The sequence below is a fragment of the Geodermatophilus sp. SYSU D00742 genome (assembly GCF_054049935.1).
This window is the reverse complement of the sequence record NZ_JBJGYJ010000018.1, coordinates 1-94,366: the sequence shown is the minus strand read 5'-3', so window position 1 is coordinate 94,366 and position 94,366 is coordinate 1. Positions and strand designations below refer to the sequence as shown.

The 94,366-nt window shown below is 75.5% G+C and carries 87 protein-coding genes; 28 read left to right on the top strand and 59 right to left on the bottom strand.

Features of this window, described 5'->3' with window-relative positions; all coding sequences use genetic code 11:
* Positions 1-225: 225 nt before the first annotated feature.
* On the top strand, positions 226-1,548 hold the full coding sequence (locus ACI78V_RS14115) for an ABC1 kinase family protein (protein ID WP_456851739.1): 1,323 nt from the start codon (positions 226-228) through the stop codon (positions 1,546-1,548).
* A gap of 27 nt (positions 1,549-1,575) precedes the next feature.
* Here ACI78V_RS14115 and ACI78V_RS14110 read toward each other — a convergent pair whose 3' ends face one another.
* The 5 genes from ACI78V_RS14110 to ACI78V_RS14090 all read right to left on the bottom strand — a co-directional run bounded on the left by ACI78V_RS14110 (position 1,576) and on the right by ACI78V_RS14090 (position 5,162).
* Positions 1,576-1,773, bottom strand: a complete 198-nt coding sequence (locus ACI78V_RS14110; RefSeq protein WP_456851737.1) for a hypothetical protein — start codon at positions 1,771-1,773, stop codon at positions 1,576-1,578.
* A 118-nt stretch (positions 1,774-1,891) separates the two neighbouring features.
* A complete protein-coding gene (locus ACI78V_RS14105; protein ID WP_456851736.1) occupies positions 1,892-2,056 on the bottom strand; it encodes a hypothetical protein in 165 nt (54 codons plus the stop codon).
* 75 nt (positions 2,057-2,131) lie between these two features.
* Complete coding sequence (locus ACI78V_RS14100) at positions 2,132-2,368, bottom strand: WhiB family transcriptional regulator (RefSeq protein WP_456851734.1); 237 nt, start codon at positions 2,366-2,368, stop codon at positions 2,132-2,134.
* 243 nt (positions 2,369-2,611) lie between these two features.
* Positions 2,612-2,959, bottom strand: a complete 348-nt coding sequence (locus ACI78V_RS14095; RefSeq protein WP_456851732.1) for a hypothetical protein — start codon at positions 2,957-2,959, stop codon at positions 2,612-2,614.
* Positions 2,960-3,143: 184 nt separating this feature from the next.
* Positions 3,144-5,162, bottom strand: coding sequence for an ATP-dependent helicase (locus ACI78V_RS14090; protein WP_456851730.1), 2,019 nt, complete (start codon positions 5,160-5,162; stop codon positions 3,144-3,146).
* Positions 5,163-5,318: 156 nt separating this feature from the next.
* On the opposite strand from ACI78V_RS14090, the gene ACI78V_RS14085 reads away from it, so the two are divergent.
* The 3 genes from ACI78V_RS14085 to ACI78V_RS14075 all read left to right on the top strand — a co-directional run bounded on the left by ACI78V_RS14085 (position 5,319) and on the right by ACI78V_RS14075 (position 6,918).
* On the top strand, positions 5,319-5,582 hold the full coding sequence (locus ACI78V_RS14085; RefSeq protein ID WP_456851729.1) for a mycoredoxin: 264 nt from the start codon (positions 5,319-5,321) through the stop codon (positions 5,580-5,582).
* A 122-nt stretch (positions 5,583-5,704) separates the two neighbouring features.
* Positions 5,705-6,271, top strand: a complete 567-nt coding sequence (locus tag ACI78V_RS14080) for an ANTAR domain-containing protein (protein WP_456851727.1) — start codon at positions 5,705-5,707, stop codon at positions 6,269-6,271.
* A 101-nt stretch (positions 6,272-6,372) separates the two neighbouring features.
* Positions 6,373-6,918, top strand: coding sequence for a uridine kinase (locus tag ACI78V_RS14075; RefSeq protein WP_456851725.1), 546 nt, complete (start codon positions 6,373-6,375; stop codon positions 6,916-6,918).
* A 62-nt stretch (positions 6,919-6,980) separates the two neighbouring features.
* Here the strand turns inward: ACI78V_RS14075 and nudC are convergent, their stop codons facing one another.
* The 5 genes from nudC to ACI78V_RS14050 form a co-directional block, all read right to left on the bottom strand.
* Positions 6,981-7,979, bottom strand: a complete 999-nt coding sequence (gene nudC / locus ACI78V_RS14070; protein ID WP_456851723.1) for an NAD(+) diphosphatase — start codon at positions 7,977-7,979, stop codon at positions 6,981-6,983.
* Positions 7,976-9,355 carry a M16 family metallopeptidase gene (locus tag ACI78V_RS14065; protein ID WP_456851721.1) on the bottom strand — a complete coding sequence of 460 codons (1,380 nt, stop codon included), beginning with the start codon at positions 9,353-9,355 and terminating at the stop codon, positions 7,976-7,978. The genes nudC and ACI78V_RS14065 overlap by 4 nt, the downstream gene beginning before the upstream one ends.
* A complete protein-coding gene (locus ACI78V_RS14060; protein WP_456851719.1) occupies positions 9,352-10,662 on the bottom strand; it encodes a M16 family metallopeptidase in 1,311 nt (436 codons plus the stop codon). The genes ACI78V_RS14065 and ACI78V_RS14060 overlap by 4 nt, the downstream gene beginning before the upstream one ends.
* 466 nt (positions 10,663-11,128) lie before the next feature.
* Positions 11,129-12,004: a DUF2510 domain-containing protein gene (locus ACI78V_RS14055; RefSeq protein ID WP_456851717.1), complete on the bottom strand. Its 876-nt coding sequence runs from the start codon at positions 12,002-12,004 to the stop codon at positions 11,129-11,131.
* A gap of 98 nt (positions 12,005-12,102) precedes the next feature.
* Complete coding sequence (locus ACI78V_RS14050; protein WP_456851715.1) at positions 12,103-13,521, bottom strand: M20/M25/M40 family metallo-hydrolase; 1,419 nt, start codon at positions 13,519-13,521, stop codon at positions 12,103-12,105.
* 58 nt (positions 13,522-13,579) lie between these two features.
* On the opposite strand from ACI78V_RS14050, the gene ACI78V_RS14045 reads away from it, so the two are divergent.
* Positions 13,580-14,416 (top strand): alpha/beta fold hydrolase, encoded by an 837-nt coding sequence (locus ACI78V_RS14045; RefSeq protein WP_456851713.1) that lies wholly within the window; start codon positions 13,580-13,582, stop codon positions 14,414-14,416.
* A 102-nt stretch (positions 14,417-14,518) separates the two neighbouring features.
* On the opposite strand, the gene ACI78V_RS14040 is transcribed toward ACI78V_RS14045, so the two are convergent.
* The 8 genes from ACI78V_RS14040 to ACI78V_RS14005 form a co-directional block, all read right to left on the bottom strand.
* A complete protein-coding gene (locus ACI78V_RS14040) occupies positions 14,519-17,833 on the bottom strand; it encodes an ATP-dependent helicase (protein WP_456851711.1) in 3,315 nt (1,104 codons plus the stop codon).
* Complete coding sequence (locus ACI78V_RS14035) at positions 17,830-21,012, bottom strand: ATP-dependent helicase (RefSeq protein WP_456851709.1); 3,183 nt, start codon at positions 21,010-21,012, stop codon at positions 17,830-17,832. Before ACI78V_RS14035 ends, ACI78V_RS14040 begins: the two co-directional genes overlap by 4 nt.
* A 57-nt stretch (positions 21,013-21,069) precedes the next feature.
* Positions 21,070-21,354, bottom strand: a complete 285-nt coding sequence (locus ACI78V_RS14030) for an MGMT family protein (protein WP_456851707.1) — start codon at positions 21,352-21,354, stop codon at positions 21,070-21,072.
* 41 nt (positions 21,355-21,395) lie between these two features.
* The gene (locus tag ACI78V_RS14025; RefSeq protein WP_456851705.1) at positions 21,396-21,992 is read right to left on the bottom strand and encodes a hypothetical protein; all 597 of its coding nucleotides are present in this window, start codon (positions 21,990-21,992) and stop codon (positions 21,396-21,398) included.
* Between the two features lie 547 nt (positions 21,993-22,539).
* A complete protein-coding gene (locus ACI78V_RS14020; RefSeq protein ID WP_456851703.1) occupies positions 22,540-23,124 on the bottom strand; it encodes a TIGR03086 family metal-binding protein in 585 nt (194 codons plus the stop codon).
* Positions 23,125-23,297: 173 nt separating this feature from the next.
* Positions 23,298-24,458 carry an adenylyltransferase/sulfurtransferase MoeZ gene (gene moeZ, locus ACI78V_RS14015; protein WP_456851700.1) on the bottom strand — a complete coding sequence of 387 codons (1,161 nt, stop codon included), beginning with the start codon at positions 24,456-24,458 and terminating at the stop codon, positions 23,298-23,300.
* A 218-nt stretch (positions 24,459-24,676) separates the two neighbouring features.
* A complete protein-coding gene (locus ACI78V_RS14010) occupies positions 24,677-25,567 on the bottom strand; it encodes a DUF3152 domain-containing protein (RefSeq protein WP_456851698.1) in 891 nt (296 codons plus the stop codon).
* A gap of 244 nt (positions 25,568-25,811) precedes the next feature.
* Positions 25,812-26,903, bottom strand: coding sequence for an alpha/beta fold hydrolase (locus ACI78V_RS14005; RefSeq protein ID WP_456851696.1), 1,092 nt, complete (start codon positions 26,901-26,903; stop codon positions 25,812-25,814).
* Positions 26,904-26,971: 68 nt separating this feature from the next.
* Here ACI78V_RS14005 and ACI78V_RS14000 point away from each other — a divergent pair, with 68 nt between their 5' ends.
* Together ACI78V_RS14000 and ACI78V_RS13995 are read left to right on the top strand one after the other, a co-directional pair.
* Positions 26,972-27,622 (top strand): TetR/AcrR family transcriptional regulator, encoded by a 651-nt coding sequence (locus tag ACI78V_RS14000; protein ID WP_456851694.1) that lies wholly within the window; start codon positions 26,972-26,974, stop codon positions 27,620-27,622.
* A gap of 102 nt (positions 27,623-27,724) precedes the next feature.
* Positions 27,725-27,961, top strand: a complete 237-nt coding sequence (locus tag ACI78V_RS13995; protein ID WP_456851692.1) for a DUF3107 domain-containing protein — start codon at positions 27,725-27,727, stop codon at positions 27,959-27,961.
* A 54-nt stretch (positions 27,962-28,015) separates the two neighbouring features.
* Here ACI78V_RS13995 and ACI78V_RS13990 read toward each other — a convergent pair whose 3' ends face one another.
* Positions 28,016-28,681 carry an SDR family NAD(P)-dependent oxidoreductase gene (locus ACI78V_RS13990; protein ID WP_456851690.1) on the bottom strand — a complete coding sequence of 222 codons (666 nt, stop codon included), beginning with the start codon at positions 28,679-28,681 and terminating at the stop codon, positions 28,016-28,018.
* A 10-nt stretch (positions 28,682-28,691) separates the two neighbouring features.
* A complete protein-coding gene (locus ACI78V_RS13985) occupies positions 28,692-29,342 on the bottom strand; it encodes a ferritin-like fold-containing protein (RefSeq protein WP_456851688.1) in 651 nt (216 codons plus the stop codon).
* A gap of 485 nt (positions 29,343-29,827) precedes the next feature.
* Here ACI78V_RS13985 and ACI78V_RS13980 point away from each other — a divergent pair, with 485 nt between their 5' ends.
* The 4 genes from ACI78V_RS13980 to ACI78V_RS13965 are packed head-to-tail and all read left to right on the top strand — an operon-like array spanning position 29,828 to position 34,322.
* Entirely contained in the window at positions 29,828-31,294 is a 1,467-nt protein-coding gene (locus tag ACI78V_RS13980) for a DEAD/DEAH box helicase (protein ID WP_456851686.1), read from the top strand.
* A 10-nt stretch (positions 31,295-31,304) separates the two neighbouring features.
* Entirely contained in the window at positions 31,305-32,447 is a 1,143-nt protein-coding gene (locus tag ACI78V_RS13975) for an outer membrane protein assembly factor BamB family protein (RefSeq protein ID WP_456851684.1), read from the top strand.
* A 44-nt stretch (positions 32,448-32,491) separates the two neighbouring features.
* Positions 32,492-33,439 (top strand): alpha/beta fold hydrolase, encoded by a 948-nt coding sequence (locus ACI78V_RS13970; RefSeq protein WP_456851683.1) that lies wholly within the window; start codon positions 32,492-32,494, stop codon positions 33,437-33,439.
* A 16-nt stretch (positions 33,440-33,455) separates the two neighbouring features.
* Complete coding sequence (locus ACI78V_RS13965) at positions 33,456-34,322, top strand: oxygenase MpaB family protein (RefSeq protein WP_456851681.1); 867 nt, start codon at positions 33,456-33,458, stop codon at positions 34,320-34,322.
* On the opposite strand, the gene ACI78V_RS13960 is transcribed toward ACI78V_RS13965, so the two are convergent.
* From ACI78V_RS13960 to ACI78V_RS13940, 5 genes are all read right to left on the bottom strand, one after another.
* The gene (locus ACI78V_RS13960; RefSeq protein WP_456851679.1) at positions 34,312-35,166 is read right to left on the bottom strand and encodes a RecB family exonuclease; all 855 of its coding nucleotides are present in this window, start codon (positions 35,164-35,166) and stop codon (positions 34,312-34,314) included. The two genes, ACI78V_RS13965 and ACI78V_RS13960, sit on opposite strands and share 11 nt — an antisense overlap.
* 40 nt (positions 35,167-35,206) lie before the next feature.
* A complete protein-coding gene (locus ACI78V_RS13955) occupies positions 35,207-36,064 on the bottom strand; it encodes a PHP domain-containing protein (protein WP_456851677.1) in 858 nt (285 codons plus the stop codon).
* A 49-nt stretch (positions 36,065-36,113) separates the two neighbouring features.
* Complete coding sequence (locus ACI78V_RS13950; RefSeq protein ID WP_456851675.1) at positions 36,114-36,794, bottom strand: PH domain-containing protein; 681 nt, start codon at positions 36,792-36,794, stop codon at positions 36,114-36,116.
* A gap of 9 nt (positions 36,795-36,803) precedes the next feature.
* Positions 36,804-36,962, bottom strand: coding sequence for a hypothetical protein (locus ACI78V_RS13945; RefSeq protein ID WP_456851673.1), 159 nt, complete (start codon positions 36,960-36,962; stop codon positions 36,804-36,806).
* 133 nt (positions 36,963-37,095) lie between these two features.
* Entirely contained in the window at positions 37,096-37,719 is a 624-nt protein-coding gene (locus ACI78V_RS13940; protein ID WP_456851671.1) for a DUF6758 family protein, read from the bottom strand.
* A 74-nt stretch (positions 37,720-37,793) separates the two neighbouring features.
* Between ACI78V_RS13940 and ACI78V_RS13935 the strand changes: the two genes are divergently transcribed.
* On the top strand, positions 37,794-38,219 hold the full coding sequence (locus ACI78V_RS13935; RefSeq protein ID WP_456851669.1) for an NUDIX hydrolase: 426 nt from the start codon (positions 37,794-37,796) through the stop codon (positions 38,217-38,219).
* A gap of 16 nt (positions 38,220-38,235) precedes the next feature.
* Here the strand turns inward: ACI78V_RS13935 and ACI78V_RS13930 are convergent, their stop codons facing one another.
* Complete coding sequence (locus ACI78V_RS13930; protein WP_456851667.1) at positions 38,236-38,742, bottom strand: MaoC family dehydratase; 507 nt, start codon at positions 38,740-38,742, stop codon at positions 38,236-38,238.
* Between the two features lie 181 nt (positions 38,743-38,923).
* Between ACI78V_RS13930 and ACI78V_RS13925 the strand changes: the two genes are divergently transcribed.
* Positions 38,924-39,367, top strand: coding sequence for a hypothetical protein (locus ACI78V_RS13925; RefSeq protein ID WP_456851665.1), 444 nt, complete (start codon positions 38,924-38,926; stop codon positions 39,365-39,367).
* On the top strand, positions 39,364-40,311 hold the full coding sequence (locus ACI78V_RS13920) for an HTTM domain-containing protein (protein ID WP_456851663.1): 948 nt from the start codon (positions 39,364-39,366) through the stop codon (positions 40,309-40,311). Before ACI78V_RS13925 ends, ACI78V_RS13920 begins: the two co-directional genes overlap by 4 nt.
* Positions 40,312-40,329: 18 nt before the next feature.
* Here ACI78V_RS13920 and ACI78V_RS13915 read toward each other — a convergent pair whose 3' ends face one another.
* The gene (locus ACI78V_RS13915; RefSeq protein WP_456851662.1) at positions 40,330-40,623 is read right to left on the bottom strand and encodes a WXG100 family type VII secretion target; all 294 of its coding nucleotides are present in this window, start codon (positions 40,621-40,623) and stop codon (positions 40,330-40,332) included.
* A gap of 150 nt (positions 40,624-40,773) precedes the next feature.
* On the opposite strand from ACI78V_RS13915, the gene ACI78V_RS13910 reads away from it, so the two are divergent.
* Positions 40,774-45,039: an FtsK/SpoIIIE domain-containing protein gene (locus tag ACI78V_RS13910; protein WP_456851660.1), complete on the top strand. Its 4,266-nt coding sequence runs from the start codon at positions 40,774-40,776 to the stop codon at positions 45,037-45,039.
* A gap of 20 nt (positions 45,040-45,059) precedes the next feature.
* Here ACI78V_RS13910 and ACI78V_RS13905 read toward each other — a convergent pair whose 3' ends face one another.
* From ACI78V_RS13905 to ACI78V_RS13890, 4 genes are all read right to left on the bottom strand, one after another.
* Positions 45,060-45,572, bottom strand: coding sequence for a DUF6912 family protein (locus ACI78V_RS13905; RefSeq protein WP_456851658.1), 513 nt, complete (start codon positions 45,570-45,572; stop codon positions 45,060-45,062).
* A 72-nt stretch (positions 45,573-45,644) separates the two neighbouring features.
* Positions 45,645-47,027, bottom strand: a complete 1,383-nt coding sequence (locus ACI78V_RS13900) for a WS/DGAT/MGAT family O-acyltransferase (protein WP_456851657.1) — start codon at positions 47,025-47,027, stop codon at positions 45,645-45,647.
* Positions 47,028-47,218: 191 nt separating this feature from the next.
* Entirely contained in the window at positions 47,219-48,514 is a 1,296-nt protein-coding gene (locus ACI78V_RS13895) for an AAA family ATPase (RefSeq protein ID WP_456851655.1), read from the bottom strand.
* Positions 48,514-49,356: an SAF domain-containing protein gene (locus tag ACI78V_RS13890; protein ID WP_456851653.1), complete on the bottom strand. Its 843-nt coding sequence runs from the start codon at positions 49,354-49,356 to the stop codon at positions 48,514-48,516. Before ACI78V_RS13890 ends, ACI78V_RS13895 begins: the two co-directional genes overlap by 1 nt.
* Before the next feature lie 181 nt (positions 49,357-49,537).
* Between ACI78V_RS13890 and ACI78V_RS13885 the strand changes: the two genes are divergently transcribed.
* The gene (locus ACI78V_RS13885) at positions 49,538-49,828 is read left to right on the top strand and encodes a helix-turn-helix domain-containing protein (protein ID WP_456851651.1); all 291 of its coding nucleotides are present in this window, start codon (positions 49,538-49,540) and stop codon (positions 49,826-49,828) included.
* A gap of 6 nt (positions 49,829-49,834) precedes the next feature.
* Here the strand turns inward: ACI78V_RS13885 and ACI78V_RS13880 are convergent, their stop codons facing one another.
* Positions 49,835-50,404, bottom strand: coding sequence for a hypothetical protein (locus ACI78V_RS13880; RefSeq protein WP_456851649.1), 570 nt, complete (start codon positions 50,402-50,404; stop codon positions 49,835-49,837).
* Positions 50,405-50,505: 101 nt separating this feature from the next.
* Here ACI78V_RS13880 and ACI78V_RS13875 point away from each other — a divergent pair, with 101 nt between their 5' ends.
* Positions 50,506-51,393, top strand: a complete 888-nt coding sequence (locus ACI78V_RS13875; RefSeq protein WP_456851648.1) for a LysM peptidoglycan-binding domain-containing protein — start codon at positions 50,506-50,508, stop codon at positions 51,391-51,393.
* 38 nt (positions 51,394-51,431) lie between these two features.
* On the top strand, positions 51,432-51,998 hold the full coding sequence (locus ACI78V_RS13870) for an Rv3235 family protein (RefSeq protein ID WP_456851646.1): 567 nt from the start codon (positions 51,432-51,434) through the stop codon (positions 51,996-51,998).
* 194 nt (positions 51,999-52,192) lie between these two features.
* Here the strand turns inward: ACI78V_RS13870 and secA are convergent, their stop codons facing one another.
* A complete protein-coding gene (gene secA, locus ACI78V_RS13865; RefSeq protein ID WP_456851644.1) occupies positions 52,193-55,291 on the bottom strand; it encodes a preprotein translocase subunit SecA in 3,099 nt (1,032 codons plus the stop codon).
* Between the two features lie 58 nt (positions 55,292-55,349).
* On the opposite strand from secA, the gene ACI78V_RS13860 reads away from it, so the two are divergent.
* Positions 55,350-55,742, top strand: a complete 393-nt coding sequence (locus ACI78V_RS13860; protein ID WP_456851641.1) for a pyridoxamine 5'-phosphate oxidase family protein — start codon at positions 55,350-55,352, stop codon at positions 55,740-55,742.
* Positions 55,743-55,879: 137 nt separating this feature from the next.
* Positions 55,880-56,440 (top strand): GNAT family N-acetyltransferase, encoded by a 561-nt coding sequence (locus ACI78V_RS13855; RefSeq protein ID WP_456851640.1) that lies wholly within the window; start codon positions 55,880-55,882, stop codon positions 56,438-56,440.
* 71 nt (positions 56,441-56,511) lie between these two features.
* Here the strand turns inward: ACI78V_RS13855 and hpf are convergent, their stop codons facing one another.
* The 19 genes from hpf to ACI78V_RS13760 all read right to left on the bottom strand — a co-directional run bounded on the left by hpf (position 56,512) and on the right by ACI78V_RS13760 (position 79,438).
* Complete coding sequence (gene hpf, locus ACI78V_RS13850; protein ID WP_456851638.1) at positions 56,512-57,186, bottom strand: ribosome hibernation-promoting factor, HPF/YfiA family; 675 nt, start codon at positions 57,184-57,186, stop codon at positions 56,512-56,514.
* Positions 57,187-57,224: 38 nt separating this feature from the next.
* A complete protein-coding gene (locus tag ACI78V_RS13845; protein WP_456851636.1) occupies positions 57,225-58,004 on the bottom strand; it encodes a ComF family protein in 780 nt (259 codons plus the stop codon).
* A 64-nt stretch (positions 58,005-58,068) separates the two neighbouring features.
* Positions 58,069-59,769, bottom strand: coding sequence for an LpqB family beta-propeller domain-containing protein (locus ACI78V_RS13840; RefSeq protein ID WP_456851634.1), 1,701 nt, complete (start codon positions 59,767-59,769; stop codon positions 58,069-58,071).
* A 47-nt stretch (positions 59,770-59,816) separates the two neighbouring features.
* Entirely contained in the window at positions 59,817-61,568 is a 1,752-nt protein-coding gene (mtrB, locus tag ACI78V_RS13835) for an MtrAB system histidine kinase MtrB (protein ID WP_456851632.1), read from the bottom strand.
* A gap of 55 nt (positions 61,569-61,623) precedes the next feature.
* A complete protein-coding gene (mtrA, locus tag ACI78V_RS13830; RefSeq protein WP_456851630.1) occupies positions 61,624-62,340 on the bottom strand; it encodes an MtrAB system response regulator MtrA in 717 nt (238 codons plus the stop codon).
* A gap of 193 nt (positions 62,341-62,533) precedes the next feature.
* The gene (ahcY, locus tag ACI78V_RS13825; protein ID WP_456851628.1) at positions 62,534-64,018 is read right to left on the bottom strand and encodes an adenosylhomocysteinase; all 1,485 of its coding nucleotides are present in this window, start codon (positions 64,016-64,018) and stop codon (positions 62,534-62,536) included.
* 140 nt (positions 64,019-64,158) lie between these two features.
* The gene (locus tag ACI78V_RS13820) at positions 64,159-65,064 is read right to left on the bottom strand and encodes a GmrSD restriction endonuclease domain-containing protein (RefSeq protein WP_456851626.1); all 906 of its coding nucleotides are present in this window, start codon (positions 65,062-65,064) and stop codon (positions 64,159-64,161) included.
* 76 nt (positions 65,065-65,140) lie between these two features.
* Positions 65,141-65,950, bottom strand: a complete 810-nt coding sequence (locus tag ACI78V_RS13815) for a class I SAM-dependent methyltransferase (RefSeq protein WP_456851624.1) — start codon at positions 65,948-65,950, stop codon at positions 65,141-65,143.
* A 100-nt stretch (positions 65,951-66,050) separates the two neighbouring features.
* Complete coding sequence (locus tag ACI78V_RS13810) at positions 66,051-67,847, bottom strand: glycosyltransferase (protein ID WP_456851622.1); 1,797 nt, start codon at positions 67,845-67,847, stop codon at positions 66,051-66,053.
* A 227-nt stretch (positions 67,848-68,074) separates the two neighbouring features.
* Entirely contained in the window at positions 68,075-70,327 is a 2,253-nt protein-coding gene (locus tag ACI78V_RS13805) for a hypothetical protein (RefSeq protein ID WP_456851620.1), read from the bottom strand.
* On the bottom strand, positions 70,324-70,746 hold the full coding sequence (locus tag ACI78V_RS13800) for a GtrA family protein (RefSeq protein ID WP_456851618.1): 423 nt from the start codon (positions 70,744-70,746) through the stop codon (positions 70,324-70,326). The genes ACI78V_RS13805 and ACI78V_RS13800 overlap by 4 nt, the downstream gene beginning before the upstream one ends.
* On the bottom strand, positions 70,737-71,921 hold the full coding sequence (locus ACI78V_RS13795; protein WP_456851616.1) for a glycosyltransferase family 2 protein: 1,185 nt from the start codon (positions 71,919-71,921) through the stop codon (positions 70,737-70,739). The genes ACI78V_RS13800 and ACI78V_RS13795 overlap by 10 nt, the downstream gene beginning before the upstream one ends.
* A gap of 68 nt (positions 71,922-71,989) precedes the next feature.
* Complete coding sequence (manA, locus tag ACI78V_RS13790; protein ID WP_456851612.1) at positions 71,990-73,165, bottom strand: mannose-6-phosphate isomerase, class I; 1,176 nt, start codon at positions 73,163-73,165, stop codon at positions 71,990-71,992.
* 141 nt (positions 73,166-73,306) lie between these two features.
* Positions 73,307-75,049: a glycerol-3-phosphate dehydrogenase/oxidase gene (locus ACI78V_RS13785; protein WP_456851611.1), complete on the bottom strand. Its 1,743-nt coding sequence runs from the start codon at positions 75,047-75,049 to the stop codon at positions 73,307-73,309.
* 22 nt (positions 75,050-75,071) lie between these two features.
* Positions 75,072-76,025: a DUF808 domain-containing protein gene (locus tag ACI78V_RS13780; protein ID WP_456851609.1), complete on the bottom strand. Its 954-nt coding sequence runs from the start codon at positions 76,023-76,025 to the stop codon at positions 75,072-75,074.
* A gap of 99 nt (positions 76,026-76,124) precedes the next feature.
* The gene (locus tag ACI78V_RS13775; RefSeq protein WP_456851607.1) at positions 76,125-77,270 is read right to left on the bottom strand and encodes an SIS domain-containing protein; all 1,146 of its coding nucleotides are present in this window, start codon (positions 77,268-77,270) and stop codon (positions 76,125-76,127) included.
* A 73-nt stretch (positions 77,271-77,343) separates the two neighbouring features.
* Positions 77,344-77,550 carry a Trm112 family protein gene (locus tag ACI78V_RS13770; protein ID WP_456851605.1) on the bottom strand — a complete coding sequence of 69 codons (207 nt, stop codon included), beginning with the start codon at positions 77,548-77,550 and terminating at the stop codon, positions 77,344-77,346.
* Positions 77,551-77,605: 55 nt separating this feature from the next.
* On the bottom strand, positions 77,606-78,970 hold the full coding sequence (locus ACI78V_RS13765) for a phosphomannomutase/phosphoglucomutase (RefSeq protein ID WP_456851603.1): 1,365 nt from the start codon (positions 78,968-78,970) through the stop codon (positions 77,606-77,608).
* A gap of 117 nt (positions 78,971-79,087) precedes the next feature.
* Positions 79,088-79,438 carry a DUF3499 domain-containing protein gene (locus ACI78V_RS13760; RefSeq protein WP_072917856.1) on the bottom strand — a complete coding sequence of 117 codons (351 nt, stop codon included), beginning with the start codon at positions 79,436-79,438 and terminating at the stop codon, positions 79,088-79,090.
* Positions 79,439-79,634: 196 nt separating this feature from the next.
* Here ACI78V_RS13760 and ACI78V_RS13755 point away from each other — a divergent pair, with 196 nt between their 5' ends.
* Positions 79,635-80,090 carry a metallopeptidase family protein gene (locus ACI78V_RS13755; RefSeq protein ID WP_456851601.1) on the top strand — a complete coding sequence of 152 codons (456 nt, stop codon included), beginning with the start codon at positions 79,635-79,637 and terminating at the stop codon, positions 80,088-80,090.
* Positions 80,091-80,125: 35 nt separating this feature from the next.
* Here ACI78V_RS13755 and ACI78V_RS13750 read toward each other — a convergent pair whose 3' ends face one another.
* The gene (locus ACI78V_RS13750) at positions 80,126-81,013 is read right to left on the bottom strand and encodes a phosphotransferase (protein ID WP_456851600.1); all 888 of its coding nucleotides are present in this window, start codon (positions 81,011-81,013) and stop codon (positions 80,126-80,128) included.
* Between the two features lie 81 nt (positions 81,014-81,094).
* Here ACI78V_RS13750 and ACI78V_RS13745 point away from each other — a divergent pair, with 81 nt between their 5' ends.
* Positions 81,095-82,120: a hypothetical protein gene (locus tag ACI78V_RS13745; protein WP_456851598.1), complete on the top strand. Its 1,026-nt coding sequence runs from the start codon at positions 81,095-81,097 to the stop codon at positions 82,118-82,120.
* Here ACI78V_RS13745 and ACI78V_RS13740 read toward each other — a convergent pair.
* Together ACI78V_RS13740 and ACI78V_RS13735 are read right to left on the bottom strand one after the other, a co-directional pair.
* Positions 82,095-82,943: a hypothetical protein gene (locus tag ACI78V_RS13740; protein WP_456851596.1), complete on the bottom strand. Its 849-nt coding sequence runs from the start codon at positions 82,941-82,943 to the stop codon at positions 82,095-82,097. The genes ACI78V_RS13745 and ACI78V_RS13740 overlap by 26 nt on opposite strands.
* Positions 82,944-83,032: 89 nt before the next feature.
* Positions 83,033-83,371, bottom strand: a complete 339-nt coding sequence (locus tag ACI78V_RS13735; RefSeq protein ID WP_456851594.1) for a WhiB family transcriptional regulator — start codon at positions 83,369-83,371, stop codon at positions 83,033-83,035.
* A gap of 238 nt (positions 83,372-83,609) precedes the next feature.
* Between ACI78V_RS13735 and cofD the strand changes: the two genes are divergently transcribed.
* From cofD to rfbA, 3 genes are read left to right on the top strand one after another with little or no spacing between them, the layout of a single operon-like run.
* Positions 83,610-84,560 carry a 2-phospho-L-lactate transferase gene (gene cofD / locus ACI78V_RS13730; protein ID WP_456851592.1) on the top strand — a complete coding sequence of 317 codons (951 nt, stop codon included), beginning with the start codon at positions 83,610-83,612 and terminating at the stop codon, positions 84,558-84,560.
* A complete protein-coding gene (locus ACI78V_RS13725; RefSeq protein ID WP_456851590.1) occupies positions 84,553-85,674 on the top strand; it encodes a coenzyme F420-0:L-glutamate ligase in 1,122 nt (373 codons plus the stop codon). The genes cofD and ACI78V_RS13725 overlap by 8 nt, the downstream gene beginning before the upstream one ends.
* 28 nt (positions 85,675-85,702) lie before the next feature.
* Entirely contained in the window at positions 85,703-86,575 is an 873-nt protein-coding gene (rfbA, locus tag ACI78V_RS13720) for a glucose-1-phosphate thymidylyltransferase RfbA (protein ID WP_456851588.1), read from the top strand.
* A gap of 9 nt (positions 86,576-86,584) precedes the next feature.
* Here rfbA and ACI78V_RS13715 read toward each other — a convergent pair whose 3' ends face one another.
* From ACI78V_RS13715 to ACI78V_RS13700, 4 genes are read right to left on the bottom strand one after another with little or no spacing between them, the layout of a single operon-like run.
* A complete protein-coding gene (locus ACI78V_RS13715; RefSeq protein WP_456851586.1) occupies positions 86,585-87,547 on the bottom strand; it encodes a DNA-3-methyladenine glycosylase family protein in 963 nt (320 codons plus the stop codon).
* Positions 87,548-87,566: 19 nt separating this feature from the next.
* On the bottom strand, positions 87,567-88,337 hold the full coding sequence (locus tag ACI78V_RS13710) for an SDR family NAD(P)-dependent oxidoreductase (RefSeq protein ID WP_456851584.1): 771 nt from the start codon (positions 88,335-88,337) through the stop codon (positions 87,567-87,569).
* A gap of 23 nt (positions 88,338-88,360) precedes the next feature.
* Positions 88,361-89,458 carry a mannose-1-phosphate guanylyltransferase gene (locus tag ACI78V_RS13705; RefSeq protein ID WP_456851582.1) on the bottom strand — a complete coding sequence of 366 codons (1,098 nt, stop codon included), beginning with the start codon at positions 89,456-89,458 and terminating at the stop codon, positions 88,361-88,363.
* Positions 89,459-89,460: 2 nt separating this feature from the next.
* Positions 89,461-90,414 (bottom strand): glycosyltransferase family 2 protein, encoded by a 954-nt coding sequence (locus ACI78V_RS13700; protein WP_456851580.1) that lies wholly within the window; start codon positions 90,412-90,414, stop codon positions 89,461-89,463.
* 134 nt (positions 90,415-90,548) lie between these two features.
* Here ACI78V_RS13700 and glf point away from each other — a divergent pair, with 134 nt between their 5' ends.
* The 3 genes from glf to ACI78V_RS13685 are packed head-to-tail and all read left to right on the top strand — an operon-like array spanning position 90,549 to position 94,318.
* Positions 90,549-91,736: a UDP-galactopyranose mutase gene (glf, locus tag ACI78V_RS13695; RefSeq protein ID WP_456851578.1), complete on the top strand. Its 1,188-nt coding sequence runs from the start codon at positions 90,549-90,551 to the stop codon at positions 91,734-91,736.
* Positions 91,737-91,793: 57 nt separating this feature from the next.
* Entirely contained in the window at positions 91,794-93,416 is a 1,623-nt protein-coding gene (locus ACI78V_RS13690; protein WP_456851576.1) for a glycosyltransferase, read from the top strand.
* A complete protein-coding gene (locus ACI78V_RS13685; protein ID WP_456851574.1) occupies positions 93,413-94,318 on the top strand; it encodes a glycosyltransferase family 2 protein in 906 nt (301 codons plus the stop codon). Before ACI78V_RS13690 ends, ACI78V_RS13685 begins: the two co-directional genes overlap by 4 nt.
* Positions 94,319-94,366: the final 48 nt, after the last annotated feature.

Genomic DNA, 94,366 nt, shown 5'->3' with positions numbered 1-94,366 from the left:
TGCGAGGTCACGCGGGCGCACGGCACCGCCGGTTCCGCGACCGACGAGCGCCAGCGAGGAGCGCGGCGGAACCGAGCGTGCGAGGTCACGCGGGCGCACGGCACCGCCGGTTCCGCGACCGACGAGCGCCAGCGAGGAGCGCGGCGGAACCGAGCGTGCGAGGTCACGCGGGCGCACGGCACCGCCGGTTCCGCGACCGACGAGCCCCAGCGGGGAGGCGGCCGCGTGAGCGAGACCGGGGGCAGCATCCCGAGGGGCTCGGTGGCGCGGACGGCACGGTTGGCCTCGTTGCCGCTGGGCGCCGCGGGTCGTGCCACCCTCGGCATCGGCAAGCGGCTCTCCGGCCGGCCCGCCGACGCCGTGAGCGCCGAGCTCCAGCAGCGCACCGCCGAGCAGCTGTTCGCCGTCCTGGGGCAGCTGAAGGGCGGTGCGATGAAGCTCGGGCAGACCCTCTCGGTCTTCGAGGCCGCCGTTCCGGAGGAGGTGGCCGCGCCGTACCGCGAGGCGCTGGTGAAGCTGCAGGAGGAGGCGCCCCCGATGGCGGCGCGCACCGTCCACGCCGTCCTGGCGCAGCAGCTCGGCGGCAAGTGGCGCGAGCGCTTCCGCCACTTCGACGACGCCCCCGCGGCCGCGGCCAGCATCGGGCAGGTGCACCGGGCGACCTGGCGGGACGGTCGTGACGTCGCGGTCAAGATCCAGTACCCCGGGGCGGCGACCGCCCTGATGGCCGACCTCAACCAGCTGGCCCGCTTCGCCCGGCTGTTCGCCGCCCTGTTCCCGGGCATGGACGTCAAGCCGCTCATCGCCGAGCTCAAGGCCCGGGTCGTCGAGGAGCTCGACTACGGGCTGGAGGCCGACGCGCAGCGGGCCTTCGCCGCCGCCTACGTCGACGACCCGCAGGTCGTCGTCCCCCGGGTGGTGGCCAGCGCGCCGAAGGTGATCGTGTCGGAGTGGCTCGAGGGGACGCCGCTGTCGAAGGTCATCGCCTCCGGTACCCGGGAGCAGCGGGACCGCGCGGGCCACCTGATGGCGGTGCTGCACTTCTCCGGGCCTCAGCGGGCCGGGCTCCTCCACGCCGACCCGCACCCCGGCAACTTCCGGCTGCTCGCCGACGGACGGCTCGGCGTCATCGACTTCGGCGCGACCGCCCGGTTGCCCGACGGGCACCCCGAGCCGATCGGCCGGCTCGTGCGCTGGGCCCTGGAGGGCCGGGCGGACGACGTCCTGGCCGACCTGCGGACGGAGGGCTTCATCCGACCCGGTGTCGAGGTCGACGCCCAGGGCGTCCTGGACTACCTCCGCCCGCTCCTCGCACCGATCGAGGGCCCGTACTTCCACTTCACCCGCGCCTGGATGCAGGAGCAGGCCGCCCGCATCGCCGATCCGCGCAGCGAGGCCAGCCGGCTGGGCCGCATGCTGAACCTCCCGCCGGCGTACCTGCTCATCCACCGGGTGACGATCGGCTCGATCGGGGTGCTCTGCCAGCTGGACTCCGCGGGCAACTACCGCGGAGTGGTCGAGGAGTGGCTGCCCGGCTTCACCGCGTGAGCGCGGAACCGTCCGGGCCCCGTCGCGCTAGGGGTCGAGCCGCGCCTCGACGTCCCTGACCGATCGGCGCAGGCACTCCGGACACAGGGCGCTCAGCGGCCCGGGTGGCCGCGCCTCGCGTGCCCCGGTCGGACGGGGCGGGGTGCTCATCGACCAGCCGGTCGCGACGTCGGCCGGGGTGCCGGTCCGGCCGCAGGCGGCGCAGACCAGGAGCTCGTGATCCACCCCGCCAGCGTGCCCGCGGACGGGCGGGCTGCACAGGGCGGCCGGGCCGGACGCACCGGGGGCGTCCGGACCCGGCCGCGGTCGGGCGGAGGGGGTCGGCCTCCGCGGGGTGCCGCCGTCAGCGGACGGCGGCGCTGGCCCGCGCGGCGCGCCGCGTCGCGTACTCGGCGCGACGGGCCCAGCGGCGGGCGGCGCGCAACCGGCGGGCGCGCGCGGCGGTGTCGGCCTCGGCGCGCAGTTCGCGCAGCCGGTCGACGGCCAGGTCGTACTGGTAGCTGTGCACGGCAGGTCCTCGGATCTCTCGCTGGAGCCCGCGTTCAGCGGGCCGATGGGTTCTCGTCGTCGTCGCGCCGGCCGCTCATGCGACGGCCACCTTGCGCGGACGTCCGCGCGGGCGCTTGCGTGGGATGACCACGCCCCGCTCGAAGATCTCGCCTCCCCAGACACCCCACGGCTCGCCGCGGTCCAGCGCGCCGGCGAGGCACGCGTCGCGGACCGGGCAGGCCGCGCACAGCGTCTTGGCCTGCTCCAGCTGGGCCGGGCTCTCGGCGAACCACAGGTCCGGGTCGTCCCGGCACGGCAGCGGGAGCCGCACCGGAGCCGGAGCGACGGGCGCCGCCGGCCGTCGGGGAAGGGAACCGCCGGTCCGGGGGAGCCCGGTTCGGCGGTGGGACGTCAGGCGGTCGATCGTCTGCTGCACTGCCGCTCCTCCTCGTACTCGTCGTCTGCAGCCGGCGGGGGCCCGCCGACCGGAGTCGGGGCCGGGTGCCGCGGAGAAAGACGGAGGCCGCGGATCCCGGGTTCGGGTTCCGCGGCCTCGAGGAGGACCGGTCGAGCGCTAGCTCAGCGGTCTCCCCGGGGAGTGGATCCCGAGGGGGGTGGTGCCGTTGTGCGTGGTGTTCTGCTGGCGGGCACCGGTGGTGCCGAAGGCGCCGGCCACCCGGGTGGCACCGGTCGCACGGGTGGCGTCGAAGCCACCGGTGGTGGGCGCGATACCGAACGCGGGGACGCCGACCGGGGCGCCGGGCACCACGGTCTGCGAGACGCGGGTGGCGACGGCGGCGGTCAGGGGCAGGGCGCGCAGGCGCAGGGCGACGGGCCGGCCGCCGCAGGCGGCCGGACGCGCGACGAGGCGGCCCGGGCCGGAGATCCTGGCGGGGGCGCTGGACCGCATGGTGCTGATCATCGTGTCCCCTCCTCCCGGGGTCGCAACCCGGCCTGCCGGCCGGCCTGTGGCTTGGTGCGGCTCGGGGCGGTACCCCGAGCGCGAGATGGACAGTAGGGGCCCGCCGCGGAGACGGTCAACGCAATTAATCCCCCGAGCTCACGGTGACCGGGGGCACCCGTCGGCCGCTGCGTCGAGTGAGGGTTCACGAGCTGACGGTCGCCAGCACGTCCTCGCCGTAGAGCTCGAGCTTGCGGGCGCCGATGCCGGGCAGGGCGCCCAGCTCGCGCAGCGTGCTGGGCCGGCTCTCCGCGATGGCCTGCAGGGTCGCGTCGGTGAACACGACGTAGGCCGGGACCGATGCGGACGCCGCGGCCTCGCTGCGCCAGGCCCGCAACCGCTCGAACAGCTCGCCCGCCTCGCCCTTGAGCACCACCTTCGCGCGCTTCTGCTTGCGCGGTGCCGGCGCGGCCGTCGGCGCCGACTCGGGCACCAGCCCGGTGAGGAAGCGGCTGCGCGGCCGCGAGCGGCGTCCGCCGGGGTTGCGCGCCAGCGACCACGACAGGGTCAGCTGCTCCCGGGCGCGGGTGACGGCGACGTAGAGCAGCCGCCGCTCCTCCTCCACCGCCTCCGGTCGGGACAGCGACTGCGCGATGGGCAGGACGCCGTCGACCAGGCCGACGACGAAGACGACGTCCCACTCCAGGCCCTTGGCCGCGTGCATCGACGCCAGCGTGACGCCCTGCACCGTCGGTGCGTGCTGGGCGTCGGCCCGGGCGGCCAGGTGCGCGACGAAGCCGGCGAGGTCCAGCGTGGGGGTCTCGGCCACCAGGTCGACGGCGAGGTCGACCAGCGCGGCGAGGGACTGCCACCGGTCGCGCGCAGCGCCACCGGGCGGGGGACGGTGCTCGGCCCACCCGGTGGAGGCCAGCACGTCGCGCACCGTCGGGACGAGCGCACCGGGCTCCGAACCGCCGGCGGCGGCACCGCGCAGCAGCAGGACCGCCTCACGCACCTCGGGGCGCTCGAAGAAGCGCTCCCCGCCCTTGAGCACGTACGGGACGCCGGCGTCGGTCAACGCGTTCTCGTAGACCTCCGACTGCGCGTTGATGCGGAACAGCACGGCGATCTCCGCGGCCGGCGTGCCCGCCTCGATGAACGCCCGGCAGGCCTGGGCGACGGCCGCGGCCTCGGTGGGCTCGTCGGGGTGCTCGAAGAACCGCGGGGCCGGACCCTCGGCGCGCTGACCGAGCAGTCGCAGGCCGGGCAGTCCCTTGCGTCGCGGCGCCTGCCCGATCAGCTTGTTGGCCAGCGCGACGACCTGGGGCGTCGACCGGTAGTCGCGCTCGAGCTTGACCACCTCGGCGTCGGGATAGCGGTCGGCGAAGCCCAGCAGGTAGTCGGGGTCGGCCCCGGTGAAGGAGTAGATCGTCTGGTTGGGGTCGCCCACGACACAGACGCTGGCCCGCCCGCCGAGCCAGGCGTCGAGCAGCCGCTGCTGCAGCGGGTTGACGTCCTGGTACTCGTCGACGACGAAGTGCCGGTACTGCGCCCGCACCTCGCGGGCGACCTGGGGGTGCTCCTCCAGCGCGTAGGCGGTGACCAGCAGGAGGTCCTCGAAGTCCAGGACGCCGTCGCGTTGCTTGGCCGACTCGTAGCCGGCGTACACCTGCGCGACGGCGGCCGGCTCGAACGGCGGCTCCCGCCCGGCGGCCTGCGCGCGCGCCGGGTAGTCGTCGGGCGTGGCCAGCGTGGTCTTGGCCCACTCGATCTCACTCGCGAGGTCCCGCAGGCTGGTGCGGTCGGTGGACAGCCGGGAGCGGGAAGCGGCGGAGGCGACCAGCCGCAGCTTGTTCTCCACCAGCCCCGGCATCGGCCCGCCGAGCACGCGGGGCGCGAAGTAGCGCAGCTGCCGCATCGCCGCAGCGTGGAAGGTGCGCGCCTGCACGCCACCCACCCCGAGCCCGGCCAGCCGGCCGCGCAGTTCCCCCGCCGCCCGTGCGGTGAAGGTCACCGCCAGGACCTGCTCCGGCACGAACGCCCCCGTGTGGACGCCGAAGGCGATGCGGTGGGTGATGGTGCGCGTCTTGCCGGTACCGGCCCCGGCGAGGATGCAGACCGGCCCGGTCACCGCCTGCGCGGCCGCCCGCTGCTCGTCGTCCAGCTGCGCGAGCACGGCCTCGGCACCCTGGACGACGTCGGGCGCCCCGGCGAGCTGCGACATCCGGACTCCTCCCCTGGCCGCCCGTCCCGGCGGCCGGCCCCATCCTCCCAGCCGGCGCCGACCGCCCGGGGAAGCATCCCCAGGGGCGGGGTGTTGGGCCCTCTGGTGGCGCGGACACCCCGCGCCATGGACCCGATCGACCAGGAGGACCCCTCGATGAGCGCAGCCACCGCCGCCGTCACCATGTACACCACCCCGTGGTGCGGCTACTGCGTGCGGCTGAAGAAGCTGATGCAGCTCGAGGGCATCGAGTACGCCGAGGTCGACATCGAGCGCGACGCGGCCGCCGCGGACATCGTCATGCAGGCCAACGGTGGCAACCGCACCGTGCCGACGCTCGTCTTCGCCGACGGCACCGCTCTGACCAACCCCAGCATCGCCCAGGTCAAGTCGCAGCTGGCGGAGGTCGCCGGCGCCTGACGGCGAGTGATCCCCCCGCGCCGGTGCGCCAGCGGGCATGATCGTCAGCCTGAGGGTCTCAGACTGACCCATGGAGACCCCGGCCGGCCGGCCGGGTCCACGCCCCGCGGGAGGACGCCGTCGTGAGTTCGAGCGTCGAGCACGCTGCCGCTGCGGCCGCCTGCCCGGACGACGCGCTCCCGGTGGAGGAGCCGGCGGTCATGGTCATGCGCACCGGTCGGGGCTGGTCGGTGCTGTCCCCCGGCCGCGCCGAGGACGTCGCCGACCTCGTCGAGGGCATGTCGCTGGCCGACCTGGTGGCGGAGGAGCTGGGGGCCCTCGTGGAGCCCGACCGCACCGCCCGGCGGGCCGCCCGCGGCGCCACCACGGACGTCGACGCCCACACCGACCCCCGCGACGCCCGCCTCGCCGCGCTCGAACGCACCGTGACGCAGTTGGAGCACGCTCTGGCGGCGCGGGTGTCGACCGAGCGGGCGATCGGTGTCCTGGCCGAACGGAACGGCACCACCCCGCGGCTGGCCTTCGAGCTGCTGCGCGGCGAGGCCCGCGCCCAGGGCCGGCCGGTCGCGGAGCTCGCCCGCCGCGTCCTCGACGCGCTCGAGGCGGGCGTCGGGGTCGGCGACGGGGAACCGCCTGCGCCCGGCACCGCCGCGCAGCACGGCCGGCCGCCCGCGGAGGGCCGGCCCTGACCCGTCCGCAACCGCTGACCCCCGCGGCGCTGGCTGACCGGCTGGCTGCGCTGCTCGCCGACCTCGCCCCCGAGCCGGGCGCCGCGGCGGTGCGGGTGGCCGTGGACGGGCCCGACGTCGCGGCACCCGGAGAACTCGCGAGGGCGGTGGCCGAGCGCCTGCCGCCCCTGGGACGTCCCGCCGTCGTCGTCCCCGCAGGGGGATTCCTGCGCCCGGCATCGCTGCGGCTGGAGCGCGGCCGCACCGACCCCGACGCGCGGTACACCGACTGGCTCGACGCGGGCGCCCTGGCCCGGGAGGTGCTCGGACCCGTCGGCCCCGGGGGCTCCGGCTCGTACCTGCCCGTGCTGTGGGACGTCGAACGCGACCGCGCCGCCCGCGCCCGCCCCCAGCCGATGCCCCGCGGTGGCGTCCTGCTCGTCCCCGGGCCGCTGCTGCAGGGGCTCGGGCTCGCCTTCGACGTCGCCGTCCACCTGCGGGTCGCCCCGGCCGCACGGCGACGGCGCACCTCTCCCGAGCGGGCCTGGGAACTGCCCGCCTTCGACCGCTACGACGCCGAGGTGGACCCGGTCGCGCTGGCCGATGCCGTGGTGCTCGCCGACTCCCCCGACCACCCGGCCCTGGTGCTCCAGGGCCGCTTCGCCTGATCGGCCCCCTGCCGGGGGTCCGCTGGCGAGCTCGCGAGCGGTGTGGGGCAGGGGTCGGGCGCTCAGCCGAGCTCGCCGTCGACCCACCGGTCGATGATGTGCCGGGCGATGGAGACCGCCGGCGGCAGCGCCTGGGGACCGTCGCCCGAGCGCAGCTCGTCCCGCGTGAACCAGCGGGCCTCCTCGATCTCGGTGGGGTCCAGCCGCAGCGTGGGGTCCCCCTCGACGCGGGCGGTGAAGCCGAGCATCAGCGACTGCGGGAACGGCCAGGGCTGGCTGCCCACGTAGCGGATGTCGGTGACCGCGACGCCCACCTCCTCGGCCACCTCGCGGGCCACCGCCCCCTCGGCGGACTCCCCGGGCTCGACGAACCCGGCGAGGATCGAGAACCGGCCGGGCGGCCACACCGCCTGCCGACCGAGGACGCACCGGTCCCCGCCGTCGTGGACCAGCATGATCACGGCGGGATCGGTACGCGGGAACAGCTCGGCGCCGGTCTCGGGGTCGCGCTGGACCCAGCCGGCCCGCTCGATCGTCGTGGGGGCGCCCGACAGGGGGCTGAACCGGTTCCGCTCGTGCCACTCGAGGATGCCGATGGCCTCGGCGAGCAGGCCGGCGTCGAGGTCCCCGAGGTCGGCGCCGAGCTCGCGCAGGCCGGCCCAGGTGTCGACGGCGCGGTCGCCGACGGTCAGCCGCCGCTCCCCCCGCACCGCGGCATAGGGCACCCCGTCGGCCTCGCCGAGGTAGACCGCCCCGGCAGGGAGCTCGGGGTGCTCGTCCCAGAGCAGTCGCGGGCCGCCCTCGGCCTCCTGCACGGGGACCGTCCGCCTCTCGTCGACCACCAGCAGCCGCACCGGACGCCCGCCGGTGGGGTCGGGCAGCGACCGCGCCAGGTGGCTGCGGTCGTGCGCCGACCGGGACAGCACCGGCAGCGGACCGGCCGGGGACGGCGTGCTCTCCGGCCACGCGACGGCGGCCCGGTCGGCGGGCGGCTCGCCCGCGGGCCGCTCGTCGGGGGCCGGGTTGTCGGCCGGGGTGCTGCCGCCGGCGGCGACGCTCACGCGCCCGGCCCCGGGGTCGTTGCGGCGCCCGCGGTGACGTCGACCGGGCCGAGAGCCCGCAGCGGGGCGGCCACCCGCTCCGCGTCGCCGACCACGACCGCGGTCAGGGCGGCCGGCTGCATGTACCGGTGGGCAGCGGCCTGCACCTCCTCGACGGTGACCTCGGCGAGGGCGCGCTGGTGCCCGGCGAGCCAGTTCGGCGGCAGGTCGGCGCCGACCAGCGCCGAGAGGGTGCTCGCCAGACCGGAGTGGGTCGCCGTGGACAGCGCCATGCTGCCCAGTACGTAGCGCCGGGCGCTGTCGAGCTCGTCGGCACCGACCGCGGTCAGCGCCATCCGGCCGAGCTCGTACCAGATCTCCAGCAGGGCCGCGCCGGTCACCTCGGTCGCGACGTCGGCCTCCACCAGGAACGAGGAGGCGGCGGCCAGGTGGTCGACGGTGCTGCGAGGACTGTAGGTGTAGCCGCGCCGCTCGCGGATGTTCTCGACCAGCCGGGAGGAGAAGTAGCCGCCGTAGACCATGTTGGCCAGCCGGATGGCGGCCAGGTCCGGGTCGGTGCGGCTGGGAGCCGGGCCACCCAGGCGGATGTTGGACTGCACGGCGCGCGGCCGGTCGACGACCTCGAGGTGGCCGGGAACCAGCTGCGGCGCGGGCGGGGCGGCGACCGCCGTCCCCTCCCCTGTCCAGCCGGCCAGCGCCGTCCCCGCGGCGTCGACGGCCGCGGCGGGGTCCAGGTCGCCGACCAGGACCAGCGTGCTGCCGGCGGGCAGCACGCGCTCGCGGTGCAGCTTGCGCAGCACGGGGCCGCGGACGGCGGAGACCAGCTCGGGGGCCGGCAGCTGCTGGGCGTACGGATGGGCGCCGAAGCGGCGGGCGGCCAGCGCGGTGCGGGCGACGACCCCCGGCTGCGAGCGGGCGATGGCGATCCGCTCGGCGACGCGGGCCCGCTCGGCCTCCACGAGGCCGGCGGGGTAGGTGGCGCTGGTCAGCACCTCGGCCAGCACGCCCAGGATCGGGGCCAGGCCCTCGGCGAGCAGGGTGGTCGAGAACAGCAGCCGGTCGGGGTCGGTGGAGACCACCAGCTCACCGCCGTGCGCCTGCATCAGCTGGGCGATGCCGGTCGCGTCGTGCCGCTCGGTGCCGAGCAGGACGGCGCCGGACAGGACCGACGTCCGGGCGCTGTGGGTCGCCGCCGTCCGCGCCGTCGCTGCGGCGAACGGGATCCGCAGCCGCAGCTCGACCAGCGGGACCCCGGGGCGTGGGACGACGACCAGCCGCAGCCCGTTGGGCAGAGTCGTCTCGGTGACGTCCAGCTCCGGCTGGGGGCGGGGCTCACCCAGCGGCGGGACGAGGCCGAGGTCGGGGGCGCTGCTCACCGTCGTCCTCCCGTCGCGCGCAGCTCGAGGACCGCGGCGGTGCCGGGGTCCAGCCCGGCGGCGGCGGTCTGCACCTGCTCGGGTGTGACTGCCGACAGCCGGGCGGCGAGCTCACCGGCCAGCTCGGCGCGGCCGTGGATGATCTCGGCGGAGGCGAAGGCCAGCGTGCGGCCCAGCACCGAGTCGGCCTGGCGCAGCAGCTGGGCCTCCGCCCGCGCCTGGACCCGGGCCAGCTCGTCGGCTCCGACGCCGTCGTCGGCGATCCGCCCGATCTCCTCGTGCACCGCCGCGAGCACCTTCTCCACGGTGACCGACGCCGGGTGGTGCACCTGCGTGGTGAGCAGGGTGGCGTCGCGGACGTCGAACGGGTCGCCGAACAGGCCCACGTAGCTGCTCTGCGCGATGGCCAGCTGGTCGTCGTGCACCAGCCGGCGCTCGAGGCGCGAGGCGTCGCTCTCGCTGAGCAGCTCGGCCAGCAGGACGGTGCCGAGGTAGGTGTCGAGGTCTCCGACCGGGTCGGGGACCCGCCAGCCGATCGCCACCGCCGGTGCGGGGGCCAGGCGGTCCTCGACGACGCCGGAGCGGACGGTCGTGGGCGACGGCTCCCCGGTGTACGGCGTCGGCGGCACCTCGCGCGCCTCGATCGGCCCGAACCACCGGCGGACCAGCCGCTCGGTCTCCTCGACGTCCAGATCACCGCCCAGGCACAGGACGGCGTTGCCCGGCGCGTAGTAGCGGTGGAAGAAGTCCGTCGCGTCCTCGACGGTGGAGGACTCGAGGTCGACGAAGGAGCCGTAGCCGTCGTGGGTGTTGGCGAAGCTCTCGAACGCGACCGGCGGGAGCTGCAGCCAGGGGAAGGCGCCGTAGGGCCGGTTGAGCACGTTGACCCGGATCTCCTCCTTCACCACGTCGATCTGGTTGCGGAGGTTCTCCTCGGTGATGGCCGGCGCCGCCATGCGGTCGGCCTCGAGGAACAGCGCGCGTTCCAGCGCCTCGGCGGGCAGCGCCTCGTAGTAGTTGGTGAAGTCCTGGTGGGTGGACCCGTTGAAGGTGCCCCCGGCGGCCTGGACCAGGCGGGCGTGTTCCATCTTCGGCACGTTGGCCGAACCCTGGAACATCAGGTGCTCGAAGAGGTGGGCGAATCCGGTGCGGCCCTGGGGCTCGTTGCGCATCCCGACGTCGTAGAACACGGCCACGGCGACCACCGGCACGCTGCGGTCGGGTGCGAGCACGACCCGCAGCCCGTTCTCGAGTCGGAAACGCTCCACCGGGTGCCGGAGGGTGAGGTCGGCCCCAGCTGCTGTCACGACCCGACACTAGCCGGGCCCGGCGACCCGTCGCCGTGCGGTGGACCGCCCTCTCTTGGTTTCCGCGGGAACCGACATGCCCGGGGGCGGGCCGGGGAGCGGGGCCGCAGGCCCCCCGAGCAGGGACGGGAGTCCGGGGCTCGGCTCGGGGCGGGGACGGCACGTGGCCGCGGTGCGGTCCCGGGGAGCGGGGGCCGCAGGCCCCCCGAGCAGGGACGGGAGTCCGGGGCTCGGCTCGGGGCGGGGACGGCACGTGGCCGCGGTGCGGTCCCGGGGAGCGGGGGCCGCAGGCCCCCCGGAGCAGGGACGGGAGTCCGGGGCTCGGCTCGGGGCGGGGACGGCACGTGGCCGCGGTGCGGTCCGGGGAGCGGGGGCCGCAGGCCCCCCGAGCAGGGACGGGAGTCCGGGGCTCGGCTCGGGGCGGGGACGGGCACGTGGCCGCGGTGCGGTCCGGAGGACCGCCGTGTCACAGCACCTCGACGGCGTCGACGAGCTGGTCGATGACGCCGTACAGCTCGGCGTGGGTGTTGGGGATGGAGACGTACAGCAGCGCCGGCGCGGGACGGCCGACGTCGACGAGCAGCAGCGCGGCCCGCTCCCCGGTCGCGTCGTAGCCCTCGACGTCCCAGGAGAGGTCGAACTCGATGAGGTGAGCCGCCGCGCCGTCGACGGTGCGGGCCTCGTCGCGGAGGATGCGCCGCTCGTTGGGCGCCGGGTAGTAGTTGCCCCGGACGCTGTCGGCGACCCGGGTGACGGTGCCGTGGAGGCTGTCGGGCCCGGTGTACCCGAACTCCGGGCTGAGCGGCCCGGAGGTGCACTGGGCGATGAACGTGCCGCCGTCCGGGGTGACGTCCTGCGTGGTGAAGAACTGCCCGGCGACCGACGTGGTCTCGACGACGATCCCGAGGTCGTACTCGTACCAGCCGTTGCCGAGGTACGGGTAGGCGATGCCGGCGGCCTCGTCGACGATCCGGACGGTGCCGGGCGGGAAGGTGGGGCCGGCCGCGACCGGCGGGCCGGAGGTGGCTTCCCCGTCGGCGTCGAGGGTGTCCGAGGGGCGGCCCACCAGGAACCCGATCAGCACGACGAGCACCACGCCGAGCACCGACAGTCCGACGGTCCAGGCCGCCCTCCCGCGGGTGCGGCCCGGCGGCGGGGTGGGAGGTGGCACGACGGACGGCGCCGGGGCCTGCGCCGGCGGCGCCTGCACCTGCACACCCGGGCCGGCGGGGGTGGTCACGTCCGACCACGTCGCCCCGTTCCACCACCGCACCATCCCGGGGGTGCCCTCGGGGTCGGGGTACCAGCCCGGGGGCGCGCTCCCCTGCCCTGCTCCGATCACGCCTGCACCCTAGGACCGCCGGCTGGGAACGCCGGTGACCCGCGCGGGTCGGCCGGCGAGCGCCCGGTGGCCGGGGCGCTCGCCGTCCGGCCGGGGGGTCACCGGGCGGGGAAGGGCACGGCTGCCAGTTCTCGCCACAGGTGGGCGGCGGCCTCGGCCCCGCGGTACAGCATCGGCAGCAGCACCCGCTCGTTCGGCGAGTGGATCCGGTCGGTGGGCAGGCCGGCGCCGAGGAACAGCAGCGGCGCCCCGAGGACGTCGACCAGGTCCGCCTCCGGCCCGCTGCCGCCCTCGCGGGTGAACAGCACGTCGGCGGGGTCGCGGTCGAAGGCCTGCCCGATGGCGGCCAGCAGCGCGGCCATCGCCGGTGAGTCCAGGTCGCTGGCGCACGGGGAGACGCCGCCGGGCGGGGTGTGGACCTCAGCCACGATGCCCTCGGGGAGGCGCTCCTCGACCCAGGCGCGCAGCAGCGGGCCGACGTCCTCGGGGCGCTGGTCGGCGACCAGCCGGAAGGTCAGCTTGGCGTGCGCCTCGGCCGGGATGATCGTCTTGTGGCCGGGACCGGTGTAGCCGCCCCACATGCCGTTGACCTCGGCGGTCGGCCGGGCGCCGATCCGCTCGAGCGTGCTGAAGCCGGCCTCGCCGGTCGCCGCCCGGGACGCCGCCGGCCCGGCCAGCCAGGCGGCCTCGTCGAACGGCACGCGGGCCATGAGCTCGCGCTCGCGGTCGGTGAGCGGGCGCACCTCGTCGTAGAAGCCGGGCAGGGTGACCCGGCCCTGCTCGTCGTGCAGGGCGGCCAGCAGGCCGGCCAGGGCGTGGAGCGGGTTGGGGACGCCGCCGCCGAAGGACCCGGAGTGCAGGTCGACGGCCGGCCCGCGCAGGGTGATCTCGGCGTCGGCCAGTCCGCGCATCGCCACCACGGCGCTGGGGACGTCGGGCGCGGCCATCCCCGTGTCGCTGACCACGACGACGTCGCAGCGCAGCCGGTCGGCGCGCTCGCGGAGCAGGTCGGCGAAGTGCGGCGACCCGGACTCCTCCTCGCCCTCGACGAGCAGCTTGACGGTGACCGCGGGGGTGTCGCGGCCGGTCGCGGCCAGGTGGGCGCGCATGCCGAGCAGGTGGAAGGCGACGTTGCCCTTGTCGTCGATGGCGCCGCGGGCGTGCAGCTCCGGGCCGTCGGGGCCCTCGACGCGGGTCGGCTCGAACGGCGAGTGCTCCCACAGCTCGACGGGGTCGACCGGCTGGACGTCGTGGTGGCCGTAGACCAGCGCCACGGGGGCGTCCGGATCGGCAGAGGGCCACTCGGCGTAGACGGCGGGCGCACCGGGCGTCGGCCAGATCTCCACGGTCGGGAAGCCGGTGCGCCGCAGCGCCCCCGCCAGCCACTCGGCGCTCGCGGCGATGTCGGCGGCGTGCACGGGGTCCGCGGAGATCGAGGGGATGCGCAGCCAGGCGTCGAGGTCGGCGTGCAGGTCGTCGAGGTGCGCGGTGACGAAGTCGCGTTCGGGGCTGCTCACGGTGCCGAACGCTAGCGCCGGGCGCGCGGGCGCCCGTCCCCGGCTAGCGTCGGTGGACATGCCGGGACAGCTGCTGCGGGTGGACGTCGGCGACCTCACCTTCGACGTCCGGGCCGACGGTCCGGACGACGGGCGGCCGGTGCTGTTGCTGCACGGCTTCCCGGAGACGTCGGCGTCGTGGGCGGCGGTCACCCCGCGTCTCGCGGAGGCGGGGCTGCGCACCTACGCCGTCGACCAGCTGGGGTACTCCCCCGGCGCGCGCCCGGCCGAGGTGGGCGCCTACGCGCTGCCCAACCTCGCGCAGGTGACCGCGGACCTGATGACGGCGATGGACGTGCCGCGCGCCGACGTCGTGGGCCACGACTGGGGCGCGAACGTGGCGTGGGCGCTGGCCGCGTGGCACCCGGACCGGGTCCGGTCGCTGACGGCCGTGTCGGTGCCGCACCCGTCGGCGTTCACCGCGGCCTGGCGCTCGGACCCGGAGCAGCAGGAGCGCTCGGCCTACATCCGGCTGTTCTGGCAGGAGGGCAGGGCCGAGGAGGTGCTGCTCGCCGAGGGCGCCCGGCGGCTGCGGCGGATGTTCGGGGACGCCGTCCCGGCCGAGGCGGTCGACGAGTACGTGGCCGTCCTCTCGGCGCCGGGCGCGCTGACCGCGGCGCTCAACTGGTACCGGGCGATGAGCTCCAGCACCCCGGTGGACCGGGTCGAGGTGCCGACGACCTTCGTGTGGAGCGACGGCGACGTGGCCATCGGGCGGAGCGCCGCCGGCGGCTGCGCCGACTGCGTGGTCGGCGACTACCGGTTCGTGGAGCTGACCGGGGTCAGCCACTGGATACCCGAGCAGGCACCGGAGGCGCTGGCCGGCGCGGTGCTGGACCGCGTCGCGTCGAGCTGAGCGTCCCACCCCGCGTCGGTCACGGGGTGGTTGCCGGTGGACGTGCCGGACGCGGCGTGCCCGGCGACCACGAGCCCATGGTCAGCGGCGGTCGGCCGGCGGTCAGCGGGCGGTGCCGGTGACGAGGGCGAGCAGGCCGGCCTCGTCGAGCAGGTCGACCGGGCGCACGGTCAGCCCGGCGGCGACGTGGTGGAACCCCGCGCTCACCCGCTCCACCGGGACGCCGGTCAGCCGGGACCAGCCCAGCCGGTAGGCCGCCAGCTGCACCCCGGCCGCGGCCAGCTCCCCGCCGGAGGGCGGCGGACCGGTCTTCCAGTCGATGACCTCGAACCCGCCCGCGCCGTCGGCGAAGACCGCGTCGATCCGCCCGCGCAGGGTCAGCGGCCCCAGCGGCGTCTCGAACGGCACCTCGACCTCGACCGGCTGGCGGTCTGCCCACTCGCCGGCGAGGAAGGCCTCCTGCAGCTCGGCCAGGGTGTCGTCGGGCACCGCGAACTCGTCGCCGGAGCCGGGCAGCTCGTCGAGGTCGAGCAGCCGGGCGGCGCCGAAGCGCTCCTCGAGCCAGGTGTGGAAGGCGGTACCCCGGCGGGCCTGCGGCGCGGGGGCGGCCGGCATCGGCCGGCGCAGCCGGCGGGCCAGCTCGGCCGGGTCCCGGCGCAGAGTGACCAGGGCCGAGACCGACAGGTGGGACGGCAGCGGGACGTCGACCGTGGGCCGCGCGGCCACCGCCCGCTCGCGCAGCAGCAGGTCGGCGTCGCGCACCCACTGGTCGACCACCGGGTCCGGCTCCCCCAGCCGCTCCAGGCCGGGGTCGAGCGGGTGTGCCGCCGACCCGGTGACCAGCTCCGCGGCCGCGGTCAGCGCGCGCCGCCGTCCCGGCGAGAGCGGGTCGGCCGGCCACACGCCCACCGGCCACTCCGCGAGCGCCGGGTTCTCCGCGCCGTCGTCGGGGGCCGGCGCCCAGGAGACGACGGTCCCGGCGCCGGCCTCGCAGGCCTCGCGCACCGCGTGCAGCAGGGACGACGGCCCGCAGGGGTTCACCCCGTCGCGCCACCAGCTGCCCGAACACAGCAGCAGGTGGCGGGCGCGGGTGACCGCGACGTAGCCGAGCCGGATCTCCTCCCCGGTGCCGAAGGCCTTCCAGTCCTCGACGTACTGCTCGAGCGCCTGCTTGACGACCGCCTGGTCACCGGAGCCCGGGACGGGCAGCCGCAGCCGGGGCAGCTCCTCGCGGTCGACGGTGCGCAGGTCGACCGGGACCGCGCCCGGGTCCTTGATCCAGGAGTCGCTGGCCCCGGGCTTGGCGGGGAACTGGTCGACGGTCATGCCCGGCACGGCGACGACGTCCCACTCCAGGCCCTTGGCCGAGTGACCGGTGAGCAGCTGCACCGCCTCCGGGTTGACGGCCACCTCCCCCGGCTCCAGGCCACGCTCGCGCTCCTCGGCGTCGCGCAGGTACCCGAGGAAGGCCGGCAGCGACGGCAACTCCGCGAGCTCGGTGAACTCGGCGGCCACGCCGTGCAGCGCGTCCAGGTGCGCGCGGGCCCCGGCCGGGCTGACCTCGGGGGCGCTGGCCAGCTCCGTCTCCAGGCCCAGTGTGCGGGCCACCTCGTCGACGAGGTCGGGCAGCGACTCCCCCAGCCGGCCGCGCAGCGCGGAGAGCTCGGCACCGAAGCGCCGCAACCGGCGGTAGCCCTCGGCGGAGTACGCGTCGGCGTCGCCGAGGTCGTCGAGGGCCTCGACGATGCTGGCGCGTTCCGGCGGCGCCTCGGCGGCGCCCTCCTCGCCCTCACGCGACGGGCGGCGGGAGTGCACGAGCGTGCGGGCGCGGGCCTCGAGGGCGGCGAGGTCGCGCGGGCCGATCCGCCACCGGGCGCCGGCCAGCAGCCGACCGAGGGCGTCCCCGGCCGTCGGGTCGACCATGACGGTGAGGGTGGCGACGACGTCGGTGACCTCGGGCACCTCCAGCAGACCGCCGAGCCCCACGACCTCCACCGGCAGGCCCCGTTCGCGCAGTGCGGCGGCGATGCCGGGCAACTGCTTGCGGGTGCGGGCCAGGACGGCGACGGTCGGCGGCCGGCCGTCGGGGCGACGCGGGACGACCGGGTCGGTGCCGTGCCAGCAGGCGGCCAGCCGGTCGGCCAGCGCGGCGGTCTCGTCGGCCACGGTCTCGTACAGGCCGACGGTCACCGCGCCGCGGCCGGCCGTGGGCGCGGGCGCCAGGTCGGGCAGGGGGACGTCGGGCGGGGGCAGCAGGCCTGCGACGGCGTTGGCGACGGAGAGCACCGCCTCGTCGTTGCGCCAGCTCGTGGCGAGGGTGAGCCGCTCGGCCGGGCGGCCGGGGACGCCGGGGAAGGTGCGGGCGAACCGCTCGATGGTGCCGGCCGACGCGCCGCGCCAGCCGTAGATGGACTGGCGGGGGTCACCGACGGCCAGCACGGGGTGCCCCGTCTCCCGGCCGAAGAGCGCCTCCAGCATCCGCAGCTGGCCGACGCTGGTGTCCTGGTACTCGTCGAGCAGCACGACCCGCCAGCGGGCGCGCTCGCGGCGGCCGACCTCGGCGGAGGAGACCGCGATCCGCGCGGCGTGGGCGACCTGGTCGGCGTAGTCGATCGAGCCCATGGCCCGCTTGCGCGCCTCGAACGCCTCCACCAGCGGCAGCAGCGCCACCCGCGCCCGCTGGCGGGCCAGCAGCTCCAGGACCGGGGCGTACGGCCCCTTCTTGCGGGGCGCGTCCGCGTAGCCGGCGATCTGCGCCTCCAGCCGGGCGGTCCAGGCGCGCAGCGCGGCCGGCGTCACGTCGTGCTCGCCCATCTCCGCGGCGAGGGCGAGGACGTCCTCGACGGTGGTGAGCAGCGACAGGGGGACGTCGTCCATGTCGCCGGTGTAGGCCGCCACGACCTGGGCGGCCTGCCCCCAGCACATGGCGGGGCCGAGCACGCCGGCGCCGGGCTCCACACCGATCCGCAGGCCGTGCTCGGCGACCAGCGCGGCGGCGTACCCGTGGTACGTCGAGACCGTCGGCAGGGCCATCTCGAGCCTGTCGCGCAGCTCCGGCTCGGTCTCCGGGTGCCGGGCCAGTGCTCCCAGCCGCAGCCGGATCCGCTCGTTGAGCTCGCTGGCCGCCTTGCGCGTGAAGGTCAGGCCGAGCACCGCCTCGGGCTCGACGACACGGTTGGCGACCAGCCAGGACACGCGCGCGGCCATCGTCTCGGTCTTGCCCGAGCCGGCGCCGGCGACGACGACGAGCGGCCGGTCGGCCGGAGCGGCGACCACCCGGGCCTGCTCCTCGGAGGGCGCGTAGGACAGGCCGCACCGGGCCGCGACCTCGGCCGGGCTGAGCTCCCGCCGGGGGGCGGCCGCCGCGGCGGGCTCCTCACCGAACAGGTCGTCGAGGGTGAGCTGTGCGTCGCTCACGCGGTCACCTGACGGCCGCGCTCGTGCAGCGGGCAGCTGCGGCGGGCCGGGCAGCGCTGGCAGTGGCTACCGGTGCGCACCTCGAAGGCGCCCGCGCCCATGCCCTCCCCCACCGCCGCGATCAACTCGCCGGCCGGGGTCTGCGGCAGCGGGACGTCGGCGGGCAGCGGCTCCTGGTGCTGTTCCTTGGCCTTGGCGCCCGTGCCGACCTGCAGCAGCGCCGCCCCGCCGGGAACGGTGCCGTGGGCCGCGAAGGCACCGGCGGCGACGGCGACCTGGTAGGCGGCGAGCTGACCGTGCTCCTCGACGTTCCTCGCCGCCGTCCGCCCGGTCTTGAGGTCGACGACGACGAGCCTGCCCTCGGTATCGCGCTCGAGCCGGTCGACCTGCCCGCGCAGGCGCGCGCGCCCGACGACGACGTCGAAGTCCTCCTCGGCGGCGACGAGCTCCCGGCGGTTGCCCGCGTGCCAGCGCAGGAACCGCTCCAGCATCTGCTGGGCGGTGGCGCGCTGCCGCTGGTCGGACCAGCCGGGCCCGAGGTCCAGCCGGTCGAGCTCCACGGCGAGGGCGTCCGGCGCCTCGGCGGGGGGCATCCCCTCGGCGACGCGCTGCGCGACGGCGTGCACGGCGGAGCCGACGGTGCGGGTGGCGTCGGGCGAGGCCTCCGCGCCGACCGCGCCCAGCACCCAGCGCAGCGGGCAGCGCTGGAAGGTCTCGATCGCCGAGGGGCGCACCCGGACGGGCTCCTCCGGCGGCACCAGCGGCGCGTCGTCGGACAGCGGCGCCAGGCCCCACCAGTGCGCCGGGGCGGCGCCCGGCACCCCCTCCTCGGCCAGCCGGCGCAGGACCGCCGCGGCGGCCGACCGGCGGCCGGGCGGGGTGTGCGGGTCGGCGACCGCGCGGCGCAGGTCGGCGACGAGGGCGGGCAGGGTCAGCGAGCGCGGCAGCTCGGTCAGCGGCCGCCCGTCCTCCGGCGGGGGCGCGACCAGGTCGAGGAACCGGGAGGCGGTCGCGCCGGCGTCGGCGCCGTCGAGGGCGCCCTGCACCGCGGTGACCACCAGCCGGCGGCGGGCGCGGGTGCAGGCGACGTAGAACAGCCGCCGCTCCTCGGCGAGGGTGAGGGAGCGGCGGTCGACAGCGGCCGCGTCGATGCCGGCCGCGCGTTCGACGAGGACCTCCGTGCCGAGGAGCGAGCCGCGCTCGCGCAGGTCCGGCCACACGCCCTCCTGCACCCCGGCCACGCAGACGACGTCCCACTCCAGGCCCTTGGAGGCGTGTGCGGTGAGCAGCCGGACGGTGTCGTCGGTGGCCGCGCGGGCCGCGCCGGTGTCGCCGGCGAGCTCCTGGGCCGCGAGGTGGTCGACGAAGGCCCGCACGTCGGCCGACGGCAGTCGGTCGACGAAGCCCGCAGCGGCGTCGAACAGGGCGACGACGGCGTCGAGGTCCCGGTCGGCCACGGCTCCGGCCGCACCGCCCGCGGCACTGGCCCGCGCCCACCGCCCGGCCAGGCCGCTGCGCTGCCACATCGCCCAGAGCACGTCCTCGGCCGTGCCGTCGGCCGCGAGCGCCACCCGGCCCGCGGCGAGGACGCCGGCGACGCGGTGGGCCGGCCGGGCGATGTGCTCGGGCAGCGTGGCCAGCAGCAGCTCGTCGAGCAGGGCGGTCGCGAGGGGGGCGCCCCGCTCGGCGGCGTCGATGCCCTGCTGGGCGAGGGCGATGCGGACGGCCCGTCGCAGCCGGCGCAGGTCGAGCACGGTGGCGCCGCCCAGCGGGGAGGACAGCAGCGCCTCGGCGGCCGGCTCGTCGAGGCCGGCGGGGGCTCCGTCGTCCCCCGGGAGCAGGGCGTCGAGGGCGGACAGGAACGGGGCGACCGCCGGCTGGGCGGCCAGGGGGAGCTCGTCGGCGGAGATGGCCGTCGGGACCCCCGCGGAGGTCAGCGCCCGGCGCAGCGGGCCGAGTGCGGTCGCCGTCCGGACGACGACGGCCATCTGCGACCAGGGCACCCCGTCGAGCAGGCGCGCGCGGCGCAGCACGTCGGCGAGGTAGGCGGCCTCCAGGGCGGCCGACCCGAAGACGTGCACCTCGGCGGTGCCGTCGTCGGTGCCCTCGACCGGCGCCAGTCGGCGGTGCTCCCAGGGGCCGGGCAGGCCCTCGGCGACCCGGCGGCTGATCCGCAGCAGCTCGGCACCCGACCGGCGGCACACGCCGAGGGAGAGCCGGTCGGCACGGCGGCCGTCGGCGTGCCGGAAGCGCTCGGGGAACTCGACGATGCCGCGCGGCTCGGCGCCGCGGAAGGCGTAGATCGCCTGGTCGGGGTCACCGACGGCCACGAGGTCGCCGCCGCCACCTGCGAGCAGCTCCAGCAGCTCCACCTGGGCGGGGTCGGTGTCCTGGTACTCGTCGACGAACAGCCAGCGGGCCCGTTCCCGTTCCTGACGCAGCAGCTCCGGGTCGGCGGCGAGCTCGGCGATCGCCTCGCGGACCAGCTCGGCCGGGTCGTAGCCGGAGGCGTCCCCGCGGCCGGCGGTGGCGAAGGCGGTGACGGCCTCGTACTGGGCCTGGAACGCGGCGGCGTGCACCCACGCCTCGTGGCCGAGCTCGCGCCCCCAGGCGGCCAGCCGGTCGGGACCGATCCCGCGCTCGGTGGCGCGCAGCAGCAGCTCGCGCAGCTCGGTCCGGAAGCCGGCCGTCGACAGCGCGGGCCCCAGCACCTCGGGCCAGCGGACCGCACCCTCCTCCTCGATGTCGCCGCGCAGCAGCTGGGCCACGACGGCGTCCTGCTCGGCGGCGGTGAGCAGCCGGGGCGGCGCCTCGCCGCGCAGCAGCGCGGCACGGCGCAGGACGCCGTAGGCGTAGGAGTGGAAGGTCCGCGCCAGCGGCTCGCGGATCGTGCGCGCCACCCGCGTGGTGATGCGGGTGCGCAGCTCGGCGGCGGCCTTGCGGCTGAAGGTCAGGACGAGGATCTGCTCGGGGTCGATGCCCCGGTCGATCCGGGCCGCGACGGCCTCCACGATCGTCGTGGTCTTTCCGGTGCCGGGCCCGGCGAGCACCAGCAGGGGCCCGCCTGGGTGGTCGACCACCGCCTGTTGCGTCGGGTCCAACCGGGGCCGCGCCACCGGGGCCGGGTCACTCTGCACGAGCCGGTAGACCGGCGCACCCTCCAGCCCCCGCTGTGCCACCCCCCGATGACACCACGTCGCTACGACACCACCGCGACGGGCGGGGCGGCTGGGGCGTCAGGGCCAGCCGACGGCGGCGAGGTCCACCCGGCCGTTGCGCACCGGGACGCCCTCGGCGGCCAGCAACTCCAGCTGCCGCACGCGCACGGGCTCGGCGACGGTGCCGTCGGCGCGGACCACCCGGTACCAGGGGACGGCGCCCCCGCCCTGGGACAGCGCGCGCGCCACCCGCCGCGGCCCGACGCCGACCATCCGCCCGATCGCGCCGTAGGTGCTGACCCGGCCGGGCGGGATCTCCTCGACGGCGTCGAACACCTCCTCGTCGACGTCCTCCCGCGACACGGAGGCGCCCGGGGACGGCTGTCCTCCGGGCGCCTCCGACATCACAGCCGGTAGCTGCTGTTGGCCACCCACCACCGGTAGAGGGCGGCGAGGTCCTCCTGCGTGGTGCCCGGAGCCGCGACGACGCCCTCGACGAGTGCGGCGTCATCGGTCCAGACGATGCCCACCCGGCCGTTCTCGGCGTCGATCGCGCAGGCGTAGGACCCGCTGCTGCTGGCCGACGTCCACACGCTCGTGCCCGTGCCGGTCGTGCAGTCCTGGCCCTGGGGCAGCTGCGGCGCACCGGCGGTGTCGGTGGCGAAGACGTCGTCCATCGTCACCTGGTCCGGGTACAGGAAGAACTCCCCCGCCTGCGGGACCGGCTGCGAGACGCTCCCGGTGCAGGCCACGTGCGCGATGTCGCCGTCACCGGCCAGCGGGGCCTCCGCACAGCCGGTGAGGTCCGGCGGGAGGATCGCGAGCAGGTCCCGGCCACCACCGGGCTGTGGCGGGCTCGGCGGGGGGCTGCTGGTCGACCGGGAGGGCGAGCTCGAGGAGCTGCTGGAGGGGGCAGTCGTGCTGTCGGCCGCCGGCGTGGGGTCGTCGTCTCCACCGAGGGTGAGGAACAGGATGGCGGCGAGACCGACGACCACGACCACCGCGGCGACGATGCCGACGACCAGGCCGCGCCTGCCCCTGCCGGGCGCCGGCCGGCCCGGCTGCCCGTAGGGGTCCGGCTGCCCGTAGGGGCCCGGCTGCGCGAACTGGCCGGGGGGCCCGTAGGGGCCCGGCTGGCCGTACGGACCCGGCTGCCCGTAGGGGCCGGGCTGGCCCGGCTGACCGTACGGACCCGGCTGACCGTACGGGCCGGGCGGGCCCGACTGCGCGGACTGACCCGGTTGGCCGTGCGGCGGCGGGCCCGGTTGGCCGTACGGCGGCTGGCCGTACTGACCGGGCTGGCCGTGCTGACCGGGCTGCCCCGGCTGCGGACCCTGAGGGGCACCGCCCGGCCCTCCCTGCGGCGGCCCCCAGCCACCCTGGCCCTGCGGCTGACCCCACCCACCCTGATCGGGAGGCTCGGAGCCGGGCGGGCCGTAGGGACCCTGGCCCGGGGGCGGCTGACTCATCGGCGGTACCTCCAGGTGGTCGTTGCCGCCCGCAGCCTAGGGGCGCTGCCGCCCGGTGGACCCCCGCGACGCTCTCCCCTCAGCCGCGCCGGCCGTACCGCGCCAGCAGCCGGCTCTGCGGATCGGCGGTGGCCGGCACGTCCAGCGGTGGGTCGATCAACCCCGGGATGCCGTCCTCCGGCAGCCGGTCGGCGACCACCAGACCGGCGGTGACCAGCACCGGGTCCAGCTCGGTGTCCCCGCCGGTGGCCCGGGCGAGGTCCCAGGAGTGCACCGTCAGGTCGGCGGTCATCTCCTCGATGTAGTGCGCCGCGAGCAGCGGTCCCCGGGCCAGGTGCACGGTGCGCAGCAGCGCGTGGTCCTCGGCGAACGCGGCGAGGGCGGCGTCGGCGGCACTCTCCCAACCGGTGAGGGGGTCGTCGCCGAGCAGGTCCGGCGTCGCGTCGGGGAACCGCCCGTCGATCAGGTCGAACGGCTCGCCGGCGAGCAGCGGCGGCGCCCACAGCGCCTCGTCGACCAGGTGGGCCACCAGGTCGGCGACGGTCCACCCCGGCAGGGCCGGGTCCTCCCACTGCCCCGGCTCCACCGCGTCGACCCGGTCGGTGAAGGAGGCCTGCGCCCGCTGGAAGAGCTCGATCAGTTCCGCGGGTGAGAATTCGGACACGCCGTCAGTAGACGCCACGAGGGCCCGGACCGCCCCTGCGGGGGCGGTCCGGGCCCTGGTGTCGTACCGCCACGGCCACCCTCCGGCGCCGGTCCCTGCAGGCCCTCCGCGAGCGTGCGGGCCGCGGGTGCAGGGGGTCTCCCACGAGGAGTGGGAGGGAGGGTGGTCCTGTCTCAGTAGGTGGGCAGCGCCTTGTCGATGCGCGTGGCCCACGCCGTCACGCCACCCTGGACGTGGACGGCGTCGGAGAACCCGGCGTTCTTGATCGCGGCGAGCACCTCGGCCGAGCGGACGCCGGTCTTGCAGTGCAGCACGATCGGCTTGTCCTGCGGCAGCTGGGACAGGGCCCGGCCGGAGAGGATCTCGTCCTTGGGGATGAGCTTCGCGCCCGGGATCGACACGATCTCGTACTCGTTGGGCTCACGGACGTCGATCAGCTCGAAGTCCTTGCCGGCGTCCATCATGTCCTTGAGCTCGTCGACGGTGATCGTCGAGCCCGCGGCGGCCTCCTGGGCCTCGACCGACACGACACCGCAGAAGGTCTCGTAGTCGATGAGCCCGGTGATCGGCTCGGCCTCCGGGTCCTTGCGCACCTTGATCGTGCGGAAGGTCATCTCCAGGGCGTCGTAGACCATGAGCCGGCCGAGCAGCGTCTCGCCGATGCCGGTGATGAGCTTGACCGCCTCGGTGGCCTGGATGGCCCCGATGGTCGCGCACAGGACGCCGAGCACGCCGCCCTCGGCGCAGCTGGGCACCATGCCGGGCGGCGGCGGCACCGGGTACAGGTCGCGGTAGTTCGGGCCGTGCTCGTCCCAGAAGACCGAGACCTGACCGTCGAAGCGGTAGATCGAGCCCCACACGTAGGGCTTGCCCAGCAGCACGCAGGCGTCGTTGACCAGGTAGCGCGTGGCGAAGTTGTCGGTGCCGTCGACGATCAGGTCGTACTGGCTGAAGATCTCCATCACGTTGTCGCTGTCCAGCCGCGTCTCGTGCAGGCGGACGTCGACCAGCGGGTTGATCTCCTTGATCGAGTCCCGCGCGCTCTCGGCCTTGGACCGGCCCACGTCGGACTGGCCGTGGATGATCTGCCGCTGCAGGTTGGACTCGTCGACCACGTCGAACTCGACGATGCCCAGCGTGCCGACGCCGGCCGCGGCCAGGTACATCAGCACGGGCGAGCCGAGGCCACCGGCGCCGACCGCCAGCACCTTGGCGTTCTTCAGCCGCTTCTGCCCGTCCATCCCGACGTCCGGGATGATCAGGTGCCGGCTGTACCGCCGGACCTCGTCGATCGACAGGTCGGCGGCAGGCTCCACCAGGGGTGGCAGGGACACGGGCTTGCTCCTCAGTCACTCGACAGCGACCCGCACGGGGCCGACGTTCGTCGGGACAACAGCCTGACACGCCCCCCTGATTCCCAGAGGGGGCGGTCGACGAGCGGGGGCCGGAGTCCCCCCGACGAGCGCGGGGACACGCTCGGCGGAGCGGGGGGAACGGCACCTGACCGCGGTGCGGTCCGGAGGACCGCGGTGTCAGGGCGCCGGAGGCGCGACTAGGGGTGCGGCCAGGCGTTCTTGGTGCAGCCGTCCAGACCGAGGGTCTGCTGCTGCATCACCGGCGCCGGCCGGCCCGGGCCCGGGCACTGCTGGTGCCCGTTGCCCAACGCGTGGCCGACCTCGTGGTTGACCACGTACTGCCGGTAGGTCGGCACGTCGCCCTGGTAGTCGGGGACGGCGGTCTCCCAGCGGGCGAGGTTGATGACCGCACGGTCGCCGTACCGGCAGGAGGTGTACCCGCCGGTGCCGACCCCCGGGCAGTACCGCTCCATGTTGCCGGGGCTGATGAGGGTCACCTTGAAGTCGTACGCGCCTGCGGCGGCCTCGGCCGGCCCGACCCGCTGGAAGGACATCAGCCCGTTGTTGCCCCACGACCGGGGGTCGCCGAGCGTGCTCTCGACGGCGGCGGCGAAGGCGGCGCCGTCCACGCCGATGCCGTCCTCGACCTCGACGACGAACCGCTGCAGCGGCCCGGTGCCGTACACCGGGGAGGACCCGTCGACGACGGTCACCGTGCCCGCGCCCTGCTGGACGAAGCCGGTCTGCCCCGGGGGTGCGGGGGCGGTCTCGGTGGGCCCGGCGTCTCCCTGCGCGGTCGCCGTCGGCTCGACGGGCGCGGGTGCGGTGGTGGGTAGCGGCGCGGACGTGGCAGGGGTGTCCGCGGCCGCGGTCCCGGCGTCGGGGCGTGCCGTCGTCGTCCCGCCGCCGACCACCAGGTCGACGAGGGTGAGCACGGTGGCGACGGTGAGGATCGGGACCGCGTACGCCCGCCAGCCCCAGCGGCTCACGAAGCGGCGCAGGCGCCCGGCCGCACGGTGCGCCGGCGACCGGTCCCACGGGTGGCGGCCGGCCGCCGTCGGGGGGGCCGCCGGGGCGTCCCGGGGCACCCGGACCTCTCCGGTGCGCGGGCGCGGGCGGGGGGCCGGGCGCGCGGCGACCGGTTCGGACCGGCGGGTGCTGGGCGGCACACGGGGCAGCCCGCGCTGCGCGGCGTCGCCGTCCGGGAGCCGCCGCCGGGGGCCGGTGGCCGGCGGGTGCGGCCTCGGGTGTCCGCTCGCCCCACGGCCGGGAGGTGCGTCCGCGGAGCTCACCCGGCCAGGTTCTCACGGCCGGTCGGCGTGGCGGCAGACCTCACCGGCGACGGCGTGTGCCGGTCCGACCCGTCGCGGTGACGCCGGCCCGGCGCCCCGCGGCGGGGGCGCCCGCGACGTCCTCGGCCAGGGCGAGGACCGCCCGGGCCGTCGGCTCCGGCGCCTCCATCATCGCCACGTGCCCGACCCCCTCCAGGACGAGCAACCGGCCGTCGGGGACGGCGGCGGCCAGCCGTGGTCCGAGCGCCGGGTCGACGAGCCGGTCGCGGTCCCCCCAGACGACGAGCGTCGGCAGGCGCAGGGAGCGGGCGGCGCGCCAGGCGTTGGCCGCCCCCACCCGCAGGTAGGAGGTGATCAGCCCGCGCATGCTGCGGGTCAGCGCGCGCACCGCCCACGGCTGTCCCGCGCGCTCGCGCATCTCCTCGAGCGCCTGTTCCAGCCGCGCCCGGGGGATCCGGCGGGGGTCGCCGAAGCACATCTGCACCATGCCGCGGACCTGCTGCTCCGGGGGGACGCCGGACATCCGGCGCTCGGCGATCGTCGGGACGCCGGGCAGCAGGAGCAACAGGAGGGCCCGGCTGAACGCCGGCGGCACCCGGTAGACCGGCATGGCCGGGGAGACCAGCGTCAGGGAGGCCACCAGGTCGGGCCGGCGGGCGGCCACCAGGAGCGCCGCCAGGCCCCCGAGGGAGTTGCCGACGAGGTGCACCGGCCGGCCCGCCGCCTCACCCGGCTCGGCGACGATCCGCTCGAGGAGGTCGATGACGGCCAGCACGTGGCCGCGCATGGAGTACGAGGAGCGGGCCGGGGGGTGCGACCGGCCGAAGCCCGGCAGGTCGATGGCCCACCCGTCGAAGCGGACGGCGAGCAGTGCGGCGAGGTCGGTCCAGTTGGTCGACGCGCCGCCGAGGCCGTGCACGTAGAGGGCGCGCTCCCGCGGCGCGCCGTCCGGGGCGGCGTCGGCCGGGCCGCTCCACGGCGTGCGCCGCACGAAGACCTCCCCGCCGCGCACCGCCACCGGCTCCCCGGGCCAGGGCGGGGGCACGTCGGCCACCGAGGGCAGCGCCGCACCCGACAGCCGGGCGGTGCGGACGGCGGCCGGTGCGGGGCCGGTGCCGGGCGCCTGGGTCACCCGCCGAAGGTAGGTCAGGCTGGTCCACGGCGCGCGAGACGGTGACCCGCCGGTAACATCCGGGCGTCATGTCGCTGCCCCGGTCCACCGCCTCGACCGCCCGCCGCTCGTCGCGTCTCCCGCGTGGAGCGCGACGTCTGCAGCTGCTGGCGGCCGCGCAGGAGGTGTTCGTCGCCCAGGGGTTCCACGCCGCGGCGATGGACGACATCGCCGACCGGGCCGGAGTCAGCAAGCCGGTGCTCTACCAGCACTTCCCCGGCAAGCGGGAGCTGTACCTGGCCCTGCTCGAGCAGCAGGTCACCGCCCTCACCGACCACGTGCGCGAGGCGATGGAGGGCACCGACGACAACCGCACCCGGGTGAACGGGGCGGTCGGCGCCTACTTCGACTTCATCAACGCCGAGGGTGCCGCCTTCCGGCTGGTGTTCGAGTCCGACCTGCGCAACGACGACGACGTGCGCGAGCTGGCCGACCGCGGCCACCACGCCTGCGTCGAGGCGATCGCGGAGGTCATCGAGGCCGACACCGGGCTGGACCGGGAGCGCTCGCTGCTGCTGGCCTCGGGGATGACCGGGCTGGCCGAGACCAGCGCCCGGTGGTGGCTGCCGCGCAAGGGCACGGTCTCCCGCGACGAGGCGGTGGCCCTGATGACGGCGCTGTCGTGGCGCGGCATCTCCGGGTTCCCCCGGGTCGAGGGCGGGGAGACACCGGCCCCCTGAGGGCCGGCCCGGTTCGCTGAGGGCGCAGCCTCGCCGCAGGTCCGTGCCGCACCGCTGCACTAGCGTGGGTCGCAGCCGCGCAACTCGAGGAGGCATCCCCCCGTGGAAGTCAAGATCGGTGTCCAACACTCCCCCCGGGAGCTGGTCATCGACAGCCCCCAGACCCCTGACGAGATCGCTGCCGAGGTGGCCAAGGCCATGTCCGGCGCCACGAAGGACGGCCTGCTGACGCTGGTCGACGACCGGGGCCGGCGGGTGCTGGTGCCCGTCGACCGCATCGCCTACGTGGAGATCGCCCAGGCCGACCAGCGCCGGGTGGGCTTCATCGCCGGCGGCTGACCGCCGGTCCTCCCCGGGGCGTCTCCGCACTGCGGAGGCGCCCCGTCGGCGTTCTCAGGGGGTCAGGTCCACGACCGTGCGCCAGGCCTCCGGTGGTCCCGCGGTCTCGGCCACCAGCTCCTCGTAGAGCGTGGCCACGCGGTCGGGGTGGATCTGCCGGTCCTCGCCCACCAGCCCCCGGATGGTGACCGTCGCGACGTGGATGCCCTCGGGCGCCAGTGCGCGCGCCTGCACCTCCGCCAGCGCCCGGAGCGCCGCCTTCTGGACACCCAGGGTGGCCATCGAGGTGAGGGGCCGGTCCGCCGAGCCCCCGCCGGTGACCAGGACGGTGCCCGAGCCGCGCTCCCGCATCCCCGGCAGCACCGCCCGGACGGCGGTCTGGAGCGCGACCGCACCGGCGGCCAGGTCGGCCAGCAGGTCCTCGGGAGCCAGCTCCGGCACGGTCACGTGCCGGCCGACCGAGACGTTGAAGAGCAGCACATCGGCGGGGCCGAAGGTCTCCACCAGCAGCTCGACGGACGCCGCCAGCGATGCGGGGTCGGCCGCCTCCGCGGGGGCCCGCCCAGCGAGGACGCCGGAACGGGCCAGGTCGGACTGGAGCTGCGCCAGCGCCTGCTCCCGTCGCCCGACCAGGCCGACGGCGTACCCCTGGGCGCCGAACCGTCGGGCAGTGGCGGCGGAGATGCCGGGGCCGGCCCCCACCACGAGCAGATGCCGCACGAGACTCCCGTCAGGGGTTGAGGCCGAGGGTCTTCATCCGCTCGGTGTGGGCCGCGGTGATCCGGTCGATGAGCCGGCCCAGGCCGGCGAGGTCCCCGGTCCCCTCCATGATCAGGCGCGCGAGGTCGTCGCGCTCGGCGATGACCGCCTGCGACTGGGTGATGGCCTCGCCCACGAGGCGCCGTCCCCACAGCGCGAGCCGGCCGGCGACGGTGCGGTGCGCGGCGATCGCGGCCCGGACCTCGCGGACGGCGAAGTCGGCGTGCCCGGTGTCGGCGAGGACGTCGAGGATGAGCCCCCGGTCCGGCTCCGGCAGGAAGGTCGCGATCTCCCGGTAGAAATCGGCGGCCAGGCCGTCCCCGACGTAGGCCTTGACCAGCCCCTCCAGCCAGGTGCGGGGCCGGGTGCTCTCGTGGAAGGCGTCCAGCGCGGCGACGAACGGCGTCATGGCGGCGACCGGGTCGGCCCCCAGCTCGGTGAGGCGGGCGGTCAGCCGGGTGTGGTGCCCGATCTCCGCGGCGGCCATCTGCGCCAGCGCCGCGCGCCCGGTGAGGGTGGGCGCCAGCCGCGCGTCCTCGGCCAGACGGTCGAAGGCAGTCAGCTCCGCGTAGGCGAGCACTCCCAACAGGTCGACGACGGCGCGACGGTCGACCGACGTCACGGGCAGCTCCAGGGCTCGGCGGCACGGTGCGCGCCTGACCCGGAGGGGTGGGCCGGGGGCTCCGGGCAGCGCGGCGCGGAGAGGCTAACCGGTGCGCGCGCTACGATGGGAATCGGCGAGCCGCTCGGTTCGCTTGTGTATCTGTGCGCTGACGACCGCTGGACGACGCCCTCAGGGCCGTCTCCCGGGCCGACACCCACCGTGAGGCCCGGTTTCCGCTGGCCGCGTCGGCGCTGGAACTGATCCCGCGACAACCGACCGGGACAGGTGCGGCGCGGCAGACGCCCCGGACCTGCTCCCCCAGCAGACCAGAGGCGAGAGCACTGACCTCCATCGACGACACCACCCCCGGCCCCGACCTCGAGCACGCCGAGACCGGCGCCCCCGATCCCGAGCAGCTCGAGCAGGCGGCCGAGGAGCTCGGCGGCGCGCCCGTCGCCGAGGACGCCCCGCTGTTCAGCGACTTCGACGTCCACCCCGACGTGGTGGCGGCGCTGGCCGAGGCGGGCATCACCCGCACCTTCGCCATCCAGGAGCTCACCCTCCCGCTGGCGCTGGCGGGCAACGACCTGATCGGCCAGGCCCGCACCGGCACCGGCAAGACCCTCGGTTTCGGCGTCCCCCTGCTGCAGCGCGTCGTCCCGGCGGCCGAGGGCGGCGACGGGGTCCCGCAGGCGCTGGTCGTCGTCCCCACCCGTGAGCTGTGCGTCCAGGTCGCCCGCGACCTCGGCACCGCCGGTGCCAGGCGCGGCATCCGCGTGCAGGCCATCTACGGCGGGCGCGCCTACGAGCCGCAGGTCCAGGCGCTGCAGGGCGGCGTCGAGGTCGTCGTCGGCACGCCCGGCCGGCTGCTGGACCTCGCCGAGCAGGGCCACCTGGTCCTGGGCAAGGTCCGCGTGCTGGTGCTCGACGAGGCCGACGAGATGCTCGACCTGGGCTTCCTGCCCGACATCGAGCGGATCCTCGGCATGGTCCCGGACCAGCGGCAGACGATGCTGTTCTCCGCGACGATGCCCGGCCCCATCGTGAACCTGGCGCGGGCGTTCATGACCCAGCCGACGCACATCCGCGCCCACGGCAACGACGAGGGCTCGACCGTCCCGCAGACGACGCAGTTCGTCTACCGCGCGCACAACCTCGACAAGCCGGAGCTGCTCGCCCGCGTGCTGCAGGCCCGCGGCCGCGGCCTGGTCATGGTGTTCTGCCGGACCAAGCGGACCGCGCAGAAGGTCGCCGACGAGCTGGTCGAGCGCGGCTTCGCGGCCGCCGCCGTGCACGGTGACCTCGGCCAGGGCGCCCGCGAGCAGGCGCTGCGCGCCTTCCGCAGCGGCAAGGTCGACGTCCTGGTCGCCACCGACGTCGCCGCCCGCGGCATCGACGTCACCGGCGTCAGCCACGTCGTGAACTACCAGTGCCCCGAGGACGAGAAGACCTACGTGCACCGGATCGGCCGCACCGGCCGCGCCGGGCAGACCGGCGTCGCCGTCACCCTCGTCGACTGGGACGACATCCCGCGCTGGCAGCTGATCAACAAGGCGCTGGACCTGGACTTCACCGACCCCCCGGAGACGTACTCCACCTCGCCGTGGGTCTACACCGACCTCGACGTGCCGGAGGGCGCGACCGGGCGCCTGCCGCGGGCGCAGCGGACCCGCGAGGGCCTGGGTGCCGAGACCCTCGAGGACCTCGGCGAGACGGGCAAGCGCACCCGCTCCGGCGGTCGCGGTCCCGCCCGCGAGGACGAGGAGAAGCCGGCGGCCGCCCGCTCGAACCGTCCGCGTCGTCGCACCCGTGGCGGCGGTGCGGCCGGTGCCGCTGCCTCGACCGGGGCCGCCGCGACCGCGGAGGCCCCGGCGGGCGAGGCCCCGGCGTCCGGTGAGGCGGGCCGGCCCCGCCGTCGCCGCCGTCGCCGGGGTGGCGCCGACCGCGGCTCGGCCGAGCCCGCCGCCTGATCCGCCGCGCGTGGCTCTCCTGCGCCGCCCGCCCCTGAGGGTGTGGGTCTGGACGGCGGCCACGCTGGCGCTGGTCGTCGTCGCCGCCCTGCTGTGGCGGGGCTCCGACGCGGCCGCCACCGAGAGCACGACCGCCGATCCGGCCGGCGTCCCCGCGGGGACGCCGGCCGGTGCCGTCTCCGCGGCCTGGACCTCCGGGACGACGAGCGCGGACGGCGCCGCCCGCGCAGCGGTGCACGGAGGCCGCGTGCTGGTCGGCGAGGAGCACGGGGTCCGGGCGCTCGACGTGGCGACCGGTGAGGAGGCCTGGCGCTACACCCGGGCCAACGCCGTCCTGTGCGACTGGACGCTGGTCGGCGGGCGGGTGGTCGCCGTCTTCCGCACCGAGGACCGCTGCGACGAGGCCGTGGCCCTGTTCGCCGACACCGGGGTGCGGGCGTGGACGCGCAACACCGACCTGCGCGCGGACATGACGCTGCACAGCACCGACGGGATCGTCCTGGCCGCGAGCCCCACCGGCGTGGTGACCCTCGACCCGGTCGGGGACAACATCCGCTGGCGCCAGGCCGCGACGGCCGGCTGCCGGCTGCTCGACGCCGACGTCGGGGAAGCCGGGGTCGTCGTCGTGCAGCGGTGCGCGGAGGCGCTGCAGCTGCGCCTGTTCGACGGCTACGACGGCAGCCCGCGGTGGACCCGCGACCTGGCCGGTGCGACGGCGACGCTGGCCGGGGTGGACCGGACCGTGGTCCTCGCCGGGGACGACGGGGTGCACCTGCACGCCGGCGCCGACGGCACCCCCCTGGGCGGCGCCCTGCGCGGCGCGGTCGAGGGGACCGTGACCGCCCGGGGCATCGGGGACGCCCTGGTCGTGCTGGCCGACGGCACGCTGACCGCCCTGGACCAGGCCACCGGCGAACCGCTCTGGGCCACCCCGGCCACGGGGCTGCCGACGGGGCCGGCCGTCCCGGAGTCGCCGACCGGGGGGATCCCGGTCCCGGTTCCGCAGGACGGCGCCGTCGTCGTCCGCGACCTCCCCACCGGGGCGGAGCTGGGTCGCTCGGACGTCGCGGGGCTGCGGCCGGGCGGGCTGACGACGCTCGCCGGACCGGTGGTCGTCCTGCAGCTGCCCGACCGGGTGATCGCCTTCCGCTGATCCCGGGGCGGCACCCGGCCCGGTGCCGGGGTTGACTGGGGGTCATGGTGATGCCCGGCGGCCCCGACCCCAGCGATCCCCTCTCCATCGCCCCGGGCGACCTGCGGCAGCTGGCCGAGCACGACGCGCGACACCGCACCTTCTCCGGCGGGGCAGGGCCCCTGACCGCCCTGGACACCGGTGGGGACGGCGCGCACGGCACCGTCCTCATGGTCGCCGGCTACACGGGCAGCAAGGAGGACTTCGCGCCGCTGCTGCGCCCGCTGTGTGCCGCCGGGCTGCGGGTCGTCGCGCTCGACCAGCGAGGTCAGTTCGAGTCGCCCGGACCGGACGACCCCTCCCGCTACACCGTCGCCGAGCTGGCGGCCGACCTGGTCGCCGTGGCCCGGCAGCTGCGCGCCGAGGCCGTCGGCACGCTGCACCTGGTCGGCCACAGCTTCGGCGGGCTGGTCTGCCGCGCCGCCGTCCTCGCCGACCCGGCGGCGTTCGACTCGCTGACGCTGCTCGGCTCCGGGCCCTCGCGGCTGGTCGGCCCGCGGGCCGCCCTGCTCGACCACCTCTCCCCGCTGCTGGAGGCCGGAGGGGTGCCCCTGGTGCAGGAGGCCCTCGACCAGCTGGCCATGACCGACCCGAGGGCGCAGGAGGTGCCCGCCCCCACCCGCGAGTTCCTCGACCGCCGGTTCCTGGCCAACACCGCCGCCGGCCTGCGCGGCATGGCCGACGCGATGACCACCGAGCCCGACCGGGTCGCCGAACTCGCCGCGACCGGCGTCCCGGTCCTGGTCGCGCACGGGGTCGCCGACGACGCGTGGACGCCGGCCGCCCAGGCGGACATGGCCCGACGGCTGGGTGCCCGGTACGAGGTCATCCCGGGGTCCGTCCACTCCCCCGCCATCGAGAACCCGCCGCGGACGCTGGAGGTCCTGCGGGAGTTCTGGGCGTCCGTCACGGCCCGCGCCGGCGACGGCCGGGACGCCCCGGTGTCGTCGTGACCCCCGCGGAGCGGTCGTGAACCCCTCCGCGCGGGACTGGACGCCCGAGGAGGACCTGCTCGGGTTCTTCGGCCCCGACAGCGTCACCTGGCGGGTGCACGCCGACCCCGTCTTCTCCGTCGGTGGCCTGCGGGCCCTGCTGCTGCAGGCGCTGCACCCCGTCGCGATGAACGGTGTCGCCACCTTCTCGGAGGGCTTCCGCACCGGCCCGTGGCCGCGGTTGGTGCGCACCGCCGCCTACGTCGACACCCTGACCTTCGGCACCCGGCGCGAGGCGGTGCGCGCCGTGCGCCGCGTGCAGGGCATCCACCGGCGACTGGCCGGCGTGGAGCCGACCAGCGGGCGCGCCTACCGCGTCGACGACCCGGACCTGCTGTTGTGGGTGCACTGCTGCGAGGTGGACTCCCTGCTGGACGCCGCCCGCCGGACCGGGGTGGTCCGCAGCGGCGCCGAGGCCGACCGCTACGTCGCCGAGCAGGTGACCGCCGCCGTCCTGGTCGGGTGCACCGAGGCCGACGTGCCGCGCAGCGTCGCCGAACTGGCCGGCTACTTCGCCGCCGTGCGCCCGTCGCTGGCGCTGACGCCGGCGGCTCGGGACGCGATGCGGCTGGTGGTGGCGCCGCCCATGCCGGCGTGGGTGCGGTGGCTCACCCCGGCCCGCCCGGCATGGGGCACCCTGGCGTCGCTGGCGGTCGCCACGCTGCCCCGATGGGCCCGGCGGATGTACTCGCTGCCCGGGCTCGGCGTGACCGACGCGGCGGCGACGGCGGCCCTGCGGGCGTTCCGCCAAACTGTGCTGAGGCTGCCGCAGCGGGCCCGGCGCTCCCCGATCGTCTGGGCCGGCATCGACCGGGTCGCGCAGGCGGCGCCGGTCAGCGCGTGAGCTCGTCGTCCTCGGGCAGGAAGCTCCACGTCTCCCTCGGCGGGGTGGCCGCCCGACCGACCGGGCAGCTGGGCCGGAAGTCGCACCAGCTGCACTGCCGGCCGGGGACCGCGGGGAACGCGACGTCCCGGTCCTCCCCCGCATCGACCGCGGCGGTGGCCCGGGCGATGTCCTCGGCGATGTCCTCCGCCCGCCGGACGTGGTTGGCCAGCGACCGGTCGGTGTGCTCGAAGGAGGCCACCGTGCCGCTGGGCAGGTGGTGCAGCTCCACCCGGCTGCAGGGTCGGCGCAGGGTGCGGCGCACCCCCAGCACGTAGGCGGCCAGGGCGGGTGAGCCGCGGGCCTCGTCGTCGGTGGAGACCGCCCGGCCGGTCTTGTAGTCCACGACCACCAACTCGTCGCCGCGCTGGTCGATGCGGTCGACCCGGCCCGACAGGGCCAACCGCTCGGTGGTGGCGGCCACGTGCCGCTCAGTGCCGACCGGCTCGTCGGTCGGGTCGAGCCCGGTCACGTAGTCGGTCAGCCAGCCGGCTGCCCGAGCCCGCCACCGGTCGGCCTGCTCGGCGTCGCGGAAGCCCGCCGTCGACCAGACCGAGTAGAGCAGCTGCCGGGCCGCCGCCGGCATCCGCTTCGGCACCGGGAGCTCCCACCAGGAGCGCAGCGCGGCGTGCACCGCCGATCCGACGCTGTTGTGCGCCCACGCCGGCCCCTTGGGCGGGGCGGGCCGGTCGAGGTAGGCGTGCCGGTACCGGCGCGGGCAGTCGGCGAAGGCGGCGAGCTTGCTCGGCGTGGCCGGGAACAGCCGCCGGGGCATGCCCGGCATCTCCAGCTGCGCGCCTCCCATACCCGCCACGCTAACCGCGGAGACCGACGGTCGGTGCGTGTCAGTCCCGGTACGGCGCGGCGCCGGTGCCGGCGGCCAGCAGCGCCTCCAGCTGGTCGGGTGCGGTGGTGCAGGCGGCGATCGGTGTCGTCTTGTTGGTGCCGTGGTAGTCGCTGGAGCCGGTCACCAGCAGCTCGAGGTCGGCGGCCAGTCCGCGCAGGTGCGCCCGTTCCTCCACGTCGTGGTCGGGGTGGTCGACCTCCAGGCCCAGCAGCCCGGCCGCGACCATCACCGCGATGGCCTCGTCGCCCACCACCCGGCCCCGCTTGGTGGCCAGGCCGTGCGCGAAGACCGGCACGCCCCCGGCGGCGCGGACCATCGCGATCCCGTGGAGCACGTCGGTGTCGGCCTTGGCCACGTAGTAGGGGCTGCGGTGGTGCAGCAGCGTGGCGAAGGCGTGGTCCACCGACTCGACGACCCCCGCCTCGACCAGGGCCCGGGCGACGTGCGGGCGGCCGACCACGCCGCCGGCCGAGCGCTCCACGATCTCGGCCCACGCCACGGGGTAGCCGGCCGCGGCCAGGGCGGTGACGATCCGTTCCCCGCGGCCGAGCCGCTCCGTGCGCAACCGCGCCCGCTCCTCGGCCAGCGCGGGGTGCGCGGGGTCGAACAGGTAGGCCAGCAGGTGCACGCTGATCGGCGGCGCCTCGGCGGGGAACCAGCGGCAGGACAGCTCCATGCCCGGGACGACGGTCAACCCCGCGGGCCGCGCCGCCTCGGCAGCCGCCCAGCCACCGGTGGTGTCGTGGTCGGTGAGCGCGACGACGTCGAGGCCGGCGGCGTGCGCCGTCGCGAGCAGCTCGGCGGGGCTCTCGGTGCCGTCGGAGACCGACGAGTGGGTGTGGAGGTCGATCCGCATCACGGTCAGCCTGCCGCACCCGCGCCGTGACCGCCGGTGGGCCTGCCGCTCACCGTCGTCGTCCGGCGACCCGCCAGGCGCGCGGACGCCGGCGGATCGGCTGGGTGTCCCGGTTCCCGCCGTCCGGCCCCGGGCGCAGCGGGGGCCGCTTCCGGCGTGGCTCGGGATTGCCCTCGTCGTCCCCCGAGTCCGCGCCGTCGCTGCCGAACAGCAGGTTGCTCACCTTCCGGTAGAGGAGGTCGGCGCGCGGCAGGTAGGTGATCTCCGACAGCGCCTGCTGCTGCCCCGCGGACTCGAAGCGGAAGGTGCCGTAGCCGAGCAGCTGACCGAACAGCGTCTCCTTGTACGTCAGGTCGGTGATGCGGCGCAGCGGCAGCAGCGCGACCGTGCGCACGATGAGGCCGCTGGTCAGCAGCACGCGGCGGTTGGTGACGATGAAGTGCCGCATCCACCACTCCGCGACCCGCAGGCCCAGGTACACGACGGCAGCCACGAGCACGAGGAAGCCGGCGGTCGTGGAGACCTCGTTGTCGCGGTCGGCCACCAGCAGCCACAGGCCCAGCGCGAGGAAGGGGACGGTCTTGACGCCGGGCTCGATGAGCACCGCCCAGTGCCGGCGGGTGGCGATGACCGGGGGCTGCTCGTGCGGCAGCAGGTACTTCTCGGCGTCCTTGCTCCACCGTGGCCGCCGGCCGTCGGACGGCGGTCGGGTGCCTGCCGGGCCGGTCATGCCCTGCGGCTAGACCAGCGACCCGACGAAGGCCGCTAGCGACGACGCCGCGTCACCGAGGGCCTGTCCGGCCGTCCGGACGATCTCGGCCGAGTTCTCCGGCGCCTGGATCACGTAGAAGACCACGAAGGCGACGACCAGCCAGGTGAGGACCTTCTTGAGGTTCACCGTCACCTCCCGGTGCGTGTTCGGGGCGTGCGGACGATGGTGTCCCCACGGCGAGCACCATGGGTAACACACGTCCCAGGACTCACTCCCGGGACACGCCGCCGGGATGGCCGGACCGGTGCGGTCCGGTCCGTCACGTTCCCGGCAGCAGGTGCTCGCTGGGTGGCCCGAGCGGCAGATCGGGGTAGAGCCGCTCGCGCAGGTCGAGGAGTGTGAGCCGCTCGGCCAGCAGCCAGGCGGCGGACATCGGCCACATGACCAGCCACAACCACACGCCGTAGGCCTCCCCCACGAAGGCGGCGCGGTCGTCGGAGGTCGGCACCGCCCACAGGGGCGCGCGTTGCCCGGCGGCCTCGACGTCGGCCGAGGACGGCCCGGAGATCACGTCGCCCGGGTCGAGTCCGGGCAGCCCGGCGTAGCCGCACCCCACCCCGGTACCCGGTTCCTCGGCCACGAGCACCAGTTCGGCCGACCCGCCCAGGGGCGCCGGGCCGGCGCAGTCGACGACGATCGCGCGAGCGCCCGGCTCACCACCCCAGGCCAGGCCCGTCACCGCCCAGCCGGGCGGCATGGGGTCGGGCACCCACGCAGGTACGCGGGCGTCCGCGGTGACCGCGGCGATGGCGTCGTGGCCGACCAGCAGCGTGTGGTGCAGCGGCGTCACCGCGCCGTGCACGTGACACCAGGCCTGACCGGAGTTCCCGGGGCGGACGACCAACTGCTCGCCGCAGCGGGGACAGACCGTGGTGGCAGTCATCGGGCATCACCGTCCTGTGACCGACGGGGTTCGTCAAGCGCAGGGAGCGGTGCCGCCTGCGTACCGTGCCGGGCATGCCGTCCGGCCCCGATCCCGCGCCGCGGGTCGTCGCCTGCGTGGGTGCGGTGGTCCACGACGGGCAGGGCCGGCTGCTGCTCATCCGCCGTGGGCACGAGCCGAGTCGCGGCCGGTGGTCGGTGCCGGGCGGTCGGGTCGAGGCCGGGGAGTCGCCCCAGGCCGCCGTGGAGCGGGAGGTGCTGGAGGAGACGGGGCTGCGGGTGCGGGCCGGGGCTCCGGTCGGCCGCGTCGAGATCCCCGGGCCCGGGGTCCGCTACGACGTCCTCGACCTCGCCTGCACCCTGCTGGACCCAGGCGTCGTCCCCGTGGCCGGGGACGACGCCGACGCGGTCGCCTTCGTCTCCGCGGCCGAGCTGGAGCGCCTGCCCTGCACCCCCCACCTGGTCGAGACGCTGCGCGGGTGGGGCGTGCTCCCGACCTGAGCCCGGGGGTGCGTGGTCAGCGCGGCAGCGGCTCCGGGCGACCGGGCTGCTCGCCACCACGGATCTCCCCGTAGGAACGCTTGGGCACCATGACCCTGCGCCGGAAGATGCAGACGACCGTGCCGTCCTGCTTGTACCCGATGGTCTCCACGTACACGACACCACGGTCGTCCTTCGACTTCGACTCGGTCTTGTCCAGCACCGTCGTCTCGCCGTAGACGGTGTCGCCGTGGAAGGTCGGCGCCACGTGCCGCAGCGACTCGATCTCGAGGTTGGCGATCGCCTTGCCCGACACGTCCGGGACGCTCATGCCGAGCAGCAGCGAGTAGATGTAGTTGCCGACGACGACGTTCTTGCCGAAGTCGGTGGTCCCCGCCGCGTAGTGGCTGTCCAGGTGCAGCGGGTGGTGGTTCATCGTGATGAGGCAGAACAGGTGGTCGTCGTACTCGGTGACGGTCTTGCCGGGCCAGTGCTTGTAGACGGCCCCGACCTCGAACTCCTCGTAGTAGCGACCGAACTGCATGTTCTGGCTCCCGGTGTCGACGCTGACGGCGGGGCACGGACGACCAGCAGGCCGGCCCACACGACCCGGCGGGCCAGTTGCCCACCACGCGGCGTCGGTGACCCATCTGGACGGGCGCCGATCCTACGATGCCCGGGTGCCACCGGTTCCCCCCGTTCGTGACCCCGGGGAGACCGGCGTCGTGCCCCTCTCCCCGACCGGCCGGGCCACCCGGCTGGCCGCCACGGCCGCCGTTCTCGTGGTGCTGCTGGCCGGCACGGTGTGGGGCACCGACGCGGACTTCCCGTTCGGCCCGTTCCGCATGTACTCGACGCGCGCCGACCCCGACCGCCCGGTCGTGTCGACCCGCGTGGTCGGGTTGACCGCCGGCGGCGAGGAGGTCCGCCTGTCCGGCGGTGAGGTCGGCCTGCGCCGCGCGGAGTTCGAAGGACAGCTCCCCCGCCTGGTGGACCAGCCGGAGCTCCTGACCCTGCTCGCCGAGACCTACGCCGACCACCACCCCGCCGCCGAGCCCCTCGTGGAGGTGCAAGTCGTGCAGCGCCGATACGAGCTCGTGGACGGTCGGCGGACCGGCGAGGTCACCGACAGCGTCCTCGTGGCCCAAGAGCTGGAGGGCGCGCCGTGAGCGGCACCCCGTCGGCCGGAGCGCGGCCCGATGAGGCCCGGTCGTCGTCCGGCGAGGCACCGGTGCGGCCGTCCGGCTGGTGGTTCCGGCCGGTGCCGCTGGCCCGCATCGCGGTCTTCCGGACCATCGCGTACCTGTTCGTCCCGGTCGACGTCTTCCTGACCACGGCATGGGTGCGCGCGCACGCCGACGTCCCGACCGAGTACTACCAGCCCCTCACGATCGGCCAGTTGCTGCCGCTGCCGACGCCGACCTCCACGGTGGTGCACGTCGTCCAGTGGGCGCTGGTGCTCGCGGCGCTCGCGGCGGCCACCGGCCGGGCGCCCCGTCTCCTGGGCACCGCGGTGTTCCTCCTCTACTTCGAGTGGATGGTCATCGCGATGAGCTACGGGAAGGTGGACCACGACCGGATCGCCTACCTCGTGGCGCTCGCCGTGCTGCCCACCATCGGGCGGGCCCGGTGGCGGGACCGGCGCACCTCTGAGGCGGCCGGCTGGGCCATGGCGGCGGTCCTCGTCACCGTCATGCTCACCTACTTCCTCGCCGCATGGGCCAAGATGCGCTTCGGCGGCTGGGACTGGGCCACCGGGTCGACGCTGGCGCGGGCCATCGTGCGCCGGGGCACGGTGCTGTCGGACTGGACCCTCGAGGTCCCCGGGCTGCTCGTGGCCGCCCAGTGGGCGATGCTCGTGCTCGAGCTCGCGGCGCCGCTGATGCTCCTCGTGTGGTCCGACCGCGCCCGGGTCGCGCTGGTGGTCTTCCTGCTCGGCTTCCACCTGGCGGTGTTCGCCAGCGTGAAGATCATCTTCCTGCCGCACTGCGTGGCGATCCTGTCGGTCCTGCCGTGGGAGCGGCTGCCCGACGCGGCCCGGCGGCTGCGCGAGCGGACCGCCCGTCGTCGCCCCGCCACGGTGCAGCCGGCCGGAGCCGCGCCACCGGGCTGACCTCCTCGGCGGCCGGCCTCACAGCAGGGCACCGATCCGGGCTGCCATGTCGGCCTCGTGCTGCTGGTAGGACACGGCGACGCTGTCGAGCAGGCTGCCCATGCCGGTGAGCGCGTCACTCACCCCCTGCGCGCTGAGCCGCCACTGCTCGTAGAGCTCGGTGAACCGCAGAGCGGCCTGGCTGTCGGTCCACCCGTCCAGCACCGAGGCGTTGACACTGCTGGACAGGCCCGCGTGGCGCGCGGCGGTGTCCGACGCCTCGGCCCGGCACTGCCCGGCCATCGACTGCAGGGTGGCGATGTCGACCTTCACGGTTCCTCCTCGGTCCGGGCCCCTCCCGGTCGCTGAGCACGCTAGGAGCGGCGGGTGCGCAGCCGTGTCCCGTCGTCCACAGCCGGACCTGCCGTCCACAGATCCCGATCGGGGCGCCCGCCGCGGCCGACGGCCGGTCACGGTCCTCGCGTGCCCGCCTCGCTCCCTCCCCCGCCGCGTACCGCCCGTTGCTGGACCGTCGTCACGCCCGGGGGTGCGGTGGACGTGGAGGTCACGGCGTCCGACGACGAACGGCTGGATGCGGTGCTGCCCCGGCTGGCGGGGGCGCTGGGGCTGCCGGCCACCGACCTCTGGTCCGGATCCACGCGCCTGCCCGTCGCCCTGCCGCTGACCGACCCCGCGGTGGTCCACGGCGCCGTGCTGGGCCTGGGCCACCCCGGCCCGCGGCCGGGGGACGGCGAGCGGTCCAGCGCGCTGGAGCTGCACGTCGTCGGCGGGCCGGAAGCGGGCACCGTGCTGCCCCTCCACCGCGGGCGGCACGTGCTCGGTCGCGGCGGCGCCGCCGACATCGCGCTGGCCGACCCGGACGTCTCCCGGCGGCACCTGCTCCTCGAGGTGGGCGCCGGCGAGCTCACCGTGGCCGACCTGTCCTCGACGAACGGCAGCCGACTCGACGACGACCACCTCGACGACCGGCCCCACACCTGGCCGGCCGGCTCGGTCGTCCGGGTGGGCGCCAGCACCCTGGCCTCGGCCGGGGCCGGGGGCCTCCGGGGCACGGTGCATGCGGCACCCGGCGGCCGGCTCCAGCTGCGCACGCCGCCGCGCATGGACCCGCCCCGTCCTGAGGTCGAGGTGGTGTTCCCCGCTGCACCCACCGCCGTGCCGCGGCGTCGGCTGGCCTGGGTGGCCCTCGCGCTCCCGGCTCTCGGCGGGGTGGTTCTCGCCTGGCTGCTGGGCGCTCCCCACTTCCTCTTCTTCGCCCTGCTCAGCCCCGTGGTGGCGGTGGGCACCTGGCTCTCCGACCGGTGGACGGGGCGCCGCAGCCGGCGGCGGACGGCCGCGGCGCACGCCGCGGAGGAGGAGCGGGCCGAGACCCGCCTGCGCGCGGCGCTGCGCACCGACGCGCGCGCGGCACGGGCAGCCAACCCCGACCTCGCCACGCTCACCAGGGCCGCACGGCGCCGGGCCGCTCCCCTCTGGCAGCGCCGGCGCGGGGACGGCGACGCACTGACGGTGCGCCTCGGCAACGGCGTCGGCGCCTCCGCCGTCACGTGCGTGCAGGCCGAGGGGACGCGGGCGCGACAGTCCACCGCACACCTGCCGGTCGTCGTCGCGCTCGACGCCACCGGCGGGCTGGCCGTCAGCGGGCCGCGGTCGCACGTCGTCGGGGTCCTGTCCGGCATCGTCGCGCAACTGGTCGCGCTGCACGCCCCCGGTGAGGTCGATCTCGTCCTGCTCGCCAGCCGGGCGCACCTACCGGCCTGGTCGTGGCTCCGCTGGCTCCCACACCTGCAGCCCGGCAGCGTGCACGTCGCCCCCGACGCCGGTGACGTGGACGATGCCGCGCTCGCCGGCTGGCTGACCGCCACCACGGCACGGCGGCGAGCCGCCGCCGGGAGCGTCGGGGCCGCCGCGCGGAGCGCGGGCCCCGACAGGCAGGCCGGCTGGCTCGTGGTCCTCCTGGACCGTCCGGCCGGCCCGCGGCTGTCGGCTGCGCTGCGTGCGGGGCGTGACGCGGGAGTGGTCACGCTGACCTGTGGGCCGTCCCTGCAGCGGCTGTCCGCGGCGCCCGACGCGGTGCTGGAGCTGGCTGGAGAGACCGGGGACGCCGCCACGCTGCACCGCGCCGGGGCGGTCCAGCAGGACGGGATCACCGTCGACCGCCTCCCGGCGCCGGTGGCCGAGGCGCTGGCCCGGGACCTCGCCCCGCTCGCGTCACCCCTCGCCGCGGGCAGCCTCCCCCGGCAGGTCCGGCTGGTCCACCTCCCCGAGAGCGGTCTGAGGATCGGCGCCGACGGGGGGTTGACCGGGCGGTGGCCCCGCTCCCGCGACCGCCTCGTCGCTCCCCTCGGCCGCGCCGTCGAGGATGCGGTGACCGTCGACCTGTGCCGCCAGGGACCCCACGCGCTCGTCGCCGGGACGACCGGCTCGGGCAAGTCAGAGCTGCTGCAGACGCTGATCGCCGGCCTGGCGCTCAACCACCCGCCGGACCGCTGCTCGTTCCTGCTGGTCGACTACAAGGGGGGCGCGGCCTTCGCCGAGGCCGCCGCTCTGCCGCACACGGTGGGTCTCCTCACCGACCTCGACGGCGTCACGACTGCCCGGGCGCTGCGCTCCCTCACCGCCGAGCTGACCCGCCGCGAGGCACTGCTGGCCACGCACTGCGCGTCGGACATCGCGGCGCTGCCGGACGACGTCGCGCTGGCACGCCTGGTCATCGTCGTGGACGAGTTCGCCGGCCTGGCCGAGGAGCTGCCCACGTTCGTGACCGGCCTGGTCGGGATCGCCCAGCGCGGTCGCTCTCTGGGGGTGCACCTGGTCCTGGCCACCCAACGGCCGGGTGGCGTGGTGTCCCCGGAGATCCGGGCCAACTGCACGCTGCGGATCTGTCTGCGCACCACCGACGAGGCCGACTCCCGGGACGTGCTCGGCACTGCCTCCGCCGCCCACCTGCCCACGGACGCCCCCGGTCGCGCCTACCTGCGTGTGGGGGGCGGTCCACCGGTCCTCTTCCAGGCAGCCCGGGTCGCGGGGACGGCACCGGCCGGGGACGACCGCGGACCCCGGGTGCGCCTGTGGGACTGGCCGCTGTCGCGATCCGCGGCCGAGGACGCCCCGTCGGAGGCCGACACCGACCTGGCCCGACTGACCGAGGTGCTGGGCCGGCACGCGACGGCGTCGGGGGCTCCCCGGTCGCACCGGCCCTGGTGCCCGCCGCTGCCTGACGTGGTCCGCGCCGAGGACCTCCCACCGGACGTGCCCGACGAGGTGACCCCCGGAACGGACGCACGGGGACCGGGACGCCGCCGGCTGCGCATCGGCCTGCTCGACCGGCCCGACGCCCAGGCGCAGGGCCCCCTCTGCCTGGACCTCGATCGCGGTGGCGGGTGGCTCGCCGTCGGCGGGGCGCGCAGCGGCCGGACAACCTTCCTGCGCACCGCGCTGATGGAGGCGGTGGCGACCTGCTCCCCCGACGAGTTGCACGTCCACGTGCTCGATCACGGCGGTGGCGCGCTCGCGGCCGAAGCGGCGGAGCTACCGCACACCGGGACGGCGGTCGGCGGCTCGGACGCGTTGCGCACCGTGCGGCTGCTCGACCGCCTCGCACAGGAGGTGGCCGCCCGCCGGGCCGCTGCGCCATCAGCAGGGACGCCGCGCCTGCTCCTGCTGCTCGACGGGGTCGAGGAACTCAGCGGCCTGCTCGACGAGGCAGACCCCGCCACCGGCTCGGCGGGGCTGTTGCGCCTCGTGCGGGACGGGGCAGCAGCCGGGCTCACCTGCCTGCTGACGGCCACGCGCGCCGTCCCGGGCGGTCGCCTGGCCGGTGCCGTCGGCACGCGGCTGGTCCTGCCGCTGGCGGACCGGGCGGACTACGCGGTCGCGGGCATCCCGGCCCGCGACGTCCCCGACCACCGGCCTCCAGGACGCGCCCTGCTGGGCGGGGAGGGCCTGGTGTGCCAGGTGGCGCTGCCCCGCGCGCTGCCGCCCGCAACCGCGTGGGCGCCGGCCGCACCGGCGCGTCGACCCGTGACGATCCCGGAACTGCCGGCCGCGCCCGTGCTGCCCCCGTCCCGAGGAGCCGGTGGCCGGGCCACTCTGCGGCTGCCCGTGGGGCCGGGCGGTGACGAGGGCTCGGTCCTGGAGGTCGACCTGGCCGACGCCGGCGGGATGCTGGTCGTCGGCTCCCCGGGGAGCGGGCGCAGCACCACGCTGGACGGATGCGCCGCCCACCTCGCCGCCGGTGGGGTGCCCGTCCTGCGCATCGTCCGCGTCGCTCCGGAGCCGTCGGCGGGACCGACGACGTGGGTGCAGTGCACCGACGTGGACGGCTGGCGGTCATGGGCGGCGTCGCTCGGGAGCGCGACCGGCGCGGTCATCGTCGACGACCTGGGCACGGTCGCCGATTCCCCCGTCGTCACCGCGTTCGGCACCGACGAGATGGCCGGGCGGGTGGTCCTCCTGGCGGCCGGGACCGCGCCGGAGCTGGCGGCCGTGTACCGGGGCCCGGTCACCGGGCTGCGGCGGCGCCGCAGCGGGCTGCTGCTGTGCCCGGGCCCCGGCGACGCCGACCTGCTCGGCATCCGGCTCCCGCGGACGGCGGTCCCCCGCCGTCCCGGCTCCGGGTGGCTGGTCACCGCCGGCGTACCGCAGCGGGTGCAGGTCGCCCGCGTACGCGCAGCCGTCCAGCCGGCCGCGGGCGCCGCGCCCCGGCCGGTGCCGGTGGCCCGGTGAGCGGCGTGACCGGACCGGGGTCAGAGCAGTTCGAGCGCCGTGCCGATCTCCTGGGTGGCGTACCAGGCGAGTTCGTGACCCTCGGCCTGGTCGACGACGAACTGCGCGTCCTCGCTGCCCAGGTCCGCCTCGAGGACGACGGCGACCGCGGCCCGCACGTCGTCCTCCGCGTCGGCACCGTCGATGTGGGCGCTGGCGACATCCCGCAGGGCGATGTCCCCGGTGACCCGTACGGCGCCGTGCTCGGTGTCGGGGTCGTCGATCGCGTCGACCGCCGAGTCGGCGACGTCGGCGGCAAGGACCACGCGGCGGCGGACCGCGCCCGGGTCGACGTCGAGCAGACGCAGGCTGGCCCGAGCTGCGCCCAGGAGGGCCGCGTACTCCAGCTCCTCCTCGTCGGCTCCCGCGTCGCTGATCGCGTAGAACTCACGCAGCCGCGGAGTCACCGCGAAAGCGGTGTGCGGGCCGGCCAGGCGACCGTCGTCCACGAGGGTCCGCAGGACGTTGGTCGTCGCAGGCAGATACACACGCACCGGGCTGACTCCTCTTCGCTGGCGGTCAGCGCGACGGTATCCCGGTGGTCGGCGGCGCCGTCCGCGCTGGACTCAACCGGCGGTCTCGACGAGTGTCCCGATCTCCTGCTCGATGAGGTCGGCCAGCACGTCCACGTCGCCCACGCCGTCCGGGTCGGCGTTCAGCCCGAAGAACACCCGGCCGTCGTAGCTGGTGATGCCCACCGACAGACCCTGTCCGGGCGCCAGCGGGACCACGGGGAAGACCTCCAGCATGCGACTGCCCGCCGCGTACAGCGGCTGCTGCGGGCCGGGCACGTTGGTGACCACCAGGTTCGACATGCGACGCGACAGCCCACGGGCGGCGCGGGCCCCGAGCGCGTGCAGAGTGGGCGGGGAGAAGCCGGTGAGCGCGATGAGCGTCTCGGCGCCGACCGACCGGCCGTGCCGGTTCACCCCGCGCATGGCGTAGCTGATGCGGGCCAGGCGCACGCGGGGGTTGGGCTCACCCACCGGGAGGTCGACGAGGTAGCTGGAGACCCGGTTGCCGGGCACCGCCTCCTCCTCACCCTGGACGGACACGGGCACCATGGCCCGGACGGAGGTGGACCCGAGCACGGCCTGCCCGCGCGAGAGCAGCCAGTCGCGGAGCGCTCCGGCGACCACGGCGAGCAGCACGTCGTTGACGGTGCCGCCGTGGACCTTGCGCACCTTCTTGACGTCGTCGAGGTCCGCGCGCGCCACCGCGACCCGGCGCTGGCTCCCGGTGGACCCGTTGAGCGGACTGCGCGGCGCGGCGGACAACGCCGAGCGGGTGGCCCGGGCCACACCACCGAGGGCGCTGCTGACCCGTTCACCCGTGGCCCGCACGTCGGCGGCGGCATGCCGCACGGTGTCGACCACGGCGGTGGGTCGCGCGGCGTACTCCTCCACCGCCTCGCGGAGCAACTGCAGGGCGGTGGGCAGCCGACGCGGGCGCCACGGCTCCAACGCCGGGAGTGCGGCCTCCGGAGAGGGGTCGAGCAGCACCTGTCCGATGTCCACCGCGCCGAGACCGTCGACGAGGGCCGGATGGGTCTTGGTGACGACGGCGACCCGGCCGTCGGCCAGGCCCTCCACGAGGTACAGCTCCCACAACGGGCGGCTGCGGTCCAACGGACGCGCGGTCACCCGGGAGACCAGGTCCAGCAGCTGCGCCTCGGTCCCCGGACGTGGCACGGCCGACCGCCGCACGTGGTACTCCGCGGCGAAGTCCGGGTCGTCCACCCACACCGGGTTGGCCAGGTGCCCCGGCACCTCCAGCACCCGCTGCCGGTACCGCGGCACCAACGGCAGACGCGCCTCGACGAGCGCGGCGATGGCCTCCAGCCCGCCCGGCGGCGGCTCGAGCACCAGCACCCCGGCCACGTGCATCGGGCTGTCCGGCTTCTCCAGGTAGAGGAACGACGCATCCAGGGTGGTCAGGCGCTCCACCATCGACCTCCTCCCCGTCGGGGGCCCACGCTACGTCGCGGCCGGACCGGACGGCATCCGCGGCGCGGAGACCCGGTGCCGGTCCGGGAGGCGGTTCCCCCGCCGGTCCGTCGACCGGTGACCGACGCGCCGAGTGCCGGCCCTCCGAGTGCCGGCCCTCCGACGGTCGATCCCGTGACGGCCACGTGCCCGCCTCAGCCGGCTCGCCGGCGGGCGCCGACCCGCCGCCGGCCGGGCGCCGGGCGTGGCACACCGGCGACGACGGAGGCCAGGGCGCGCAGCTCCGTGCGCAAGGGGGACGCCGGGGCCACCTCGGCCAGGGTGCGGCCGTCCGCGAGCGCGGCGTCGGTCGCGCGCCGGTCGGCGGGGAGGAAGGCGGTCACCGCCTGTCCGGCGAACCGGTCCAGCGCCTCCGCGATCTCCCGGCGCGGGTCCCCGGGCACCGGTCCGCGGCGCACCTGGTTGACCACGACCACCGGCTCGACGCCGGGGACGGCATCCCGCAGTTCGCCGAGCGCGCGGATGGTGCGCTGGAGGGCGACCGGGTCGGCGCCGCTGACACAGAGGACGGTGTCGGCCGCCTCCAGCACGGTCAGCGTCACGCCGTTGCGACGGGGAGCCGCGGTGTCGAAGGACAGCTCCTCGTCCTGCTCCAGGTTGAACGAGCAGTCGACCACCGTCAGGTCGGCGACCCGCCGCGCCTCCTCGAGCACGGCCGCCACGCCCTGCGGCCGCAGCTCGGGCCAGCGGTCGGCGCGGGCCAGACCGGTGAGGACGCCGAGCCGCGGGCGCACCGCCCAGGCGAGGCGGGCCAGTGCCACCTCGTCGAGCGTGCCGGCCGCTGCCTGGCGTGCCGCGCCGGCCAGGCCCGGGGACTCGTCCAGGAGGCCGAGGACCTGGGCCACCACCCCGCCGTACACGTCGGCGTCCAGCAGCAGGGTCCGGACGTCCATGCGGGCTGCCTCGTCGGCGAGTGCCACCGCGACCGTCGTCCGTCCCGGAGCTCCCGTCGGCCCCCACACCGCGACCACCCGACCCCCGCCCGGCTCCCGCTCGGCGGGCGCACCGGCCGGGGGCGACGCGGGGAGGGCTGCGCGCGGATCGGCGATGTCGCGGCCGGCCGGCGGCCCGCCCTCGACCGCGTCCCGCAGTGCCCGGGCGATGCCGCCGGGCTCGGTGTCGGCCGGCAGCACGTGGACGACGCCCAGTGCGCGGAGCCGGTCCGCCGCGCGGTCGTCGCCGGGGTCCACGAGCCCGACCACGGCGACTCCGGCCGCGGCCAGGCGCGCGACCGCGTCCGCGTCCAGCCGCCTCAGGTCCGCCGACAGCAGCGCAGCATGGCCGGTACCGGTCGCGGCGGCGGCGAGCAGTTCGGAGACGTCGACACACCGGCGGACGACGGTGACCCCGTGGTCGGTGCGGTCGAGGGCACCGACCAGCGCGGACTCCCACCCCGCCCCAGTGACGGCGGTGAAGACCTGGACGGTCATCAGGGCATCGGCTCCGATGCCGCCTGCGACTGACCGGACGGTGGCCCGTCAGCCGGGTCCGGGACCGACGCCTCCACCGCAGGGGCGCTCGGGGCACCTCTCCCCGCGCCGGATGCCGTGGGGGCACCGGTGGGCACGGCGCCGGCCCCGGTCCGCGGCGCGACGTCCACCGACTCGTGCACGACGACCACGAGCGGACGGCCGGCGATGGCAGCCAGCACCGCCGCCGCACGGGCGACCGGCACCGAGACCACCACCTGCACCGTCGTCGTGGCCGTCGAGAGCACGCCCTCGGCCCGTCCGGAGATCGCCTGGACCGGGGCGGCGCCGACGACCAGCGAGACGTCGGACGGCCCGGTGGACCCGACCGTCGGGTCGGCCACGGCGTAGACGTCGACCACCTGGCCGCGGACGAGTCCCGGCGGGACGTGGCCGGCCTGGACCGGCAGGGCGACCTGGACGAGCTCGGCCGGCTCCTCGAGGGAGGCACGGGGCAGCAGCTCGCCGCCGCTCACGGCCCGCGCGAGGGTCCTGCCCTCGGGCTGTGTGCTCGCCGCCAGGTACGCCCCCGCCGCGGCGTCGAGTCGCACGTCGACCGCGACGAGGTCCGCTGCCGTGAGGACGGTGCCCGCGGCGAGGTCGCCGGTCGCCGACCAGACCGGCACGGTCGCGTCGGCTGCCGCGACCACCCGAGCGCCCGCGAGCACCGAGCCGAGCACGAGCAGGACGCCGAGCACGAGCCGGAGATCCAGCCAGCGCGGCGGCCGCACCCGCCGCGGCACCGGTCCCGTGACCGGGTCGGCCGGGTGCGGCGAGGTGGGGGCGGTGCTCGGCGAGCTCACGGCCAGCGGTTCCTCCGTGCTCCGGATCGTCGTCGACGACCTCGTTGGGTGACGGTCGGACGCAGATGATGCGGCACGGACGCGTATCGCCGCAGTCGCCGTCCACACGTTCGGGTGTGGACGACGCGCATGCCACCCGGACGGGGCTGCCAGACTGTGCGGGACCGGACGGAGAGACCCGATGCCCACACCGCGCTTCCTGACCCTCGACGACGTGGCCGAGATCCTCAACGTGTCGTGGTCGCAGGCCTATGCGCTGGTCCGCCGCAAGGAGCTCATCGCCATCCAGATCGGCGGCCGCGGTCAGTGGCGCGTCGAGGTCGACGAGCTGGAGCGGTTCATCGAGCAGAAGTACGCCGAGGCGCGCGCCGGCTCCGTCACCGAGCAGCCCGCCGTGCCCGGTCCCGACGAGCCCGCGGAGCAGGACGCCGGGAACACCCCCTCCGCCACGGGCGGTCGCCGCCGGCGCTGACCCCGGTCAGGCCCACCCAGGCGAGAGGGTCCGCACCACCGCGACCGCGGAGAGCACCACCGCCCGCACGCTCCGCACCGCGTCGGCGCGTCTCGGCTGGTCGACGTCGTGCTCCGCGAGCTCGACGAAGTCCGCCCCCACACCGTCGACGGTGCCGACGTGCACGGAGCCGTCGTCCAGCACCACCTGGACGACGGCCCGGTCGCGAGCCAGACCGCGCAGGGCCCGCCGCAGGTCGAGCCGGCCCCGCACCGCCCCTTCGGGTCCGGGGACCGCCGTGGCGCGCCCGAGGCCGGCCACCGACCGCACCGCCGCGAGCGCCACGAGCACCTCCCGCCGGCCGTCGTCGACCAGCAGGAGCCAGTCGCTCCCGAGCTCGGCGAGTGTCCCGCTGACGTCGCCGGCACCACGGCACCTCAGCACGATCGGCCGGCCGGCCGATCCCCCCACCCGCTCCGCCAGCCGGACCCCTCCCAGCTCGGCTCGGCGACGCGACCCGTCCTCGGCCCGCTCGGCGGCCGTCTCGGCGGCCTCGAACTCCGCCTGCAGATCGGCGAAGAGCTCCTGCCAGCGCATCCCGCACCTCCTCAACGCAGCGTAGATGATCGCGATCACTTGCGTTTGGATGCATTTGGTTGCTTTAGTCGCATCCCAGTTCCTGGAGTCGAGGAGGAGACATGTCGATCCGGCGGCTGCTGGGCACGGGCCTGGCGATGGCGGTGGTCGCGATGGCCCTCCGCGCGCTCACCCCCGAACTCACCTGGGTCACCGAGTACGGCCTCGATCTGCAGCGGGCCGCCGACACCCGGGGCGCCGAGGAGCTCCTGCTGGCCGCAGTGGCCGCAGTGGCGTGGGCCGTCTGGGGGTGGGGACTGCTGGGCCTCCTGCTCACCGCCCTCGGGGCGCTCCCGGGTGCGATGGGCGCCCTCGCCCACGCGCTCACCCGCCGGCTCCTGCCCGCCGGCGCCCGGCGCGCCGCTGCCCTGGCACTCGGCGTCGGACTGGCGGCCGGCGCCCCCGCGCTGGCCGCGTGCGGACCCGGTGCCGCGCCCACCGTCTCGGTCGCCACGGACACGGCAGCGGCGGACCGGACGGTCCAGCCCCCGGCGGTCGCGGACTGGCCCGGCCCGATCGCCGAGCGGACGGCCACCACCGCCACGCCGGCGGCCGGCGCATCGGCCGGGACGCCGACGCCTCCGGCACCGACGACGGCGAGCGCACCGGCGCAGGCGGAGGACGGGTCCACCGGGCCCGAGCCCGCACCCGGACCGGCCGGACCCCGCACCGCACCCGGGCCGGCCGGGCCCGAGGCCGCACTCCCGTCCGCACCCGAGGCCGTCCCCGACTGGCCGATGCCGGCACCCGGCACGCACGTGGTCCTGCGCGGCGAGTGCCTGTGGGGCATCGCGACCGCCGACCTCCGGCACCGCACCGGCCGGACCCCCGACGGGAGCGAGGTCGCGGCGGCCGTCCACGCCTGGTGGCAGGCGAACGCGGCGGTCATCGGCCCCGACCCCGACGTCCTGCTGCCCGGCCAGGTCCTCCGTCCCCCCACGTCGCCGTGACCGCCGCCCGCCCCCGACCCGAACCACCGGAGCACCCGATGAGCGCCTCGCTGTCCTCCACCACGCCGGCCGACGCCGAGCCCGCGCCGCTGACCGCGGCCACCCTGCGCCTGGTCGTCGTCCCGACGCCGCAGCCGCCCCTGGACGACGAGCCGGTCCGCCGGCTGGTCCTGCCGGGCGTGTCCGTACCGCGCCCGGCGCACCGCCCCGGACCACGACCCCGTCCCGAGCGCGGACCCGCCGGTTTCCCCGCCGGCTTCGAGCCCGCCTGGTCCGGACGCGCCGACCTGCCCGACCCGCAGCTGGCCGGCCGGCGGTTGCTGGTCCTGACCCTGGAGGCCCTGGCCGGACGCCGTCCGCTGGCCCAGGTGCAGCCGCTGGCGTCGGTCGGGGTGTTCGCCGCGTTGAGCAGCGGGCGCCGGCCCCGCTGGTGCACCGACGGCAACGCCCCGGTGCTGCTGGGCCGGGTGCACGTGTGCGAGCCGGTCGACGGGGTCGCCGAGATCAGTGCCGTCGCGCGCCGGTCCGGGCGGGCGCACGCCGTCGCGGCCCGCCTGGAGGGGATCGACGGCCGGTGGCGCTGCACCGCCCTGCAGATCGGCTGAGGGAGCACCCCGTCCACCTCACCGCGGGGGGACGTGTCCCGCTCCCCGCCGGGCCAGGGCGGTGCTCGGGAGGGCCGGGCGGGTTCCTGGACGGGGCCGACCCGGGCCGGGGCCGACCCGGGCCGGGGCCGGCCGGGGCCGCACACGACGACGCCCCCGCCGGTCCGACCGGCAGGGGCGTCGTCGTCAGTGCCTCAGGCGCGGGAGGGCGCCCCGTGGCAGGCCTTGTACTTCTTGCCCGACCCGCACGGGCAGGGCGCGTTGCGCGCCGGCTCCTTGGTGCCGGTCACCGTGGCCGTCTTGGCCGCCTTGGCCGGGCCGCTCTCCTTCGGCGAGGCGTCCAGGCTGGGGGCGGAGTAGCTCAGGTTCTCCGCCGACCGGCGGGGCTCGTCCAGGCCCTTGACCGCCAGCTGCGGCCCGGTGCCCGACGACGCCGGCTCCCCGGCCACCGGTGCCTCGGCCGCCGGAGCGACCTCCGCGGGCCGGGCCTTGGCCGACCGGCGAGCCGCCGGGGCCTTGGCCGGTGCCGAGGCTCCGGCCGGCGCCGGAGCCGCAGCCGCAGCCGGGGCTGCAGTCGGTGCCGGAGCCGCAGCCGGCGGTGCAGTCGGAGCCGGAGCCGGAGCGGCCGCCGCGCCGGGGGTGGCGGTCCCGTTGCCGTCGACCGCCGGCGCGGCGGCCTTCGCGGCGGCGGCCTGGCGGGCCAGCACCCGCGCCGTCCCCTGCTGCGCGGCGGCCAGGGCCTTCGCCTCGGCCTCGGCCTGCTTGGCCGCGGCCTCGGCCTCCTGCTGCTCCTTGGTCTTGACCTCGAGGTTGAACAGGAAGCCGACCGACTCCTCCTTGATGCCGTCGAGCATCTGGTTGAACATGTCGTAGCCCTCGCGCTGGTACTCCACGACCGGGTCGCGGTTGGCCATCGCGCGCAGGTGGATGCCGGCTCGCAGGTAGTCCATCTCGTACAGGTGCTCGCGCCACTTGCGGTCCAGCACCGACAGCAGCACCCGCCGCTCGAGCTCGCGCATGACCTCCGAGCCGAGGGCCGCCTCCCGCTCCTCGTAGGCGCGGTGGACGTCGTCGAGCAGCTCCTGCTTGAGCACGTCGGCGGTGAGGGCGGCCTGGTCGCCGTCGGCCACGCGGTCGATCAGCTCGTCGCGGTCCAGACCCACCGGGTAGAGGGCCTTGAGGCCGGTCCACAGCTGCTCGAGGTCCCAGTCCTCGGCGTAGCCGGTCTCGGTCGCACCGTCGACGTAGGCGCTGACGACGTCGTCGACCATCGAGCGCACCTGCTCGTGCAGGTCCTGGCCGTCGAGGACCTTGCGCCGCTCCTCGTAGATGACGGTGCGCTGGCGGTTGAGGACCTCGTCGTACTTGAGGACGTCCTTGCGGACCTCGAAGTTCTGCTGCTCGACCTGGGTCTGCGCCGAGCGGATCGCCCGGGTGACCATCTTCGACTCGATCGGCTGGTCGTCGGGGACCCGCAGCGTGGTCATCATCGACTCGAGCATCGGGCCGTTGAACCGCCGCATGAGATCGTCGCCGAGCGACAGGTAGAACCGCGACTCGCCCCGGTCACCCTGCCGGCCGGAGCGGCCACGCAGCTGGTTGTCGATGCGGCGGCTCTCGTGCCGCTCGGTGCCCAGCACGTAGAGCCCGCCGACCTCCTCGCTGGCGACCTCCTCGTGCTCGGCCTTGACCTGCTCCCTGGCCGCGGCCAGGGCGTCGTCCCAGGCCGCCTCGTACTCCTCGGGCGTCTCCGACGGGGACAGGCCACGGGCGCGCAGGGCCTCGTCGGCGATGAAGTCGGGGTTCCCGCCGAGCTGGATGTCGGTACCGCGGCCGGCCATGTTGGTCGCGACGGTGACCGCGCCCAGCCGCCCGGCCTGGGCGACGATGTGCGCCTCACGCGCGTGGTTCTTCGCGTTGAGCACCTCGTGCGGGATGCCGCGGCGCAGCAGCAATTTCGAGAGGACCTCGGACTTCTCCACGCTGGCCGTGCCGACCAGCACCGGCTGGCCCTTCTCGTGCCGCTCGGCGATGTCGTCGATGACCGCGTCGAACTTCGCCGACTCGGTCTTGTAGATGACGTCGGAGCGGTCCTGGCGGACCATCGGCCGGTTCGTCGGGATCGGGACGACGCCCAGCTTGTAGGTCTGGGAGAGCTCGGCGGCCTCCGTCTGGGCCGTGCCGGTCATCCCGGAGAGCTTGTCGTAGAGCCGGAAGTAGTTCTGCAGCGTGATCGTGGCGAGGGTCTGGTTCTCGTCCTTGATCTGCACCCGCTCCTTGGCCTCGATGGCCTGGTGCATGCCCTCGTTGTAGCGCCGGCCCGACAGCACGCGGCCGGTGAACTCGTCGACGATGAGCACCTCGCCGTTGGTGACGATGTACTGCTGGTCGCGGTGGTAGAGCTCCTTGGCCTTCAGCGCGTTGTTCAGGTAGCTGATCAGCGGGGAGTTGACCGCCTCGTAGAGGTTGTCGATGCCCAGCTGGTCCTCGACGAACTCCACGCCCTCCTCGGTGACGGCGACCGTGCGCTTGGCCTCCTCCACCTCGTAGTGGACGTCGCGGCGCATGAGCGGCACGATCCGCGCGAACTCCTGGTACCACTTGCCGGCCGACTCGGCGGGGCCGCTGATGATCAACGGGGTGCGGGCCTCGTCGATGAGGATCGAGTCGACCTCGTCGACGATCGCGTAGTGGTGCCCGCGCTGCACCAGGTCGGCCTTGCTCCAGGCCATGTTGTCGCGCAGGTAGTCGAAGCCGAACTCGTTGTTCGTGCCGTAGGTGATGTCGCAGGCGTACTGCTCGCGACGGTGCGCCGGCCGCTCGCCGGAGAGGATCGTGCCCACCGACAGGCCCAGGAAGCGGTGCACCCGCCCCATCCACTCGGCGTCGCGCTTGGCCAGGTAGTCGTTGACGGTGACGACGTGCACGCCCTGCCCGGTCAGCGCGTTGAGGTAGGCGGGCAGGACGCCGGTCAGCGTCTTGCCCTCACCGGTGCGCATCTCCGCGATGTTGCCCAGGTGCAGCGCGGCGCCGCCCATGATCTGGACGCGGAAGTGCCGCTGACCGAGGGTGCGCGTGGCGGCCTCGCGGACGACGGCGAAGGCCTCCGGCAGGAGGTGGTCGAGGGTCTCCCCCTCGTCCAGCCGCTCCTTGAACTCGTCGGTCTTGGCCCGCAGTTCCGCGTCGGTGAGGTCGGCGACGTCGTCCGCCAGCGACTCGACCGCGTCTGCGATCTTGTTCAACCGTCGGAGGATCTTGCCCTCACCGGCACGGAGGATCTTCGAGAACACCACGCACCCCAGCGTAGGCGGCTCCCGCGCGAGACCCGGTCGCATCGCCCACAATCCCCCGGTGGCGCACCACTTGGACGACCTGGGCCCCGGCCTGCTCACCTTCCTCACCGAGCGGCACCTGGCCACCCTCACCACGCTGCGCGCCGACGGCAGCCCGCACGTCGTGCCGGTGGGTGTGACCTACGACGCGGCCACCCGCACCGCCCGGGTCATCACCTCGGGCATGTCCGCCAAGGCCCGCCACGTGCGGGCGGGGCAGGCCCGGGTCGCCGTTTGCCAGGTCGACGGGCGCCGGTGGGTCACCCTCGAGGGGACGGCGGTGGTGCGGGACGACCCCGAATCGGTGGCCGACGCCGAGGCCCGCTACGCCCGCCGTTACCGGCAGCCGCGGGAGAACCCGGCGCGGGTGGTGCTGGAGATCTCGGTCGACCGGGTCCTCGGCAACGCCTGAGCAAGCCCCCCGCAGGCTCGGGACGAGCCTCCGGACCCGGGCCGCCCGACCCTCCGCAGGCTCAGGGCGGGACCCGGGAGGAGGCCGGCGCCCGGAAAGGCCGCGACAGGGGACGGACCCGGCGTGACCATTCCCCGGTGGACCTCCTGGACTTGACCGGCGTCGACCTGACCACCGAGGTGGTGCGCAGCCAGCGACTGGTGCTGCGCCCCCACCGCCCCGACGACGAGGACGCCGTCCTCCGCGCCTGCCAGGACCCCGGGATCCAGCGCTGGATCACCGCGATGTCCGTGCCGTACACCCGGGCCGACGCCCGCAGCTGGGTCGCCGACGTCGCGCCGCGGGAGCGGGCGGAACGGCGCGGGATGCCCGTGGTGGTCGAGGCCGGCGGGGAGTTCGTCGGCTCGGCCGGCGTGCACCTGCGCGAGGGCCGGTTCGGGCCGGAGGTCGGCTACTGGATCGCGCCGTGGGCCCGGGGCCACGGGTACGCCGCCGAGACGGCGCACGCCCTGGCCGAGTGGGCGCTGGGGCTGGGCGCGCCCCGGGTGCACCTGGTCGCCGACGTGGACAACACCGCGTCGCAGGCCGTCGCGGTGCGGGCGGGCTTCACCCGGGAGGGAGTGGTCCGCGCGTGCCTGGACCGGCGGGACGGCACCCGCGCCGACGCGGTGCTATTCGGCCGGGTGGCCGGGGACTGAGGCGGTCACCCGAGAGGACACCGGCGACGGGGACGGCGGGCGGGGCGCTCGGCGCCCCGCCCGCCGGAGGATCAGAGGGGAGCCGCCGCGGGCTGGGCGGTCTGCTGCTCGAGCTTGCCGTCGAGCGGCGCGTCGACGAGCCGGATGAGGCCGTAGTCGTAGGCGTGCCGGCGGTAGACCACCGTCGGCCTGCCGGTGTCGGCGCACTGGAAGAGGAAGAAGTCGTGCCCGACCAGCTCCATCTCGTGGAGGGCCTGGTCGACGGTCATCGGGGTGGCGGGGTGGTGCTTCTCCCGGACGATCCGCCCGGGCAGGTGCTCGTCGAGGTCGGTCACGTGCGGCCCCTCGGCGAGCTGACGCTCCCGGTCGAGCGCCTCGAGGACGTCGGTGTCGGCACCTCCGCCGACCCGGACCGTGGCCGGGGTGCGCCGGCCGTGGTGGACCCGGCGGCGGTCGGCCGCCTTGCGCAGCCGGTGCTCCAGCTTGCCGGCGGCCAGGTCGAGCGCCGCGTAGAAGTCGGGGGCGCTGGCCTCGGCACGGACGACGGGACCCTTGCCCCGGAGGGTGATCTCCACGCGCTGACACTGCGAGGACTGGCGCGGGTTCTTCTCGTGGAAGAGCTCCACGTCGACGCGGAGGATCTTCAACTTGCCGTCGAATCGTTCGAGCTGACCGACCTTGTCCTCGACGTGGGTTCGGTAGTGCTCGGGGACTTCGACGTTGCGGCCACGGACCACGATCTCCATGAGACCTCCCGGTAGGACGGGCTGTGATCGGCTCCACGCTAGTCGCCGTTCCCGGGTCCCGACAGTCGACCTTGCTGACCCCTCCGGTCCGTTCCGGCGTCCCGTCCCGAGGCCCTGCCGGGGTCCCGGCGCGGGGTCGCCGCCACCACCGCGGCGAGCACCGGCGGACCGGGTGGCCCGGCCGGCGGATCCAGCACGGCGGCGGCCTCGGTGAGCGTCGCGCCGCTGGTCACGACGTCGTCGACGACCACCAGCACCCCGCCCACGGGCCGCGGCGGCACCCCCCGGCGCAGGGCGAACGTGCCGGCCAGGTTCGCCCGCCGCTGCGCCGCCGACAGCCCCGCGGAGTCCCGGGCCCGCGCGGAACGGCGCAGCAGCCGGGCCTCGGACACCGGCAGGCCGGCGGCCCGCAGCTCGGCGACGGCGCAGCCGGTCAGCTCCCGCACGTGGTCCCGGCCGCGGGCCTGCAGCGCGGCCCGCCCGCTGGGCACCGGGACCAGCCACACCGGCCCCGGCACGGCGGGCAGCCCGGCGAGCACCCCGGCGACGGCGAGCGCCAGGGCCGTGCCCAGCGGGCGGGCCAGCTCGGCGCGGCCCCGCTCCTTGAACGCGTTGACGACCGGACGCACCGGTCCGGCGTAGGCACCGGCGGCCACCGTCGGTGGGAACCCGGCCGGGAAGCGCCGCGGCTGGGCCAGCCGCGGCTCGGTGAGCAACGCCGCGCACCGCCGGCACAGCACCGCCCCGGGCAGCCCGCACCCGGCGCACACCCGCGGCAGCAGCAGGTCGGTCAGCGCCGCGAGCAGGCCGCCGTCCACTCCCCCAGCGTGGCCGCCAGGACGCCGCGGGCCCAGATCCGGCGCGGATCTGTGGACACCGGGCTCACACGGGGTAGAAGGGCTGGTCGCCCGGTAGCGGCTGCTCGCCGCGGACCAGCGTCACCCACGTGCCGCCGGCGACCTGCCACTGCCAGATGGTGCCGCCGGCGCTCACCAGCGGCGGCAGGCCCGGAGCGGCCGCCACCCGGGTCGGCTGGCTGGGCAGCCCGGCGGTCGGCACGGCGGCCAGGCCCCAACCGTCCACCCCGACCGTGTACGGGACGATCCGGTCCTCCCCCGCGTCCCCGGCCAGCACCAGCAGGCTGCCCGCCGTCCGCCAGGCCACGTCGGCGACCTGGGACAGCGTCGGCGCCACCTCGCGCAGATCCCGCAGCGCCACCGGCCCCTCGTCGGAGCGCACCACCGTGCCGACGTGGACGCTCTCGCGCTGGCCGTCGTCGACGACCACGGCCGCGCGGACGCCGTCGGGCGACAGCTGCAGCACCGTGGCCCGTCCCAGACCCGGCAGCGTCGGTGCGCTCACCGCCTGCGGGGTGCCGCCGGACGGCACGCGCACCACCGCCCCGCCGTCCCGGACCACCCAGAACTCGCCGCGGGTGGCGGCGACCGTGGGCTCGCTGAGGGTGCTCCCCGACAGCACCGGCGTCAGGTCGGCGCCGTAGGCGCCGGCCAGCAGGGTGGCCTGCCCGTCGCGCACGGTGGTGCCGACCATCGCCGTGGGCTCACCGGTGCGCCGGTCGGTCGAGACCGCGGCGGCGGTCAGGGCGTAGACGCCGGTGCCCGCCGGGCCGGCCGCCGCGGCGTTCTCCACCGTCCGGAGCGCGCCGCCGTCGAGGTAGTGGCCGACCGCACCGACCGGGACGGTGTCGGGGTCGAATGCCGACCAGGTGTCGGTGGACTGCACCGGCGTCATGCCCTCGATGCGCAGCGGCTCGCCGTCCACGAGGATCTCCACCGAGCTGACCGGCAGCTGCTCCAGCGTCCAGACCAGCTGCGCGGAGAGCTCGGCGAGCCGCGACGGCGGCGCGTCGCCCAGCCCCGTGAGGTCGACGGTGACCGCCTCGGCCGAGACCGTCACCGTGCTGCGCAGCGAGACGCCGGCCAGCTCGTTGTGGACGCCGGCCGCCAGCGCGCTGGACGGCCCGTCGAGCATCCGTTCGACGAGCACCGTCGGCTGCGCCTCACCACTGATCAGGTACCGCGGGTCGGGCACCACCCGCTGCCCGGTCGGGTCGACGAAGTACAGGTCGCGCCGCTCGTAGAGCCGCTCGAAGTCCGGCTCGAGGACCAGCAGCCCGTCCGGCGGGTTCGTGATCCGGGACTCGCCCCCGACGTCGGCGAGGGTGAACTCCCGGGTGTAGACCTCCTGGGCCCCCACCGTGAACACCCCCCGCTGGTCGACGGTGCCGACCAGGGTCGCGGTCACCACCACCGAGCCGGCGTCGGTGGTGACCGTCGCGTAGTCCTGCCCCAGGACGGTGATGCCGCTCTCGTCCGACCACGAGCTCGCCACCTCCGGTGCCAGGTGCTCCCGCGCCACCGGGTGGCCGTGGACCGTGCTGGCCCCGGCGTCGAGGAAGCCACGCACGATCTCCTCCGGCGTCGCGCCCGGCGCCGGGGACAGCGGCTCGATCCCGACGGCGCCGTCCTGACGCGTGGGGGCCTGGGTGATCTGCACCGTCGACGAGCTCGTCGGCACCGTCGAGCACCCGGTGAGCAGCGCCAGCAGGACGGCCCCCAGCACGGCGGCACGCCGCCTCGTCGCCCTCCCCCGATGTGGCGTGGAGCGCGTCACCGAGCCGCCCCCGGACGGCGGACTATCGCCGGACGCAGCGGGAGGGGCGAGCTGGTCAGGTCCGACCCGGCCGACAGCGGGAGCGTCAGGCGGAACTGCGCGCCGGCGCCGGGCTGGCCCCACACCTGCAGCCAGCCGCCGTGCAGACGGGCGTCCTCCAGGCTGATCGACAACCCCAGCCCGCTGCCGCCCACCGTGCGCACCCGGGACGGGTCGGCCCGCCAGAACCGGTCGAAGACGTGCTGGGCCTCCGCCGAGGACAGCCCCACCCCGTGGTCGCGGACCGTGACCGCCGCCGCCGTCCGGTTGGCCGCCCAGGTGATCTCCACCGGCTTGCCGGCACCGTGCTCGATGGCGTTGCCCACCAGGTTGCGCAGGATCCGCTCCACCCGTCGGGCGTCGACCTCGGCGATGACGTCCTGCCCGGGACCGGTGACGGTCAGCTCGCAGCCGTGTCGCTGGGCCAGGGCCGACATCCCGGCCGCCACCCGCCCCACCAGGGCGCCGAGGTCGGTGGGCTCCCAGTCGAGGACGGCGGCGCCGGCGTCGTAGCGGCTGATCTCCAGCAGGTCGGTCAGCAGCGCCTCGAACCGGTCCAGCTCGGTGTGCAGCAGCTCCGCGGAACGGGCCACGTGCGCGGGGAAGTCCGCCCGCGACTCGTAGAGGATCTCGGCGGCCATCTGCACCGTGGTCAGCGGCGTCCGCAGCTCGTGCGACACGTCGGAGGTGAACCGCTGCTGCAGCTGGGAGAGCCCCTCCAGCTGGGTGATCTGCCGCTGCAGGCTGTCGGCCATCGCGTTGAAGCTCGTCGCCAGGCGGGCGAGGTCGTCCTCGCCGCGCACGGTCATCCGCTCCTCCAGCTGCCCCTCGGCCAGCCGCTGCGCGGTACCGGCGGCGCGGCGCACCGGGTCGACCACGAGCCGGGTGACCAGCACACCGATGCCGACGACGAACAGCGTGAGCGCGATGCCGCTGATCACCACGGTGCTGCGGATCAGCGACAGGCTCTCCGCCTCCTGGTCGAGCGGGAACGCGTAGTACAGCTCGATACGCTCGGTCGCCGAGGTGTCGGTGGACACCGGTGCGCCGATGAGCAGCGTGGGCCGCGGCTCGGCAGCGGCGTCCGGGACCATCGCGTACTGCGAGAACTGGCCGCCCGAGGCCACGTCGGCGCGCAGGTCGGCCGGGATGGCGGGGTACACGTAGCGGCGGCTGGTCGCGCTGCGCTCGGTGTCCCCGCTGCGGTGCACCATCACGACGTCGAAGTCACCGGCCGGGCTGCCGCGCTCCATCAGCTGCTTGACCGTCCGGTCGAGCGTGGACCGGACGCTGGCGGCATCACCGGTCGCGATGCCGGCCACCTCGGTCTGCGCGTAGAGCACCCCGGACTGGGCCTGGTCCACCGCGGCCTGCCGCTTCACCGACAGCAGCTGGTCGCGGATCTGGCTGAACAGCACCATGCTCACGATCACCACGACCGTGCCGGCGACCAGCATGGTGATCGCGCCGACCCGCACGTGCAGCGACGACCGCCAGGCGTGCAGCGCCCGGGCAGAGGTCCGGCGCGCCAGCACCCGGACCCGGACGACGCGGCGGCGCAGCCCCCGGCGCGCCGCGCTGAGGTCGGACCGGCGCGGACGGCGCGGCGCGGCCGACGACGGGGTCACCACGCCGGTGGAGGACGACGACGGCGCGTCGTCGGCCAGCGCTGCCGGGACGGCGTCGGTCGCCGGCCGGGTCGTGCTCACGGTCGGTGGGGCCGGGTCACCGTGCCGGTCGGTCCGGACCTGCGGCCGGCCCGACTCACGGTGGGCCTGCCTTGTAGCCGACCCCCCGCACGGTCAGCACGATCTCCGGCTTCTCCGGGTCACGCTCGATCTTGGCGCGCAGCCGCTGCACGTGGACGTTGACCAACCGGGTGTCGGCCGCGTGCCGGTAGCCCCACACCTGCTCGAGCAGCAGCTCGCGGGTGAACACCTGGCGCGGCTTGCGGGCCAGGGCCACCAGCAGGTCGAACTCCAGCGGGGTCAGCGCGATGGGGACGCCGTCCCGGGTGACCTGGTGGGCCGGCACGTCGATCTGGACGTCGCCGATGCTGAGGCTCTCCGCCTGACCGGTCTCGCCGCGGCGCAGCTGGGCGCGGACCCGCGCGACCAGCTCGACGGGCTTGAACGGCTTGGTGACGTAGTCGTCGGCACCGGCCTCGAGCCCCTGGACGACGTCGATCGTGTCGCCCTTCGCGGTGAGCATGACGATGGGCACCGTCGACTGGGTGCGGATGTCCTGGCAGATCTGCAGTCCGTTGCGGCCGGGCAGCATGAGGTCCAGCAGCACGATGTCGGGGCGGGTCTGCTGGAACACGCCCACCGCGCGGTTGCCGTCGGAGACGAAGGCCGGTTCGTAGCCCTCGCGTCGCAGCACGATGCCGAGCATCTCGGCGAGGGCGGCGTCGTCGTCGACGACGAGGACGCGGCCGCGGCTGGAGCCGTTCTGGGGAGCGGTGGGTGGCACGGCGCCCATTCTGCGCTGACCGCGCGGAAAAGCGGGGACACCCGCCCGGAGGTGCTCCGGACGGGTGTCCCACGGGTGTCACCCGGTCGCAGTGGTACGGCCCTGCCGCGGCGTGCTCGAGCGTGCGAGAGCACCCCGGGAGGGCGGCCCCGCTGCACGGACCCACCCTGAGCCTGCGGAGGGTGGGAGCAGCGGAGTCCGCTCAGTAGCGGTAGTGGTCGGACTTGAACGGGCCCTCGACCGGCACGCCGATGTAGTCGGCCTGCACCTTGCTCAGCTCGGTGAGCTTCACGCCGAGCGCGTCGAGGTGCAGCCGCGCCACGTGCTCGTCGAGCTTCTTGGGCAGCACGGTCACGCCGGGCGCCTGGCCCTCGTAGGCGGCCCGGTTGGTCCACAGCTCGATCTGGGCCAGCACCTGGTTGGAGAACGAGGCGCTCATGACGAAGCTGGGGTGGCCGGTGGCGTTGCCCAGGTTCAGCAGCCGGCCCTCGGAGAGCACGATGATCGTGTGGCCGTCGGCGAACCGCCACTCGTCGACCTGCGGCTTGATGGTGGTCCGCTCGATGCCCGGGGTGCGGGCCAGGCCGGCGATGTCGATCTCGTTGTCGAAGTGACCGATGTTGCCGACGATCGCCTGGTGCTTGGTCCGACCGAGCTGCTCGGCGGTGATGATGTCCTTGTTGCCGGTGGCCGTGATGATGATGTCGGCCTTGCCGATGACCTCGTCCAGCGTGGTCACCTCGTAGCCGTGCATCGCCGCCTGCAGCGCGCAGATGGGGTCGATCTCGGTGACGATCACCCGGGCGCCCTGCCCGCGCAGCGACTCGGCGCAGCCCTTGCCCACGTCGCCGTAGCCGCACACCACGGCCACCTTGCCGCCGATCATGACGTCGGTGGCGCGGTTGATCCCGTCGATGAGCGAGTGCCGGCAGCCGTAGAGGTTGTCGAACTTGCTCTTGGTGACCGAGTCGTTGACGTTGATCGCCGGGAACAGCAGCCGGCCCTCGCGGGCGAGCTCGTACAGGCGCATGACGCCGGTCGTGGTCTCCTCGGTGACACCGGCGATGCCCTGGCCGATGCGGGTCCAGTACTGCCCGTCCTGGGCGAGCGTGCCGCGCAGGACGTCGAGGATGACGCCGTACTCCTCCGAGTCGGCCTCGGTGGTGTCCGGGACGACGCCGTCGGCCTCGAAGCGGGTGCCCAGGTGCACCAGGAGGGTGGCGTCGCCGCCGTCGTCCAGGAGCATGTTGGGGCCGACGACCTCACCGGCCTCGTCGCGGAACTCGAACAGGCGCTGGGTGCACCACCAGTACTCCTCCAGCGTCTCGCCCTTCCAGGCGAACACCGGGACGCCGGTGGGCTCCTCGGCGGTGCCGTCGCCCACGACGATCGCGGCGGCCGCGTGGTCCTGGGTGGAGAAGATGTTGCAGCTCACCCAGCGGACGTCGGCGCCCAGCGCGGTGAGCGTCTCGATGAGGACGGCGGTCTGCACGGTCATGTGCAGCGAGCCGGCGATGCGGGCGCCGGCCAGCGGCTGCTGGTCGCCGTACTCGGCGCGCAGCGCCATCAGGCCGGGCATCTCGTGCTCGGCGAGGGTGATCTCCTTGCGGCCGAAGCCGGCGAGGGAGAGGTCGGCGACCTTGAAGTCGCCGTCGGTCAGTACGCGGGTGCCGGTCGAGGCAGTCATGTCGCTCCAGGTTCCGGCCCGGCCACCCGGCCGGGCCATGCGTGTTCGCTGCGATCCCCGCGCACGGGCAGGGAGAGCGAGCATGCCGAGGCTTCGGCGGGGCTCGTGCCGTCGTCCAGGGTACGCGGACGGCGAGCAGGTCACTCGCAGCCGACGCCGTCCCCGTCGCCGTCGAAGGCGTCCCGCCAGCCCGGCTCGCCCCGGTGGATGGGCGCCGCCCCGGCCGCGCGCACCGCGCCGCAGTCGGCGTACGTCACCTCCGCCGGGGGCGCCGACGCGGGTGCTCCCCCGCCGCCGGGCAGCGGCTCGGCGGGGCAGCCGGAGAGCACGGTGGCCGCGGCGTTGCGCTCGGCCCGGGTCATCCAGAGCCCGTACCCGGCCTTCACCGCGACCTGCCGGGCCACGTAGGCACACCGGTAGGAGCGGTTGGGCGGCAGCCAGGTCGCCGCGTCCCCGTCCCCCTTCTGCATGTTGAGCGGGCCGTCGACGGCGAGCAGGTTCAGCGGGTCGTTGGCGAAGGCGGTGCGCCGCTCGGCGTCCCAGCCCTGCGCGCCCTTCTGCCAGGCGTCCGACAGCGCCACCACGTGGTCGATCTGCACGTCGTCGCTGGTGTCCTCGCCGCGCCGGAACTCGATGGTGCGCCCCGAGTACGGGTCGGCGAGGGTGCCGGTGAGGACGACGCAGTCGCCGGTGCCCGGCCGGAACGTCTCGCCGGTCAGGTCACGGGCCAGCACGTCGTTGCGGGTGTCGCAGCCGTTGCGGTCGACGTCGACCCAACCGTCGCCGAACCGGTCCCGCTCGTACCCCGTGCTCGGTGCACGGCCCTTCACCTCCAGCTCGCCGAGGACGGCGAGGGCCGAGCCCGGCGGGGCACCGGCGATCGCCTCCTGCGCGGCGGCGTCGGAGAGGACGCCGCTGGGCGGTCCGCCGGCGTCCGGCGCGAGCAGCTCGCACCCGCCGAGGACCCCGGCGAGGGCGAGCCCGGCCAGGGTCGAGCGCACGCCGGCGCGGAGCCGGCGCGGCGCTGCGGTGGTGCGGACGGTCACGGGCCTCCCCGGCGCGGAAGCGACGCACCCGACGCTAGGCCTGCCGCCCCGCGACCGCGGGGACGCCACGCCCGGGTCACGACCTCCCGGGGTCGGTGATGCGGACGACGACCTGCTCGTTGTTGGAGGTGTAGGCCTCGTACACCACCTGCGCGCCGGTGCGGTGCAGCCACTCCTGCCAGGCCCGGAACTCGTGCTGCTCCCAGCCGGGGAAGTTGAAGAACTCGTCGAAGACCAGCACCGACCCGGCGACCAGCCGCGGACCGACGAGGTCGAGCACGGTCACCGCCGAGGAGTAGAGGTCGCCGTCGACGTGCACGAGGTCGACGGGACCGGGGTGCTCGGCCAGGAACCGGGGCAGGGTGTCCTCGAACCAGCCCACCACCAGCTCCGCGCCGGCCACGTCGGGCAGCCCGCCCACCGCGAAGGCACCGGCACGCACGTGCGGCCGGTAGTCCTCGGGCAGGCCCTTGAAGGAGTCGAAGCCGAAGACGTCGCGGCGTCCCCGCTCCCGCGCGATGACCTCCAGCGACCTCCCCTCGAAGACGCCGAACTCCAGGGCCAGCCCGCCGTGCGGCGCGATCTGCACCCCGTACTCGAGGGTGCTCTCCCGGTCGTGGAAGGCGCGGGCCGTCGGCATCGCCCGCGCGGCGAACCGCGCCGACCCCACGGCGGCATCCCGCTCCCCCGCGGCGAGCAGGTCGCGGCGTGAGCGGAACTCCACCTCGTGGACGGCGCTGATCGCCCGGTCCACCTCGGTGGCGACGACCTCCCGGACCACCCGCGCCAGCCGGGCCTCGGCGGGCGCGACCACCGTCCGCACCAGCCACCGCCGGACCGCCTGGGTGACCCTGCTCCGCTCCTGCTCCCGTCGTCCTCGCGACATGCGCCCGCCTTCTCCCCCCGGCGGCCGCCCCCGGGCCGGCGCCGGACCTGCCGGCGAACCTAGCGGGTCCCGGCCCACGCCGGGCCGCCCGCCTGCCCGGTCACGGGCTGTCGAACAGCCGGCCCCAGGTCGCGCGGGACGTCAGCTCGGGGACGCCGGCCCGCCACTGGTCCCGGGCCCGCTCGCCCTCACGCGTCAACCGCCAGAGCACCGCCGCGCCACGCCGGCTGAGGTCGCGCATCAGCTGACGGTCGTAGCGGCGCACCCGCACGCCCTCCTGCGAGGGGTCGGTCACCACGGCGGTCTCGAACAGCGACACGTGCCACCAGTGGGCGTCGGCGTCGGAGATGGCGGCCTTGCCCTTCGCCTTGCCGAGCAGCTGCCAGACGACGCGCTTGACCAGCACCGACTTGGGCATGGACGGCGTCCCCGCCGGGACGGTGCGCTCCACCGTGTCGGCCTCCACGCCGGGCACCGCCGAGGCGGGGTGGTTCTTCGTCTCCGGGTGCGACGACCACAGCGTGCGGATCTCCCGCGACACCGAGGCGCCACCGTCGGCGAGCACCTCCGGGCCGCGCAGGAAGTCCTCGACCGCCTTCAGCATCAGCACCGCGAGCCCGTAGCGCATCGACACGAGGTAGTTGGCCAGCTGCCGCGCCAGGTGCTCGACGATGCGCGTGCGGTCGAAGTCCCCGTGCAGGGCGCTGGTGATCAGCGAGTTGCGGAAGCTGAAGTAGCGCGACCAGTCGTCCCAGTTCTTCCAGGCGAAGTCGGCGTGCCAGACACCCGCTCCGGGCAGGGTCACGGTCGGGAAGCCGGCCGCCCGCGCCCGCAGGCCGAACTCGATGTCGTCCCACTGGAAGAAGACCGGCAGCGGGTAGCCGACCGCCGAGACCACCTCGGAGGGGATCAGACACGTCCACCACGCGTTGTAGGCCGCGTCGACCCGGACCTCCTGCCGCTCCTCGGTGACGTCGGCGTTGGTCAGCGCATCGGGGACCGGCAGCCCCGCCCGCAGGATGTCCAGGTCCGCGGACTCGGCACCGACGTGCAGCCGGTCGGGGTGGAACAGGTTGAGCATCTGACCGCCGACGAGGACGGGCTTGGTGGCGGCGTCGGCCAGGCCGGTGAGGCGCACCGCCGTGTCCGGCTCGAGACGGATGTCGTCGTCCATCAGCAGCAGGTTGACCCGGTCGACGGTCTCGTTGCGGACCGCCTCGTAGATGCCCCGGGTGAAGCCGCCCGCGCCGCCGAGGTTCGGCTGCCGCACGTAGCGCAGGGCCGACCCCAGGGCCTCCTGCACCTGCGGGAACGCCTCCCGGGAGTCGACGGTGTCGGTGCCCTGGTCGATCACGTAGACCGCGCTCAGCCCCGAGGCCACCTCGACGTCGGAGGCGAGGGTCTGCAGGGTGGCGATGCAGTCGTCGGCCCGGTTGTAGGTGCAGATCACCACGGCCGTGGCGCGCCGGCGCCGGACGGCCGGGACGGTCCACCGCACCTGCGTGACGGTCAGCGGGGCGGCGGCGGTCTCGAACTCCAGCCACAGCGCGCCGCCGTCGACGAACCGGTCGATGGCCGCGGACAGGCGCACGTGCTCGGTCTCCGCCTCGGTCACCCGGGCGGTGGCCACCGTCCGGGACACGCCCTTGCTGTCGGAGGCCAGGACGCGGACCAGACCGGAGCCGCTGGCGACCAGGGTGATCTCGACGCGGTCGGCCGAGGTCCAGCGCTGCCAGTAGGAGGCGGGGAACCGGCCGAAGTAGGTGTTGGTCGAGACGACGGCATGGGCGTCGAGGACGACGCGGTCGCGCTCGCGCACCGCCGCGCCCTGGGCCGCCACGCTGTAGAGGTCGCCCGGAGCCTCGGGGAACAGCCCGGCGAACAGGGTGCGCTGCACCAGCAGACGTTCGCCCACCGGGGCCGCGGCCGGTGCACGCGTCTGGGACACGGTTGTGGGGGTCGAAAGGACCATGAGAAGCGGGTACTCCCGTCGAGCGGTGATCAGCTGCGCCCGACCGTAACCGGGGCGGTTGCCACCGGGCCCGAGATGGACGGCTCCAGCAGCCACTTCACCCGCCGGCGGCGCGCCGTACCGGTCAGGTGTGGCGCTGTGTCCCCAAATCGTCACGCACGGGATCGGCGGCGCCGGTACCGGCCCCACGACCAGACGACGGACTGGCCGAGCACCACCAGGGCCGCGGCCGCGGCGGCGAGGGCGCCGGCTCGCAGCCCCGGGGCCCGGTACTCCAGCACCAGCGAGTGCTCCCCCGCCGGCACCTCGACCGCCAGGAGGCCGGCCGGACCGTCGACCACCTCGGCCGGCCGGCCGTCGACGGTGGCGGTGTAGCCCGGCCAGGCCAGGCGGGCGAACAGGAGGCGACCGGGCTCCGCGGCGCGGTAGCGGACCTCCTCGCGCCCGGCCGTGGCGGAGTCGGCGAGGACCTCGGTGCCCGGCGGGGCCCAGGACACCCGCCCCTCGTCGTCCAGCGGCTGGTCGCGGACCCACACCACCCGCACCGGCGTCTCCAGCGCGACCCGCCACCCCGGCGGTGGCTCGAGGGTGGCGACCTCCGGCCGCAGCGACCGCTGCACGACCAGCGTCGACACCTCCATCGCGTCGACCAGCGGCACGTCGTACCCCGGCCCGGCCGGCTGCCAGACCCGGTCGAACGCCTCCGGGCAGACCGCCCCCCGGTAGTCCATGCACAGCTCGGTGGTGAACTCGCGGAACCCGATGCCGCTGTAGCTGGTCACGGTCGGCACGCCGGTCGCCCGCGGGAGGTTGCCGAAGACGATCTCGCCGTCCCGCATCTGCTCGGTCGTCACGCCGGCCAGGGCGGCCAGCTGCAGCACCGTGCCCTCGTAGGCGGACATGCCCTCGGCCACCGACGACAGGTCGTAGGCGGGCCGGGTCGGCGGAGGGCCGCTGCCCTCCAGGGTGGGAGGCAGCACGCTGGTCTGGAAGGTGAGCACGCACGCCGTGCCGAGGACGACCACGGCGCCCAGCGCCGGCAGGCCGCGCCGGCGGCCGGCCAGCACGGCGAGCACGGTCAGGCCGCCCACGAGCACCAGGGCCGTCAGGTGGACCGCGCCGAGGTCGGCCGGCTGCACCGCCCACGCCAGGTAGTAGCCGACGACGACCAGCGCCCCGCTGACCACCGCCCGGCGGCGGACCGCGTCGGTGGCCAGCCCGGCGGTCAGGACGACGGCGAAGAGCACCAGGACCGGCAGCCACAGGTACTGGACCAGGCGGACGGGCCAACGGAAGAGCCAGAGGTTCGACGGGCCCAGCGTGGCCAGGAGGTACCACCCCGCCACGACGAACACGCTGACCAGCGAGCGGGCGCGGCGCCGCAGCCGGTCCCAGCGCAGCCACGGCAGCAGCGGCAGGACGAACCAGGCGAGGTAGGTGGACGGGACGGTCTCGAGCAGTGCGCCGTTCCAGTTGGTGATCGACGGCAGGTAGCTCGGGGAGCTGGCCGCGACGAGGTCCCCGAGGTCGGGCACGAGGAAGGTGTCGTTGACGACGTCGGCCAGCTCCTCCCGCGAGGACACCGGGCCGGCACCCAGCAGTGGCAGGAACACCAGCAGGGCCACCGTCCCGACGCAGGCCCCCACCACGGCCAGGTGGGCCAGCCGGCCCCACTGACGGCGGAGCACCAGGTCGAGGCCGAGGGCCGCCACCACGACCGCCAGCCCGAGGGGGCCGTAGGGGTTGCCGGTGGTGACCGCCAGGTACCCGAAGACGAACGGGACGACCGGGCTGAGCCGGCCGCGGACCAGCCGGTGCGCGGACCACCAGAAGTGCGTCACCCAGGTGAACGCCATGAGCCCGGCCGGCCAGCCGGAGGCCTCGTACCAGAGGGTGAAGCCGGCCACGGGCAGTGCGGTCGCGACGACGGCCGCCGGCCAGCGGGCCGCGCCGTAGCCGCGGGCGAGCAGGAACACGCCCATGGCCAGCACGCCGAGGAACTCGACCATGACGACGAACGCGGCGATCGACAGGTTGTCGAAGGTGGAGACGAGCACGAAGTTGAGCAGGTTGACCGGGTTCCAGACGCCGGTCAGCGCCTCGGCTGCGTAGTTGCCGCCCGCCCAGCCCGCCGGGTCCATGGCCGGCCACCGGCCGGCGCGCAGCTGCTGGCCGAACACGTGCCACAGCGGGGCGAACTGCTCGTGCTGGTCGCCCACGTAGTAGAAGAAGTCCCCCCGCCACTGCGGGACGACCCCCAGCGCCCACACCACCGCGCCGACACCGAGCGTCACCAGCCACTCGGGCAGCCGTCGGCGCCGCCGCGGTGCCGGGGGGCCGACCGTCGGCGCCGCGGCCTCGGGGGCCACCACGGGCGCCGGCTGCTCGTGCGTACCCGCGGTCACCTGCCGCCCTCCCCCGGCGCCGCGCCCACGGGCACCGCCGGCCGGCCGGCCAGCACCCGCCGGGAGAGCAGGTAGGTCACCGGGATGGCGGCGGCCGCGGCCACCAGCGGGGCGATGCGCTCGTCCATCCTCAACCACTCGACCAGCGCCACGACGCCCACCGTCGTCATCACGTAGTTCGTGGCGTTGGTCAGCGGGAACAGGGCGAACTTCCGCCAGGTCGGGCGGGTGTGGAAGGTCCAGTAGCAGTTGAGGAAGAAGGACACGACCATCGCCACCGCGATCGCCACCAGGTGGGCGGCCAGGTAGTGCACGACGGTGCGCAGCAGCAGGTAGGTGCCGTAGTAGACGCCGGTGTTGACGACACCGACGACGGCGAAACGGGCGACGGGACGCAGGCGGGCGGGGATCACGCCCACGGTGCGGCGTCCCCCGGGACGGCGGCCGGCCCCTCGCCCGCCGGCCGCGTCCCCGGGGCGTGCGGACCACCGGCGCGTCCTCTGCGGTGCACCGGCTGCGGCCCGGCCGCCTCCTGCGGGGCCTGTGCGGCGGCGTGCACGGGTGGGCGACGTGCGGCGCCGTCGGTGAGGCCGTCCGCGGCGACGTAGTTGCCCATCACGACCGTGCTGCGCGCAGGGGCGCGGGTCCGCCGCGGCGTGACCGTGGGCGCGTGGTTCTCGCTCGACTCGGCGACGAGGAAGTGGGGCCGCTGCTTGGACTCGTAGTAGATGCGGCCGACGTACTCCCCGATCACCCCGAGGAAGAGCAACTGGAGCCCGCCGAGGCCGATGACCGCGGCCACCAGCGTGATGTACCCGGGCACGGTGACGCCGTCGACGATGGCCGCGACCACCAGGAACGCGGTGTAGGCGAACGCCAGTGCGGTCACCACGAGGCCCACGTAGATGGCCAGCCGCAGCGGGGCGTTGTTGAACGACATCACCCCGTCGATGCCGTAGTTGAGCAGCCGGCGCAGCGTCCAGCGGCTGGCGTCGCCGCCGTAGCGGGACTCGTTGCGGTAGTCGATCGTGGCGGTCGGGAACCCGATCCAGGCGAACAGGCCCTTGGAGAAGCGGTTGTACTCGCCGAGCTGGAGCAGCGCGTCGACCGCGCGCCTGCTGAGCAGCCGGAAGTCGCCGACGCCGTCCTCGATGCGGACCTCGACGAGGGAGTTCACCAGCCGGTAGTACGACCGCGAGAGCAGCGTGCGGCCGACCGCGTCGCCGTCCCGGGTCCGGCGGGCCACGACCTGGTCGTAGCCCTGGTGGTGCAGCTCGAGCATGTCCACGATCAGCCGCGGGGGGTGCTGCAGGTCGGCGTCCATGATCACGACCGCGTCGCCGCGGGCGTAGGCCAGGCCGGCGAGCATCGCCGACTCCTTGCCGAAGTTCCGGCTCAGCGACACGTAGCGCACCCGCCGGTCGTCGGCGCTGAGCTGGCGGAGGACCTCGACCGTCCGGTCCCGGCTGCCGTCGTCGACCAGGACGATCTCGAGGTCGACGGCCGTGGGCTCCACCGCCGCGCGGACCTGGCTCACCAGTTCCGGGAGCACGCGCTCCTCGTTGTGGCACGGCACGACGACGGACAGCAACATGTCGACCATCCTCCCGGAACCAGGGCCGGCGTGCAGGCGGCCCCCGCGCGGGTGTGCGTCCGGCGGGGTCAGCGCAGGTGCGTGGTGGCGCGGTAGAGCACCGCCGGCCCGCGCGCGCTGATCGGCTCCCCGGCGGGGACGAACGCCGACCTGCCCTTCTCCAGCACCAGTTCGCCGTCGGCCGCGGCCAGCACCGCGCGGCCGTCGGTGCACAGCAGCACCTGGGGACCACGCGTGGTGAGGATGCCGACCTCGTCGTCGAGCTGGACGCGGGTGAGGTCGAAGTCCTCCACCGGCACCGGGTAGCGCAGCCCGCCCGGACCGAGGACGGGGTGGATGACCGGCACCCGCCCGTCCCGGAAGTCGAGCACCTCGATGAGGGCCGCCAGGTCGACGTGCTTGGCGGTCAGGCCGCCGCGCAGCACGTTGTCGGAGCAGGCCATGACCTCCACCCCGGCCCCGCTGAGGTAGGCGTGCAGGTTCCCCGCGGGCAGGAACACCGCCTCCCCCGGCGCCAGCTTCAGGTGGTTGCACATCAGTGAGATGACGACGCCCGGGTCACCCGGGTAGGTCTCGGCCAGCGTCGCGGCCCAGCGGTAGGTGTTGATGAACTCCGGGTCGTGGGCGGCCACGAAGCGGGCGGCGGCTTCCGCGACGGCCCCGACGAGGGAGGTTCGGCGCCGGCCGGAGAGGGCGAGCAGCTGCGGGATCGCCGCCCGCAGCCCACCGCGCGCCAGTGCGGCGATCGTCGGCTTGAGCTCGGGCAGCTGCAGCTTGGCCAGGCAGTGCAGCGACTCCTCGACCGGCCGGAACCCGCACAGCGCCTCGAAGGTGGTGAGGGCGAGCAGCAGCTCGGGCTTGTGCCAGGGGTCCTTGAACGTCCGCGTCGGGTCGTCGTGCGGGACCCCGGCGGCCTCCTCGGCGGCGAACCCGGCCGCGGCCTGCTCCATCGTCGGGTGCGCCTGCAGCGACAGCGGGGCGTCGGCGGCGAGGACCTTCATGAGGAACGGCAGCCGCGGCCCGAACCGCTCGACGACCTGCGGCCCCAGCAGCCGCTCCGGCTCCTCGGCGATGGCCCGGTCCAGCGACCGCCCGTCGGCCAGCACGCTCGGCTCGTCGGGGTGCGCGCCCATCCACAGCTCCGCGTGCGGGAGCCGGGCGGGGCTCGGCTGCCCGAGCAGCTCCGGGATCACGGTGCGGCTGCCCCACGGGTAGAAGCGGACCGCGCTGGTGAGCTGCCACATCACGGACGAGGTTACTGGCGAGTCGAGCACACCGGTCATAGTGGGACGCCGGCGTACCGGATGGGGTACTCCCCTGCACGCCTTCCCTCCTACGGGTCACCAGGACCCCACGACCCGAGGCGCACCCAGGAGGGGCCTCCCTCAGACGGCGGAACGCACGTCGGGCGCACCCAGCCGCGCGGCGTCGGCGGTGCGGTCGTCGGGCATCCGCTGCGACTCCCGCTCGGCGGCCACCCGGGCGCCGTAGTGCGCGACCTCCCGGGCGATGCGCTCGGCGTCCCAGCCCAGCGGCCCGGCCATCAGCTCGGCGACCGCCGGGGCGGACTCGGTGCCCCGGTGGGGTGTGGCGATCGACACCCGGGTGCGCCGGGTCAGCACGTCGTCCAGGTGCAGGGCCCCTTCGGCGGTCACCGCGTGCACGACCTCGGCGGCCAGGTGGGCCGGTGCCCCGGGCAGCGGACGGCCCAGGGGCGGGTCGGCGCGGACCAGGTCCAGCACCTCGGTCACCCGGTCCCCGTGCCGGTGCAGCAGCCGGTCGACGGCGTCCTCGGGCAGGCCGGAGGCGGCGGCGAGCTCACCGGCGCGGTCCCGGACGGCGTGCCACCGGTGTGCCCCCACCAGCGGGAGGTGCGCGGTGCGGGACGGGGGGACGCCGGGCAGCCCGGCGGTCGCGGCGTCGACGGCGTCGGCCGCCATCACCCGGTAGGTCGTGTACTTGCCGCCGGCCACGAGGACCAGCCCGGGCACGGGCGTGACGACCGCGTGCTCCCGCGACAGGCGGCTGGTCTGGTCGGCCTCCCCGGCCAGCAGCGGCCGCAGCCCGGCGTACACGCCGACGACCTGGTCGGCGGTGACGGGCTTGCCGAGCACCCGGTTGGCCTGGTCGAGGAGGTAGGCGATGTCGGCGCTGCTGGCCGCCGGGTGGTCGCGGTCGAGCTTCCACGGGGTGTCGGTGGTGCCGATGATCCACTGTGCGCCCCACGGGATCACGAACAGCACGCTCGTCGGCGTCCGCAGGATGAGCCCGGAGCGCTCGCCGTCCGGCACGTCCCCGACGTCGATCGCCGACCGCGGCACCACCAGGTGCACCCCCTTGGAGGCGCGGACCCGCAGGCTCGGCGCCGAGGTGCCGAGCATCGCGCCGACGTCGTCGCTCCACACCCCGGTGGCGGCCACGACGCTGCGGGCCCGCACGGGGAACGACGAGCCGTCGGTCAGGTCGGCCACGCGCACCCCGACCACCGGGGCCTGCGCTCCGTCGCCGTCGCGCAGCAGGCCGGTCACCCGCGCGCTGGAGAGCACGTGGGCGCCGTAGCCGGCCGCCGTCCGCACGACCGCGAGGGTGTGCCGGGCGTCGTCCACCTGGGCGTCCCAGTAACGGACGGCACCCACCACCGCGTCGGGGCGGAGCGCCGGGAAGGCCGCCAGCGTCGCCCGGCGGGACAGGTGCCGGTGGGTCGGGACGACGCGCTCGGCGTCCAGCGCGCTGCTGAGGACGTCGTAGAGCGCCACCCCCGCGCCGTAGTAGGCCCGCTGCCAGGCCGGTGCGGTCAGCGGCAGGAGGAACGGCAGCGGCCGGACCAGGTGCGGGGCGATCGTCCGCACCAGCCGGGTGCGCTCGTGCAGCGCCTCCCGCACCAGCGGGAAGGCCAGCTGCTCGAGGTAGCGCAGCCCGCCGTGGATGAGCTTGCTGGAGCGGCTGGAGGTGCCGGCCGCCCAGTCGCGGGCCTCCAGCAGCCCCACCGACAGCCCCCGGCTGGCGGCGTCCAGGGCGGCGCCGGCCCCGGTCACCCCACCGCCGACCACGAGCACGTCGACGACGCCGTCGGTGAGGGCCTGACGGTCGGCGCGCCGGCGCTCCGGCGACAGGTGCGTGCGACCCATGCCCCCAGCGTGCCCCGGTCGCTCAGGCGTGGGCCGCGCCGCCGGAGCGGGCCTTGCGCCGGTGGACCGTCAGGTTCATGACGAGCACGATCAGCAGGCCGACGACGAGCCCGAGGAGCGCGCTGCCGAGCGTGTTGACCAGCCAGCCCACGACCCCTCCGAGGGCTCCGGTGGCCTCGTGCGCCACCTCCTCCAGGTGGTGCACCGCCCCGTACAGGACGTGGAGGCCGAGCTCGTCGCTGCCCACGAGCAGGATGTGCCCGCCGACCCACAGCATCGCGGCGGTCCCGACGACGGTGAGCGCGGTCAGCAACCGCGGCATCCCCTTCACCAGCCCGCGGCCGAGCCGGGCCACACCCTTGCGGGGGCGCTGCGACAGGTGCAGGCCCACGTCGTCCATCTTCACGATGAGGCCGACGACGCCGTACACGAGGACGGTGATGCCGAGCGCGACGACCGCGAGGATCGCCGCCCGGGACAGGAACGGCTCGTCCACGACCTCGTTGAGCGCGATGACCATGATCTCGGCCGACAGGATGAAGTCGGTGCGGACGGCTCCGGACACGATGGTGTTCTCGTCCGGGGCCGCCTCCGCCCCCTCCGCGTGGGCCTCGGAGTGGCCGCGCACCTTGTGCCAGACCTTCTCCGCGCCCTCGTAGGACAGGTAGGCGCCGCCGACCATCAGCAGCGGGGTGAGCAGGACCGGCAGGAACTGGCTGAGCAGCAGGACCGCGGGCAGGATGACCAGCAGCTTGTTGCGCAGCGAGCCCATGGCGATGCGCCGGATGATCGGCAGCTCGCGTTGGGCAGCCAGGCCGTGCACGTACTGCGGGGTGACGGCGGTGTCGTCGACGACGACGCCGGCCGCCTTCACACTGGCCCGCCCGGCCGCGGCGCCGATGTCGTCCACCGAGGCGGCGGCCGTGCGCGCCAGCAGCGCCACGTCGTCGAACAGGGCTACGAGTCCACCCGCCACGGGACGTCCTTCCGGTCAGTCAGCACTCGGGTGCTGTCTCGGTGATGGTGGTCCGACTCGTCGCAACGCGCACGCGGAGCGTGGCCGGCGGCTGCCCGGTCACGACTGGGCCGTCCTCTCGGTGTCCAGTGCCAGCGCCAGGTAGACGGCGGTGAAGTCGGCCACGGCCAGCTGCCGGGCGAGTCGGGGCAGCCGCCCGTACCGCTCCGGGTCCCCGTGCTCGGCGAGACCGCTCACGGGGACGTTGTACGTCGCCGCGGTGCGCAGGGCCTCGTGCAGCGCCTCCCGGGCCGAGCGGGGTTCCCGCTCGCCGGCGCCGTCGTGCTCGCCGGCCTCGGTGTCCCGGATGGTCAGCAGCCGCAGCCGCCGGCCGGTGTCCTCGGCGCGGTCGCGGAAGAAGTCGTCGGCCCCCGCCTGCGGTGCCAGCGGGCCGCGGAGCACCGAGCACGCCGCGACCCGCTGGTCGGGCATGCGGAAGGTGGTGGCCGGCAGGCCGGCCAGGGTGGCCAGCTGGTCGGCGATCCGGATGGCGGCCGTGCCGGCCAGCGTCCCCTCGGCGGCGATCACGGGCAGCGCGTCGAGCAGCTCCAGCGCCAGGGTCTTGGCCGGGTTCACGAAGGACTCCTGCGCCGGCCCGCACTCACCGGCGACCTCGTCGAGGGCCGCCGCGACCGCCTCGAGGTCGGCGGCGCCCGGTGACAGCAGCTCCAGGCCCACCGCCAGGGTGAGCAGCGGGGTGAGCAGCGACCACAGCGTGGTGTGCCGCACCCGGGAGCGCGGCAGCGGGACGTAGGGGGCGCGGGCGGTGGAGCAGGCCGCGCGCAGCGGGGCGTCGTCGGCGCCGATGCCCAGCAGGGTCACCCCGCGGCGGGCGGCCTCGTAGGCCGGGGTCACCGCATACCGGCCCGCGCCGGTGCGGGTGGCGACGACGGCGATGTCGCTGGGGCCGGTCCACACCGGCAGGTCGGGTCCGGGGACGACGTCCACCGTGACCGGGCTGGCCGGGCCGAGCAGCGCGCGCAGCACCGAGGCGGCGACCGCGCCCTCGCGCCGGGCCACGATGACCAGGCCGCGGGGACGTCCCCCCGCGGTGACCCGTTCGAGGCCGGCCTCCTCGGTCAGCCGCGCGGTCTCCCGGACCTGCGCGCCGGCCCCGGCCACGGCCGGCAGCAGGCCCCGCGGGTCGCGGGCGCGCAGCACGGCCAGGTCATCGAAGACCTCCTCGGCCAGCTCGGGCGAGATCACGTGCCCGCCCCGCCGGTGCCGGTCGAAGGCGTCCCCCGGGATGCGCTGCTCAGCCGTGCGCTCGCGTGCCCGCTCATGCCGGATCCGTCCCCCGGTGCCGCGCCTCGTCGAGCAGGAGCACCGGGATGCCGTCGCGGACCGGGAAGGCCCGGTCGCAGGTGGTGCACAGCAGCTCGCCGGCGGCCTCGTCCACCGTCAGCGGGCTGTGGTGGGTGTCGGGACAGGCGAGGATCTCCAGCAGGACCGGGTCCAGGCCCAGCGGGCCGGTCGGGGTCGTCACGCCGGGGCCCCCGCGGGGACGTGGCGCGCCGGCGGGGCGTTCTCGTGGGGTCGGGTCATGCGCGCACCATCTCCAGCACTCGGTTCCGCAGCTCGGTCATCCGCGCCGCGTCGGGCGCCTCGACGTTGAGCCGCAGCAGGGGTTCGGTGTTGCTCGCCCGCAGGTTGAACCACGAGCCGTCGGGCAGGGTGACCGTCAGCCCGTCGAGGTCGTCGACGGTCACGCCGTCCTCGTCGGCGAAGGCCGCCCGCACCGCCTCCGCCCGCCCGGCCGCGTCGGCGACCGTGGAGTTCACCTCGCCGGAGGCGGCGTAGCGGCTGTACCCGCCGGTCAGCTCCGACAGTGGCCGGCTCTGCTCCCCCAGCGCGGCGAGCACGTGCATGGCGGCGAGCATGCCGGTGTCGGCCCGCCAGAAGTCACGGAAGTAGTAGTGCGCGGAGTGCTCGCCGCCGAAGACGGCGTCGGTGCGGGCCATCTCGGCCTTGATGAACGAGTGCCCGACGCGGGTGCGCACCGGTTCGCCGCCGTGCTCGCGGACGATCTCGGGGACCGCCCGCGAGGTGATGAGGTTGTGGATGATCGTCGTCCCGTGGCCCTTGGCCAGCTCGCGCACCGCGACCAGGGCGGTGATCGCCGAGGGGCTGACCGGCTCGCCGCGCTCGTCGACGACGAACACCCGGTCGGCGTCGCCGTCGAAGGCCAGGCCGATGTCGGCGCCGGTGCGGCGCACCTCGGCCTGCAGGTCGACGAGGTTGGCCGGGTCCAGCGGGTTGGCCTCGTGGTTGGGGAAGGAGCCGTCGAGCTCGAAGTACATCGGCAGGACGGTCAGCGGCAGGTCGGCCAGGACGACGGGCACCGTGTGGCCGCCCATCCCGTTGCCGGCGTCGACGACGACCCGCAGCGGCCGGGTCCGCGACAGGTCGACCAGCGACCGCAGGTGCGCGGCGTACCCGGCGAGCAGGTCGCGCTGGGCGACGGTGGCCGTCCGGGGCGGTACGCGGTCGTAGGCGTCCCGCTGGGCCCACTCCCGGATCGTGACCAGCCCGGAGTCCTGCCCCACGGGGGCCGCGCCGGCCCGGCAGAGCTTGATGCCGTTGTACTGCGCGGGGTTGTGGCTGGCGGTGAACATCGCGCCGGGCAGGCCGAGGGAGCCCGAGGCGAAGTAGAGCAGGTCGGTGGAGCCCAGGCCCGCCTCGACGACGTCGACGCCGCGGCTGAGCACGCCCTGGGCGAAGGCCCGCGACAGGGGCACCGAGGAGTCGCGCATGTCGTGGGCGGTGACCACGGCGGTCGCGCCGCTCTCCTGCGCCATCAGCTCGGCGAACGCGGCGCCGATGCGGCGGGCGACGGTCTCGTCCCACTCGTCCGGCACGACGCCGCGCACGTCGTACGCCTTGATGATCGAGGAGAGGTCCGCCACGCGAGCGACCCTAGCCGCGTGCCCGTCGCCCGGCGCAGCGGCGCCCCGACCGCGCGGCAGGGTCCCGTCGCCGCCCCGCCCCGGGCGTTCGCAGGGTGGCCGGGACGGGGTCGGCGCTCAGGTGATGTCGGGCAGGACCCGCAGGTGACCGCGGCGGGTGCCGCTGCCGTCGTCGGCGGGGTTGCGCGGGGGCTCGGGCCGGGCCGCCTCGCGGACGGCGTCGGCCAGGGCCAGCAGGTCGTCGCCGGTGGGCCCGGAGTCCTCGACGTCGATCTCGTGGCGGACGACCTCCCAGCCGCGCGGCACGGTGAGCCGCTCGGCGTGGAACTCGCAGAGGTCGTAGCTGTGCGGCTCCGAGAAGGTCGCCAAGGGGCCGACGACGGCGGTCGACTCCGCGTACACGTAGGTCAGAGTCGCTGCCGCCGGTTGCGCGCAGCCGCTGCGCGAGCAGCGACGTGACTGCCTCACCACCGGTTCCTCACGCACCGCACAGTAGACGCGTACGGGGGTCCTTGGCATCAGGCACACCGGCATCCGCCGCCGTGCCGACAGCAGCAGCCCCATCCTCCACGACGGTCCCGTGCACCCCTCCAGGACGCCACGGCGGGTCCGTGCGGGCACGATCGGCGCCCCGGTGCGCCGCGGCCGTACGCTCGCACTCGCCATGACCCGACCCGCCCGTTCCCGCCGCGACCGGCACGGCCGCGGCCTGCGCGGGCGCCTGGTCCCTGACGGGGTGCCCCTGGCCCGCAGTCGCGCCGAGCAGTTCGACGACCTGGTCCTCGACGCGGTCGAGGACCTCGAACGCCGGTGGGAGAAGGAACTGGCCGGCGTGGAGTTCGCCGTCGAGGACGTCCCGTGGGTCGAGCACACCAACCCCGACGAGGTGGTCCTCGACGCCGACGTCCTGGACGACGGCAGCGTCCCGCTGGCCCGCGTGCTGCCGGCCCACCGGGAGGGCAGCCGCGAGGTGCCACCGCGGATCGTCGTCTACCGGCGGCCCCTGGAGCTGCGCGCGCACGACCGCGACGACCTCGCCGATCTCGTCCGCGACGTCGTCGTCGACCAGGTGGCGGTGCTGCTCGGTCGCGATCCCGAGGAGATCGACCCCACGAGCTGAGGGGGTGGCAACGGCCGCCCCGCCCGCTCGGCTCGTCAGCGCTCGGGGACGCGCACCGGGCTGCCCAGCTCGGCGGCGATGCCGCGGGCGTCGGCCAGCCGCGCCCGGCAGAAGGCGAGGTCCAGGCCGTCGCCGCGGTCGGCGCGGGTCAGCCGGGCGGTGAGCTGCTCGAGGGCGACGGCGTGCCACAGCAGGCCGACGTCGGGTTCCTCCCACCCGGCGGTGCGGTCGAGCACCACCCGGGCCATCCGGGCACGGTCCTCCTCGTCGGGGGTGCTCGCCCACAGGGTCAGCAGGTCCCGGTGCCGCGGACCCGAGCGGACGCCCGTCCACTCCAGGACCACCATGCGACCCGCGTCGTCGAGCACGGCGTTGGCGGCCCGCAGGTCCCCGTGGGTCACCTCCGACAGCGGCAGCTCCGCGGCCGCCGCCCGCACCGCGCGCAGCTCGCCCAGCCGGATGCCGCCGCGCAACAGCCGCCCGGTGTCGCCCACCGATGCCCGGGCGCGGCGCAGGGCCGGCCGGGCCGGCGGCTGCCACGGGCTGCCCGGCGGTGCTGGTGGCGGCGCGATCCGCACGGCGGCGTCCACGGCGGCCTCCGTCCAGCGGGGACCGCCACCCGGCACGGGGTGGACACGGCGGGAGAGCAGCCACCGCCCGTCGTCCGCGGCGGCCAGGACCTCGGGGACGCCGATCTGCCGCTCCTCGGCCCAGCGCCGACCCCGCAGCTCGGCCCGCAGCCGCCGGCGCCCGCTCTCGGTGACCGCGAGGTCGACCACCCGGTCGGCCAGGACGCCCTGGACGATGCCCAGCGCGGCGGACAGGTCGGTGACCCCGGTGAGCGGCTGCTCGACGCCCAGCTCGGCCAGCAACGCACCCACCCGTTCCCGCGCCGCGCCCTCCGTCGTCCCGTTGCTGGTCACGCGAGTGAGCCTCCCAGCCCGCCGCCGACCCCGCACGGAGTCCGGACGGGCCGGCTCGGCGTCCCTGGGATGCTTGCCGGGATGGACTCCTCCGCGCCGGCCGCCGTGCCCTGGATCGTGCTGGGCGTGGCGGTCCTGGCGCTGGCCGGGCTGGTCGCGCTGCTGCTGACCGGCCGCCGCGGCGGTGCCCGCACCCACGGTCCGGTCCCGGCGGAGACGGCCGTCCCGCCGCCCGTGGCCCGTTTCCCGCACGACGACCTCCCCGCTTTCCTCGACACGCCCCCGGGCACACCCGCGGTCCCGGCGCCTGCCCCGCCCGAGCCACCTCCCGGCCTCCCGGTCGGCACCGGCGACGGGGACGACGGTCCCGGCGCCGTCCGGGTGGTGACCGCGATGGCCGCCGTCGCCGTGCTGCTCGTCGGCGCCCTCGCCGTGGTCGCCGCCGCCACGCGGGAGGACGACACCCCGACCGCCGAGGAGCCGCCGGCTCCCACCCCCCTCCCGGCGCCGCCGACCCCGGTCACCCCGACACCGGTCCCGGAGCTGCCCGGCGTGCCGGACCACCCGCTGCCGGGTGAGACCGGCGCCGGCGCCCTGGCCGACCGTTCGGTGCCGCTCGGCGAGGACGGCGTCACCGCCACGCTCGGCTTCGGCGGGATCGTCGTCGAGCGGCACGCGGTGGGCGTCACCGTCGCCGAACCGGTGGTCAGCGTGACCGCCACCGGGGACCCGGCCGGGGAGGGCGGCGCGGCGCTGGCCCACGTGACCCTGCCGACGTGGAACTGCGTGGCCGACGAGCCGCCCGCCGATCCGGACGCCGCCGGCTGCCTGCGGTCGACGACCGAGTACGCCGACCTGCCCTCCCCCGCCCTCCGCGTCACCCGGGACGGCGACGACCTCCGGCTGACCGGGCGGTTCCCGACCTACACCCGGCCGATCGCCACCGCCCCGGCCTACACGGGGCGGGTGTACGAGCTGACCGTCACCGTCTCCCCGGCGGGACCGGTGCGCGACGGCGGCGCGGTCGCCGAGGCGACGCTGTTCCTGGGCACCGACCGGACGACGACGACCCGCGACGGCTTCAACGTGATCCGGTACGCCGGCTGAGCGGCCCGCCGGACAGGGTGAGGGAGACGACCGGCGCACCCATCTCACGGGTCAGGCCGCCGACGTCGGAGAAGCCCCACCACGGCCGGCGGTCGGCGCCGTCGACGAGGGTGAGCAGCCCGGCCCTCAACCGGTCCTCCCCGGGCAGCACGGCCACCTCCACCTGACCGATCGCGGAGTGCAGCCGGGCGGCGGCCCGCAGCAGGAGCCGGGTCCGGCGGTCGGGCTCGCGGGCCAGCAACCGGGGCAGCCACCGGTCCAGCTCGCGGGCGTCGCGGCTGCGGTGCACGGGGCCGGCCCGGTCGAGTGCGTCGACCAGGCGGGCACTGCGCGCGGTGGCGAAGGCCGCCTCCGGACGCAGCCGGCCCAGCTCCCGCAGCGTCGGGTCGCCCAGCGGGAGTCCGGTCAGTCGCAGCGTCCACGGCCGCCGCACCCCGTCGAGGAGGCCCAGGACGCCCGCGGCCAGCTGTGCGGCAGCGCCGTCGTCCCGCACCGGGAGGCGGGCGGGGGCCGCGCCGGGCGGCACCGGCGCACCGTCGCCGAGCAGCGTGACCGCGACCCGGGGGCCGCGGCCGTCGACGACGAGGGCGGCCAGCGCGGCCGGCCCGCCGACCCGGTCGGCGTTCCGGTCCACGACGACCGCGACCGGTCGCGTGCCCGGCCGGGGGCGGGCTGCCGCGACGTTGAGCACGGTGGTCAGCCAGGGGCCGCGGGCGGTGACCGGGGTCCGGACGGCGGCCTGCAGCGGGACGGCGGCGCGCAGCTCCCGGACCACCTCGGCCCGGCCGGTCGCCACCCTGGTCAGAGGTCCCCGTGTCGTCACACCCCGAATGGCACCACAGCCGCCGACGGCGGTCCGTCGGCGGCTGTGGAACGGCTCGGGGCTGGTGTCACACGGCAGTGTGGAGGGCGTCAGACCGCGCGGCGCCGGAGCCGGCGGCGCTCCCGCTCGGACAGGCCGCCCCAGATGCCGAAACGCTCGTCGTTGGCCAGCGCGTACTCCAGGCACTCGGCCTTGACCTCGCAGCCGGTGCAGATCTTCTTCGCCTCACGGGTCGAGCCGCCCTTCTCGGGGAAGAACGCCTCCGGGTCGGTCTCGGCGCACAGCGCCCGCTCCTGCCACGACTGGGCGTCGGCCTCCAGGCCCGCGCTCCAGATCCCGGCGGAGGCCCGGCCGACCCCGTCAGCGCCGCGGTCGGCGTTCCGCTCCGACGCGCTGACGTAGTCGCTCAGCCACGAGACCTCTGCCATGACGATGCGTCCCCTCTCGCTCCCCCGGTGCGCGCCCTCCGGGACGATCCCGGGCCGCTCGGCACTCGCTGACACCGCGGGAATTACACGCGTGTCGTTGCGTAGGCGTCAACTTCGCGCGGTGTAAGCGACTCGCCACACGCGCCCCACCCGTCACACCCTGTTCGTCACTTCTCGTCCCACCCCTCGACACGCCCGGCGAACAGTCGACAACTGCCCATCGGGCACGATGACTTTCGTGCAGATCGTCGTGCTCGCCGGAGGGGTCGGCGGGGCCCGTTTCCTGGCCGGCCTCCGTGCCGCCGCGCCCGGCGCCCGGCTCACCGCCGTGGTCAACACCGGGGACGACGTCACGATGCACGGCCTGCGGATCTGCCCGGACCTCGACACGGTCATGTACACCCTCGGCGGCGGCATCGACCCCGACCGGGGCTGGGGCCGGCTCGGCGAGAGCTGGACGGTCAAGGAGGAGCTCGCCGCCTACGGGGCCGAGCCGACCTGGTTCGGTCTCGGCGACCGCGACCTCGCCACGCACCTGGTGCGCACCCGGATGCTCGACGCCGGCTACCCCCTGTCCCAGGTGACCGCCGCACTGGCCGACCGCTGGCAGCCCGGCGTCGAGCTGCTGCCGATGAGCGACCAGCGGGTCGAGACCCACGTCGTGGTGGCCGACCCCGACAGCGGGCGCCAGCGCGCGATCCACTTCCAGGAGTGGTGGGTGCGCCACCGGGCCGGGCTGCCGGCGTCGGCCTTCGTCCAGGTGGGCGTCGACGCCGCCCGGCCCGCCCCCGGTGTCGCCGAGGCGTTCGCCGCCGCCGACGCGGTGCTGCTCGCCCCGTCCAACCCGGTGGTGTCGATCGGGACGGTCCTCGGGGTCCCGGGGCTGCGGAACGCGCTGCTGGCCACACCGGGCCGCGTGGTCGGGATCTCCCCCGTCGTGTCCGGCGCCGTGGTCCGCGGCATGGCCGACCGCTGCCTGCCGGTGGTGGGGGTGGAGGTCAGCGCGGAGGGCGTCGGGCGGCACTACGGCGCCCGCTCGGCCGGCGGTCTGCTCGACGCCTGGCTGGTGCACACCGGCGACCGTGCCGACGTGCCCGGCGTCGACGTGCGCGCGGTCCCGCTGCTGATGACCGGCCCCGAGGCCACGGCGGCGATGGCGCGCGCGGCCCTGGACGCCGCCGGTGTCTGAGGAAGGACCCCGTCCCCCCCACCCAACGCAGGCGCAGGGCGGGACCCGGGACGGGGCCGCCGCCACGGTCCCCGACGGGATCTGCGTCCTGCCGGTACGCGGGCTGCCGGAGTTCCGCCCGGGCGACGACCTGGCCGCCGCGATCGCCGGCGCCGCGCCCTGGCTGGCCGACGGCGACGTCGTCGTCGTCACCTCCAAGGTGGTCTCGAAGGTCGAGGGCCGGCTGGTGCAGGTGGAGCCGGGCACCGACCGGGAGGCCGCACGGCAGCGGGCGATCGACGCGGAGACCGTCCGGGTGGTGGCCCGGCGCGGGCCGCTGAGGATCGTGGAGACCCGGCAGGGCTGGGTGGTGGCCGCGGCCGGCATCGACGCCTCCAACGTGCCGGGCGACGCCCTCGTGCTGCTGCCGGCCGACGCCGACGCCTCCGCGCGGGATCTGCGGGCGCGGCTGCGGGAGCTGCTGGGGACCACCGTCGGCGTGGTCGTCAGCGACACGTTCGGCCGCACCTGGCGGGAGGGCCTCACCGACGTCGCGGTGGGCTCCGCGGGGGTGCCCGCGCTCGTCGACCACCGCGGGGACGTCGACGTGCACGGCAACCGGCTGGAGACCACGCAGGTGGCCCTGGTCGACGAGCTCGCCGCTGCCGGCGACCTGGTGAAGGGCAAGCTGGGCGGGATCCCGGTCGCCGTCGTCCGGGGCCTGACCGTCGCGCCGCCGGCCGAGGACGCCGGCACGCGGCCGCTGGTCCGCCTGGGTCCGGGCGACCTCTTCCCCTACGGCAGCCGCGACCTCGTGGGTTCCCGCGCACCCGCGGCCGACCTCGTGCCGCGCCCCGGCGAGCTGGACGCCGTCGCCGAGGCGTTCCGCGTCGCGGTCGCCGCGCTGCCCGAGTTCCCCGTCGTGGTCCGCTACGGCGGCGAGGGGGACGGCGTGGTCGACGTCCACCTCCCGGAGCGGGCGACCACCACGACCGCGCTGAACCTGGGCGCCCTCGTCGGCGCGGTCGTCGTGCAGTTGCACGCCGAGGGCTGGACCACGCGCTGGGAGCCGGTCGGGACGCCGGGTGGCACCTCGCTCGTGGGGAGGTTGTGGCTGGGTTCGCCGGCGCCGTGACCACCCCGGCTGGGTAGCGTCGGTGGTCATGCGCGGGATCATCCTGGCCGGGGGCACCGGCAGCCGCCTGTTCCCGATCACGCAGGCGGTCAGCAAGCAGCTGATGCCGGTCTACGACAAGCCGATGGTGTACTACCCGCTCTCCACGCTGATGATGGCCGGAGTCCGCGAGGTGCTGGTGATCACGACCCCGGGCGACCAGGAGGCCTTCCGCCACCTGCTCGGCGACGGCGACCGGCTGGGGATGCGGATCGAGTACGCCGTCCAGCCGCGGCCCGAGGGGCTGGCGCAGGCCTTCCTGATCGGCGCGGACTTCATCGGCGACCAGTCCGTCGCGCTCGTGCTCGGCGACAACATCTTCTACGGCGCCGGGCTGGGCACCGCCCTCGGCCGGCTGCCCGAGCCCGACGGCGGGCACGTCTTCGCCTACCACGTGGCCAACCCGCAGGACTACGGCGTGGTCGAGTTCGACACCGACCGCCGGGTGACCTCCATCGAGGAGAAGCCGGCACGGCCGAAGAGCTCCTACGCCGTCCCGGGCCTGTACTTCTACGAGTCCTCGGTGGTCGACGTCGCCCGCGGCATCACGCCCAGCGCGCGCGGGGAGCTGGAGATCACCGCGGTCAACGAGCACTATCTGCGCGAGGGCCGGCTGACGGTGACCGTGCTCGACCGCGGCACCGCGTGGCTGGACACCGGCACCTTCGCCTCGCTGCGGCAGGCCACCGAGTTCGTCTCCGTCGTCGAGGAGCGGCAGGGACTCAAGATCGGCTGCATCGAGGAGGTCGCCTGGCGCCAGGGCTGGCTGGACGACGAGGGCCTGCGCCAGGCCGCCGGACCACTGGCCAAGAGCGGCTACGGCGACTACCTGCTCCACCTCCTCGACGAGCCCCGCGTCTGAGGGGCTCTCTCAGCGGCGGCGGTGGTCGGTCGCGGCGTTGCGCGGGCCGAACCGCGGCGCCCGCGCGACACCCCCGGCCAGCAGCAGGCGCACGACCCGCTGCCGCTGCCCCCGCCAGGGCTCGAGCAGGGCCATCATCCCGTCGTCGTCGGTGCGCGCCGCGCCGGTGAGCGCGAAGCCCACCTGGTTCTTCAGGTGGTAGTCGCCGTAGCTGACCGTGTCGGGGCAGCCGAACACCCGCTGCACCACCTCCGCCGCCGTCCAGACGCCGATGCCCGGAACCGACCGCATCCGGCGCTGCAGGTCGGCGCAGTCGACCGCCGCCTCCGGCTCCAGCCGGGAGGCGACGCTCGCGACGGCGCGCAGGGCTCGGCGGCGGGCGCCGTCGAGGCCACAACGGTGCCACTCCCAGTCGGTGACCGCCAGCACCCGCTCCGGGGTCGGGACCACCCGCATGCCCTCCGGCGCGGGGCCGGGGGCCGGCTCGCCGGCCAGCCGGATCAGCGCCCGCCACACCCGGTGCGCCTCGACGACGGTGACCTTCTGTTCCAGGACGGCGGGCACCAGGGCGTCCCAGGTGCGGCCGGTGCGGCCCAGCCGCAGCCAGGGGGTCGTGCGGTGCAGCCGGGTGACCAGCGGGTGCCCGCCGGGGTCGAAGGCCTCCGGCCGGTCGGCCGCGCCGAGCCAGGCGGGCACCGCCGACCCGGCCCGCTCCGCGCCGGGGCCCCACGCGGTCACCCGCACCTCCCCGGCGCACACCACGATCCGCACCGTCGCCGGCCCGTCGGAGGTGCTCACCGTGCGCCAGGTCGCCCCGTCGGTGTGCCGCAGCGTCGGGTCGCCGCTGCTGCGCTGGTGCGGGAAGAGGGTCCGGCGGACGTCCAGCGGCCAGTCCGGCCGCCAGACGTCGGCGAAGACCGGCGCCTCGAGGGTGGTGCTCAGGTGGTGCTCCCGGGGAAGAGGACCAGCCACCCGCAGGTGGCCGGACGGGTCAGCGCGGTGCCATCCGGAGCGCGCCGTCCATCCGGATGACCTCGCCGTTCAGGTAACCGTGCTCGACGATGTCGAGGGCCAGCTCGGCGAAGTCCGAGGGGCGGCCCAGGCGCTTGGGGAAGGGTATGCCCGCCGACAGGCTCTGGCGGGCCTCCTCCGGCAGGCTGCCCAGCAGCGGGGTGTCGACCAGGCCGGGCGCGATCGTGCAGACCCGGACGCCGACGCCGGAGAGGTCACGCGCCGCCGGCAGCGTCATGCCGACGATGCCGCCCTTGGACGCCGAGTAGGCGATCTGCCCGATCTGCCCGTCGTAGGCCGCGATGGAGGCGGTGTTCACCACGACCCCGCGCTCGCCGTCCTCGCCCGGCTCGGTGGCGGCCATCGCTGCCGCGGCCAGCCGCAGCACGTTGAACGTGCCGACCAGGTTGACCATCACGGTGCGGACGAACGGGTCGAAGTCGTGGGGCACGTTGCCCTTGCCGACGGTGCGCTGTGCCCAGCCGATGCCGGCGCAGTTGACCGCGACCCGCAGCGGCCGGTCCTTGCCGGTGGCCTCGGCGACCGCAGCCTCCACCGACGCAGGGTCGGTGACGTCGGTGCGGACGAAGGTGGTGTGCCCGCCGAGCTCGGCGGCCAGCTCCTTCCCGCGGTCCTCCTGGATGTCGAGGATGGTCACGGCCGCGCCCCGCCCGGCCAGCGCCCGGGTGGTGGCCTCCCCCAGGCCGGAGGCCCCTCCGGAGACGACAGCGGCGACGTCGAAGTCCTTCATGCGCCGCAGGCTATCCGGGACGATCAGCTGAACTGTGACCCGTGTCGCTGCTCCACCGCGGCCAGCAACTGCTTCACCCGCTCCGCGTCACCCACGGGGCAGACCATCGTGACGTCCCGGGTGGCGACGACGACGCTGTCGCGCATCCCCACCAGGGCCACGAGGTGCCCGGGGTCGTCGCTGAAGACGATGTTGCCGGCGCTGTCGAGGGTCACCGCCAGGCCGCGGACGGCGTTGCCGCCGACCGTCTCCAGGGTCGCGGCCAGGGCCGGCCACGAGCCGACGTCGAGCCAGTCGACGTCGAGGTCGGCGACCAGCACCCGCCCCGGCTCGGCCGCTGCGGGCTCCAGGACGGCGTAGTCGACGCTGATCCTCGGCAGCGTCGGGAAGACCTCGGCGAGGACGGCGTCCCGCTCGGGCCCCGCGGGCGCGGCGACGACCCGGGCGAGCCCCTCCGCGCTCTCGGGCAGGTGGTCGGCGAGCGCGTCGAGCACCGTCCGCGCCCGCCAGACGAACATGCCGGAGTTCCACAGGTACTCGCCCGACGCGAGGTAGGCCTCGGCGGTGGCGCGGTCGGGCTTCTCCCGGAAGGACGCCGCCTCGGCCACGCCGGGCACCTCCGTGGCGGCGCCGCGCTGCACGTACCCGAAGCCGGTGGCCGGTGCGGTGGGGCGGATGCCGAGGGTGACCAGCGAGCGGGGCCGCACGGCGAGGGCGTCGTAGGCGGTGGTCAGCGCGCTGGCGAACCGCTCGACCGGCCGGATGACGTGGTCGGCGCTGACCACGGCGAGCTCCGCACCCGGGTCGACGTCGGCGACGAGGGCCGCGGCCAGGCCGACGGCGTTGGCGGTGTCCCGGGCGACGGGTTCGAGCACCAGCCGATCGGGACGCAGCCGGGGCAGTGCGGCGCGCACCTGGGCGCCGTACCGGGCGGCCGTGCACACCCAGATGCGCTCGGCGGGCAGGACAGCCTCCAGCCGGGCGAACGCCTCGGCCAGCAGGCTGTGCGCGGCACCGTCCCCGTCGGCGACGACGTCGAGCAGCTGCTTGGGCCGTCCGGCCCGGGACAGCGGCCACAGCCGCGTACCCGACCCACCGGCCATGATCACCGCGTGGCGCACCGTCAGCTCCTCCCCCGCCGGCGCGGCAGCGCCCGGCTCTCCCGGGCCTGACGTCCCACGCCCTCCGCGCGCCGCTGGAAGCGGGCGCCGGCGGCCACCCTGCCGCTGACGTAGGACACCAGCATCCGGCCGCCCAGCCCGACCCGGAGCGCCCCGCGCAGGGGCGCGTGTCGCCGCAGCGGGTACTGGCCGGACAGGTAGCGCAGTGCGCTGGTGTGGTGCACGCGCTGCATGCGGTGCGGTTCCCGGCGGGTGGCGTGCCCGCCCTCGTGCGTCACCACCGCCGAGGGGGCGTAGACGTGCAGCCAGCCGCGCCGGGTCAGCCTCTCGGCGAGGTCGACGTCCTCGAAGTACATGAAGTAGCCGGGGTCGAAGCCGCCGACCGACCAGAACGCGGCGACGTCGACCAGCAGACACGAGCCCGACAGCCAGCCGGCCGGGCGCTCGCTCGGCGCCTCGCGCTCGCGGCGGTACCGGGCCGTCCACGGGTTGGCCGGCCAGGCCCAGCCCAGCAGCGCGTGCCCGGCGCCGGTGGACAGCCGCGGCAGGTCGCGGGCCGACGGGTACAGCTCGCCCTCGGGCGTCCGGATCGCGGGGCCCACGGTGGCGGCCCGCGGCCACCGGGCGGCGACGGCGAGCAGCTCGTCGACCGAGCCCGGCTCGAACCGGACGTCGGGGTTGGCGACGACCGCGTGACCGTCGGTCAGCCCGGCCATCCCGGCGTTGACCGCGGCGCCGTACCCGATGTTGCCGCCGGTGCGCAGCAGCCGGACGTGCGGGTGCTGGGCCGCGGCCCGCTCCGGGGCGCCGTCGGTGGACCCGTTGTCGGCGAGGACGACCTCGACCGGGCGGGTCGTCGCCTGCGCCAGCGAGTCGATGAAGCCCTCGAGGGCCTCGCCCGGGGAGTAGGTCACCGCCACCACGCGCAGCGGTGCGGTCTCAGGGCGTGCACTCACGCGGAGGACACTACGAGGCGTTGCGCGGGACGGGGTGCACCCGCTGTGACCACTGGTGCGTGGGGGACGGTTTCGTCCCACTTCCCCGTTTCGCGCCCGGAGGGGACGCGCGCGCGTCGGTACAGTCGCAAGGCGTGACTTCAGCCAGTCCTGACCTCGTCGTCGTCGGTTCCGGGTTCTTCGGGTTGACCGTCGCCGAGCGGGTGGCCACCCAGCTGGACAAGAAGGTCCTCGTCATCGACCGGCGCGACCACATCGGTGGCAACGCGTACTCCGCGCCCGAGCCGGAGACCGGTATCGAGGTCCACGTCTACGGCGCCCACCTGTTCCACACGTCCAACGAACGGGTCTGGCAGTACGTCAACCAGTTCACCGAGTTCACCAACTACCAGCACCGGGTTTTCAGCATCTACCAGGGCCAGACCTACTCCCTGCCGATGAACCTGGCCACGATCTGCCAGTACTTCGGCAGGAGCTTCTCCCCCGAGGAGGCCAGGGCGCTGGTCGCCGAGCAGGCCGCGGAGTTCGACACCGCCGAGGCCAAGAACCTCGAGGAGAAGGCGATCTCGCTGGTCGGCCGCCCGCTCTACGAGGCGTTCATCCGCGGGTACACGAAGAAGCAGTGGCAGACCGACCCGACCGACCTGCCCGCCGCGGTCATCGCCCGCCTGCCGGTGCGGTACACGTTCGACAACCGGTACTTCAACGACACCTACGAGGGCCTGCCCAAGGACGGGTACACGGCCTGGCTGACCCGGATGGCCGACCACCCGAACATCGAGGTGCGGCTGTCCACGGACTACTTCGACGTCCGCGACGACCTGCCCAAGGACGTCCCGACCGTCTTCACCGGCCCGATCGACAAGTACTTCGACTACCAGGCCGGCGAGCTGGGCTGGCGGACGCTGGACTTCGAGACCGAGGTCCTGCCGATCGGCGACTTCCAGGGGACGTCGGTCATGAACTACGCCGACGAGGACGTGCCCTTCACCCGGATCCACGAGTTCCGGCACTTCCACCCCGAGCGCGACTACCCGGGGGACAAGACCGTCGTCGTCCGCGAGTACTCGCGGTTCGCGGAGACCGGCGACGAGCCGTACTACCCGATCAACACCCCGGAGGACCGCGCCAAGCTGGAGCGCTACCGGGAGCTGGCGACCAAGGAGGCCGCCGAGAAGCGGGTGCTCTTCGGTGGCCGGCTGGGTACGTACAAGTACCTCGACATGCACATGGCCATCGGCTCCGCGCTGACCATGTTCGACAACCGCATCCGCCCGTTCTTCGACCAGGGTCAGTCGCTCGACGGCCGCCTGGAGGACTGACGTGCCCACGACGACCGCCTCCGCCTCTGGCGGCCGACCCCTCCAGGAGACCGACCGGTGACCGACCCCCACGACCAGACCGGCGCGCACCGCGTCTTCGAGATCCTCCAGGAGCCGGACTGGTTCTCGGGGCTCTCCGTCCGGGAGGCCCGCCTCCTCGACGGCGCTCTGGCCTTCCACTGCCTGGCCCGGCCGGGTGAGCGGATCCGGGCCACCGTCCTGCGGACGGACGGCCCCCACTTCCCCTCGCTGACCGACACCCGCACGTCGACGATCGAGTGGGCCGACGACCGCGCCGTCGTCGGGACGATCGAGACACACGCCTCCAACCACCCGGTCCCCACGACGGGTGTCGTCGACGTCGTCCTCGACCTCGGTGGCCCGCCCGAGGCCCTCATGCGCAGCGAGCAGCCCACCAGCCGGGTGCTCGCCGCACGGGACGCCGTCCGCCGCCGCGCACCCGTGGCGTTCGACGCCGTCCGCCAGCTGCGCACCGACCGGCTGGAGAACCGGCGCCTGTCCCAGCCCATCCCCCGGGTCGGCCGGCTGCACAACACGTCCGTCGGCTCGTCCCGCGGGCACACCAGGGCCGTCCTGTTCGGCCTGCACTGGCTCGAGCTCGGCGGCGCCGAGAAGTGGGCCGCCGAGACCATCGGCATGGCGCGCGAGGCCGGCCTGCTGCCGATCGTGCTCAGCGACCGCCCGTCGGGGCACCCCGACATCGCCCGCCCCGTCTTCGACGACGCCCTGGTCATCCCCCTGACCCACCCCATGCAGGGGCCCCAGGAGTCGCGGCTGCTCAGCCAGCTGTTCGAGCGCTTCGACATCCGGGGCGTGCACATCCACCACTGCTCCTGGCTCTACCAGCGGCTGCCGTGGATCCGCGCCCAGTACCCGGGCACCGAGCTGGTCGACTCGCTGCACGTGCTGGAGTGGCGCACGGGGGGCTTCGTCGACATCGCCCTGCGGCTGTCGAACGTGATGGACGCCCACCACGTCATCTCCCCCCAGCTGCGCGACTACCTCGTCGACCGCCAGGGCCTGCCCCGGGAGAAGGTCGCCCTGGCGACCCTCGCCGACCTCACCGTCGACCCCGCCGCCGACCGGCCGGCGCCGTCGTCCAGCCGCAAGCCGGGTGACCCGCTGACGGTCGCCTTCGTCGGCCGCTTCACCCAGCAGAAGCGCCCCTACCTGTTCCTCCGGCTCGCCGCCCAGCTGCGCAGCCGCCTCGGGGACCGCGTCCGGTTCGTCATGCACGGGGACGGCGAGCTCGCCGCCGACGTGCAGGCCGACCACGCCCGGCTGGGGCTGACCGGGGTCGTGGAGCTGCGCGGGCCCGGGCGCCCGGTGGCCGACACGCTCGAGGAGGCCGACGTCCTCGTCATCACCTCCGACAACGAGGGCGTGACGCTGACGTCGTTCGAGGCCGACGCGCACGACGTCCTGGTCGTCAGCAGCGACGTGGGCTCCCAGGCCTCGGTCGTGACCCCGGAGCTGCTGCTCCCCCGGGCCACCGTCCCCTTCCTCCGTGCCGCCGAGCGCACGCTGGTCTCCCTCTGCGAGGACGAAGGCCGCATCGCCCGTCTGCTCACCGAGCAGCGTGCGCGGGTCGATGCCTTCGCCGCGCTCCCCCGCGCCCGGGACTGGACCCGGTCCCTCTACGAAAGGTGGGCCTCTTGACCACGACGAACGTGGCCGCGGTCATCGTGACCTACAACCGCGCCGACAAGCTCGGGAAGGTGGTCGAGCAGGTCCTCGCCCAGGACCGCCCGGCCGACCAGGTCATCATCGTGGACAACGCGTCCACGGACTCGACCGGCGAGGTGCTGGCGGCCTACGAGGGCCGCCCCACGGTGCACATCGAGCGGCTGACCACCAACACCGGTGGGGCCGGCGGCTTCGCGCACGGCATGTCGGTCGCCTACGAACGCGGCGCCGACTTCGTCTGGATCATGGACGACGACTGCTACGCCGACACCGACGCCCTGCGGCAGCTGCTCGACGGGCACGCCGCGGCCGAGCAGAACATGGGCATGCGGCTGCCCTTCGCCTGCTCGGTGGTGCGCTGGACCAACGGCGACATCTGCGAGATGAACAACCCGGAGCCCACCTGGGACTGGGGCAAGCTGCTGGTCCGCGGCGAGAAGAGCGTGCTGGTCAACTCCTGCTCGTTCGTCTCCGTGATGTTCCCGCGCTGGGCCATCACGCAGTTCGGCCTGCCGCTGTCGGAGTACTTCATCTGGTTCGACGACCAGGAGTACACCCGCCGCATCACCGCCGCCGGCCCCGGCGTGCAGGTGCTGGCCAGCACCGTCACCCACGACCTGGGTGTCAACCGCGGCGTGAACTTCGGCGACGTGAACGACGCCAACATGTGGAAGTTCGAGTACGGCGTCCGCAACGAGGCGTCCTACCGCTGGCACCACGAGGACCCCTTCGCCGCCCTGCGCTTCGCCCAGCGCCTGCACACCGGCCTCAAGGGCGGGAAGGTGCCGTGGCGGCTGCGCCGCCGGCTGGCCAGGAAGTTCCTCGAGGGCATCCGCTTCGACCCGAAGCCGGCGTTCCCGCGGACCGTCCTCTGACGCACCGCTCCCCCGACGACGAGAGCCGCCGGCGCCCGTGGGCGCCGG

What these genes read in the sequence shown, in the direction of transcription:
- ACI78V_RS14095 (WP_456851732.1), bottom strand. Translation starts at nt 2,959, where the DNA reads ATGATCAGCACCATGCGGTCCAGCGCCCCCGCCAGGATCTCCGGCCCG.
- ACI78V_RS14090 (WP_456851730.1), bottom strand. Translation starts at nt 5,162, where the DNA reads ATGTCGCAGCTCGCCGGGGCGCCCGACGTCGTCCAGGGTGCCGAGGCC.
- ACI78V_RS14085 (WP_456851729.1), top strand. Translation starts at nt 5,319, where the DNA reads ATGAGCGCAGCCACCGCCGCCGTCACCATGTACACCACCCCGTGGTGC.
- ACI78V_RS14045 (WP_456851713.1), top strand. Translation starts at nt 13,580, where the DNA reads ATGCCGGGACAGCTGCTGCGGGTGGACGTCGGCGACCTCACCTTCGAC.
- ACI78V_RS14000 (WP_456851694.1), top strand. Translation starts at nt 26,972, where the DNA reads ATGTCGCTGCCCCGGTCCACCGCCTCGACCGCCCGCCGCTCGTCGCGT.
- ACI78V_RS13970 (WP_456851683.1), top strand. Translation starts at nt 32,492, where the DNA reads ATGGTGATGCCCGGCGGCCCCGACCCCAGCGATCCCCTCTCCATCGCC.
- ACI78V_RS13960 (WP_456851679.1), bottom strand. Translation starts at nt 35,166, where the DNA reads ATGGGAGGCGCGCAGCTGGAGATGCCGGGCATGCCCCGGCGGCTGTTC.
- ACI78V_RS13955 (WP_456851677.1), bottom strand. Translation starts at nt 36,064, where the DNA reads ATGCGGATCGACCTCCACACCCACTCGTCGGTCTCCGACGGCACCGAG.
- ACI78V_RS13950 (WP_456851675.1), bottom strand. Translation starts at nt 36,794, where the DNA reads ATGACCGGCCCGGCAGGCACCCGACCGCCGTCCGACGGCCGGCGGCCA.
- ACI78V_RS13940 (WP_456851671.1), bottom strand. Translation starts at nt 37,719, where the DNA reads ATGACTGCCACCACGGTCTGTCCCCGCTGCGGCGAGCAGTTGGTCGTC.
- ACI78V_RS13935 (WP_456851669.1), top strand. Translation starts at nt 37,794, where the DNA reads ATGCCGTCCGGCCCCGATCCCGCGCCGCGGGTCGTCGCCTGCGTGGGT.
- ACI78V_RS13930 (WP_456851667.1), bottom strand. Translation starts at nt 38,742, where the DNA reads ATGCAGTTCGGTCGCTACTACGAGGAGTTCGAGGTCGGGGCCGTCTAC.
- ACI78V_RS13900 (WP_456851657.1), bottom strand. Translation starts at nt 47,027, where the DNA reads ATGGTGGAGCGCCTGACCACCCTGGATGCGTCGTTCCTCTACCTGGAG.
- ACI78V_RS13895 (WP_456851655.1), bottom strand. Translation starts at nt 48,514, where the DNA reads ATGACCGTCCAGGTCTTCACCGCCGTCACTGGGGCGGGGTGGGAGTCC.
- ACI78V_RS13885 (WP_456851651.1), top strand. Translation starts at nt 49,538, where the DNA reads ATGCCCACACCGCGCTTCCTGACCCTCGACGACGTGGCCGAGATCCTC.
- ACI78V_RS13880 (WP_456851649.1), bottom strand. Translation starts at nt 50,404, where the DNA reads ATGCGCTGGCAGGAGCTCTTCGCCGATCTGCAGGCGGAGTTCGAGGCC.
- ACI78V_RS13875 (WP_456851648.1), top strand. Translation starts at nt 50,506, where the DNA reads ATGTCGATCCGGCGGCTGCTGGGCACGGGCCTGGCGATGGCGGTGGTC.
- ACI78V_RS13870 (WP_456851646.1), top strand. Translation starts at nt 51,432, where the DNA reads ATGAGCGCCTCGCTGTCCTCCACCACGCCGGCCGACGCCGAGCCCGCG.
- hpf (WP_456851638.1), bottom strand. Translation starts at nt 57,186, where the DNA reads ATGGAGATCGTGGTCCGTGGCCGCAACGTCGAAGTCCCCGAGCACTAC.
- mtrA (WP_456851630.1), bottom strand. Translation starts at nt 62,340, where the DNA reads ATGGGCGCCGTGCCACCCACCGCTCCCCAGAACGGCTCCAGCCGCGGC.
- ahcY (WP_456851628.1), bottom strand. Translation starts at nt 64,018, where the DNA reads ATGACTGCCTCGACCGGCACCCGCGTACTGACCGACGGCGACTTCAAG.
- ACI78V_RS13815 (WP_456851624.1), bottom strand. Translation starts at nt 65,950, where the DNA reads ATGTCGCGAGGACGACGGGAGCAGGAGCGGAGCAGGGTCACCCAGGCG.
- ACI78V_RS13795 (WP_456851616.1), bottom strand. Translation starts at nt 71,921, where the DNA reads ATGTTGCTGTCCGTCGTCGTGCCGTGCCACAACGAGGAGCGCGTGCTC.
- manA (WP_456851612.1), bottom strand. Translation starts at nt 73,165, where the DNA reads ATGTGGCAGCTCACCAGCGCGGTCCGCTTCTACCCGTGGGGCAGCCGC.
- ACI78V_RS13785 (WP_456851611.1), bottom strand. Translation starts at nt 75,049, where the DNA reads ATGGGTCGCACGCACCTGTCGCCGGAGCGCCGGCGCGCCGACCGTCAG.
- ACI78V_RS13755 (WP_456851601.1), top strand. Translation starts at nt 79,635, where the DNA reads ATGACCCGACCCGCCCGTTCCCGCCGCGACCGGCACGGCCGCGGCCTG.
- ACI78V_RS13745 (WP_456851598.1), top strand. Translation starts at nt 81,095, where the DNA reads ATGGACTCCTCCGCGCCGGCCGCCGTGCCCTGGATCGTGCTGGGCGTG.
- ACI78V_RS13735 (WP_456851594.1), bottom strand. Translation starts at nt 83,371, where the DNA reads ATGGCAGAGGTCTCGTGGCTGAGCGACTACGTCAGCGCGTCGGAGCGG.
- rfbA (WP_456851588.1), top strand. Translation starts at nt 85,703, where the DNA reads ATGCGCGGGATCATCCTGGCCGGGGGCACCGGCAGCCGCCTGTTCCCG.
- ACI78V_RS13710 (WP_456851584.1), bottom strand. Translation starts at nt 88,337, where the DNA reads ATGAAGGACTTCGACGTCGCCGCTGTCGTCTCCGGAGGGGCCTCCGGC.